Source organism: Paraprevotella clara YIT 11840 (genome assembly GCF_000233955.1).
GTDB lineage: Bacteria > Bacteroidota > Bacteroidia > Bacteroidales > Bacteroidaceae > Paraprevotella > Paraprevotella clara.
In genome coordinates this window covers 1-115,343 of sequence record NZ_JH376616.1, presented here as the reverse complement: position 1 = coordinate 115,343, position 115,343 = coordinate 1, and the positions used below count along the sequence as shown (strand labels likewise).

Genomic DNA, 115,343 nt, shown 5'->3' with positions numbered 1-115,343 from the left:
TGATGCCCCGCATAATCAGTCCGGTGAGCAAGGCGCTGATTTGCACGTCGTTGTATTCCCCGTCTGCAATATGACGGACGATCTGGCAGGTCTGTTCCCGGGTCAGCACCTCGCCGTTTGTAATTTTTGTGAGTATTTGTTTCATGCTTGTGATGTATTTAAGTTTTATTGGTATGTGGTTTGCAAGGGAATGGGTATAAAAAAGGAGACCTGCCGTAAGTACGACAGGCCTCCATGTCTTCACATTGGTATGTGGTTGATGATACATATAAGGCTATCTCCTCACGACTTTTCAGGTCTTGAGTTACGCCACCACCAATATGTATTTTTATTTAAGAACATTGTCTGGTTTGTTTCTTGTTTTGTTTTATGGTTGCAAATATACAGAGAATTTCTTTGTATGCAAACAAAATCACAGTTTTTTCGGATGAAAAGATGAATTTTATGCGTGTGGGGCATTAATCATTGGCTTTTTCTTTTTGTCCAGTTCCTAACTTTTCCTTCACGGTTCTCCAGAACATCCGCTCTATTTTCTCATTTTCCAAAGGGTTTCCTACTACCAACACCTCGTTGTTTTCGTCCAAAAGGAAAGTGTGCAACATGGGATTGGAGGGCAGTTGGGGGTTGGCCCTTTTGTCTTGCTGGAAGACACTTTGCAAACCATCTTTGGCTCAATCGTGTTACTTCAAATGGAAAACGAACAATGCGGCATCACAAGAGTCCTTTTGAGGCTTCCACTTGTCATAGTCATTGGTAAGTATGTAGCCTATCAGACCATTGGAGGATTGCCATCGGGGTGCAAACGGTATGACCTCTGTCGTGTCTGCATACCCTTGGTGTTGTCTTCCATTTTTCATGTTGTAGAATGAGTAATAAGTTTTCCCTGAGTGGTAAAAGTTATTTATTATATGGTGGTCTACAATGAAAAAGCCGGTGTTGAAGGCTCTTTCGGATTCCGTGATGTCATAACTTGATTTCACATTGTCTTTGGCGGTATTTCTACCGAAATCTGTTCGGAATGCCGGTTTTGGTCCTCCGGAAGTCCAACGGTATATTTCATTGGAAAACGGAGGGAAGATGTAAACCTCCCCGTTTTTATCCCGGACAAAAGAGGTTTCATTGTAAATCATGTCCAAACTCATTTTGGATGGCAAATAGCTTTGTTGTACTTCCCCCAGATTGTTGGTATGCACAATGCGATGCAACTTCTCAGTCGCTAACAAGTTCAGGAAAAGGAAGCCGTCTTTGACTTTTATGAAATCCATGGCAGGGAATCCATAGCGGAATGACGACTTGTAATTGAGGACTGCATCATAGGCCAATATGCTTTTTGTGTCAAAGTCCATTAAGAACAAAAGGCTATCTCCCAAAGTCATGGCCCAGGCAGAAACGTATTCTCCGTTTCCATGTCCCACGTTCCGGATGCGTTTGACGAAATCGCCTGAAGGGAATTTGAAAGCCCATACGGTATTGGCTCTGTCCAACACATACACCATGGAGTCTGAAATGCATACGGTTTTGATGTCTCCCATGAAATTACCGCAGGTGTTTAAAGCAATGGTGTCGATACTTGATATGACGGCAGGACGCGGAATGACTTTATTCTCGTAATCCTTGATGTGGATGGTAAGTAAGTCCTTTTCGTTCGCGTCTTGCTGGTTCTTGCACCCCATCAAGTTTAATATGTACAGGGCGCAAAGTGTTATTGCTATGAAATAATGCTTTAAGTTCATTGTGGGTAACATTCTTGGGATTCAATGTCGTTTGTTTTTTTGTTTTATTCTATAAATAGTCAGTCGTACATATGTATACTTGTGCCAAATATATGTAGTAATAAGTAAACTACAAATATTTGGCACATGAAATAAATGGAAACATGTCGTAAAACATCATTTATGGACACAAGGTGTGCCCGAGGAAGTTTTCCACGATGGCTCGTCCATTCGGGGTGAGTACGGATTCCGGATGGAACTGTATGCCGTGGATGTCGTATTCGCGGTGGCGCAGCGCCATGATTTGTCCTTCTGGGCTGACCGCTGTCACTTCGAGACAGGAAGGCAGACCGTCGTCCGACACTACCCACGAATGGTAACGTCCCACGGGGAATTGCTTGGGGATGCCTTGAAAAATATAGTCTTTTTCCGTTTGGAAACAAGGAGTCTGTACGCCGTGGAACACATCGGACAGGTTGACGAGCTGTGCACCAAAAGCCTGGCCGATGGCTTGATGTCCGAGGCATACGCCAAGTATCGGCTTTCGTCCGGCATAAGTATGGATGACGTCTAATAGCAGTCCGGCTTCTTCCGGAATGCCGGGGCCCGGACTTAAAATGATTTTGTCGTATGCCTCAATATCTTTCAAGTCGAATGCGTCATTACGCAGCACCGTAGTATCCGTGCCGGTTTCACGTATCAGATGATATAAATTGTAGGTAAAAGAATCGTAATTATCAATGATGACTGCTTTCATAATTCTGAATGTATGCGGAAAGCTTCACAAGCGTTCTGCCATTTGGATGGCATGGCGCAAAGCTCCCAGTTTGTTATTGACTTCCTGTAACTCGTAATCTTCGTCGCTCTTGGCCACAATGCCTCCTCCGGCTTGAAACCATAACTCGTTGTTACGGCTTACAAACGTACGGATGGTGATGGCCTGGTTCAGGGAACCGTCCAATCCGATGAACCCGATGCAACCGCCGTATGCTCCTCGGTTGTGCGGCTCCAGTTCACTGATAAGTTGCATGGCACGGACCTTGGGTGCGCCGGAGAGCGTACCGGCCGGGAAGGTGTCGATGAACGTCTTGACAGGGTCGGCTTCGTCATCCAACGTACCGCTTACACGGCTCACCAAATGGATGACATGGCTGTAATATTGCATGTCTTTGTAGAAGTCCATTTTCACGTCGTGGCAGTTCCGGCTCAGGTCGTTCCGCGCCAGGTCTACCAACATGACGTGTTCGGCGTTTTCTTTCGGGTCGTTTTTCAGGTAGTTTGCATTTTGTGCATCCGTATCGGCGTTGCCGGTACGTTTTGTCGTGCCTGCAATCGGGTCGATATAAGCGTGGCGTCCTTCTATGCGGCAATGTGTTTCGGGTGAGGAACCGAAAATGCGGAATCCCCCGAAGTCGAAATAAAACAGGTAGGGGCTGGGATTGATGCTGCGCAGGGCGCGGTAGAGCTTGAAGTCGTCTCCTTCATACCGTTGTACGAAACGGCGGCTCAATACGATTTGGAACACGTCGCCCCGTAAGCAGTGGGCAATGCCTTGGCGGATGTTGGCTTTATGTTCATCGTCCGTGAGCGTGCTGAAGGTTTCACCAACAGGACGGAAATCGTAGGTGGCAAAGTTGTGGTTTCGGATGACGCGTTCCAGTTCGTCGAGAGTATCCGGTTCATGATTTTCCACCAATTCGATTAACGTCATGGTATTGTTGAAGTGGTCGAAAGCAATGACATATTTATATAAGATGTAAAGGATGTCCGGTGCGTCGTTCTTTTCCTGCATGCAATCTTTTATTTCTATGTGTTCGAAATACCGGACCGCATTGAAGGACGTGTAACCATAGAGGCCGCAAAACTCCTGTTTGTCGCCTGTCACGGTGAAGCGTGATAAAAAGTCGTTGAAGGCTTGTTCGGCCGGATAGTTTTCATTGATTTCGCGGGATTCCTGCGTACCGTCCGGATATTGGGCGGTCACGGTGCCATGGCTGATGTCGATGCTGGCTATCGGGTTCAGGGCGATGAACGAACGGCTGTTGTCATGGCTATGGTAATCGGAACTCTCCATCAGGGCACTTTGTGGATAAAGGTCGCGCACTTTCAAATAGGTGCTGACCGGTGTATAGAGGTCGCCGAGGATTTGTCGGCAAGCCGTGCTGTAATGAAATGTATTCATAGAGTTTCTTATGGATTTGTATGAGATGCCTTATTATTCTAAATTCTCGTCGTAGCGGTGGGCCAGATAGGTGTCTAAGTCTTTGTCACCCCGTCCGCTGACCGTCAGCACGACCACATCCTCTTTCCTGAATTTCATTCGTGGGAGCATGCCGAGTGCGTGTGCCGATTCCAAGGCCGGAATAATACCCTCCAGGCGGGTGAGTTCGTATGCGGCCCGTAAAGCTTCGTCGTCGTTGACAGCCATGACTGTGGCCCGGTGCTCTTGTGCCAAGTTGGCATGTAACGGGCCGATACCTGGATAATCCAAACCGGCAGAGATGGAATAGGGTTCGATGATTTGCCCGTCTTCGTCCTGTATGACCAACGTGCGGCTTCCATGGATGATGCCTAATGAACCGCAATGTATCGTGGCTGCGGTCTCTCCGCTGTCGATACCGTGGCCTCCGGCCTCGCCGAGGTATATTTTAACCCGTTCGTCGTCGATGTAGTGGTAGATGGTACCGGCGGCGTTCGACCCTCCACCGACACAAGCCATCAGGTAGTCCGGATAATTGCGTCCTTCTTTTTCCAAGAGCTGTTCCTTGATTTCACGGCTGATGACGCTTTGCAAGCGGGCCACCATGTCGGGATAGGGGTGTGGCCCTACGGTGGAACCGATGATGTAGAAGGTGTCTTGCGGATGACAGCACCAGTCGCGGATGGCCTCATTCGTGGCATCTTTCAATGTTTTGTTACCACTTTCTACCGGATAAACCTCGGCACCCAACATTTTCATGCGTTCTACGTTGACGTGTTGCCTTGCCACGTCCGTCGCTCCCATGTAGACTCGGCAAGGCATGTTCATCAGGGCGCAGACCGTAGCGGTGGCCACACCGTGTTGCCCGGCACCGGTCTCGGCAATGATACGCGTTTTGCCCATTTTCCGTGCTAAAAGGATTTGTCCGATGGCATTATTGATTTTGTGAGCGCCGGTGTGGTTGAGGTCTTCCCGTTTCAAGTAGAGTTTACAACCGTATTTTTCGCTCAGTCTCCGTGCATGGTAGAGAGGCGAGGGGCGGCCTACATAATCTTTCAGCAGCGCATGGTATTCTTTGCGGAATGCTTCGCTCTCAAGGATGGGAAGATATGCCTTACGCAAATCTTCTACGGTTTTATACAGAATCTCGGGGACGTATGCGCCGCCGAAATTACCGTAATAGCCTTCTTCATTTACATGATAAGTTTTCATCTTCATTTGTATTTTGGTTCGTTTGTTTGTTCTTGGGAAAAAGGGTATAAAAAAGAGACCTGCCGTAAGTACGACAGGCCTCCATGTTTCTTTTAGGGTAAATGTAGATAATACATATAAGGCTTGCTCCTCACGACTTTTCCGGTCTTGAGTTGCGCCACCACCAATATGTATTTTTATTTGAGAACATTATTGCTTTAGTCTTTTAAATTCTTGTTTTCGCTTGCAAATATATGTAGAATCCCTGAACTGGCAAATAAAATCACAGTTTTTTTCGTTTAGAGATAAAAAATAGTTGGAACGGGATACGTTGGAAGCATTGCTTTTTGTCGGGAGACATTCCAAGCAGACTGATAATTTTGCAGATGGGAATGGTTATTCTTCCACCGTGAAATCGTATGCTTTGACATCTCCGTATTGGTTGACGGGCTTTTGAGAAAGATCCACCAATATGTATTCCCCGGGGAAGAGCGGTGTGAGCGGTGTTACGGCAAAGCCTAATCCCGGAAGGTTCTCAATGTTGAAAAGCCCTAATTCCACACGGGTATAGTCGCAGTCTTTAAATTCAGAGGCCGGCAAATAGCGGAAGCCTCGTCTTTCTTTCAGTCGAATCAAGGCGTAGTCGTTCAAATCCTGCGTTTTGGGATAAATGGCAAATTTAGGTTGGCGACCGGTGGTTTGCCTTGCCTGCGCCCCCGAGAAGTATCTTTTTATTTTTCGCCCTACATTGATGCCTTGTATGTCCCAACCTTTTTTAAGTTCGGTCTGGCTGGTTATGACGTTCATCGGGAAAATAGAGTCTCCTACGAATATGAATACCGTTGGGTCGGGTTGTTTCATTTGTGCTTGTACTTGCAAGAACAATCCGAGGAACAGGAAGAATGTGGCTATTCTCATTTTACGATCATGTTTAATTTATATGCAAAGGTAGGGATATAATAAAAGAAACGGTGAGAAAGTTATTTATTTTCTTTGAATATATCCGAAAAAGTATTAATTTTGTTTTTGACTCAGCCTGTCCATGAGGGACTGGCGGGCATTTTATGGGAAAAGGGCGTTTACGGACGTAATCTTTAGGTCTCAAATCTCGCAAATTTGAATCCATCCTGAAAGATTAGGCAACGGGAAACGTCCACGTTGGTTGTATTGTATTCACTCGGGGAAAATTCTCCCGGTTTATATGATATGTCATGGCGTGGGCTGGCTGCGTTGCCTATCCTGAGGGATGGGGGCAATGCGAGAGCCTGAGACCATGGGATAGGCGAAAGTACCTCCCTACGCCTTTTTCATGTTCAACCTTCTAAAAGAGAAAGAATATATCCGTTTGGGGAGAACGGAAATCTAAGTGGTATGAAAACAAAAAGACAAAGAATTGGGCTTGGGGCGTACTTGACGGCCTGTATGGTTGTGCTACTTTGTGCGGCGTGCGGAGGAGGCGATAAAAAGGCGATGGACTGCATTCCGGTGAAGTCGGGTGAGAAGTGGGGATACGTGGACAGCGAAGGGAAGTGGCTCATCAACCCGCAGTTTGAGAGTGCGGATGCGTTCCACGAAGGTTGGGCAGTCGTTCAACGTGAAAACGGGGAATATGGTTTTACGGATACTGACGGTAAAATCATGAATGATGCGTGGTACAAAGGGGCTACCCGTTTTTCTGGCGGGAAAGCGTGGGTCGTAGCCGAGAACACGGCTCCTATATTGATAGACACGAAAGGAAACAAGCTTTCCGAAGCAAGAGAAGCGGTGCGCGTGTATTCCTATACGGAAGGTTTGGCCATGGCTTCGGTGAAAGACGAGAAGACGGGGCGCACGCTTTACGGTTATCTCGACGGCAAAGGAAAATGGGCCATAAAGCCGCAGTTTGAGAGTGTGGGCGCGTTCTCGGAGGGCAGGGCGGCCGTGGCGCGGACGAACGAAGAGAAAAATAGGATGGAACACGGATACATCGACAAAAGCGGTGCGTTGGTGATTCCTTACCAGTTTGCATACGCAAGGCACTTCGAGAAGAATGGCAAGGCCGTGGTCTCCATCAACGGGGACAACGGATGGGTGGACGGAGTGATAGACCGGGACGGACATTATCTCATCACACCGCAATTCGGCAGTCTGATGCAGGACGGGGATGAACTGACGTGTAGCTTTTCCGGGACGGAACTCTACGGGCGTTGCAATCAGGATGGTAAAATCATAGTGAATCCCCAGTTTAAAAACCTCACCCTTTTCTTTGACGGGAATTTGGCTCCGGCATCATTGGACGGAAAGAAAGTCGGTTACGTGGACAGGATCGGGCACTTTGTCATCAATCCGCAGTTCGACTATGCCAGTCCCTTTGCCGGTGGGATAGCCATTGTGCGGGTGGGCGACAAATTCGGGTTTATAGACACGGACGGCAAGTACAAGGCGAACCCGCAATTCGACGGAGTAGACCCTTCCGTGATAGAGGTTTATTACGGCATTCCGGGGGTAGACCATGTGGAGAGCGATTTCTTCGACGCGTCCTACATCGCGGGCAAACTCAAAGATGCGGTGAAGGACGGCGGCATGAACGGTTACACGCTTGGCATGACGGTGGGCGACATTATGACGAAGGCCGGGTTGGACGAAGATAGGGTCAGCCGTAGCGAATCCGGCACGACTCGGCTGTTTTATGATCCTTCGTGGCTTACTACGGCAAGTTTACGACTGGAGATGAAGGGCGATTTCTTCGATTCCGTCTCTGACGGATGGTGGGGATATGTGAAGGTGATAGACAAGAAACGCCGTCCCACGAGCTTTGTGTGTACGGTAGCCATCAGCGACTATGGGAAGAAAAACAAGCAGCCCTTGCTGTTCGAGGCCGTCAAAAAAGCTTTCGGTACGGAAGGGAAAAACAAGGTAACCCGGGATGGCTGCACCTATGAATTGAGTTCGGACAATGAAGGTATTCACATTATAATCAGGAAATGACCATGAAAACTTTGAGAATAAGGACAAGGCTGTGCCTGACGTTTTTGATGTGCATACTGTTTGTGGGAAAGGGCGTGGCGCAGGAAGAAGGAGAGAACCTCCCCATGTCGTTCGTCTATCCGGAAGCTTATTCCGAATTGATAGGATATGACACGAAAAACTTCGACTTGAATATGGGACTCGCAGATTGCCTTTTGAAGAACTATGAGGACGCTGTACCCAAACTCCAGCGGGCTGCCAAGCAAGGCGAAGGCTTAGCCATGGCCGTGCTTGGCGACTTGTACGCCCACGGGCGCGGCGTGAAAGCCGACCGCCGGATAGCCATGAACATGTTCGCCAAGGGCATACAGGCCAAGTGTCCGTTGGCACACTGCTATCGCGGCGAAATGTACCAAAGGGAAGGAAAGGGAGAAGAAGCGATGGCCGAATACCAGAAAGCCTTCCAAATGGATTCCGATTGCATGTATGCTCTATGGCTGACAACGGTTTATCATTGGAAATCGGGACAATATGAAATGTCGGTGTACGGGATGGACTTGATTTACAATAACGGTGTGGATGCTATGGCAGGTACATTGGGCATGATATACGCCGAAGGTAAAGTGGTGCCGGTGGATTACGGCAAGGCTTTCGATTACCTTACGAAGGATGAGGCCAAGTATACCGAATCCGAACTTTTGACGCTTGCCGAACTGTATTATTACGGGCGGGGTACGGGGGAAGACGATGTGAAGAAGATGCAGAGGAGCAGCAAATACAACACCTATTATTATAAGAATGGGGAAAGCGGACGTGCAAGCATCACCGATGCCCTCATTATCTTGGATCGCCTTGTGGTCAAGGGGTACGAGCCTGCCAAAGATTTGTATCACACGGTCAAAGCCGAATATGACGAGCGGGAGCGGTTGTCGAATGTGGTGGAACCACCGATGTTGACCGACGAGGGCAAGCGTTATCTTCAACGGAATCCGCGCCCCCGCCGACCGGCCATTGCCACGGCGGGCTATGGTGAAATAATCGTGACAGCGAGGATTTCGTCTTCGGGACAGGTGACGAATGTAGGTTTGAAGAAGCGTGTCCTCCAACATCTGGATGAGGCCGCCCTTGCGTTTGTGCGTAGAATGCCGCCCATGAAGCCCGGTACGAAAGGCGGTTTTGCCACGGACATGAACGTGAACATCGGTATCACTTTCTTCCCCTCTTATTCGGTGAGCATGAAAGGCTATTCATTGGTACGGTAGATTTATAAGTGGGGACTTTAATGTGTGTTGGCGTAACCAAGCGAAAATATTCGGTTAGTTTCTTCGGTTCTAACCGAATATTTTCCCTTGGAAGCGCATTTTTTTCCCGGAAAGCAGTCTGCCGTATGATAAATCTCTGTAACTTTAACCTTTGGGAGCGTGGCCGTGATGGTTTGAATCCTTGTCGACGCGATGGGGTTGGCACGTTTGCCACAATGTTTCCTTTATTCGGATAAACAAATTTATGTGGAGCTGATGTGAGATATGAAGACGAAAATATTTTTGGGGATGCTTCTTGTTGGTGTCGTCCCGCTTCGGGCGCAAGATTATTATGTGGTTACGAAAGAGAATATCGATGTGTACCAATATCCGGCTGCGGGTGAGGTGGTCGGGAAGGTTGGTACTATGAATAGTTTCACGGCATGGGAGACAGGTGACGGATGGATGGAGTTTAAGACCCCGATTGTCTCGGGGTGCGTGCCTGCAAAGTATCTACGGAAAACGGCTCATGGGGAATTTTCACGTGCCATGTTGGGCGATTATATCGGCAAGGCACCGGCTCCCGTGTCTTATTCCACGGCCACGTTGTCCGAAAAGGAGGGATATGTGGTATTGCAACTTACTGATTTTGTCGAGCCGGACAGCCAAGGCGGTCAAGGCAGTCAGGCGAGTTATGTGTATGTCGGCGTGCCCCGTAACAATGGTATCACGTTCACGCACAGCCTTTATCCATACGTCAGCAATGAATCACTTGCTTTACAGGTGGAAGGAAGCCGTCCGTTGAGGGAGCCGTACGAGTTTGTGGTGGCCGAAGGAGGCGTGCTGCGTGCTTACGACCGCCTGCTTGAGGTGCAGCAAAGTCTGCACCGTGAGGATGTGCCTGTGGCCGAGCGGAATCTTTTCCAACTCCGGGGGAATGTCAAGGAAGTGGGATATGTGCGTGCATATAGGGAGGATTTCCTGAAAACCATGGACAAAGACACAAATGGTTCCCATCCGTTGCGCAATATGTTCAAGTCATTGTATTTCTCGCCGGACGGCAATCTGGCTGTTTATGAGAATTACGACGGGAACATGAAACTCATAGAGAAATACATATTTGCCTCGGACGGTAGCGATGTCTTGGCGGAAGGTGAACGGAATGGACAGCCTTTCCGTGCTGCCTACACACGTAAGGAGGGGAAATTCGGCATCACTTATCGGGGAAGCTATGAGGACGGAGAAAGCGGACACGGCCTTATAGAGTGTGATTATGCCTTGAACATGAACGGCGTTCCCTTCAATATTACCCATAGCCGGAACGCACCTCTTTTCGTGGATTTCGGGGATGGCGAAAGGTATGACATAACCTATCGTTACAGGCAAGACGGATCGCTTCCTTCGGCCATGAGTTTCAGGTTCGGTTACGGTGGTAAAAGTTGGGAATACAAGGACGCGGAAATCAAGGAAGTGAAAACCGACAGTTGCGGCAACTGGACGGAACGCGTGGTGTTTGTCAACGGTGTGCTCTTTTTCAAAGAAAAGCAAACCATTACGTATTACTGACCATCCGTTCCGTTTTCTCCTTTTTCCAGAAACTTAATAAAGTGTGATGTCTCCCCCGTCCGAACCGGCATATTTCTTTAACAACTCCTGCATGTACTCTGCGCAGGCCAGCACTTGTTCGCGGTTGCCGTCGTATCCGTTGACCAATGCCAACAGGTGGGTGGTGGACAGGGTGAGTTTCGTGCGTTCATGGTCGCTCGTGGGGGTGCCGATTCCGCCTTGGTTGTCGCGGTAAACCGGCAGTCCGGTGATGTTCAACGGGCCTCTCCCGATGCCTTCGTAAGCTTCCCCTTCGCGCCCGATGCCCAAAACAAGCGTGTCGCCGACTATTTTCCCGGCATCGAATCCGCCGATGGAGTAACCGTAGGCAATGGAAGCCAGATTGATTAAATCCACAGCCGTGTCTATTTGGTATAAGTCCAATCCCCGCAGCATGCGGCGCACCAAGGCTTCCGACGAAGGGCGGTAACGGCTCGGGTCTTTTCCACAGCGTTTATAAACGGAGCGGGTGGCTTGTATAGGAGGCATTTCCTTAATGGACTCCGTGGTGTATTTTCTGCAATAATCGGTTTGGAACGCCTTGATTTCCTCCCATAGCGGAGCGGAGTAGGGCGTATTGGTGATATGTGCTTCCAAGGCTGCACCTACAAACTCCGGACATACCGTCCGGATATCTTCCGAAACTAAAATATTCGTCATCTGTTTGTCTTTTTGATATACAGGATTTTATTCGGGCAAGATTGCCGCCGGAGCTTTTTTGCCGAGGATGGAAGAATAACCGAATGCCGGTTTGCGGGGTAGGCGGAGGGAAGCCGGACTCTCCGGAGTTTCCGGTTCTTCGGGTTCGCTGACGTTTTCCGCATCCGACGGTACGCCGCCGGCCATCCATTGCAGTGCATTTTTCAGGAGAAGTTCGTTCGGATCACCCAGTTCATACCATGGATAATAGTTGAGTTCGGATATGATATACTCAGGGGTGAAGCCGTTGGCGTAGTCCGACTGCCCTTCTTTGTTGAGCACGGTGGAGGTTACCGGATACATGACGAAGCCGTATGGACTGTCGATACGTGTCATCGCCACATTTTTACCCAAGGTTTTTGTGCCCAAAAGGTTGACTGTCATGTAAGGGCGCAGGCAGTTCACCATCATTTCCGATGCCGAAGCGGTGTACAATCCCGAAATGATGAAAAGCCGGTTCAGGTTCAGATTATAATTCGCGTATTCCGTGAGAAAGTTCAGGCTGTAGTTCGAGTCTTGCCGTTTGTCGTTGAATTCAAAACGGGCGAATTCCTGTCCCAGACTGCCGGCAGGAGCCAGCAAAGAGGCCAAAAGCTGTGCGCAAGTCACCTGTCCGCCTTGGTTGTACCGCAGGTCCAGGATAAAATCGGTCACTCCTTGTTGTTTGAACCATTGGAATATTTGCAGCATTTGTTCCAGATAGGATGCGTCGCCGTCGTTTATGCCTGCCTTGAATTCATTATATACCAGATAACCGGTTTTCCTTCCGTCCTGCTCGATGACCTTGTAAAGGAAGAGGGGATTGTTTTCCATGTGGACGGCAGCCGGAAGTGTAAGTTCTGTCGCTTCATCGTCCCAAACCAATTCACCGGTCTCCTCGTCGGCCGAAAGGGTGGAAACCGTGAGTACCGTTCCACTCCCGTTTTCCAGAAGGCCGGTATTTTTACTGCTGACATTGTTTCCGTTGACTTTTGTGATAAAGTCGCCCCGTTGCAGTCCGATTGCGGCAGCCGGAGATTGGGGCAACACTTGCAACACGCGTGCCACTTGTCTGGAACTTCCCGTCGGGTCGTCGGTCAATACGAAATCGAAACCGTAAGTTACGGTTTGAATGGCGTTGCGGAGCTTTATACCCGTGGCTGCATCCGTCTCCGTGGGTACTTCTATATAAGAATATTTGTCCTGCGAAGCCAGAAGCTTCGGGAAAAACTCTTCGGCGGGAGAGAAGTAATCTTCCGTTTCCAGTTGGGGGATTTCCCGGTAGTAAAGGTATATTTCCCGCATTTGCGCTTCAATCCAATTATCCACTTCCGTCTTGGCCAGAAACTCATACGTACGGTCTTCGCCGCACGAAAGAAATGCGAAAGCCATGACAGCCCATACAGGGATAAAATAAAAACTTCTTTTCATATTATGGGTCGATTTGGTTGCAAAAATAGGAGATTCCCGGCATATAACCATTAGGAAAGCCGTTTTATTTCTGTTTTGCCTCCGTTTGCAGTGGTCAGAAACGCCAGTACAACTGGATTTCTCCGGTGTTGTAATGTTGGTCTCCGACGTATGTTTTGTCTTCCACGAAACCGTAAAGGGCCTGTATCTTCAGGTTTTTATAGAAATAGTAGTTTACGGCCACGTTGTAGATGCTTTTCCGGCTTGCATTGTCCTTCCGGTCGCGATAGACATCCCATTTGCCGTATATTTTGCATCTTGAGGTGACGGGGGCTCCCACTGTGGCATACCAGCCGTCTGCCTTGTCCTTTCCGCTGACGCTCGTCGTCCCGTCGTCAGCCACATGGTAGTCCGAAATCTTGTGTCCCTGGCTGGTTACGTATTCCCCGCGCACGGTCCAGCGCGATTCGTATTTCACGCCGAAAGCCATACGGTTGCGGTCTACGGTGATTTTCCTACCGTTGACATCCTTGCTGTATTCCCCGGCCCATCCGAAAGCACCGATGCACAAGTCCTTTATGGGCGAGAGCCAAAGTCCGCCGATGAGGTCTTTGTTGTCATTACGGTCAGCGTGGTTCACCCCTTGACCATTGTACACTCCTAATTGGTAATGCAGCCAGTTGTGACCGTCGTCGGGAGATTTGAACAAATCGCCTTGCACTTGAAGTCCCAAGTCGCGTCCGTTGCAGGAATGTTCCCCTACGCGGTCGTTCATGCCTGCCAGCATCGTCGTAGCCTGGGAGTATGCCCCGAAACCTATATCCCAAGGATTCATGGGATTCTCGAAGGTGAAGCCACGTTTGAACTGGCCGAACTTTACTTTGACGAAAGAGTATTTTTCCCATTCCGCCCAAGCGTCCAATACGCGAGGCCCTTTCTCCGCACTGCTTCCGGATACGCCGTTCATTTCCATTTGAAGCCCGTATTTGAAATCCCAGACTTTGCCGTTGACGTATGCCCGGATGAGGCGGATGTCGAAGGTGGAATGCGATTCGTTTTTATTATCCAAATCCTGGTCGTTGAATGCAGCCTTACCGATGACGTAGCCGCCGAATGTCGTGTTTTGCTTGATATCTTGCCACCATTTGCCTTTATTTCCTTCAGCATGGTTTGCCCATGCCATCCAGGCACCGGCTATAAAAAGAAATACCTTTTTCATCGTACGTTTTATTTTCCGGCTGCAAAGTTAACTCAAAAATACTTATAATATTCCGGGACAACAGCTTTTTTCGCCCCCTTCCTGAAACCTGCCGGATTTTGTGCGCCAAACGAAAAATCAATCTCAGCCAAACGATTTTTCATTCGGCTGAGATTGATTTTCGTTTGTGCGGAGATTTTTTCTAGAGATTCAAGTCTCTCTCTTTCAGTGTTATAAAGAATTGCAAAGTGATTTCTGTCGGATTGTAACATAATCTTAACATGAATGACACACACCTTACATCTCGCGTCTGTAATTTTGCACCCAAAGAATTATCAACACATATTTTTAACTTTATGGAAATTGTTTATTTTAGTTTTATCGTGTTCCTGTTCATGCTGGCCGTTTTCGACTTGGTGGTCGGTGTGAGTAATGATGCCGTGAACTTTCTGAACTCGGCTATCGGAGCGAAGGTCGCACGCTTTCGCACCATCTTGATTATCGCATCGATCGGGGTGTTTGTGGGAGCTACGATGAGTAACGGTATGATGGACATTGCGCGGCATGGGATTTTCCAACCGCAGATGTTCAGTTTCAACGACTTGCTTTGTATTTTCCTGGCAGTCATGGTGACGGATGTGGTATTGCTGGATGTCTTCAACACGTTGGGAATGCCTACGTCTACCACCGTCTCTATGGTTTTTGAATTGTTGGGCGGTACGTTCATCCTTTCGTTGTTGAAAATAGCCACGGACGAGACCGGGCTTTTGGGCTTTGCCGATCTGTTGAATACGGACAAGGCCCTTTCTGTGATTTTGGGTATATTCCTTTCCGTGGCAGTGGCTTTTATCTTCGGAACGGTGGTACAATGGTTGTCCCGTTTGATTTTTACGTTTAACTATACTTCCAAGTTGAAATGGAAAATAGGGCTTTTCGGGGGGATTGCCACCACGTGTATCCTTTATTTTGCTTTACTGAAAGGATTGAAGGACAGTTCGTTCATGACTCCGGAATATAACGCATGGATAAAAGAAAATACGATGTATCTGGTGGGCGGGTGTTTCGTGGTAAGCACCGTCTTGATGCAGGTGTTCCATTGGTGCAAAATCAATGTATTCAAGATTGTAATTTTTATGGGTACTTTTGCCTTGGCTTTGGCTTTTGCCGGAAACGACCTGGTGAATTTCGTCGGTGTGCCGTTGGCTGCTTATTCGGCTTATCAGGATTTTGCCGCAAACGGTGCCGGGCAGGCCGATACTTTTATGATGAGTTCGCTGAATGAAAGTGCCAAAACACCGTTTATTTTCCTGTTTCTTTCCGGTGTGGTGATGGTCTATGCCTTGGCTACGTCGAAAAAGGCGCAGAATGTGGTGAAGACTTCCGTGGATTTGTCGCGTCAAGACGAAGGCGAAGAGATGTTCGGTTCTTCACGCGTGGCGCGCAGCATCGTGAGAGGGGCGAACAATGTGAACGAGTTCTTTTCCAAATATACCCCAAAACCTTTGGTGCGATGGATTGACGCCCGTTTTAACAAAGATGAGGCTATTTTGGCTCAGGGAGCGGCATTCGACTTGGTGCGTGCTTCTATCAACCTCGTGCTTTCCGGTCTGCTGATAGCATTGGGGACATCGTTGAAATTACCTCTTTCTACCACCTACGTGACTTTCATCGTGGCCATGGGGTCTTCTTTGGCCGACCGTGCATGGTCGCGCGAAAGCGCGGTGTTCCGCATCACGGGCGTGCTGAACGTCATCGGCGGATGGTTCCTTACGGCCGGTATTGCTTTCTCAGCCTGTGCGTTGGTCACGATTGCTATGTATTACGGTGGTGCGGTGGTGATGGCCTTGTTTGTCTTTGTGGCCGTGTTCATCCTGATTAAAAGTAACTTCTCAACAAAACGGAAGGACGAGACCGATTACGAGGAACAACTCTTTAAGGGTATTATGAATGCGAAAGACAAGGCGGAATGCTGGGACTTGCTGAAGAAGCATGTTTGCGCCACCCAGCAGGAGATGCTGGATTTCGTTTGGAAGACGTATGAAGATGTGGTCAACGGATTCGTAGACGAAGACTTGAAGACGTTGCGCCGTGCGGTGAAACGTATAGACGCTGAGAAATCGCGCCGTAAAAAACTGCGCCAAAGGGAATTGGTGGGCATGCGCCGCATCGACAAGCGGATTTCTTTGGAAAAGAACACATGGTTCCATTTGGCTTCCAACAGCGGAGAGCAAATGCTTTATTGCCTGAAACGTATGTCCGAGCCTTGCAAGGAGCATGTGGACAATAATTTCAATCCGCTTTCGAGAGAGTGCATAGAGGAGATTCTGCCGGTCAAGAAAAAGATAGTGGATTACCTGATGCGGAGCGAACGTATCGTGGAAGACCGGGACTATGAGCATATCGACGCGTTGCTGGTCGAAGAAGAGGCTTACAAGCAGCAGCTTTCCGAGATGCGCCGGGCGCAGGAAGACCGCATACAGATGGATTTGTCGCAAGGCTTGAAAGTTTCTTTGGTTTATCTGAACCTGTTGCAGGAGACGCAAGAGTTGCTCAGTGACTTGAGGCATTATTTGCGTGCATTCAAGCGTTTCCAGCAATAACCTGCCTTGAAAAGTTTTCTAACCGGATTTTTATTTATAAAATTCCGGTTAGAAGCTTTTATTATTTATCATATTTATTCTATATTTGTCGTATCGCATTTTAATGAATCGCGTATGGAACCCAAAAAGTCGATAGACGTCATTCCGCGTGACGTAAGTTGGATGTATTTTAACTACAGAATCCTTCAAGAAGCCCAGAACACATCGGTTCCCTTATTGGAACGCTTGGGTTTTATGGGGATATATAGCAATAATCTGGATGAGTTTTTCCGTGTCCGGATGGCTACGCTGACGCGTATTGCCGAGAGCGACGTGAAGCAAATGAAGTCCCAGATAGAAGAAGCCCGTCATACCATCAAGGTCATCAACAAGTTGAATAACCGGTATAATAAAGAGTTTGGACATGTTGTCGGGCAGTTGACAAAAGAGTTGGAAAAAGAGAAAATTCGTCTTGTCAATGAAAAACAGTTGAACGAGGCGCAGCAGTCTTTTATCCGCCAGTATTTCCGGAACAGTCTGGCCGGATTTACCAATCCGATATGGCTGTCGCAGGCAGAGCGGTTGGCTAATGAATCCGACGATACGATTTATTTGGCCGTGAAACTGACCCGTTGGTATGACGAAGCTAAAAAGCCTAAGAAAGAATATGCGCTTATCAGGGTTCCGGTGGAGAAGTTCGGTCGTTTTCTCGAACTTCCGGTGGAAGACGATACGCATTATATCATGTATATTGATGATGTGATAAGGTATTGCCTGCCTATGATATTTGTCAGCGTGGACTATGATCATTTCGAAGCTTATTCTTTCAAGTTCACGAAGGATGCGGAGATGGAATTGGATAATGAGTCGGATGCCGGGACATTGCAGCGGGTGCAGCGTGCGGTGAAAAGCCGTAAGAACGGTCAGCCCCTGAGGATTGTTTTCGATGCTTCCATGCCGAAGGATTTATACCGCAAGATTATGCTGAACCTGTCGCTCGACAAATTCGATACGACCTTGTCCGGCGGACGTTACCAGAACCATAAAGACCTGATGAAGTTTCCGGATTGCGGCCGTGGCGATTTGAAATATCCGGCATGGAAACCGTTGCTTTTACCGGAGTTTGCCGGTGCACGAAGCATGTTGGACCTGATTCGTGAAGAAGACCGTTTCCTGCATGTGCCTTATCATTCTTTCGACCATTATATCCAGTTGCTGTGCGAGGCCGCAATTTCCCCACGTGTCAAATCTATCAAGACTACTCTTTACCGTTTGGCTAAAGACAGTAAGGTCGTGGAAGCTCTGATTGCTGCGGCTAAAAACGGGAAGAAAGTGACGGTGGTAATCGAGCTGTTGGCGCGTTTCGACGAATCCAGCAATATAAAATGGAGCAAGCGTATGAAAGATGCGGGCATCAACGTCATTTTCGGTGTGGAGGGGCTGAAGGTACATTCCAAACTGTTATGGGTGGAGATGAGTGGCGGACGCGACATTGCCTGCATCGGAACCGGGAACTTTCACGAAGGAAACGCCCGAATCTATACGGACTGCATGTTGATGACGGCCGCCCCTGCTATTGTAAAGGATGTGGCGAATGTGTTCCGTTTCATAGAAAAACCTTTTCTTCCTGTGAAGTTCAAAGAATTGCTGGTTTCGCCGAATATCATGAAAAAGAATATTCTGGCTATGATACAGACGGAAATCAAAAATAAAAAGCAAGGAAAGGAAGCTTATATAAAGGTTAAAATCAACCATATCACGGATGAAGATGTCGTGAGGAAACTGTATGATGCGTCTGCAGCCGGAGTGGAGGTCGATTTGCTCGTGAGAGGGAATTGTGCGTTAGTGACAGGAATACAAGGGAAAAGCGACCATATCCGTATTCACGGAATCATAGACCGTTATCTGGAACATAGCCGGATTCTCATTTTCTGCAACGGAGGGGACGAACGGTATTTTATAGGGAGTGCCGACTGGATGCCCCGTAATCTGGACCATCGGATAGAAGTGATGGCTCCGGTTTACAATCCGGCCGTTCGTGCCGAATTGAAGCGGATTGTGGAATGGGGCATGATGGACAACCGGAAAGGGCGTATCGTAGACGGGACGGGGCATAATATGTTTTACGAGGGAACAGAGGGTGCGGAAGCATTCCGCTCACAGGAACGGTTATATGATTATTACGCCAAGCAAGTGGCGGAAAAGCAAAACGATAAAAGTAACGAATGACTATGATGGAAGGAATGAATTTTGCGGCTATCGACATCGGTACGAATGCCGCCCGGTTATTGATTAAGAACATCGATCATAATCCTTTGGGAGAAACAAAGTTCAGGAAAGTGTTGTTCATCCGTTATCCTTTGCGTCTGGGAATGGATGTGTTCTCGAAGGGTAAGATCGGGAAAGAGCGTGCCGAAATGATGATGCGCATGATCAAGGGGTTCAAGCAGATGATGCGTATGTACGATGTGGTGGATTATCGGGCGTGCGCTACGAGCGCCATGCGCGACGCTAAGAACGGCAAGGCCTTGATCAAGAAGATAGAAAAGAAGACGGGGATACGCATTGATTTAATCGAAGGGAAAGAAGAAGCCGGTATCCTGTATGGAAACCATATAGAGAAACTTCCCAATAAGGAAGGAACCTTTATGTATGTAGATGTGGGGGGAGGAAGTACGGAAATCACTTTGATACACCAAGGCCGGTTGGTGGGTTCCATGAGCTATAACATCGGTACGATCCGGTTGTTGAACCGTGCGGTAAAAGATGGGATTGTAGACGGGCTTAAAGCGGATATGGCAGGTATGTATGCCAATTACGGACCTATTAATATTATAGGTAGCGGGGGCAACATCAATAAATTGTTCCGTTTGGCGGAAGAAAAAAGTAAGAAAGAACTTAAATTGCCGATTACGTCCTTACGTAGTTTGCATAACGACCTGCAACCGCTGTCGGTAGAAGAGCGTATGGATCGTTTCGGGCTGAAACCGGACCGGGCTGATGTGATCGTTCCGGCGGCAGAAATATTCCTGATTATTGCCGACTGCATTCATTCGGACTACGTGTATGTACCTACCATAGGTTTGGCGGACGGCATCATCGGAGAACTTTATGCTAAGGCTATGCAAGATGAGAAAGAGCGTTTGAGTCGGAGCCGTTTTTATCTGAATGCCGAGGCACAGGGACTCCTCAATGCAGAAACAGTGGAGTCCGATGAATGAAGTATTCTTGTGGGGCTTGTGAATTTCTGTGAAAGAAAAAAAGTCTATGATGAAAGAATCATAAAAAAGTTTTGTACTTTTGCCCTACAAATGAAGATTTTATGAGATTACTGCATATTTTGGGGCTTTTGACGCTGTCTGCACAAATTTATGCTGTCCCCGCCCGTTTTCATGTATTCCGTGCTCAAATGAGTGACGGTACGTTTCAGAATATCCGTTTTTGCGGTGACGAATATCGAAGTTATTATGTGAATGAGGAGGGCTTTTTGGTAGAAAAGGAGGAAACCGGGCGTTTTCGTGTAACTTCATTGCGGCTACGGGATAAAGAGAAAACAGCGACCGTACGTGCTATGAGGGCAAGCTCCCAGGATAGGGTGGCGATAAAGCCATTGGGAAGTCCTCGGATACCGGTCATACTGGTAAACTTCAGCGATGAAAAGCTCACGGTAGCGGAAACGGCAAAGGGAATAGCCGATTATTATGATAAGTATTGCAACGGGACGAGAGACGGCATCTTGTACACGGGGGCTGGCAGCAGAGGGGCTGTACGCGATTACTTTGCCCAACAAAGCGACAGTCTGTTTCTTCCGGAGTTTGAAGTGATCGGCCCGGTGACATTGGACAAGCCGATGGCTTATTATGGAGAAAATTCGCCATCGGGTGCCAAAGATATTCGTTTTTCAGAATTTTGCAGCGAGGCTTTGGAACAGGCCACGACTTTGGTTTCTGATTTTAAAACGCGGTTCGATAATGATGGAAACGGCACTGTGGATTTGGCCTTTTTCATATATGCCGGTTTACCGGAATCGGATCCCGGAGTGACGGAAGATGCCATTTGGCCGAAAGAGATGATCCGCCCGATGACGATTAATGGGGTTACGGTGTCCGTGACAGCGTGTTGCAGTGAACTTTCAAAAGGCAGTTCGGGCAATCAGCCTTCGGGTATCGGTACAATGTGCCATGAAGTGTCTCATGCTTTAGGCTTGCCGGACGAATATGATACGAACTATACCGCATTGGGCATGTCATATTGGTCGTTGATGGATTCCGGTAATTATTGCGACAATGGAAAGACACCTTGTGGTTTGACTGCATACGAACGCGACTTGTTGGGTTGGCGTCCGCTGACGGTGTTGGAACATAGTACTACGGTCAGATTACGTCCGTTGGAAGCGGGTGGGGTAGGCTATAAAGTCGTCAATGAGGCAAATCCGGATGAGTATTACGTATTGGAGAACCGTCAGCACGTGGGTTGGGACAATGGATTGATGAAGTTGGGACATGGAATGTTGGTGGTGCATGTCGACTATGATGAGACGGCATGGAAGAACAATATGCTGAATACGAATGCCACACATCAACGTATGAGTTTCATTCCGGCCAATAACCGCTATGTAGGTCCGTACAATGCAGAAAGTTCGGCTGATTTGCTGAACGCATTGGGAGGACAACCTTATCCCGGAACGGAGGGAAATACAGCCCTGACAAATGAGACTACACCGGCATCACTTGTTTTCACAGGAACGTGGATGAACAAACCTATTACCCAAATCCGGGAGTTGGAGAACGGGGACATCGTATTGAAGTATATGCCTAAGGGCCGGTTGAAGGCTCCGGTAGTGGAAACGGCTGTGGAGGTGGCTTCAAATAGCTTTAAATTCAGTTGGAGTCCTTCGGAGAACGCTACGTTTTATACTGTGAAAGTGTACGGAATTTCCGGTGATGGGCAGTGGACCGAGCATCCGGTATTCGTTGCCGACTCTCTTAGTGAAACCTGTTGCACAGTCCGGTTGGACGATACCGGATATCAGTCGTATGCCTATGGCGTTTCGGCATTGGACGATGAATACGAAGATTCGGAGTTTTCCGGTTACGGCTATGTCCAATTACCTGCGGATGCCGTACGGCAAGTGAGTGCGGAAGGTGGAGCCAGTGTAGAGGTCTATTCTCTGCACGGCGTGTTGCTTGCCCGTTCACGGGAAGAAATGCTTAACCTTAATCCGGGCATATACATCCTGCGTACGGAGGGTAAGGCCGTCAAGATAGTTGTTAAATGAAAACCGATAAAATAAAGCAAAATGAAAAAATTGAGTTTGAAATGGATTGTAGTTTGTTGCGGTCTGTTGTTTACCACGACTGCATCTGCGCAGTTGGGTAACTTGTTGAAGAATGTGTTGGGGGGTAATAAGGGGACGGAAACCCAACAAACCGAAACAGAAGAGAAGGGTAATGTCTTGGGATCTATATTCCAGAATCTGATTGGGACAGCCAAAGTGGAAAATTCGAGTTTGAAAGGAGACTGGACGTATGAAAGCCCGGCTGTGGTGTTCGAATCCTCTAACCTCTTGAAGAAAGCCGGGGGAAGCCTGATGACGAATACTGCGGAGAAAACGTTGCAGAAGTATCTCGCTAAAATCGGTTTCGAGGAAGGCAAAGTTGATATTTCGTTCGACGGAGATAGTACATATACCATGACCATCGGGTCACGGAATTCAACGGGAACTTATACTGTCCAAGACAATGAAATAACCTTGAAGCGCAAAGGATTGTTGAGCCGTCCGGTCACAGCAAACCTTGCGTTGAAGGGCAACGAGATGCAAATCACTTTCAAGGCGGATAAATTGCTCGACTTCTTGACGAATATAACGACAATGACCGGTAATAGTACACTGAACATGATCGGTAATATTGCCAGCGGATACGATGGCATGCAATTAGGATTCCAATTCAAGAAGAAGTAATCCGGTTTGTTACAGAAAAACAGGAAGAGACTTTAAATAAGGCTTTTCCTGTTTTTTTGTAGATTCTATCGTTGGAGGTTGAATGTCAAGTTGCGTGGTATTTTGACCAGTTTCTTGTTTACGACCTTTTTGATAACCGTCCCCCCTTGCTGTTCCAACAAGTATGTGGAATCGTTTTCTACCGTCAGTTTGACTTCTTGTGTTTCCGAACCCAAATCATTGGACAGCCTGAATGTGGCGGTTTTCTCATTTTCAATCTTGGAAGAAGTAATCATCCATATACCGTACACGTTTCCGTTCATATATCCGTTCATGGGACCGAACATTTCCATTCCCGGTACATTGATGCTTTCTTCATACAAGTCCAAATGAAGATAAATTTTGTTTTCACGGTCGTAAAGCGTGCATTTAAATGGAGAACGGGCTGTAGTGAGACCCGTACATAAACCAATGAGACAAGTAACGATATATTTTTTCATCATACGTGTAACTTTTATTTAAAGGTAAATCATGTTCGTCAGTATGCCAAACGGTTTAATGTTTTTTTTGAATATACTCTTTCTATCCCTTGTGTTTGCAAACAACTCTCTATGATTATAAAATATTTTTAATGAAATGTGTTTAATAACAGGCCATTTCCTTTCGGGATTACTGTAAATTTCGTACCTTTGCCTTTGTTTTATAAAAGGTTAGAAATGAGTAGAGAAGTGTATGTTCCTAATTTTATTTTTGAGTCGAGTTGGGAGGTTTGTAATAAGGTAGGCGGTATTTATACGGTATTATCCACTCGGGCAAAGACATTACAAGATAAATTGAAAGATCACATCATGTTTATCGGTCCGGATGTGTGGAAAGAGAAAGAGAACCCGCTTTTCGAAGAAGATGCAAGCTTGTTGAAATCTTGGAGAGATACGGCTGAAAATGAAAATTTGCACGTACGAATAGGCCGGTGGAATGTTCCGGGGCACCCCATTGCGGTTTTGGTGGATTTCCAACCTTACTTTGCTATAAAAAACGATATATATACCCGCTTATGGGAAGACTACGGAGTAGATTCGCTTCACGCTTATGGCGACTACGATGAAGCGTCTATGTTTTCTTATGCAGCCGGACTGGTCGTCGAAAGCTATTATAATCATGTTTTAAAGGGGCAATGTGAACATGTCGTTTATCAGGCTCACGAGTGGATGACAGGCTTGGGGGCTTTGTATATTCAGAAGCATGTTCCGGAGGTTGCCACTATATTTACGACACATGCTACGACCATCGGACGTTCCATTGCCGGGAACCATAAACCGCTTTATGAATATTTGTTCGCATACAATGGGAATCAGATGGCACAGGAGCTGAATGTACAGTCCAAGCATTCCATTGAGCGCGAAACAGCTCATCATGTGGACTGTTTTACCACTGTGAGCGAGGTGACGAACCGGGAGTGTGCGGAATTATTGGACAAACCGGCCGATGTGGTCCTGATGAATGGTTTTGAAAAGGATTTCGTTCCGTCGAAAGCTCAGTTTGCCCGTAAGCGCCGAGAGGCTCGTCGTAAGTTGCGTGAAGTGGCAGGTGCATTGTTGGGTACGGAATTCGATGACGATGTGATGATTATTTCGACCAGCGGGCGGTATGAGTTTCGCAATAAGGGTATTGACTTGTATATGGAAGCCATGAACCGTTCTTTGAGGAATAAGGATTTAACGCGTAAAGTGCTGGCTTTTGTACAGGTTCCCGGATGGGTTTGTTGTCCCCGTGAGGATTTAAAGGAAAGGCTTGCTTCAGGAAAGACCTGTGACACGCCGTTGGAATGGCCCTTATTGACCCATTGGCTACATGAGATGTCCCATGACCAGGTCATTGATTACATGAAACGATACAACATGTGGAATCTGCCGGACGATAAGGTAAAGGTGATATTCGTTCCTTGTTACTTAGATGGAGCAGACGGTATTTTTAATATGCATTACTATGATTTGTTGATTGGAATGGATCTCACCGTCTATGCTTCTTATTATGAGCCGTGGGGGTACACGCCATTGGAAAGTGTGGCTTTCCACGTACCGTGCATTACAACCAATCTGTCCGGTTTCGGATTATGGGTAAATCAGTTGTTGGGAAAAGATGGAGAACTGACCGATGGCGTACAAGTCGTACGGCGGACGGATTATAATTCTTCCGAAGTGGCAGACGCTATTAAAGATGCCGTGACAGCTTATGCTGCTTTCACACCGCAAGAAGCGGAAAAGATACGCCATAAAGCTGCCGACATATCGGAACATGCTTTGTGGAAGCATTTTATCCGATACTATTATCAAGCTTACGATATCGCTTTGCATAAAGCGAAGCAACGTAGGGGAAAATAAACATGAATATTGCAAATATATTTTATAAATTTAATTTGAGAGTCTATGAAAATTAAAGCAAGTTGTTCTAATGGAGCAAATTGGAAACAAGTGGATGTAAAGTCAAGGATTCCCAAAGAGCTGGATAAACTCGAAGAGTTAGCTCGTAATATGTGGTGGGCGTGGAACCATGATGCTCGCGTGCTGTTCCGCAGTTTGGATGAAGACTTGTTTGACGAAGTGGGACAAAATCCGGTGTTGCTGCTGGAACGTCTCAGCTATGAGAAGATGGAGGAATTGTCGAAAGACAGTTCGGTCGTACGTAAAATGAACGACGTATATGCCGCATTCCGTGAATACATGGACGTAGAGCCGGACAAGACACGTCCGTCTGTAGCTTATTTCTGTATGGAGTACGGTCTGAATCACGTGTTGAAGATATATTCCGGTGGTTTGGGAGTATTGGCCGGCGATTATCTGAAAGAGGCTTCCGATAGCAACGTAGATATGTGTGCAGTCGGTTTCCTTTATCGTTATGGTTATTTTACGCAGACTTTGTCCATGGATGGACAGCAGATTGCAAATTACGAAGCACAGAATTTCGGTAGCCTGCCGATTGAACGTCAACTGGATGCCGATGGCAACCCGATGATTGTAGAAGTACCTTATTTGAATTATAAGGTATACGCTTCCGTATGGAGAGTGAATGTAGGACGTATTAAATTGTATCTTTTGGATACCGATAACAATATGAATTCTGAATTCGACCGGCCTATAACCCATGCCCTCTACGGCGGCGATTGGGAGAACCGTCTGAAACAGGAGATACTATTGGGTATCGGTGGCGTACTTACGTTGAAGAAACTGGGTATTCATAAGGATATATACCACTGTAATGAAGGCCATGCCGCTTTGTGTAACATCCAACGCTTATTGGATTATGTACAGGAAGGACTTTCTTTCAATCAGGCATTGGAATTGGTTCGTGCCTCTTCTCTTTATACGGTGCATACTCCGGTTCCAGCCGGTCACGACTATTTCGACGAGGGATTGTTCAGCAAGTATATGAGCGGTTATGCGTCGGTTTTGGGCATTTCGTGGGATGAGTTGATTGGTATGGGACGTCAGAATCCTGATGACCATTCGGAACGTTTTTGTATGTCGACTTTTGCATGTAACACATGCCAAGAAGTGAACGGCGTAAGTTGGCTTCATGGAAAAGTGTCTCAACAGATGTTTGCTAATATATGGAAAGGCTATTTCCCGGAAGAAAGCCATGTAGGTTACGTAACTAACGGTGTGCACTTCCCCACGTGGGCTTCGACATCATGGCAAAGACTTTACCGGAAGCATTTCGACAAAGACTTCATGAAGGACCAAAGTAACGAAAGCATTTGGGAAGCTATTTTTGACGTCTCGGATGAGGAGATTTGGAAAACCCGTATGGAGTTGAAGACGAAACTGATCCACTATATCCGTGAAAAGTTCCGTGATAGCTGGTTGAAGAATCAGGGAGATCCCTCACGTGTGATTTCTTTGATGGACAAAATCAATCCCAATGCCTTGCTGATAGGTTTCGGACGTCGTTTTGCCACATACAAGAGAGCGCATTTGCTTTTCACCGACCTCGACCGCCTGGCCAAGATTGTGAATAATCCGCACTATCCTGTTCAGTTCCTCTATACCGGTAAGGCTCATCCTGCCGATGGAGCGGGACAGGGATTGATTAAAAAGATTTATGAAATCTCGCAGCGGCCTGAATTCTTGGGTAAAATCATATTCCTGGAGAACTATGACATGCAGTTGGCGCGTCGTTTAGTAAGTGGTGTCGATATCTGGATGAACACCCCGACGCGTCCGTTGGAGGCCAGTGGAACATCGGGTGAAAAAGCTTTGATGAACGGTGTGCTGAACTTGTCTGTGCTCGACGGATGGTGGCTCGAAGGCTATCGTGAGGGTGCCGGATGGGCTTTGACAGAGAAACGTACGTATGACAATCAAGCCTATCAGGATCAGTTGGATGCGGCAACTATCTATAGCTTGTTGGAAAACGAGATTCTGCCATTGTACTATGCGCGCAACAGCAAGGGATATTCTGCCGGATGGGTTAAGACCATCAAGAACTCAATAGCCCACATTGCTCCCCATTATACGATGAAGCGGCAGTTGGACGACTATTATTCGAAGTTCTACAATAAAGAAGCTGCCCGCTTTAAGGTTTTGGCTGCCGACAACTATGCCAAGGCAAAGGAAATTGCGGCATGGAAAGAAACCGTAGCCTCTAAGTGGGATCAGATAGAAGTCGTATCGGCTGACAAGTGTGACGAATTAATAAACGGAACGATTGAAAGCGGGAAGGATTATACGATTCGTATCGTGATAGACGAAAAAGGGTTGGATGATGCTATTGGAGTAGAACTGGTTACTTTGCACACAGATGCAGATGGTAAAGATCATATTTATTCGGTAGAACCGTTGGAGGTAGTGAAGAGAGAGGGTGACCTGTTTACTTTCGAGGTGGTTCATTCCATCAATAATGCCGGAAGTTTCAAGGTGGCATACCGTATGTTCCCGAAAAATAAGGACCTGCCTCACCGTCAGGACTTCTGCTATGTGAAATGGTTTAATTGATAGGTTCTGAAAAAGGACTTGTCCCAATAAACGAATCCCGGATGTCTACGTCATACGAACACGTCGTGCATCCGGGATTTTTCTTTAAAATCTTCCTACCCAGGATTTTTGCAAAAATATCCTTCATCTTTCAGGTTATACTGTAAGCCTTTCATAATATTGGTATTACAGGCTGAAGGATGTTTCAGGAACCCTTCAGCTACGTTTCATTTCGTTTGGCGCAGAATGAAAAATCGTTCGCTTGAGATTGAAAAATCATTTGGCTGAGAACTTTTTATCGCTCTCTGCAATGAAAGAAGCCTGAAAGATACTCTTTCTATCTTTCATCTTGTAATATATTGTATGATAGTGCGTTATCCGATAATATGAAAGATGAAAGAGTTTTTTGTAAACCCTTTGGGGAATACATCCTGTTACCCCCGAAAAGAACGTGTTCCGGAAAAACTTCGGAAAGACAAGCATTGTATCGATCCAATTTTCTGTACGGTAAAAGTTTTCTTGTCATAAAAAAAGTATTAACTTTGCACATAATATAAATCGTATAGCCTATGTAGCAAGACAGAATACAGACATATAGATAAAAAGCGTTAGCTTTATTCTTGTTTTTTCAAAATCGCCAAATTTTAGAAATAGCTATCAAGAGTAAAAGTTGATGCTCACGCCTCAGGCGTGGGCTTTTACTTGTTTGATAGCAATGGTGTTTGGCGATACCTGAAAAGACAGACAAAGTGAAGAGTCCACGCTTTTTTATTGTCTTCCTTCCGTTTTGGACTCATGCCCTTATCCTGTGTAGGGCAATGGTGTTTATTCATCACATTATTAATTAAATTCATAAGAAAATGAAGCAATTTTATTTGATATGTATGCTGCTACTGGTCTCTTTGGCTACTTTCGGACGGGATGTTACGGTTCATGTGACCGACCAACGGGGAGCTGTGGTAAGTGGGTTGTCGGTGCAGTTCGACAACGAAAGCTTTGATACTGATGCCAATGGTGATTTTGTAATAAAAGGGTTGGGAAGTTCGGGTACCTATTCGTTCCGGTATTATAAAGACTATAATTATGAGACAGTGCGTTTTTCTTGGGATGGTATATCCTCTGCCGTTAATGTGAGTTTGGACGGTTATTATGTGACGTTCCAACTGGTGGGGCTTTCAGATGAGGAAGTCGCGCAGGTAAAAGGCAGTGATTTGAAAGTCTCTACAAAGGGCAGCTCTGGCGCTACGTATAAAACAATGGGAGATGATGGAATCCTTTCTTTTTGGTGGGATGCTCCTGCCATATCCTGGGAGTTTAACACCAAGGTATTCGGTGATTGTAGTGGAGAGGTCAACTTGGAAGAAGAGAAAGGCATTGTGCCTATCGCCCCGAAAAACGGAAAATACAAAGTGTCTTTAGGGAATATCAAGGGGCACGGTGGAGCTGCGGTGGAGCATGCTACAATTGACGGAATTGCGGCTGAGAAGTTCATTGCCGTTTACCGTACTCCGGGATATTACACCATGGAGTTCATGGCGCCGGGTTACTTTCCCTATAGCGTAGCCTATCAGGTCGTCAATAAAGACGTGACCGTGGATATTGATTTGAGCCAAAGCCGTGCGCTGAGATTCCTGTTTACGGATCGTGACGGGTCGGCCATGGAGAATTTGTCCGTAAATTTGCGTTCGGCAGACAATCCTCGTTTAGATGTTGACCTTGCCACTGATGCAAGCGGTTTTTGCGAAATTTACGTCATGCCCGGTGATTATGACTATGATCCCGATTATGAGAAGCCGTTTTATCCTCCGGAGACAAAGAGTATTCAGGTTTTGGATGAAGATGTTGTAGAAGATGTGAATCTGGTCGGTACGACACTGCTGACAGTCAGGCTGAAAAACACAAAGGAAATAGGTACTTCTAATGCAAAACGTATATTGTCGCGTTCCTCACGATTACACTACAATGGCGGGGGATGGGATGCATTTCCAAGAAGTGGCACAGAAGATGGCGATGATATTGTATATGGCGTTCTTATAGAAAAGGAATATACCAATGCAAGCATGTCCCTTCTATTTAGTAATACAACGAAGGACATCCTCGGCGTACAGGAAGACAATATTGTTTTGGACGGAAAAGACGTGAATTTTGAATATGATTTCGGCACATACCTTACGGCCAAGTTGACTGCTCCCGACGGTTATTTGTTCCGTGGAGAAGCCGAAATAGACGGAGTGGAGGTATCGTTGGACAAGGAGGCGGTTCATGACGTGCTCATGCCGTCGGGTGAGCACCATTGGGTCGTTGGACTGCAAACGGCAGATGGGCAGCAGGCTTTGCCTTTTGGCAAAGAACAATCGTTTAACTTGGAGGAGGATGAAGCCCCAATCGTATATGCTTTTAATGAAGACGATTATTATGGAATCAAGTTTTTCGTGAAGGATGAGAACGGTCGCCCGGCCAATGGCTTTCCCGTAACACTGCGGCAAGCGGACTACGACTACGAAGCATCCTCCCAGACCGATGCGGACGGATGTTGCACGCTATTCCTTTTGGAACCGGGGGGCTGTCGTTATGAGGTGGGAGGAAGTTGGGCACATGGTGATAGTGTCTACTTGCCTATATCGGAAAGCGTTTCGGTGGATGAGGGGATGTTGCAGGAAACTGTCTCTTTCGAGGGGTACAGACGCCTCTCCCTAAGGGTAAAAGGCAATGATGAATGGGACATGTCCCTGCCTACGGTGTGGATAAATGGTGTGTATGAAGACTTCCCCATGGCTTTGGACAAAAGTGCCTCCACGATGGAATACGCAGGTCACATGATGATGCCGCAGGGGGATTACTGCGGTACGGTTCATGTCCGTGACCTCGATGGCCACGAAGCTTCGGTTGATTTCAGTGTGGAACTCAAAGAGAACGACGTGGCCGAGACGATGGATTTCAGTGCTTACCGTGCTGTGGACTTTACTGTAAACCAAGAGGAATTGCTTGATGGGTGGGTGTCCGTGTTCAAGGACGGGCAAAAAATAGAACAACAAGACGGTATAAATGGCGCCCTCCTTTTGCCTCCCGGAAAGTACACGGCCCGTTATGTGGGCTACCAATATTGTTTCAGGGATACGCTCTATTTTGAAATAGCTGATAAGGCCGTGAAAGTTGATATCCAATTCAATCCGGAGGAATTCCGTGCAGTGACATTCGAAATGGTGAACCAACCAGAACAGGTTAAATTCATTGAGATTCGGGTGGATAGCATGATGACACTCAGAAACCAAGAAAGTGTGATGTTTCGGAAAGGTAAACATTACTATGAGTTCGGTTTAGTGTCTGTCGGTGAGAATTACCACCGCTTATGGCCTTTGGAGGGTACGTTTGAGGTAGACGATGAAGGTAAGGTAGTGGAAGTGGATTTGAGCCAATATAGGGTGTTCCGGCTTTGGCTTGTCATGCCCGACAATAGTGTGGCGGAGTCCGGTATTCTTCCTATGTATTTGTCTAAGGAGGGTAAGACGTTGACGCTGAATTACTATTATTATCTGAATACCTATGCGTTGCCTCTCGGTACTTATGATTTGGAAGTGGAGGTCAACGAGGAAGAAAGGTACTATGGGACGCTCATTATCGGAACGGATTGTCCGGATGAAATCACGGTACAGCTTTCTGATAAACCTAACGCAATCGCAGATGTACCGACGCACGACTTGGAATTGTCGGCTACAATGCAAAACGGGCGGATTTGTGTGATTTCGGCACGAAGCGAAGAAGTGGAAGTGCGTGTTTATGATTTGGACGGACGTGTTTTGTGGCAGGGTAACGTGATGCCGGGCAGCGTGACGGATACGGGATTGTATGGACAAGGCATTTACCTGATAAGCATGAAGCTGGAAGGCTGCGCAAGGACACAGAAACTCATTGTCCGTTAGTTTTGCTCCGTCTTCTCGCATGAGACACAGAAAAAGGCCGCCTCCTTACTTTTGGGAGACGGCCTTTTTGACATTTGATGAAATCACTCCAAATACTGTTTGACTGTGTTTTCAAGTTCTTCACCTCTGAGTTGTTGACCTATGATAGTACCGTTACTGTCTATCAGAATAGTATAGGGGATAGACGTTACGCCATACTTCTGTGTCATGATGTTGTCCCAGGAACGGAGTTCCGAAGCTTGGGGCCAAGTCATGTGCATTGTCTTTACTGCATTTTTCCATGCGGTTTCATCCTCATCGAATGAGATACCCACGATTTCGAGTCCCTTCTTGTGGTATTTCTCATACAGCGACACTACGTTCGGCATTTCTGCACGACAGGGGCCGCACCAACTGGCCCAACAATCTACCAAGGTCAGCTTATTGTCCCGGATGATGTCGGAGAGTTTGAGTTCGCCTCCGTCCATGGACGGTATGGTGATGTCTATGAAGGATTGTCCGTTTGAGGTCATATTACTTCTTTCGGCATCTTCTTCAATGTATTTCAGCGCGTTACTGTTTTTATAGTGTGATGATACTTTCTGTGAAAGTTCGAGCACCTCTTGCGGGGTAAACATATTATAACAGGAAAGAAAGAGGAAATATCCGACCGGTTTATCTATGTATTTCTTCACACTTTCAGTCACGAACCGGTTGGATTGCTGCTCCAAAGCCACGAGTTCTTGTTCCGTTTTCTCATCCGGATTGTATTCTGCCGTATCGGACGGAGCCTGTCGTGCATAAATATTGCTCATCCGCTCGTGAAGGGCATAAATGGAATCTGTAATTTCTTGGTAGATGTCGTTGTTTTCTGTTCCCGACACTCTTCCTTCCGGACCGATATTCAACTGAATGTTTCCCTTTTCCATAAAGAAAATATTGCTGTAGACTTCATTGCTTTCTTGGTCATAAAAGAAGAAACTGGCAATGATGGTAGAATCGCATTTTTCCTGGAGGGTAAATTTTCCCTGATGCAGTATAATCGTATCGGTTGGGGTGAAGTTACCGTCGGACATTCGTGCCAGATACAGCGTATCGCCGTCCTTGGCATTTTCCACTGTTCCCTCTATTTTACAGTTCTGTGACGAGCAAGAGGCGAAAAGACCTATGAGGCCTGATATAAACAGATTTTTTGTTTTCATAAGTTTGTGAGTGTTAGAAAAAGGCCGCACGGAATTCCTGATTTTGAAATCTGTGGCGGCCTTCTTGTGAAATATTGTATTTATTAATAAAAATACGGGTTAAATCAGATATTGCGAACTGATGGATTCGTTATTCTCCACCCGTCTGATGGTTTCAGCCAGAATGTCGGCAATGCTAATTTGCTTGACTTTGGCACATCGGCTGGAATAAGGGATACTGTCGGTGAAGACCAGTTCCTCAAGGGCAGAGTCTTGTACACGTTCCGAAGCCGGTCCCGACATGATACAATGGGTGGCCACGGCACGCACGGAGGCAGCTCCCTTTTCTTTCATCAGATTAGCTGCCTTGGTAATGGTTCCGGCAGTGTCTACCATGTCGTCTACCAAAATGACGTCTGCTCCCTTTATTTCGCCGATGATTTGAATGTCGGCCACTTCATTGGGCTTGCTTCGTGTTTTGTTGCACAGCACCAACGGGCATTCAAGGTATTTGGAATAGGTGCTTGCACGTTTCGAACCGCCTACATCAGGAGCCGCAATTACGATATTCTTGAGGTTTAAGGATTTGATGTAAGGCAACAATACGCTGGAAGCATACAGATGGTCTACCGGCACATCGAAGAATCCCTGTTCCTGATCGGCATGCAAGTCCATCGTAATCAATCGGTTTATCCCGGCCACACTCAGCATATCCGCCACGAGCTTCGCACCGATGGACACACGGGGTTTGTCCTTACGGTCCTGCCGTGCCCAACCGAAGTAGGGGATGACGGCAATGATACTTTTAGCCGAAGCACGTTTGGCTGCATCGATCATCAGCAGGAGTTCCATTAAATTGTCTGAGTTTGGAAACGTGGACTGTACCAGGAATACGTCGCGTCCACGGATAGACTCTTCGTATGATACGGAAAACTCTCCGTCGGCAAAGTGGGTAATCACCAATTTGCCGAGCGGGCATCCTAAACTGGAACAGATCTTTTCCGCCAGATACTTGGATTTGGTTCCCGAAAAAACCATAAATGAATTATTTGCACTCATCTCTCTATAACGTATTAATTTTAGAAGTAGCTTGTCTTGTCAGTCGGCTGCCTTGCGCAGCTTGCGGAAATGGTTGATTAATTCTTTGTAATCCAGTGTAGAATGGATATTGAAACGATTCCACAAATCGCCCAATACCACAACTCCCCCGAATCCGAGCTCTTTTGCTACGGCCATGTTTTCCGTCGTGATTCCCCCTAATGCCATCACTCTCTTATCTATGATACCGTGTGCGGAAGCCTGTTTCAGCACTTCCATGTCAAAAGCCGATGTGTAATTGGATTTGGATATACTGTCGAAAATGGGGCTGAGAAACACATAATTGAAGTTTTTCTTTTCCGCTTTCAACTCGTCTATATGATGGAAAGATTTACTGATATGTCCTTTGTAGCCTACCGGAGGTTCCGGATTCCTTCCGTTCAGGTGTATACCTCGTAAGTTGAATTCTTCTTTCAGATAAAAATGGTCGTGTACGACAATTTGATTATGATGACTTTCCGGCAATAATGTGAGCAGGCGTTCCGAATAAACCGGCTCCGTGTCCGGTTTCCGTAAATGAAGGAGGTCCAAACCTTCTTCAAACAGGGCTGTGAGTATTTTATCTTCCTCCACAAAAAAGTCCGGAGGCGTCAATAATATCAATTTCATTGGTACAATGTCGCTATTTGTATTGCAAAGTTAACAAAAAAACAATAGCCATACGTATGCCCGGCCTTTATTTCTTTTATTTTTCATTTAAAAACCATTCGTTTTACAAAAGTGAATCCATAAGTCCGAAAAAAGGCCGTTTGCCAGTGTTTTCACTTGACAAACGGCCCGTTTTTTATTCTTTCCCTTTCAGATTTTGTTATTCTTCATGCAAACGTGCTTCCTCTTCCGGATCGAACTCACAGTTCTTCAGGTTTTGGCTGATACGCATGGCGCAGAAATTGGGACCGCACATCGTGCAGTATTTCCCGTTGAAATGGTTTCCGGCCTTGTAGTATTCCAAAGCCCGGTCAGGGTCAAGTCCCAAGTTGAACTGGTCTTTCCAGCGGAATTCGTAACGGGCCTTACTCAAGGCATTGTCTCGTACCGTGGCGCCCGGATGACCTTTGGCGATATCGGCGGCGTGTGCGGCAATCTTATAGGTGACCACACCCGTACGCACGTCCTCTTTGTTAGGCAGACCGAGATGTTCTTTCGGAGTGACGTAGCACAACATAGCCGTGCCGTACCATCCGATTTGTGCTGCCCCGATGGCACTGGTGATATGGTCGTAGCCCGGAGCCACGTCGGTCACCAGCGGGCCGAGCGTATAGAATGGTGCCCCGTGGCATTTTTCGATTTGCCGGTCCATGTTTTCGCGGATTTTATGCATCGGCACGTGCCCCGGCCCTTCGATAAACGCCTGTACGTTTTTCGCCCATGCCCGTTGTACCAATTCGCCCATGGTATCCAGTTCGGCAAACTGTGCTCGGTCGTTGGCATCGAATATCGCTCCAGGGCGCAATCCGTCGCCTAACGATACGGCTACGTCATATTGCGCCAGGATGTCGCAGATGTCGTCGAAGTGTTCATATAGGAAACTCTCTTTCTGGTGATAAGAGCACCATTGCGAAATGATGCTTCCGCCTCGGCTCACCATACCGCACAGTCGTTCATGGGCATAGTGCACGTTTTTCAGCCGGATGCCGCAATGTATGGTGAAGTAGTCCACGCCTTGTTCGCATTGTTCGATAAGTGTGTCGCGGAATAGCTCCCAAGTCAGGTTCTCGGCCTTTCCCTTCACTTTTTCCATCGCCTGATACATCGGTACAGTGCCGACTGGTACAGGACAGTTGCGTACGATCCATTCGCGCGTCTCATGGATATTGTCGCCCGTAGAGAGGTCCATCAACGTGTCGCCTCCCCATTTGCAGCTCCATAGGCATTTGTCCACTTCTTCTTCAATGCCGGAAGTCGTGGCCGAATTGCCGATATTCGTATTGATTTTCACCAAGAAGTTACGTCCGATAATCATCGGTTCCGCTTCCGGATGGTTGATATTGGCCGGCAATACGGCGCGTCCGGCTGCAATTTCGTCGCGTACGAATTCGGGCGTGATATAAGTGTCTATCCCCAGTTCTTCGCAGTTCATGTTTTCCCGAATGGCTACATATTCCATTTCCGGTGTGATGATGCCCTGTTTGGCATAATACATCTGGGACACCTGCCGTCCGGCCTTGGCACGATAAGGCCGTTGGATGTGCGAGAAACGCAAGTGGTCCAAACTTTTGTCCTCCTGGCGCATCCGTCCGTATTCGGATGTCAGTCCGTCAAGCTGTTCCACATCGCCCCGTTGTAAAATCCATGATTCCCGCATACGGGGCAACCCTTGTTTGAGGTCTATCTTCACGTTCGGGTCGCTATATGGGCCACTGGTATCATATACATATATCGGATCGTTTTTCTTGACTGTCCGTTTCCCGTCTTCCACGGTGACGGTCGGGGTCAGCAATACCTTGCGCATCCCTACCTTGATTTCCGGATGCAGTTTGCCCGTCATATAAACTTTCTCCGAACTCGGATAAGTGATTTTGATTTTATCGTCCATATATTTGTTGTTTTATGATTGTTGTACGTTCAATATTCTCAGGATGTTCCGGGTTTCTTCTGTGGGACTTCCGGCTCTCAGGATTGTGCCGCTCAGGGCGATGCCGTCCACTCCCGTTTCCATCAACGCCGGGATGTCTTCTTTTGTAATTCCGCCGATGGCAATCAGTGGCAGCGAAATGCCTTTCTTTTTCATGCCGTCCAAGATCCGGCGATACCCTTCCAAGCCGAGGGTCGGGGCGAGCTTTTCTTTCGTTGTGGTAAAACGGAACGGGCCGCAACCGATGTAATCCGCTCCCCGCACGGCATGCAACATCACGTCTTCCAATGTGTTGGCCGTTCCACCGATGATGCGGTCTTGCCCCAAAAGCCTGCGGGCTTCGTCGATGGGCATGTCGCTTTTCCCGAGATGGACACCGTCGGCATGCAAGACGTCCACCCATTCCACATGGTCGTCTAAGATGAAGGTGGCACCATACCGGCGGCACAGAGCTTCCACTTCCGCGCCCGTCCGCATCCATTCTTCGGGCGATGCGTCCTTCATCCGGAGTTGAATCCAGCGGCAACCGCCTTCCAGTGCCAGGCGTGCGGCATCGGCGTAACCGTACTGTTCCGTGTAATGTGTGATAAATTGTAAGTTCTGCATATATCCCTTTCTCTTAAATAAAGGTTACGACAAAAGGGGAGAGAAGAATATGCTGTGATGTATGTCTCTTGTCAGGCACAATCCCTTCGGCAGCATTACCTGCATCAGGTTCACAGGGTATAATCTCAGCCGTCCCAATCGGGCAAGCACCCCTTTGCAGTGGCAAAGATACGCATAATAATCAATATGCAAAGGTAAAAACAAAAAATCATTCTCAGCCAAACGAAAAATCGTTTGGCTGAGAATGATTTTTTGTTTGGCGCATATTTTCCTGCCGAACGATTTATAGCTTTACGGTCTTTGTCTTTCCCGGTATGATAGTCAGGCAGGCCGTTCCGTTGTCTTTTATCTCTACGTTCATATATCGGGCTTCTACCACGACTTTCCCGTCCAACATGATGATACCCCACCGGTTCGGGTTTTCTTCCATTGCACAATAGTAGCCTATCGGCTTTTGGATACGGCGGTAGATGGGCGGTACGATGATACGCTCGCCCCACTTCAGTCCCCATTTCAGTCCGGACTTGAACGGCACAGCGTTTTGTAAGGTGGCCAACCGTTCTTTCTGTTTCTTTTCTTGCGTACGCTGTTTGTCCGCTTGCTTTTGGGCGGCACGTTCCTTTGCTTTGGTTATCAACTTTGATACTGCCGCTTTGAAGTTTTCCGTTTGTGTTTCGGGGTTCAGGCAGGCGATATACCGTTTTTCCTTACCGGCTTCTGCATGATAGTATCTTCCTTCTCCGTCGGCAATCACGATGCTTCCGTCCGGCAGTTCGCCGCAAAACCGATAATAACTTTCCTCATCATTTGCCAATATGCAAACATAGTCCTTGTTCAAGGAGTCTTCCATGCTTTCTACATATTTAAATTCGGGAGTGATAAAAGGGTCGTAAATGAGCAGATAAAAGCCTCTTGAAAAGAAATCATGCCGGTCGATGTCCGAACGGTTCACATAGATACGCTTCGTGCGGCTGTAGAACATGCGGCCTGCCTGGAGTATTTCTATTTGGCCGAATTTCATCACAACCGGCTTGTCCATGTAGTGTCGGTTACACCTTAAATCTATGTAGGACGTCTTGTCATTCCGGTCTGTTACGGCCACGATGTCGTCCGGCAAGAATTTCATACGCTTGTACCTGTCGGTTTTCATCCGTATTTTTCCCTCCTTGTCTACGATACCTGTGCGGTAGTCCTCGAACCGTACGGCAGCAAGATTGCCTTTTACGTCGAACAAAGTGGGATATTGTGCCTTTGCGGTAATGGTCTGCCCACATTTTAGTCCCCAAAGGCCGGTTTGGCGGTCTTTGAATGGTTTTAGTTTTTCCTGGGGTGTGCTATTATAGTCCGTGAGAGGCTTACTTTTGTTCAGGTAATCCCATAACAGTTCATGCGACATGACCATTTCAAGCGGCCCATTGGGGCGTGCCGTTTGATCCTTTTCTTGCTTTGCAGCCATATATTCCGGCTTGCATGTGGTGCGATAGCCTTTTCCGGCCAACCGTCCTTCAAACATGGCCTTCCAGTCCCGGTAGGCCGTAGGCAGTCCGAACAGGCGGTACAGCCCCACGTTGTCAATCAGCATGCAAGTGTCTTTACCCGCTGCCTTCCGCAGCCCGCGTCCCACTTGCTGCAAGTATTTGGCCAGCGAAAGGGTAGGGCGTGCCATCTGTACGAACTCCACATCCGGGCAGTCGAAGCCCTCGCTGAATACATCCACATTCACCAGCACTTGCGTCTTGCCCCGTTTGAAAGCTTCTATAAGCTGTCTACGTTGTCTTGCCGGAGTCTTGCTGTCAATCGCCACGGTGTTTATTCCATGCATCCGGTAGAAATCGGCAATATTCCGTGCATGGCTGATGCTGATGGCATACACGATGCCTTTCTTCTCGTCGGCATATTGCCGTACGCTTTCGTACAACTGTTCGATGCAGGGTTTGCAGTTCAGCACCTCGTTCATTTCTTTCGTTTGGAAATCACCGTCCGCCCCACGTTTCGACAAGTTGTCTATCAATCGTTGGGATTTGCTGCCCGGGCGGATGGATACGTAGTCGAAGGTTGACAGCCATCCTTGCCGGATAAAATCGGTAATGCTGTCCGAAGTAATCAGCTCGTCAAACAAGTCCGTGAATCCCCTGCGGTTCAGTCGGCAGGGCGTAGCCGTCAAGCCCAATTTTTTTGCCTCGGGATGACGCAGCCACAACTCCTTATACGTCTTGGCCAGTGCATGGTGAGCCTCGTCGATGACGATAAGGTTGGGTGTATCGTGAAGGTCGGTGAGATGACGCGATAACCATTGGATGGACATAGCTCTTACCCTTCCGTCCTCCTTCGGGATGCTTGGAATACCGTATCGTTCCATGGTTTCCTTAATCTGCTCCACCAGTTCGCGGCGGTGTGCCACAATCCAGACACACCGTTTCCCATTCTCCTTCAGACTGTCATAAATGATGGATGCCAACAGATGGGTTTTTCCCGTACCTGTTGGCATCTGGAGCATGATGCTTTTGTGCGACTTCCAAGCTTCAAGTACATGCGTTTGGATGTTCCTTTGATAATCGCGGAGATGACTGTGGGGGCAAATCATACTATCCTATGACCTTGCATAATTCATTTATCAGGCTTTTGCTTGCAATATCTCCCAAATCATGCAAGGGTTTTAGATTCCGGGTTGTCAACAACTCTTTTAGTTCTTTTGCGTCGGTTGCCACGTACACATAGCCGAGTTCTTTCATCTTCTGAGCTGTGGCCAACTGATGCTCGTTGCGGTGTTCACCCCATGCGGCTATGCGTGGAAAGATAATAATAGGCTTGTGTTGGCGCATGGCGGAAATAATAGTACCCATACCTGCATGGGCCACAATAAGGCGTGCCTTGCTGAATAACTTGTTAAACTCATCGGGCGGTAGAAATTCTACGGTACGGATGTTTTGAGCCACATATTCACTTTTGTACACTTGCGCGATGATTTCCTCATCCAAATGCGCGGCCACTTCATCAATGATTTTCACGAAACGGTCGAATGGGGCCTGAGTACCGATAGTGCAAAATATCATAATCGGGAAATATTAAAGTAACAATAAGTCAAAGAACGGGGGACAGCAGGCGGTTTTGCCTTTAATCGCCAAAGATGTTTCCGGCATAATGCACTTGTGCAGTAGCAAGACCCGGCCACTGGGTGTACACGTGGGTTGCGAATTTGCGTGCTAATTTTCCACAAGCGCTCATGGTTTGTACATTGGCTACAGAGTCTACCCAGATGGTCTTGATTCCGGTCATTCTGCCTAAAATAATGGTAAGCAGTCCCGGAGCCGCACCTGTTGTGACGATGGCAGCCGGTCGTTCTTTGAGCAGAATCCCCAGAATATTGAAGGAAGCCGGTAACATTTTCCAAGCATTCCAACGGCTGAAATCCGTCATGGTATGAAAACGGCAATTGCCGACCATGGATTTACATTTAGGGTGGGTTGACATGTACACCACTTCATAACGTTCTTCTAACGGGTGAGCGATGCGGAGGAGTTGTACCCAATGGCCTCCGATGGAGGCGACGGCGAGGATTTTCTTCATAGTAACTATAATAGTTTTTATTTTTTCAGAAGTAATTTTTCATATATTTCTTTCAATTGGCTCATCACATAGTCAGGAAGATAAGTTTTTACTACTTCTTGGCTATGGTTGCCCATTATGGCAATCTTTGAAGGGTGTTCTACAAAATGGATTATAGATTGTGCGATTGCTTCTTCGTTACCAGGTTGTACTAGAATACCGTTTTGTTTATTTACGACCTCAGGAATTCCACCAACGGGAGTTGATATGACTGGCATTCCATAACTCATAGCTTCCAAAATAGAAATCGGTAAACCTTCATTGTGTGAAGGCAGTATAAATACATCCGCCCAATTCAACAGTTCAATTTTTTTATCTCCACTGACCCAACCTTCAAAATTTACTATATTTTCCAACCCATTGTCGGTTATCTGCTTTTGCAGTTCGGTTTCATGTTTGTTTCCACCGATTCGTAATTTTATCTTTCCATTCAATTCCTCTTTGTGTTGCGATATGCCGCCCAATATGTCAAATACGCCTTTTCGTTCCCCGATTTCGCCTAAAAAAAGGAAACGAACAGGTCTTCCTTTTTCAAGAGGTACTTTATCACCTTTTTTTTGCGGATATTCGGTAATATTGTGCAGAATGACGATTTTATCTTCAGACATGCCTATGTTTGTAAACCATTCTTTCCATGATGCAGACAATACTATCAGTAAGTCTACTCGTTGCAAGTTTTCCAATATCCATGGCTTGCGGTTCGATTCTTCATAAAAATCTTTAAACCTTGAAGCATGTACATGCAGGATAACCTTCCGTCTCATCCGTTTGGCTAAGCGTATCAGTTGGACTTTTCGCCAAAATGAACCGTCTGCGGCAGTGTGCAAGTGTACGATTTTTATGTTTCGGTCTGTTAGCATTCTTAATGCCATTCTCAGGTATGAGGATATGAACCAACAGGCTCTTGTTGCAACATTGCCTAATTTGTATGTGGGATAATACTGCAAATCCTCAATATATCGTGACCAATATTGTACTACTGCCGAAATTCCGCCTGGATGATGATGTTTGTAATAGTTGCCAGCCATCAAGATGTGCCTGCTGACAGACTTCGGAATGAATGTTTTTGTCATGCCAATGCGTTTTTCTATGTCCGGAGATAGTTCTTCATCGTCTTCCCACAATCGGCAGATTTGCCTTTGTCTATCTAAGCGATAATGATTGCCCTATCATTATTATCCATATTCTACTATTAAGAGTTTGCAATAAGTGTGATTAAAAAGAGGTTGGATGCCTTACACCTATTTTTGTTTATGACTTCTTGTAACGATAATCGTACCTGTTAGTTCGCCCGAACAGTTTATCAAACCAATAACTCACAGTTCCACGGAAATATGGTTTCTGGCTATAATTGTCAAAGATGATGTTTATAACATGAAGCACGTGTTCTTCGAACCGATACGGTAAGATTGATTTATTTGGCAATAATTGCTTGAATTTCTGGGGAGTGACTGGCATGCTTCGTATGATTCTGTCATGGAGAACTATACAATCTGTGATTGTAGCAGACAGTGAAAAATCGCAATCTATTTTCCTTTTCTGTAAATGCAGATACATGAAATCTTGTCCTTGTATAGTGTTGTCGGTTGCAATGCATAATCCGGTAAGCCGTCCTTCAGTCCAATGAAACACATAATCAGTGTTCATTGCTTTCATCAATTGTACGGTAGTCCTTGTCGGTCTTAAAGAACGTGTATTATAATTTGCGTCAAATGCAGCTGTTTCCCAATGATACTTGTCAGGAAAGTGTTTCTCAAATATGCCGTTGGTTTGATCAAACTCATCATATAAGAAGGAATAAGGCGAGGATACAACTTTTTGCCAAGGGATGACTCCTTTCGCTTCCAATAAGTAGAAACGATTTACTACCTCCATGTTTCTCAATATCGTACAATGTCCGTGGCTGAATAGTTTGTAATTATTCGTAAGTAAATCTTCAGTCACAAAGTGACGTATGTCTCCCCAGATCAAATCTACATCGCAATATCCCCAAAAGTCATATCCTTGTAATTCTTCGGCAAACATCACACCGTAGAAAGGTTTAAAATCGCATAGCTTATAAGGCTTATCCATACAGACTTGACAGTTTAATGCCTTTTCTGCCCGTTGCTTGATTTTGTTCAATGTCGTGTAAGTTACATGGACATTGGGAGGATAATCATAATCTCTTTTATCATCTGTAAATATGAACCAATCAATTGTCGGATTGGCCGCACATGAATTCAGCCACAGTTGGAAGTAGTTATTGAAGCGTCCGAAATATGGAACAATAAAAGCTATTGTCGAATGTTGTTTTGACATAAGTTATAACATTAAGGTTTTACGATATCGTGATGTCTTATCTTTTTATACATTTTATTGAGTGCAAATCTTAATATTCGAGCTGCCTTTACATAAACCGCCACCATGTAAATGTTACTTAGGTAAAAACATGCTTGCTGCGTTACCGGCATGGATTTCCATAAATCGCGTCGGGCATTGACGATGTCGGACATTCGTTTATATTCAATAGGATATAACTTTCCTTTTGTCAGTGTAATCAAGCTGTTTGCCGCTGTTTTGAAACGTAAAAAGTTAGCTGCTTGTACAAAATTTTCGCCTTTTTCTTGGCAAAAATCAATTATGATTTGAGTGGAACTCCATACCTGTTCCCATTTGTTAATATTAAATGAAGAACGGGTATAACTTGCTTTATTCGTGTTTTCATTATGGTATATAAATTCATCCACTATGGCAATTTGGGTGGCATAATAAGCCAAGCGAGGTACTTGTTGAAAGTCTTCTCCCATATTCACTCCTTCTGCTACCCGTATTTCATGATTCCTATAAAGCGAGATATGGAAAAGCTGTCCGTAGACGTTAATCGGCATATAACGCTTAATTAACGAAAGTGATAACTGCCGGGGATTGACAATATGGGGACGTTCCCAAAATATCCTGTAAGTTCCCAAATTCTGAATATGATTTGCCATCACGTAATCTGCTCCTGTCTCTATTTGCTTCTTTACAAGTAATTCAACTGCATTTCTTTCTATCCAATCATCACTGTCCACATGCATCACATAATCACTTGTAACCGCATCTATCCCGGTATTACGGGCGGCAGCCAACCCGCGATTGTATTTGTGATTGATTATTTTTACTTGAGGCTTACGTACCTGATACTTCGACAATACTTGCATCAAAATGTCAACACTCTTATCTTGGGTACAGTCATTGACAAATATATATTCTATGTTGTGATAAGTTTGTTCAAACAAGCTTTCGGCACAACGCGCGATATATTGCTCTACGCCATAAATGGGTATGCAGATAGAAACTTTATAAGGTTCGTTATTCATAAAATCATAATTTAGCCGTCTTGTGGAGATTTCCTATCATATAGAGCACAATCACGATACTGCCATAAATAACCATATTCAAAAATCCCGTGGCAGTTTCCATCGCCAATATCCCCCCTAGAAAACAAATAAGGGGTCTTTTGCTCATATATGGCAACAGTTTCCGATACATGGTAAAATAAAGATAGAGATAGACGATAACACCAACCAAGCCCCTTTCCGGGAGTATTTTCAACCATGAACTTTCGGCTCCCAATAAATCGGCATTATTACCACCTTTCATAAAGACTGCGATTGATCCTATGCCATTTCCTACCAAGGGACTTCTTTCAAACAAACTGAGGCCGACCTCAAATTGTCTGGTGCGCATAGCAACATTGCTTCCCCCCCCCCTCTTCGGCAACATTGCTATTGAATAAAGCCTGAATATTATTCAAGTAATCTGGAAAATATATCAATAGGACAAATGCTACAGTCACTATGAAGAAGACTACATAGCTACGGCTTATATCTCTGAAAGACAATATTCCAATAGTAAAGAATAACAAGCCGACCATTGGAGTTTTGGAATTACAGAGAAAAACACCTGTCAAAAATAAGCCAATGCCTATCGCCAAATAAAACTTTTTGAATAGTATGATTTTATGTTTATACAGATAAGCATAAAGGAACAATAACAGGACGCAAGCACATCCGAATGCAATATGAATGTTAAAAAAGGAAAATGCACGGACCATTCCAAAACGTTGTTGCAATTCCCCTGACATTTGCATAAATGGCGGAATGTAATACATTTTTCCCTCTATTGCATCAATAGGGGCGTTCATAAACACATAGTCCAAGATAGGATTGTCTCCAACTATTGCTTCAAACAGCCCAAGTGATATAATTAAAACAGCTACTACAAAAGTTGCTTTGATAAATAGCTTAATTTCATCAAAGCCTGTGAGTGCCTTTTGAAATAAGTAAAGTATAATGAAATTTTGGATGAAATATTTAATAGTGCCAGTTAATACTTCCTCAATGGATACTATTGAAAAAATCATTGATAACAAATAAGAAGCTAAGTAGGCTATCAATATATTTTTAAAAAAGAACTTTCTATAATTGAAGTACAATTTTTTCCATTGAAAGCAATAAACCAATAAGAGCAAAAAGTCAACAGCCAATACCAATGTTAGTGCGGGTGATGTGTATCTCAAGCAAACACATTCATTGAACAATAACTGCAAAGGCATCCAAACAATAGTTGTCGTTTTCCAATTTCTAAATGCACAATAGGAAACAGCACAGAATATTAACCAATATAAATACATAGAGAATGTGTTTGCGACTTAATTTTTCTCCCGAAAGGGATTATTACATTAACATCTAAAATACGAGAATAAAAGATGTCAAACAAATCTTTATATTCCATACCATTCGTTTGGAAATAAATCCGGAGTCTGAATCTGATTCCATTTTTTAGGATATACAACAATTTGATGTTGATGTACATTTAATTTAGCTCCCCAATAAGAAAAACTACTATTTGCTATTATATTGGCTTTACACCAAGACATTAAGAACATATCTATATAGCTATTGGAGCCTGTATTATTTTCTACAAAAACAGCATGCTTTAGATGAATGTTCTTTTTAACCCATTTTATATCATTAGAAAAAATAAAATAATATGGTTCATCCATTTTATCTTCTATTATGTGAATGGCAGATTGATAGTATTGAAGAGTGCAAATATCTCCATATAGTTTTTTATATTTAGGTAGTAAATAGTCTCCTCTTCGGATATGCAATGAGACAGAATTCGTTGTTTGAATAGTTCTTAATAACTTATCATTCGTTTTGTCTAATTTCACTTCTCTAAATTTTAAATATGCGATATGATTCAAGAAATATTTCTTATCTTGCCACCATCCATCATAATAAATAGCATTTAGGCGAAATCTGTTATCATCAGCTTTTACACCTTTAATAAATCGACTTGCTCCTCGTGCAAATATGGTCACAAGTTTGCTCCATATTGTTTCAGGAGGAAGTTCTATATCAAAAATATTTTGAATTTCCAATCCATTATGATCACATAATAACTTTGAATTATAATTTCCATAAATTTTATTTTTAGGGCATGACTCTTTGAGATATAGACACATCAAATAGAAAAATATTTGATTTCCTAATCCACCTTTAAAATTTACAATTTTCATATGCTATATTTTTATTAAATATTTAATTTATATGACATACAAGGGGTTATTATATTTTTTCAGATATCTATTTAAAATGTGAAAAGAATTCTATAGAACAGGACTGAGGAGCATGTTCTTTTAATACAATACTTTTTCCAACCCGGGCTATATTTTCATATTTTTCTCGATTCTGATATATGTCTTGAAGTATCTCACAAACCGTATCGGCATTTTCATATTCAATACACCCTACATTATTTGAACTTATATTTTCCAGAGCAAAGGCTGTCCCGATGCATAATAACCCGTTTCCCATTGCATCTAAAACCTTGCCTTTTGTTCCGGTTCCTACTGAGATTGGAGCTAACTGTATATCATATTTTATAATCTCATTAACATAGTTATCTACCCAATGAATACATTGACTTTGATACCCGTAATCAGTCAGAACTCGGTGATATTCACTCCATCCCTTTCCTAAAAAGGTGATTTCAATTTTATCACAAAGGAAATGAGCATGTTTTACTAACGAGTCTAATAGTTCACGTCCCTTTGTCCGCATATACAGGTCATTGCTGCCTGCCCATAACACCTTCAATAAATTGGAACTAAATTTTATTGATTTATTGACAATTCTGTAATGTGGATGAGGTGTATAAAAGCCATTGTTTACCTTATTGTGCGAAGTATAATATTCTAAATCTGTTTTTCCAACAAAATGTATTCTTGCATTAGGCAAATTAAATTCCTTTTCTATCTTCCGCGCTTTCCTCATTCTTAAGTTTAGGGATAACATATGTTTAATGCTTCTATTGAAAAAGGCATCTTTATCACAACGTTTTGCAAATAATGCACCACTGTCACATCCGGTAAGAACAAAATGTTGGGACGGAAAGATTTTTATCCAGCGAAAGAAATAGAACGGATAAAGCCATACCGTATCATATTTTCCACATTCAATTTCCTTCTTTATCATATTCGGTAATGGCAAATAGCAAAGAAGATCCAATGGTAATAACAGATTGATAAGTTTCAATAAAGCATTTCGACAACAAAATAATATCCATTGTGGTATTTTTAATAAACGTATCTCCACGTTCAGATCTTTAGCGACTTTTTTCCTGACCTCTTCACTTATTTTATTAATATTATAACTATACAAGGTTATAGCTATATTTTTAGGGCGCTTTTCCAGCAAATGAAAAATAAGACCTGAAATGCCTTTATAATTCTCTGGCATCGGAGTATATAAAGTGATGATTAAGACATTCATAACTAATATAATTAATTCTTGATGAGTATATCTCTTGTTTTTATTCTTTCCTTTATTGTATGTTTTAGTTCTTATTTGTAAGTGTTCGTTATTTTCCGAACACTGGAAGCAAATTTTTCAGCTAAAAATTTACGTTCAGAAGTAGTACACCCTAATGTGTAAATCACAAAGGAAATGCACAGAACATTAACAACGCAGATTACAAAGAACTGATACCAACAGATTGACATATGAGTAAACACGACAAAAGGAATGATAGGAGTTAATACTGCGGTCATGCTCACAGGAATAATGACTTGTTTGAAGTAAGTTATCAGCTGCATGCCTATCATTGGTAATACAATACGAATACGGGCATACTGAGTTAATAGCTCTACTATAATATGTACTACGAAGACACATTCTGGCAGTACGTTAAAGTGTTTTAATAAAAAGTAAGCTATCGGTACAATCAGCAGCAACATTGTACCTTCTATTGTCTGAAACTTCTTGAGCTGCCCTGTGGCATGGACTGATACGTTAATAGGATTTGACAACGTATATAGTAACCCTACAACCAACATTAGACGAAGGAAATTCACCGTATGTTCTGGCACAATCCCCAACCAAACTTTTAAGACTAATTCTGCCTCGAACATTAATGGAAGAACGACAAGAAGCAGAATATAAAACGAGAATTTGGAGCTTCTTACCAACAGCCGGTGCATGTTTTCCAAATTTCCTTGGGCATAACTTTTTGTCAGTTGTGGATTGAGGGCCATCTGGAAATTGCCGCAAAATTGTTGGCATACGCTCTGTACCTGCACAGCAATGCCGCGGGCTGCGTTTACCGTAGGACCGAAAAAAATATTCAATAAAATATTCAGTCCCTGCGTATAACCTATCACAGCGAGATTTCCGTTCATCGTCCATCCCGCAAAAACAAAGATTTCCTTGAACTGCTTTCCATCGTACTTGGGTCGAGTCCGCGTCTCTTTAAAATGACGCGAACAATAAATGCCATACACTATGCGGTCAAAGGCCTGAACACAAAAAAATAGAATTGCATAAACAATCAGCTTGTCATAGGGAATCAGCACCAAAAGATAGACAATCAGTAGCTTCAGTACCGCATCGGCAATGGAGATATAGGCAAAGGCCGACATCTTTTCATGGGCTATGATGGTGGCGTTGTATGGCACGCTGACCACAGCCAGTACAGAGGAAAAAATGGAGAACTGGTATACCCACATGGCAGCGGCCTCACGTTCTGGAGGAATTTGTAGCTGAGTGGACATGAACCAGAGTCCCAACGTTTCACCTACCAACAGAACTATAACCGCAAGAATAAAATGGATGCTAAGGATGTTGCCGAACGTTTTCTTCATAACCGTCATGTCGCCTTTGCCTAAATCGTAGGTGATATAACGTGAAGAAGCTCCCCCTAAAGACCCCGTAAGGAATCCTAGCATGGTTATCACTCCCCCCACCACATTGTTGATGCCGTAATCCGTGATGCCCAACGTGTTCAGAATAACACGTGAGGCGTAAAGGTTAACCGCCATCATAAAGAGCATTCTGAAATATAGCAGCAGTGTATTTTTTGCTATGCGTTTATTGTCAGATGTTTGAGAAGACATAGAATGAGTTTCAGAAAATTGAATTCAAAACCGCTCATTTCTTAAACGATACGATTTAAATAACATCGATTGAAATATACTGCAATTGAAAGATTTATAACGAATGATTTAAACCTATTCATTTTAAGCCTGTTGTTCAAACATTATTCTATTTACTATTTTATCAATGATTGTGCTATCTGCTCTTTCGTCAAATTTTCTTGCAAATAGTTTTTCTGATGATATCAATGTATCAAAATCATCTGTCCGCCAAATATAAGGTCGCCCACGATTCCAATCTATTTCTCTCATACAACCTTTAAACTCGTTATTATAATCAAAAATTTTATTTCTATATTTTGAGTTTATGGCAAAAGTTTGCTTGTATATTTCGTCTGGACAAAAGGAATATTTGTATGTTTGAAATATCTCTTTTTTCCCTTTTAAAAGGTCTGTAACAAAATCGTGCGTTACACTGCACCAATTACATCCATATCTGTAAATATAATCTGCATTATTTATATATACATGGAATAATACTTGCAGCCTATTGAACATTTTTCTCAGAAAACGAGACATATATTTTATGAACATATTGTTAGACCTCAGAAAACTTATACAAAAATTATGGCAATGCACTCTATTTCTTACATCCCAATTTTTATTTCCGAAACCGATAAACTCATAGCCTTGATTCCTTTCAAAGAATTTGTGAATATAATTCTGATTATGCAAGGGCAAATCCATTCCGCTTATTAAATGGTAATAACTATATTGCTTTAGCGAGGACTTTTCAAACAGTTCTATTTCGGCCTTTATTTGACTGACATGTCCCCATCTTACATCAATACTATTGACGATATACACATTAGAATATTTCGTTTTTACCCCCCCCCTGAATTGTTAAAAGATATTAATTGTTTCAGGTCGATATGTATATATATATCGTTCCGTGAGTCATCCAAAACACGAACTAATTTATTTAGTTGCCCCCAGTTGGTGTGGGCAATTATCAGATAAGCATGTTTGCTTGGGGAATGTTGATTTATATTAGGCATGTGTATGTATATTTGAAGAGATTAAATTAAAAATAGTTTTCTTTTTGTCATCCTAAACATTGCGAAAGGTTCTGGAAATATAAGAGAATACTTAATAGATTGGTTTACGCCAAATGCAGTTCCTTTGCTACAATCAGAATACATCATTTTTTGATAGCTAAATTTTTATTTTTAGATATTTTTATAACGAAGAACATGTTTAGATTAACAAACAAATTCAATCCCTCCTGAAAATATCCCTCGTATAAACCTTTTCTTCCACATCATCCAGACAAGCATCATACCGGTTGGCAATAATGGCATGGCTTTGGCTCTTGAAAGCATCCAAGTCATTCACCACCTTGCTGCCGAAGAACGTGCTGCCATCTTCTAACGTGGGTTCATAGATGACGATCTCCGCACCTTTGGCCTTGATGCGCTTCATCACGCCTTGGATGCTCGATTGGCGGAAGTTGTCCGAGTTCGATTTCATCGTCAGGCGGTACACGCCGATGACACACTTCCGCTCCTCGGAAGGATTGAAGTCGCCACGGTTGTAATAGTCGTAGTAACCGGCCGTGTGCAGTACGCGGTCGGCAATGAAATCCTTGCGCGTGCGGTTGCTTTCCACTATGGCCTCGATGAGGTTTTCCGGGACGTCTTGATAGTTGGCCAACAGTTGCTTGGTGTCTTTGGGCAGGCAGTAGCCACCGTAACCGAAAGAGGGGTTGTTGTAATGTCTTCCGATGCGCGGGTCGAGGCTTACCCCTTCGATGATGGCTTTCGTGTCCAGACCCTTCATCTCGGCGTACGTGTCCAACTCATTGAAATAGGAGACCCTCAAGGCCAGGTAGGTGTTGGCAAAGAGTTTCACGGCCTCGGCTTCGGTCAGTCCCATGAACAGCGTGTCAATGTTTTCTTTGATGGCCCCTTCCTGCAGGAGGGCTGCAAAGTCGTGTGCGGCCTTGTCCAACCGGGCATCGCCTTCGGGGCGGCCTACGATGATACGGCTGGGGTAGAGGTTGTCGTACAGGGCTTTGCTCTCGCGCAGGAACTCAGGTGAGAAGATGACATTTTCCGTGCCTAACTTTTTGCGTACGCTTTCCGTGTACCCCACAGGAATGGTGCTCTTGATGACCATTATCGCATGGGGATTGACTTTCTTCACTAATTCGATGACTTCCTCCACGTGGCTGGTATCGAAGTAGTTCTTCACCGGGTCGTAGTTTGTCGGTGCGGCGATGACCACGAAGTCCGCATCGGCGTAGGCTTTGGCTCCGTCGAGTGTGGCGGTCAGATTCAGTTCCTTTTCGGCCAGATACTTCTCGATGTATTCGTCCTGAATGGGTGACTTCCGGCTGTTGATTAAATCCACTTTTTCGGGGATGACATCTACGGCCGTTACTTGATGATGTTGGCTTAAAAGTGTGGCGATACTAAGCCCGACGTAACCTGTACCGGCTACGGCTATTTTTATATCCTTTTTCATTTGATAAGTATAGATTTATTACCTTACTTTGCAGCGAGCAAAGTAAGATTGCAATGTTTCATTTATTCTTTTGGTTCCGGACAAACATGCCTCTTTTCTCCTCTATAAGGAGTTTTGTCGGGAAAAGGGTTCGCATCCTTCATACTTTTTGTATATCAGCGTATTAAGGTGAACCCTGTCATAAAAAAGCCTTCACAAGTCTTTCACTTCTGAAACTTGCGTAAATGCGCCTGTAGTCTATTATTCAATAGGTTAAGGTGAAAGTTCTTGCTTTCCATTCGGAAAGCACGTGCCATCGGCAGCTTATTCGATCATCCAATCCTTCAGCGTGTGCCGTTCCATGTCAAAGTTGATTCCGACCTTTACCATGGGCAGGCCGCACAAGGCGAAGCGTTCGGGATAGTTCTTCAGGTCAATTTGCTGCATGGCGGCTTCGGCGGATTGGTTCAATTTCAGCTCCACGATGTAGAGCGTAGTGGCCGTGCGCATCACCATGTCCACCCGTCCCCTCGGGGTACTCACTTCCACATCCACATACATGCCCAAGAGGCTGAAAATGATATAGAGCATCTGTTGATAATGGCCTTCGTAGTCCGTATGGTCGCAATAAGGCACGGTGGAAAGGAAAGTCTGGAGGAGTTGCAACATGCCTTCCATGTCTCCTTTCACCAAGGCGCGGGCCAGATTGACGATTGTGGTCGTGGCCGTCAGCGTGTCGGGTGTGACATAATAGGGCAGGAGGCTGCGCATCAATCCTATGCGCACTTCTTTATTGGGAATGTCGAGCCTGTAGATACCGAAGTCCGTATCCGCGTCCTTGATGGTGACGTATCCGCTTTGGTAGAGCAGGGGAGTGATGCTTGCCATACGCTCCGTGGGGGCATCGAACTCTTCCGCCGTGGCCTCATTGCCTCCAATCTTGGAGGGCAACACGCCATACTTTTTTAACATCTCGATGAGATACGTGGGCGTGCCACTGCCGAACCAATAAGAATCCAACCGCCCGGTGACGAAGGCGTTCAGCAGGCTGAATGGGTTATAGATGTCCGGTGAAGGCCAGGTGAAATGGTAGCCGTCGTAATTGTACTTGAGTTTCTGTACGGCTTCCTCGCGGCTTATGCCCATCCGTTTGGCTAAAATGTCCAAGTCTTCGTCCATTTGGGTGGCCATTTCCTCTTCCGTAATGCCACAGATGGCGGCGTATTCCGGCAACATGCTGATGTTTTGGATATTATTCAGTTCGCTAAAGATACTGAGTTGCGAAAATTTGGTAATACCGGTGAGGAAGACGAAACGCAGGTAAGGGTCGCAGGCTTTGAGCGGACTATAAAAGTTGCGCATGATGTTACGCAGGACGGGCAGGTTCTTTTCTTCATGCACCACGTCAAGCAAGGGCGCATCGTATTCGTCGATGAGCACCACCACTTGGCGGTCCGTCTGCTCGTGAACGTGACGGATAAGTTTTGTCAGCCGTATATTGGAATCGGGAGAGTCCGAATGTATGCCGTAATCTTCTTCTATTTGTTCCAGTTGGGACAACAGGTAACGTTCCAACTGTTCCTTTTCCATGTGCTTGCCCAAGCTCATGTCGAAATGCAGCACCGGATATTCCGTCCATTCCGTTTCCAAACGTTCCATGGCCAAACCTTTGAACAAGTCCCTCCGTCCTTCGAAATAGGCTTTCAAAGTGCTTGTCAACAGCGACTTGCCGAAACGTCGGGGACGGCTCAGGAATACGTAATTGGACGCGGCATGCGTCAGTCGGTAGATGATTTCCGTCTTGTCTATATATAAATAGTTCCCGTTCCTTATTTTCTCGAACGTCTGTATCCCGATGGGATAAAGTTTGGTGGCTTGTGTCATATTCCGTTCCTCCATGTCATGATGTACAATAGCAAAGATAGCGAAAGGTAAGCGCAGAGACAAACGAAAACAAAGTTTTCCGGTTTGCCTATGCCGAACCGCATCCTATCTTCGTGAAGACAAAGGTACAAAAATGAAGTGTGGCGTAAAAAATTTATTGCGGATTTTTTCGCTTACAGGAGTTGTATGAATTCCGGTTCCACCTCCACGGCGGCGGCCAGCAGCATCGGCAGTTCCACCAACAGGCGTTTCACGGTGGTGCCGCGTACGGTGACGAGACTGCCCTCGTAGCCGTGGAGCGGGCCACCGATGATGCGTATTCTGCGGTTACGCATGGCCGGGGTGATTTCTTCGGGACGGTAGTATTTGGAAGAGACGGAAGAAGTCACGGCCAAGATAAAACGTTCCATGTCGGCCTCGCGCACGGTCATGGGTTCCATGAATCCACCGTATATATAGCGGTATTGCAGTTTGAGCCCGGGTCTCATGAAAGGGTCGAGCACGTCGCGTGTACTGTGGGCGAAAAGCAAGTCGCGTATGTAAGGCACATCTTTCCAACCGTGCTTGCCCCTCCTTTCGATTGGTTTCTTTACCATCGGCGTGAAACATCTTACACCCCGTCCCGTCAGTTTTTCAAAAGCGGAAAGTTTGGCGTTGGGACGGCTCAAATCACGCAGGACATACCATTGGGGTGTTTCGTCCATCTTTCTCAAAAGGGTACTTTTATTACTCCAGCTTGTCTTTGCATTTTCTTGTTAGACAAGCTGTTAAGCTGAAGGTTGAAAAATAATCGGTTTCCCGGATTGTCAGTCCACATCGTTTTTCTGCCGCGTGTTTGCCGTTCCGTTTTCCCTTTGCTCTTTCGCGCTTTTTGCGGTATATCTCTTGGTAAGAGAGCAACCGAATCTAATCATGGAAAAGTAAATAGTTATAAATCAGAAAGAAATAAGTCTGAAACCGCTTGCTTTTGTTTCGCAAACGGTGTACGAATGCTATTTTGCAAAACAAGAGAAATAAAAGTTTCTGAAAAAAACAACTGTAAATTAGTATATTGTGTAATATTTTGTATAACTTTGTACCGTGGTTGCTCTCTTACCAAGAGAACGACCACAATGCTTTCCCTGAATCCTATCATTCTTTTTGTCATTTTGCTTTTGTTCCAATCCTTTCTCTGACAGGATGAAAGTAAGGAGGCCATCCTTGCAGGGGTTGATTCTTTATCTGAAGTTCAAAACAAGAGCAATGGGGAGCTTTTTCAGATACATTTTTTTAGTTTCCACGGCTGTTTTTCGCTTTCGTTAACCCAAGGAGCACTTTTTTCTCAGGAGAAAAATTTTCCGTTCGGCTGAAAAAACATTTTTTTTCTCCGCATTCCGTCCCGTCGCTCTCTGCACGGCGATGAAAAGCATGGCTGAAAACGGAAAAACGGGTTGCTGCCATCGCCCCTTTTTATGCTATTTGGACGGTTGGGCAATACAAAAGCGCGATGTCTTTTTGTAAGGCCGAATGCCTTGAAGCCTGCATATTTTATGCCTGTAAGCGCAGGATTCCACTGTCCGGCAGACTTTTGGAAGGCATAACCTTGAAATGGCTGTCATCATGCTTTTTCCGGGACGCACGAGAATCGCGTATTTGTGGACACGTCTTATGACGGCTGGAAATAAGCAAGCCTTGCGGGGATGAGATTGACGATTTGACAGAATGGCAATGAAGTACAAACAAAGCCCGGCCGTTGCGCCGGGCTTTGTGCTATGGGTTTTGTCGGGACTCTCTTTTTATTTCAAAGGATTGTCCGATGTGGCGTACAAGCCGATGCAGGCACCGATAAAGCCGCCGGAACGGTTCGTGCTCAGGTTGATGGCATCCACGCCTCGGGCCATCAACACCCAATCTCCGCCGGTGGAATAGTAAAAATCATAATAACGGCCTTTGCCACAGATTTTCAGTTTGACGGGAGCGGCGGCCTCCTTTTCGTTCAAGAACACCGTGCTTATGCGTACCGTCTCCTTTTCCGATCGGGTCAGCGTGAGGGCAGGCTTGCCGCCCACCAACGTCTTTCCGAACACGAAATTGTATTCCTCGTTTTGTAACAAGGTGAAACCGGCCAGTTCTTTGGAGGAGCGGGGCGTGAATGCCACCTCCGTCTCGGCTGTAAACGTGTGGTGCTGCTGCCGGGCGAATATGGCCGAGGGAGATTCCTTCTGCGAGATGTTCACCGGTTTGGCATGGAGGGTCAGCCCCTTTCCGTCGAGGGTGTAAAAGTCCGACGGGTTGCGCAGGAACATCCAACGGATGTCTAACGTGTCCGAGGCGAAGCGGTCGCAATATTCAAAGTTTCCCGTCAGGCGGTTTTCCTTGGGCTGCAACCCTTCCTTTTCGTTGACCGTGGGGATGGCTTTGTCTTTTTCCAGGATGGTGGGCCATCCGTTCTCCCAACTTACCGGCAAGAGGTAAGTGTCCCGCCCCGTATTGTAGAAGTCATCTTCGTACGGGCGGCAGGCCAAGAATACGGCATACCAGTCGCCCTCCGGCGTGGACACGAGGTCGGCGTGCCCGGCACTGGTCACGATGTCCGGCCGTTGCGGAGCCAATCCCGTGCGTTGCGTCAGGATGGGATTGCCTTCGGTGAACTCTTCCCAAGGGCCTTCCGGTTTCTTCGAGCGGAAGATGACTTCGGAATGCCATGCGCCCGTCCCTCCTTCGGCGCACATCAGGTAATAATATTTGCCGATGCGGTACAAGTGGGGACCCTCTATCCAGATAGGATTCTTTTGCACATGGCTGCCCGAACGTACGATTTCGATTTGGTCGCCCACCACGCTATCGCCTTCCACGTCGAAGTAGTGGAGCATGATGCTGCGTTCGCCTTCGTAGGAGTGTCCGCCCACCGGTTCATCGTTATTCACGATGTATCCGCGTCCGTCCTTGTCGAAAAAGAAAGAAGGGTCGATGCCTCCCACCTTGGGCAGGTAGATGGGTTCGCTCCAGCCTTTGGCCGGGTCTTTCGTCTTTACGAAGAAATTTCCGGCTCCCACGTTGGTCGTAATCATGTAGAAGGTTTTGTTCTTTTCGTTGTAAGTGATGGCCGGCGCGAAGATGCCTCCCGATACGTTTTGGCGGTCGAGGGGGAGCTGCGACTTGCGGTCGAGCACGTGCCCCAGTTGCGTCCAGTTCACGAGGTCCTTGCTCGTGAAGATGGGCACGCCGGGGAAAAACGAGAAAGAAGAGTTGACCAGATAATAGGTGTCCCCCTTGCGGCAGATGGAGGGGTCGGGGTAGAATCCGGCCAGGATGGGGTTGAAGTATTGGCGGCTGCGGTTTATTTCCTTGTCGAAACGGGTGTCGTTCCCGCCGTAGGAGAAATAGCTGAACTGTGCCGTCTGTGCCGTGCTGGCCATATTGGCCGCCATCAGAATAGAAAGAAATAATACATGTTTCATTGTTTATGTTATATCCTTTTTTTATTTGGTTACTTCGAGTACTTGCGGTCCTTTCGTCTTCAAAACTTATATCGGGTAATTCCGAAAAATGTTGCAAATATAAGAAAGATATTGTTTTGTGGTTTTACTTGATGTCGCATAAGTTTTATGCTATGTCTCAATACTACAATTTGTGCTTTTTTACCGATGTGTCTCCTTTACCTTAATATAGGCGGAAATGTTCGTTTGTGGTAGGATTGGACATAGAGCAAAGCTTCTGTTACATGGAAAGAAAAGCGTTGCCAGAATAATGATTAAGTTTGCCGTTACCATTTATATGTTTAAAAATCAAAGAGAATGAAAAAACATCTTTTTGCATGGGCTGCCGCCTGCATGTTGGCTGCCGGAGAGGCCGGGGCGCAGAATCCTATCATACAAACACGTTATACGGCCGATCCGGCGGCGTGCGTTTACGGGGATACCCTCTACCTTTATACCAGTGTGGACAACGAAGAGGGGGAAGGGTACCAGAAAACTTTTTGGCAATTGTACACCACTACGGACATGGTAAACTGGACCGACTGCGGCACAGTGGCATCATTGGCCGATTTCAGTTGGGCCGGCGACAACGGGGCGTGGGCTCCCCATGTGATCCCGCGTAACGGCAAATGGTATATGTATGCCCCGATCCAGATGCAAGGCATCGGGGTTTTGGTGGGGGAAACGCCTTGCGGCCCTTGGCGGGATCCGTTGAGACGTGCCCTTATCAACCACGATATACGCGACATTGATCCTACTGCTTTTGTCGACGATGACGGGCAAGCTTATTTATATTGGGGCAATAACGGGCTATGGTATGTGAAACTGACCCGGAGCATGGTGGACTATAATGGTGAAATCACGGAAATCCCTTTGACGGAAGAGACGGTGGGCGGATATGAAGAGAAATATAAGGATGAGAACGGTGAAGAACAAACCCGTTTGGTGGGTGTTGACAAGTATGAGGAGGGACCTTGGGTTTATAAACGGAGGGAAAAATATTATCTGGTTTATGCCGCAGGTGGTATTCCCGAACATTTGTCTTATTCAATGAGTGATTCGCCTACTGGCCCATGGAAATATCAAGGACGTATTATGGACTCGCCCGACGGGAGTTTTACGACCCACCCATCCGTGGTGGATTTCAAGGGACGTAGCTACATTTTCTATCATAATGGCAAACTTAAAGGAGGAAGCGGTTTCCGGCGTTCGGTCTGCGTGGAGCAATTCGAGTACAATGCAGATGGTACGATTCCTCATATTCCGATGACCAAGAAAGGGGTATACGAACCTGTGGCTCACGTGTCGCCTTACGTCCGTCAGGAGGCTGAAACGATAGCCTTGTCGGTAGGTGTACGTACGGCACAGGACGATAGGCGGGGCGTATATTTGGATTCGCTCGACATGGGTGATTACGTAAAAGTGAAAGCCGTTGATTTCGGCGAAGATGGGGCACGGAGCGTACGGCTGTGTGTCCGGCAGGGGGTGAACGACGGGTTCATACAAGTATGTATCGATAGCCAGTCGAATGTGGTGGCTACAATTGATGTGGGCGGGACGCAGGATTGGACGGAACTGGCTGCGGATTTGGACGAGGTGGTCTGTGGAGTGCATGACATATATTTCCGTTTCCGCGCCACGGATACTTCGAAACGGAATGAACTCATGCAATTCGACTATTGGTATTTTTTGCCGCAGACGGTATCAGGCGTGGAATCCGTGAAAGCGGAAGGCAGGACTGGGGTGGCAAAGCCTGGATTGTACGACCTCTCCGGACGGCGTGTGGTAAAACCGGGAAGGGGAATATATATAAAGGACGGGAAAAAATACGTGGGGCAGCCTTTTTGATTCATACCGCAAACAACGTGCGACATAAAATAAAGTGTCTGAAATGATTTCAGGTTACCTTTACGGTTGGAAATAGAAATTAACTAATAAAAACAAAAATGAAATATAGTCTTTGTCATCGATTTAAAGTAAAGACCTTTGTGGCGGCTGCATTATTGGCTGCAGCTGGAATGCAATCGTGTCAGGACGAAAACCTGATTGGGCAACCCACGTGGTTGAACAACTCCATTTATGGTTGGTTGCAGGAGCAAGGTAATTATGAATATACGCTTCGTCTCATCAACGATTTAAACATGACAAGCGTATTGAACCAAACAGGAAGCAAGACTTTGTTTGCTGCGGACGATGTTGCTTTTGAAGCTTTTTTCAAAGAGAACGGTTGGAACGTGAAAAACTATGAACAGTTGTCCTTGGCTCAGAAAAAGATGTTGCTCAACAGTTCCATGGTGAATAACGCTTACCTGATAGAGTTACTGTCGAATGTACCGGGAAACCCTCCGCAAGAAGGGATGTGCATGCGCCGTGAGGTGGCGTTGAGTGTCTACGATTCCGTGGCTCGGATCATGCCGAAGGACATGCCCCAAACCAAGTATTGGAATAAGGTGCGTGGACGTAAAGACGGAGTGCTCCTGATGCGGGACAACAGCAGTGCGCCCATGATACATTTGTTGCCGAGGTTCATGAAAACCAATAACATCACGGATGGTGACTTGGCCAAGTTGACGAATGGTAAATCCTTGTCTGCGGCAGAGTCATGGGTGAATGGTATAAAGGTGCTGACTCCCACGGATATCACATGCAAGAACGGTTATGTGCAAAAGGTGGAAGAGGTTATCACACCGGCAGACAATATGGCGGAAATTATCCATAAGCATCCCGTCATGAGCGAGTGGGCCAAACTTTTGGATTTGTACAGTGCCCCTATTTATGATGCGGCAGCCACGCAGGAATACAACCGCTTGTATGATACGTCGGATTCTGTCTATGTGTTGCGTTATTTTGCGAAGCAAGCCAATGGCGGATCTAACTTGCAGGATCCCGATAACATACAAAACCAAGTGCCCGGTTATTTGGAATTCGATCCGGAATGGAACCAATATATGTATACCAATACCTACAACAAGACTTTGAACTATGATTGCGGTGCCATGTTGGTGCCTACCAATGCGGCTTTGGAAAAGTGGTGGGACGGAGAAGGCAAGGCTCTTCAGGATGTATATGATTCTTTGGTCAATGTGGACATCAACGTGTTGAACAAATTGATCAATGTCAACATGATTACTTCATTCGTAGACCATGTCCCGTCCAAGTTCGCAAGTATCACCAATGATGCCAAAGTAAGTATGGGAGTAAAGGAAGAGGATGTGGACAGTTGCTTTATGGGATGCAACGGAGTGGTTTACCTTACCAATAAGGTTTTTGCCCCGGCGGCTTACCGTTCCGTTTCTTTTCCGGCTCTGGTGCGTCGCAACACCACCATGGGAGTGGTGTATTGGGCCATTGAACAATTAGGACTGGATGCCTACCTGAATTCAATGGACACACGTTACAGCCTGATACTCCCCACGAATGACGCTTTTTTGAAGTATGTGGATCCCTGTACCTATGGCAAAGGAACTTCCACACTTTACGAATTTTTTTGGGATAGCGACAGGCAGAACGTGGGAGCTTATAAATATCAGTACGATATGACCACGGGGACGATTTTAGATCCCGATAATAAAGAAACCGTTTATGCCAACAGTTCTTCCGGTAAGGATAATGATCCGATAATGAACCGTCTGAGCGATATTATGGAAAATGTAATCATCGTGGGTGACATTGAAGATGGGCATGCTTATTATAAGACGAAGGGCGGAGGGACAATCAAGGTCGAAAGCGGCGGAGCTGATATTAAAATCAGTGGTGGCTTGCAGATTGAGCAAAATGCTCCTCTCAGTGTTTCTACTATTTATGACCAGACAGAAAACGGTAACGGAAAAGCCTACGTGATTGATGATGAGGTTTTGATGACAAGCCGGAAGTCTGTTTACCAGACATTGACAGAACATGAGGAGTATTCCCGTTTTCTGGAATTGTTAAGCGGTGGCGATCCGGATTCGACGGATTATAATTTGCTGACATCCCAAATAGATGACAAGTATTCTTGTGTAGACCAAAATGTACGTTTGTTCGAGACATACAATTATACGGTTTACGTGCCGACCAATAAGGCCATAGAAGAATTGCATGAGAAAGGCGTTCTCCCATATTGGGAAGACTTCGATAATGCAACCGATCCCGATGTCCGCTACAAGATTAAAAACAGAATCGTGAATTTCTTGCGTTACCATATACAGGATAACTCCGTATATATTGGCGATGGAAGTGAAAGTGGAGTTAAATATGAAACGGCCAAATTGAATCCGGCCAACCGGCGCTTTTATAGTATTACCGTGGATAAGGATGGCGATAACGGTATGACTGTGACCGATAATCTCGGGCGGACGCGGCATGTGGTGACCACTGAAGGTCTTTATAACAATATGTGCCGTGAATATGCTTTCGATACGGGCAAAAATACCATATATACCTCGTCATACGCCGTGGTACATTTGATTGACGGAGCATTGATGTATGATGAAGAACAAATGGAGAAATATGAATAACAGGTAATGTCGAATTGATAAATGAACATTATGAATAATAGAATATTGATGACCGTCATATGGCTTGGGCTTATGGTCGGTTCGGTTCATGCCCAGATAACGTCCGTGAGCGGTACTGTCCGGGATGAGATGGAAACATTGATAGGGGCGACGGTGTGTGAGGTTGATGCTACTGGGCGTAACATCAATGCCACAATCACGGATTTCAACGGCCATTTCGCCATGAAGGTAAAAAGTACGAAGAATAAACTGAAAATCAGTTTTATGGGGTATAAGACGCAAACACTTCCCATAAATCGTACGGTATATAACATCACCTTGGAGTCGGCTCAACGTGTAATGAAAGAGGTGTCTGTCGTATCCAAGAAACGTTTGAACAGTGGGGGGCTGGCTATTCCGGAAAGAGAAGTCAGTTTTGCAACCCAAACCATTTCTACAAAAGAATTCGAAGGATTGGGCATTACGACTGTTGATGAAGCTTTACAGGGACGTATTGCCGGGCTTGACATTATATCTAATTCCGGTAATTTGGGAAGTGGGACTACGATGCGTTTGCGTGGGACGTCCTCCATCAGTACGCTGACCAACCAAAATCCCCTTATTGTCGTGAACGGTAATACGTGGAATGTAGACATGAGCACGTTCGACATTAATAGTGCCAATGATGAAACTTTTGCCCAGTTGTTGAACGTCAATCCTGAAGATATTGAAGAAATCAGTGTGTTGAAGGATGCTGCCGCCACGGCTATTTACGGCTCGCAAGGAGCCAACGGGGTTATTGAAATCAAGACCAAACGTGGTAAAAGGGGAGCGCCGACCGTGAGTTATTCTTTACGTCTTACGGGGACTTATCAACCGGAAGGCTATAAAATGCTGACGGGTGATGAATACACGATGTTGCTGAAAGAAAGTTATTTCAATCCAGAGCAAAGCTCTACGGCTTCTAATATTCCGGAATTGAACTACGACCCTACCTTTTCGGAGTATGAACAATACAATAATAATACCGATTGGCAGGATGAAGTGACCCAATGGGGATTACGGCAGAATCATTACGTTTCTGTAACAGGAGGAGGCGAGAAGGCCACTTTCCGGATTTCAGGAGGTTATGACCATGAGACCGGATCCGTCATCCAACAAAAGTTGGACCGTTTGTCCACCCGTCTGGCTTTGGACTATTATGTGAGCGACCGTATCAAGATTTCGACGAACTTTGCCATGACTTATACGGACAACCAGAAGAATTACGATGACTTGTTGTCCATTGCTTATAAAAAGATGCCCAATATGTCCGTTTATGAGCAGGATCCCCGTACGGGGCTTTCCACCGGAAGGTATTATGAGATGCTCCAGTCCGCCTCTTCCGTATTTAACGGGAATCAGAAAGATTTGGTAAATCCTGTGGCCAGTGCACATTTGGCAAAATTCGGTGACAAGACTTACGACATCACTCCGGAACTGGAAATCCAATACAACCTGTTGGGAACCACTGAAGACGAATGGCAGTTGAGGTGGAACGGACGGGTAAATATGAATGTTTTCAATGAGTATATCGACAAGTTTTATCCTCAGGAACTGAAGACCATAAGTTGGAACGGGGATGTCAATATGGGGTATACCGGAAGCTCGAAGAATGTGGCCATCGATACCAAACAGACGTTGACGCTCGTTCCGGCTTTCAAGAATAAGGACCATTCCATGATGGCCATGGCGCGCTTCAATCTCATATCCGGTAACAACAACCAACAGCTTACAGAGTCTCGCGGGCTTCCTTCCGGAGGAATAGAAAGTCCTGATGCCGGTGGTTTGATTAAGCAGATGTCTACCAGCTATAAGCAATGGCGTTCCATCTACTACACGTTTTCCATGCACTATTCGTACAAGAGCCGTTATTCGTTGGATTTCTCCCTGCGTGCCGATGGCAGTACGAAATTCGGCCCGAACCAACGTTGGGGTGTTTTCCCTGCCGTCTCCGCACGTTGGAATATTATCGACGAGTCATGGATGGATTGGAGCCGTAAATGGCTGTCCATGCTTTCCATCCGCCCCAGTTGGGGAATGGTGGGCAACCAGCCTACGGAGGATTATCTTTATGAAAGTAAATTCGGCACCGGTTCGGCTTATATCGACATGAATGCCATGAGCCAACTGAACATGCGTCTTACGGACCTTCGTTGGGAGACAAAATCCACGTACGATGTGGGTATGGATTTGGGATTCTTGAACGACCGTTTGAAATTGACTTTGGAATGGTATCATTCAACTACGGACGACATGTTGATGCGGGATGTCTCCATACCTTCGAGTACGGGATTCTCCAAATTGGCTTATAGGAATGTTGGTAAAATGCGAAATTTGGGTTGGGAATTCAATATAACGACAAACCGGATTATCAAAGCCGGTAAGTTTTCTGCCGATTTCAATGTAGCATTCGGTAACAATAAGAACGAAATTCTCGAAATGGATGCCACCGTACTGAACATGTTGAATACCAAGTTTACACAAGAAAACCGTAACGTGTTGCAGCGTGTGCAATTGAACAATCCTTTCGGGGCAATTTACGGTTTCCGTTACAAAGGAGTATATCAATATCATTACGAGACTTTTGCGGATATGAGTGTGGCCGAACAAGAACAGTTTCTGGCAGACGGAAAGACGGCTCCGGTGGTTTTGAATGCCAATGGGGAAATCATTCGGGACAGCAAGGGGAATCCTAAACGGACAAAGTACTGTTTCTCGAATGCTGAAAATGAGTCGAAAGATTATGATTTCAAAGGAGGAGATGCCATTTACGAGGACATCAACCATGATGGCAATATTAATGAGTTGGATATTGTATACCTCGGTTCTTCATTGCCTAAGCTTACGGGAGGCTTTGGTTTCACGTTGAATTACGACCGTTGGAGGTTGAATGCCCAGTTCAATTACCGTGTAGGTAATAAGATTCTGAATTTGGCCCGTCTGGATGCCGAGTCTATGATAACGAACAATAATCAAAGCCAGGCCGTGAATTATCGTTGGCGTAAAGAAGGGGATGTAACCCCGATTCCACGGGCTATGTACGGGACATTAAGCAACGGTGCCGTATCCAATTACAACACGTTGGTCAGTGACAGGTTTGTGGAAGACGGTTCGTTCCTGCGGCTCAATTATTTGCAACTGTCGTATTCGTTCAGTAGTAAGGTGGCTCGGACATTACGGCTTAAGGGATTACGTTGCTATGTGAGTGCGAACAATTTGTTTGTATTGACGAAATACAAGGGTGTGGATCCCGAAATCAATTATGGAAGTTACGGTGTGGCACAAGACAATGGTCAGACACCACGTGCGAAGTCTTTTACCTTGGGTGTGACCGTAGATTTCTAAATAATAATCAAAAGCGAAGAAATATGAAATCATATGCAATCTTAATGTCGGCAGCGTTAGCCGTATGTTCATTTTCCGGTTGTGAAGACTTTTTGGACATCAAGCCATTGAATGATATTGTGCTGGAGAATTTCTGGGATGAAAAAAGCGATGTGGACAATATGATAAGCGGCTGTTACTCTACGATGCAAAGTGGCGACTTCGTGTACCGGCTTATGGTTTGGGGTGAAGTCCGTTCAGACAATATCGTGGCGGGCAACAATGTGAATACGAATGTTGACTTGTCCAATATCTTTCAAGAGAACTTGCGGGCGAACAATTCTTATACGAAATGGGAGAAGTTCTATAGCGTAATCAACAGTTGCAATTTGATTATAAAGTATGCTCCCCAAGTGGCAGAGAAGTCGCCGGACTATACGCAGAGTGCTTTGAAAGCGACAATCGCAGAAGCTTCGGCGTTGCGTGACTTGTGTTATTTCTATTTGATTCGTGCCTTTCGCGACGTTCCTTATACGACGGAGGCATATGTGGACGACAACCAGCCGTTGGCTCTACCGGCCAGTAAATTCGATGATATATTGGATGCGCTGATAAAAGATCTCGAATCAGTTCAAAATGACGCAGTGAAAGTTTATCCGGAAACAACTCCTTTGTACCAAACCGGAAGAATCACGCAGGATGCTATCCATGCCATGCTTTGTGAGATGTATTTGTGGAAACAAGATTACGAAAAGTGTATATGGTATGCCGATACGGTCATCAATGCCAAACTACAAGAGTATAATGAGAAATACAGAGAGTATGGTGGCCTTGTGAACGGTGTGGTAGATAAACTAGTTGAAGGATATCCCCTGATTAGCGATGCGAACAGTACCAATACCATGTATGGCAGCGCCTATACCCAATTATTTGTGGATGGCAACAGCAGTGAGAGTATTTTTGAATTGACTTATATGGACAATGACAATATGCTTTCCAATGAAGCTGTGAGCCATGGTTATGGCAATGAAGAAACTTTTCCTGGCTTTTTCCGTCCTGCCGATTTCATAGCTACGGATATTCCGGACCATTCTTACCAGGTTTATAATAACATGTATGATACACGTTACTATGAAAGCTTGCAGCGTTCCACTTCTACGGATTTCAAGATTAACAAGTATGTCACAAACGGTGCCACTATTGATTTGTCAGCTTCCACATCCGATGAATTAGCCGTGTCTTACGGTACGGCTTATAGGGCAAGTTATTGTTCGGCTAACTGGATAGTTTACCGTCTGACGGATATTATGCTGATGAAAGCCGAAGCATTGGTACAGCTGGCCATTGACAAAGAGAATGGAAAGGACCCGAAGCTGTCCGAGGCTTTCAAGCTGGTGAATGCAGTAAATCTCCGTTCCAATTGTGACAAGAATAAGGTGGCGGTCCTGGACAGCACGTTGTATACGACAAAAAGCACGATGGACAACCTTGTGATGGCCGAGCGCCAGCGAGAACTTATGTTCGAGGGGAAAAGATGGTTCGACTTGGTACGTCGTGCACGTCGTGAGGGTAATACGGATTATTTGGTAGAACAAGTCAAACGTAAATATACGACGAACGGTTCTGCCGTGCAGAGTAAACTTTCGAAGATGGAGGCTATTTATTGGCCTTATAACGAGGACGAGCTAAAAGTTAATCTGTATTTGGAGCAGAACCCAGCCTTTGCAAGCGGAGAAAGCAGTTCGTTCGAATAAAGACAGTGTAAACACAAAAAAAGAATGATGATTATGAAAAGGTCAGTATTTAAATATTGGAGTGGTATAGTCAGCTTATTTTTCCTGTTCGGTTTCATGGGGTGTTCCGACGAACCGGATGAGATGAATTATTACACTTTCAAAGGACAGATGATGAGCGATTATCTGCTCCAGACAAAACAGTTCAGCGACTTTGCCACGTTGGTCAACCGTGCCGGAATGATGGACATGCTTTCTTCATACGGTTCTTATACATGTTTTGCTCCGACCAATGCGGCTTTACAAGATTACATCAAAGGAAAAGGGTTGAAATCAATCGATGAGTTGACGGATGCGGATTGTGATACGATTGTCCGTACACATTTGGTAGAAAACATGTATTCTACGTCTGAGATGAACGACGGGGTATTGCCGACAACCAATATGAATCGTCGCTATTTGGAAATAGGGCATGGCAATGATGAGAACGGGAACGCCGTGGTTATGGTCAACAAGACTGCCCATGTCATTTTCGAGCTTCAAGATGACTCAGTGGAGAACGGAATCATGCAACCCGTAACAGAAGTGTTGGAAAACTCCAACCGGATGTTGCCGAAGGTATTGGAGCAGAACGAAAAGATTTCAACGTTCTATGCTGCTTTGAAGGCCACGGGGTTATTGGATTCTCTCAATATGTACCGTGACGATTCATGGAATCCGGATTTGTATGAACGTTATTACTACACGTCCCATATCAACCAAGAGACGGCTACTGTTCCTGATGAAAAGCGTTACGGGTTTACGTTGTTCATTGTGCCGGATTCGATATTGTCGAGGAAATATGGAATTGTGCCCGGCGACATCAAGGGACTTTACAATAAGGCATGCGAGATATATGATGCGGTTTATCCCGAAGATAAAAATGCCGAATATCATAGTTTTGAACAGTTGGAACACCGTAAGAATCCGTTGAACCGTTTTATGGCCTACCACATCCTCGACCGTGACGTAAAAGGATGGAATTACCTGACCCCACTGAACGACATAGGTATAGAGACCACTTTGATGAATCCCGAAGATTGGTATGAGACAATGTTGCCTCGTACGATGATGAAGGTGGAAAAACTTACGGTATGGAAATATACAAACATGTCGGGCGACCAACGTTTGGAAATCTACCTGAACCGGCGTTATGATGACAACTACAGTATTCACGGTTCCATGGTCAGCCGTACGATAGAACCGGAATATGAGCAAGAGGGATTGAACGGGAGGTATTTCTATGTCAACGACATCGTGGCTTTTAGCACAGACACTCGTGACATCGTGCACAACTGCCGCATCCGTATGGATTTTTCTACTATATTCCCGGAGTTGATGACGAACGATATCCGTCAGAATGGCGACCCGGCATATAACGATCCACCTTTCGACGAGACGGCTAAGTATGGGCGTAATTACTATTTTCCGAACGGGTATTTGAAGAATGTGAATAATGTGGGATATTTTATTTACCGTCGTCCGCATTTGGGATTCTACTGTTATGAAGGAGACGAAATGAATTTGTTCGGAGATTATGATTTCACGTTTAAAATACCTCCTGTCCCGTTTGAAGGCGATTGGCAGATCCGTTTAGGGTTCACCTGTGAACCGACGCGTGGAATCGGGCAAATCTATTTCGACGATGTGCCGCAAGGGATACCTTTGGATATGACCAAAAGCCTTTCCGACCCTACCATCTTGGGTACGGCATTCCGCAGCGATTACACTACTGCCATGTCTTCTTCTGAAAAACTGGAAGAACGGAAAGCGTTGAAAAACAAAGGATATTATCGTGGTGCTGCCGGAGGCTATCATTTATTGGGAGACCGTCATGATATATTTGCAAATTGTGCGGATACTTATCGCATTGTGCTTTGTACGGTACATATCAATCCTGATAAAGACCATTTCTTGCGTATTCGCAACGTTTCGGACAACGGTAGCACGGAATTCATGCTTGATTATCTGGAACTGGTGCCCAAGAGCGTATATGGTGTGACGGATGAAGGAGAGCAGGAGGATGATTTGTAAGATGAATAAAATAGCGAAGTATGAAAAAGGCAATTATAAAATGTGTTTGGGCGGTATTGCTACCGCTCGTGACATCGTGCAGTGATGAATGGGATGAACATTACGGGCAGGGCAACCCTATGGCCAGTGACGAGTCCTTGTGGCAGGCGTTGAAAGAACGACCTGAACTGTCCAACTTTGTACGTTTAGTGGAAAATGTGGGATATGAATACTATTTCGAAGGAGACCGAATGTTTACCCTCTTCGCCCCCACCAACGACTATCTCACGGCAGATGCAGTGGACAGCTTGACGGAAGTCTACAACACCCAAAAGAACAATCGGGTAAAGAATAATGACAATACCGTTGTCAAACAAGTTTTGCAAAACCACATGGCGATGTATAATTATACTGCAATTCCGTCCGGAGATTCGGTGCAGATGATGATGTTGAACGGCAAATACAGCTATTTGGCAGACGGGGCGGTGAATGGAGTGAAGTGTCTGACCTCCAACGAACTTTATCGCAACGGTGTGTTGTTTACCGTGGATGGTCGGCTTCCATATTTTGCGAACGTGTCCGAATACTTCAGCACAGATGCCGATCTGGACAGTATCGCGTCTTTCTTTAGTCGGTATAACGTGTACGAATTCGATCCCTCCCGTAGTGTTCCGGGGGAGATTGTGGATGGGAAGACTGTTTACCTGGATTCCGTGATGAACCTGAAGAATGTCATGTTCGACGAGTTGGGATATATCAACCGTGAAGACAGTGCCTATTGGATGGTAGTACCTACAGACCGGCAGTGGAGGAGTCTTTATGAGGAATATAAAGCTTATTTCAACTACGACAATACGACGGCAAAGCGCGACTCCATGGAAAATGTGATGACGCATAAGGCTATTATACAAGGTACGATATTCAATATGAACATCCAGCCCTCGCTGAACGATTCTGTCATATCGACCAATTATAACGAGTCCAATTACAGGTACTATAAGTGCTTGCGTCCCTTCGATCAAGGAGGAGTCTTTGCTGAGGCCCGTAATGTCACGTGCAGCAATGGAAAGGTGTTTATAGCGGATGATTGGGTGATAGACAAACGTACGACATTCTTTCAGGAAATAAAGATTGAAGCGGAGAATGCTTACTATAGGGACAGTGTGGCCAAATGTAAGGAACCGGTTATCACTTGTGCCGTTCCGGCAGGCAATCCGTTGTACGGGCAGGTGTCGGGTAATGCTTTTGTGCAGGTGGAACCGCGTAATACTGCTGTGACCCCGTTGATACGATACACGATTCCCAGTGTCTTATCCAACATAGGGTATGATATTTATGCCGTTTTTGCTCCCGCGATAGCGGCTGACACGCTGGCTACGGACACGCTTCCGCTGAAAGTCAAGTTTTCGTTGAAATACAACGACCAGGATGGCAAGCAAGTGAATGATATTAAAATGAAGAATCCGATTAGCGGCACCTATTCGTATGAGACAGTTCCTAACGTCGTAGATACTATTCTCGTAGCCAGCGATTACAAAATACCTACATGTAGTTATGGATTGAGCGAACCTCAAGTCCGCCTCACGGTGGAAAGCGACCGTTCGACTTCCAAATACACGCGTATCCTGCGTTTGGATTGTATCATATTCAAGCCGCATGAAAATGACAACAATGATTCTAACGAATAATATAAGACCATGATAGACATGAAATATAAAGTATATTGCATTTCGGCCATGATGTTGTGTTGCGTGGTTTCGAAAGCACAGGAAAAAGATACTGTCGAGGTTGGAGATAGTGTGAAGAAAGAAAATGTCAGCCGTGTATGGAAGAACGTGAAGACACGTACCATACGTGGGAAGGTGTTGAGCGGGACGGACAAGAAGCCCAAAGGAGGAGCCATGGTCAGTACACATGGCATCAGCGGTTACAGTACGTTGACGGAAGAAGACGGGACTTTTAAACTGGACCTCCCCGTTTTTGCTTCTTCCATCGATGTTTCTTCTCCGGACGACCATCTGGTGGAAGTGGGTTTGCGCTCTACGGAAGAGCAGTCGCTCATCTTTTTATATCCTCAGACCGTGGCACCGTTGTACGGTAAGAAAACCGATATCCTGAATACGCGTGTAGCCGACGGATTCAACTATTCTCCGTCTCTGTCGGTAGAGGAAGACGTACAGCGTGAACTGGGAGCAAGCGTACACACCGTGATGCGTAACGGTACACCCGGTATCGGAGGTGTAATGATGATGAGTGGCCTGAATTCCATTAATGCCAATGCGCAGCCGCTTATCGTGATAGACGGAGTGCCTTTGGATCAACAATATGGTAGGGAGATGCTTCACGATGGGTTCTACAACAACATCCTGACTAATATCAATCCGGCAGACATCGACCGGGTGACGGTGTTGCGTAACGGGACAGCCCTTTACGGGGCCAAAGGTGCCAACGGAGTTATTCTTATAGATACCCGGCGCAGTAAAAGCATGGCCACACGTATCACGGCCTCTTTGTCGGCCGGCGTTACGTTGGAGCCACGTTATTATGACATGATGAACGCTTCCCAATACCGGACTTATGCCAGCGAAATGCTCAAGACTACCAATACGACCATTCGCGACTTTAATTTTTTGGACGATTCTCCTTCAAACTATTATGCGGAGAAATACAACAAAAACACAGATTGGAAAGAAAAGGTCTACCGGGAGGCTTTCATGCAGAATTACGGTATCAATGTGGAAGGTGGAGATGAAGTGGCACAATACAACCTGTCATTGGGATATACGGGAGCTCAATCCACATTGGAACAAAATGATATGGACCGTCTGAACATCAGGTTTAATTCCGATATAGCGTTAGGTAGCAAGCTGGACGTACGTTTTGATGCGGCGTTTACCAATATTACCCGCAATTTGCGTGACGATGCGGCACCCTCGAGTTATGAAGAAGGAACGCCCACGTCTCCGTCTTTCTTGGCGTATGCCAAGGCACCGATGCTGAGTCCTTATACTTTTTCCGGAGGAAAAATCTACGAAAACCATTTGGATGTGACAGACGAGACATATTTGGACGAGGCATTGGCCGGATATAGCAATTATAACTGGAAGTTAGGTAATCCGTTGGCCATTTTAGAATATGGCGAGGCGCAGAACAAAAACCATTTCGAGAACTCCATGCTGAGCCTTTCTATCAAACCCAAGTTTAAGTTCAACGATCATCTGTCGCTCAGCGAGCATTTCAGCTATGTGCTGACGAACACGAACGAGAAGTATTATATCCCCTTGAATGGCGTACCCGACTACTATGTGTCGAGCCTCGGGGCCTTCCGCCAGAATGAGGCACGCTCGTTGTTCTCCAAGCAGAATTCTATCATGAGCGACACTCGTTTGGAGTGGGATCAACGGTATGCTGCACATGCCATTGCCCTACGTGGTGGCTTCCGCATGCAATGGGACAGTTACCAGTTAAATACCCAGGTTGGTTACAATACGGGAAATGACAAGACGCCATTTATTTCTTCTTCCTTGCTGGATGCCGCTACCGGAGGGACGAACGATCAATGGAATTCCCTGGCCTACTATGTCCAAGCCGATTATAATTTCAAAGGACGCTATTATTTGCAGGCTACGATGGCAGCCGAAAGTTCTTCCCGTTTCGGACGCGACACGGACCAAGGCGTGAAGATGTGTGGGGTGAAGTGGGGAATCTTCCCGGGTTTCCAGGCTTCATGGGTTGCTACAAACGAGTCTTGGATGGCAGGGCTGGGCTTTCTCAACTATCTTCGTCTTTCAGCCGGAGTGGATGTGAGTGGAAATGATGATTTGCCTTACTATGCCACACGTTCGTATTTTGCCAGTTCGGACTATATGGGATTGGCTTCCGGGTTGACGATTGCCGGCATCGGCAATGAGAAAATCCAATGGGAGAGGACGCGTAGGATCAATATCGGTGTAGATGCCAATTTGCTGAACAACCGCTTGGGCGTACGTTTCAATTATTTCCGCAGTGCCACCGACCATTTGTTGATGTGGCAAGAGATGTCTTACCTGAGTGGATTGGATAAGACTTGGGGCAACGGCGGAAAGCTGGAGAATCGCGGTTTCGACGTGGAAGCCACGGGAGTGGTGTGGGCGTCACCGTCATGGCAATGGCAAGTCGGTGCCAGCGTAGGGCATTACAAGAACAAGGTCACCGCTTTACCCGATGGACAACGGTATATGGACACGGAGATACTCGGGGCCACTGTGCGTACGGAGATAGGCCGGCCGGCCAATTTGTTTTACGGCTATAAGGCACAGGGTGTATTTTCCACGAGCGCGGAAGCCCAAGCCGCAGGTTTGTACATCCACGATGACAACGGGGTGGACCGGACTGCATTCGAGGCTGGAGACATGCACTTTGCAGACTTGGATGGTGACCATTTTATCACAGAGGCCGACCGCATGGTGATTGGCGACCCCAATCCGGATATTTATGGTAATATCTTCACCTCTGTACAATACCGGCGTTTGCGGTTGGACGTGCGTTTCAACTATTCTTTGGGCAACGACATCTACAATTATACGCGTCAGCAACTTGAATCGGGAAGCCGTTTCATGAACCAGACCGCGGCACTTGCCCGTCGCTGGCAGATGGAAGGGCAGCAGACCGACATTCCCCGGCTCTCGTTCCAGGATCCGATGGGCAACAGCCGTTTCAGCGACCGCTGGATTGAAGACGGAAGCTATTTGCGGCTGAAAACTGTGACGTTGAGTTATGACCTGCCTGTCTCTTCCACGTTTTTGCAGGGATTGCAGTTCTGGGTACAGGCCAATAACGTGGTTACTTTAACCCGTTATTTGGGTTCCGACCCCGAGGGTGCGGCGTTGTCTGCCGTCCTGGGACAGGGTATTGATGCCGGAAGCTTGCCGCAAAGCCGCAACTTCATGGTAGGAATTAAAATCAATCTTTAATCTTAAAAGTATCATGACGATGAAAACAAATATATGCAGATTAATGGGTTGGGGCGTGGTGGCTGCAGCCGTATCGTCCGTCTCCCTTACGGGATGCCAGGATTTCTTTGAGCAGGAGTCCGACCATATCATCTTTGCCGACGGCGACCATCTGAATAATCCCACGGATACGGTATATTCCATGATGGGAATCTTGCAGAAGATGCAGGCCATTGCCGACCGTTCGGTCTTGCTGGGTGAAGTTCGTGGCGATTTGGTGGATGTCAACGAATACACTTCGGCCGACCTTCGCAATATCGCCTTGTTCGAATTGGACGACAGTGCCAATGTGTACAACCAACCTCGCGACTATTACGCCGTCATCAACAACTGTAACTATTACATCGCTCGTGCCGACACGGCGTTGAAAAACAACCGGAACGAAAAAGTCTTCATGCGTGAATATGCCGCAGCCAAGACTTTCCGTGCATGGACGTACTTGCAGTTGGTGTTGGCTTACGGCAAAGTACCTTTCGTTACCGAACCTATTTTGCTGTCGGGCGATTTGGAACGCGACTATCCGAAATTGGAAGTGAAGGATATTTGTGAGCGGTTGATTGCCGACCTTGTCCCGGTAGCCGATGAGAATATTCCTTTATTCAACGGTTTAAGCGTAGACAGCCGTCTGGTTTATGTCCCGACCAAAATCATGTTGGGAGACTTATGCCTGTGGGCCGGACGTTACCGTGAAGCGGCACAATGGTATTACCGTTACATATCCACACGTAATGGTGAACAGTCCGCTTACGCCCTAAGCACGAATTGTTCGGCTTGGAACCGGGATGAGAAAGATTATAAAAGTTGGAGCGATAGCTATAGTAGCATGCTTACATCGGAGGGATATGCCACAGATGCAGAACTGATTTCGCTGATTCCCTGTCCCACTGGGATGGCGGACTTGAATTATAGCCAATTGCGGAATATCTTCAATTCCACTAATGAAAATGCCTATCGGCCTGAACTGTCACCGTCTGTGGCTTTGACCGACTTGTCGGAATCACAAGTATATTGCAACTACTCCACGGCCAGTGAAGTGACGTACGCGCCGGAGGATCTTCCGGAAGGTCGTGGCGACTTGCGGTTGTCGAGTATCGTGCAGGAAAGTTCGGTGAACTACGATAATGCTTGGCGCCCCTCCCAGACCATTTATAAGTATTCATCAGCCAATGTGCGCACTTATCGTCGTGCTATGGCTTACCTGCGGATGGCCGAAGCCCTGAACCGCGCCGGTTATCCCCGTTTTGCTTATGAGATTTTGGCCGATGGCGTAAACGATTCCATCGTGCGTGCCCGTATCCTTCCTTATTGTCCCACACTGGCAGACAGCGTATTTGTGCAGAGTTTCAGTTTCCCCGAAAACCGTTATGTCGTGAGATGTCTGGATACCAAAGCTACAGACATCAATACCATAGGCTTGCACTCGCGCGGTTCCGGCTGGACGGAGTTCAACGAGCACTATGCTTTCCCCGTGGTGCCCGAAGGAGTGGCAGACACGCTACAATATCAGATAGAGAAGGTAGAAGACATGCTGATGGACGAGGGGGCTTTGGAGTTGGCCTTCGAGGGGCAGCGTTTCTACGACCTGATGCGTGTGGCTCTGCGGCGTAATGATCCCGCTTATCTGGCAGAAAAGATTTATGCCCGCCGGGGAGAAGACCGGAAGGGGGAGATGCGTTCGCTCATCAAAACGCAACTGACAGACATACATTCATGGTATTTGAACTGGAGGGGACAAATCGGATATTAAGATTGTTAAAGAATAACGCGTGAGGCGGGAAAGGACGGTGCTCCTTTTCCGCCTTGCTTTTTCCTCTAACCTTTTTTGTCTTGAACTTTCTTCTCGAAGAGAACGCTTGAATCGTCCCTTCCAAAGATCGTGTTCCCAATCTCAGGAGAACGGAAAATCAATCTCAAGAGATTGATTTTTCAATCGGCTGCAAGTGATTTTTCAATCTGCGGAGAAAAAAACAGTGTTTTCTATTTGTTTATAAATCATTGATATGTAATTTATTATCTACATTCTTGTGATGAAAGACTTTGGTTCTTCATGCCTCGGAATGGCTTTCTTCTGATGTACATGTTTTTGATATGAAAAATCCACCAGAAACTTAGTTCCAGTGGATTGCCTGTTCCGTCCTTACACCGGAGGGTGGCTTGCTGAGGGGATATAACCGTAATGGATTCACAAAGAGTATTAGCGGTGTGGGTCACCGTTTTGGTGAGTCCTGCGAATGCTCAGTTCGTTTTGCATTTTTTCATTGAATTCTTTTGTAATAGGATAATAGAAGAGGGCGGTCACACCGGCGGCAAACAAAATGGCAGGTACTACGCTCGACACGAGACGGATGCCCTCTACGGCCATGTCAGACTGTACAACAGACGCGCCGGACACATATCCGAAAGCCGAAAGCAACAGGCCTGCGAAAGCTCCGCCGAGGCCCAGCCCGGTTTTCAGGGCAAATACGACACCGGAAAAGCAGAAACCGGTGGCCCGGCGTTCGTTGACATACTCTATATGGTCGGCTACGTCGCCAATCATGGTCCACAACAAGGGCACGGTGGGAGCGTAGGCCAAACTTTTGAGGATTCCGAGCAGGAAGATGGTTTGGATGTCGCTGACGCTTGGCAGGTAGAACAAAGCCGTGAAGAAAGCCGTCAATGAGAGACATGCGATAAACGTAGAACGCTTTCCGTAGCGGTTGGCCAAAAAGTTACTCAACAGAATGACACCAAAGAATTGGGTGATAGCCCCGACGGTGTTGAACAGGGAGAATCCTACGGAATAGGCCTGACTGGCATCCGTGTCGAAGCCTAAGCGGCACAGGAACGCGCTCAGGGCGTACGGGTCGACGTAATTCTGGAAGTAGAAGCTCATGGCACTGCCCCACAAGGCCAGCGTGATGAACACGAAGAGGGTCAGCACGAACATGGCGCGCCAAGGCACATTGCCCAACAGGTCGCTCACGTCGCGGCGTATGTTCATCTCTTGCTGGGGCGGAGGAGTGATGCGTTCGCGCGACGACCAGAAGGCCACTACGAGGCAGACGAACGCCACGGCGGCATAGAGGCTCACGGTGTAGAACCACCCCATACGGTCGTCACCGTTTCCGAAACGGGATACGAGGGGCAACGTCAACCCTTGTACCACGAACTGGGCGATGGTGGAACCGACAAAACGTATGGAGGTGATGCTGGTGCGTTCCTTGATGTCACCTGTCATCACCCCGCCGAGCGAAGAGTAGGGCGTATTGTTGAACGAATACATGGTCATCAGTAAGACGTAGGATACCGTGGCGTAAACAGCCACCATCGTCTTGTCCTCGATGCCGGGATTGTAGAATGCCAGTACGTAGAACACGCAGAAGGGGAGGGCTGTCCAGAGCACCCAGGGCCTGTATTTCCCCCAACGGGTCTGCGTACGGTCGGATAGGATACCGGCCAACGGGTCGATAAAAGCATCGGCCACCCGGGCGATGAGCAATACGGAACCGGCCACGGCTCCGTCGAGCCCGAAGATGTCGGTGTAGAATTTCAACTGGAATATCATCATCATCTGGAATACCAGATTGGCAGCCACGTCGCCGAGCGAGTAGCCTACCTTTTCGCGCATGGATATTTTAGGGTTCATGTGATAATAATAAGAAGGTTTTGATTCGTTTGCGAAGTTAGCCATAAAGTAGTGTTCTGGCGTTCCTTTATGTCGCATGTTGTTTTCATTATCTCGCAAAAATAGGATGGATGATGCAAACAAACGAAAAAGAGGGACAGAACTGATATTCTGTCCCCCTTGTCATCTATAAGAATTCATCATGGGATTATTTCACGATGATTTTCTTTGTCACAGTCGTACCGTCTTCCATTGTCTGGCGCAGGATGTTTACGCCTTTCTGCAGACGCGGTAACTTGATGCCGTCCACGCTGTAGATTTCTTGGGACTTCACTTTGCCTGTGGCAAGGGTTTCGTCGATAGACTCTCCATTGTCGAGTGACACGCAGGTCAGGCGCACGTTGTCGAACTTACACCAACCGCAGTTGTTCCAACCTTCGGGAGCAGCCGTCCTCTTGTAGGTGTATTCCCAGTGTCCGTCGGTGCGTACGCCCAATTTCAAAGGTTCGTTGGCAGCGAGGTGTACTACAACTTCAAGGGTGTTGAGCGGTCCTTTGTCACCCATGTCGCCATTGTTCTTGCAATCTACTTCATCATATCCGCCGAACGTGCGTTCCACTTCGTAGGGATGGCCTTTCTCAAGTTGGTCGAGGTCGTATTCATCTTCCCAACCGTAATACATGGCCGCGTTGTTCACAAACAGACGCTGTCCGGCCAGGCGGTAGTCATCGTTGTCGTTAGGTACTACCATGTCTACTGTTACTTTGTAGTAACCGGCCGGCAGGCCTTCTACGGTCTGGTACATATATACGTCGGGGAAGTCACCGGACTGGAGGCAGAATCCATATTCTCCGTCCGTACAATCCACATTCTTGTCAGGGCTTGTAAAATTGTTCAATCCGGCAGCGTTCATGTCCTCAGCTTTTGTGCAGACGATGCTGTCTATCATGAAAGTCCATCCGAAAGGTGCGTTGTATACGGCATTCACGCCTTCGCCCAGGCCATATTGGTCTTCAAAGCTCGGGTTGACGAGAATATGAGTGAGGTCGTCGTTGGCCTTGATGCCTTTCTCTATTTTGGCGTTACGGGCCAGTTCGAGGTATTGGGCGGCTATTTCGTCGATTTTCTCCACGGTCAGTTCGTCGGATTCATTCTGGTATCCGGCATTGTTTGTGTCATAGAGGGCTTGGAGCTGTTGCCCTGATTCCGTAGCGGCCACGCCTTCGTATGCCAAGTCTTTGGCGGCCACTTCATTGGCGTGTGCAAGGAATTTGAACGACTCGATGCTTTCATCCACGTTGCCAAGTGCTTCGGTCAGGGTGGCAATCACTTCAATGCATTCATCGAAGTCGGCCTCGGGGTTGTTTACAAGTTCCGTGCCACGGTTATATGCCTCTGTCATTTGTTTTTTGATGGCTCCGTTCATTTTCTCATCTAGGTAAGGTGCTGCCTTTTCCAACCATTGATCAAGCAAGGCGATGACTTTTTCCAAATCCTTGCCTACGTAGGTCAGCGTAAAGTTATCATAGCATCCCCACCTTTCGAATTGGTCTCCGTAATTGCGTATGCCGAACGTAAGTTTGCCGTTGATGACAAAAGCTTGTACGGTGTTCTTGAAATAGCCCTTGTCAAAGTATTGCCGGGCGCCGCTTTCCGTGTTCGGCATCATGACGCCTGATTTCGTCCCATGCCGGATATCCCAGGACTCTGTAAATTCATCACCCGTGAAAGCGTCTTGGAACGAGTGTTTTATCTTTTGTTCGCCGTCATTCAGGAAAATGTATGAAGACACAGTACTAATCAAACTGTCTCCTTTGCCGATAGACCATAAGGAGTCCATTTTCTCGAAGTCCCAGTCCGCACGTTGGAATGCCTGCACGCTCAGTTCGTATACGCCGTTCGGCATACCCAATAAGGTTTGGTAGATTTCACCCGTCTGCCCGCCGCCGATTGTGAGTAAATCGTTGTTGAGGCCAAACTTCTCTGCATCGAATTCATCAACAATCCATCCGTTCACGCTTTCCGCAAACGAGGGGTTGGTGATGAAGTTTGTCACGTCTGTTCCTTCAGTAATGAGTGAATGTTGCGCTGATTGGGTCAGCAGGTCCATTTTGGAGATAATTTCTCCCAACTCTTCAGTGGTATAAGGATATTCAATCAGTATGGTTTCGATGTCGATTTCGGCCATGTAGTCGCTCAAGGCCATGATGTCATCATTCACTTCACCTTCCAGTGTGTTCAATATACTGTCAGCTACTTCGTAGGTACGTTGTAATGTACCGTATGCCTTACCGTTTTCTTCAGCCGCCAGGATAGCTTCGTTTAATTCTTCGGCCTTGCTGGTCATGTCTGCCACGTTTCCACCGTTAGCGATATAATTCTCAGCTTCGGCTATTACTTTGTCCAAACGGTCCCGATAGGTCTGGTTCATGCCGTTGTTCACGGCTTTGGCCTTATCTACAATGACCTGTAGTTCGTCCTTGATGGCATCTTTACCGTAATAAGAAAGTTTAAGGTTGCCCAACACGAACCAGTTGGCGGTAGAGTTCAGCATTTCTACTCCGGTTTCCAATTTCCCGTCTGTAACGAAGAATGTAATGGATGTCGATGCTGATCCCCAACGGCTGCCTGAAGACAGGTTTACAGAACTGGTACCCAGTGAAGTGATGGCATACAAGGTGTTGCCGGTCACGGAATAATCCTCGGGATCTTTTCCATCGGATTCCGGATTAGACGGATTCTGGTCTATACAGATGTAATCCACTTTCAATTCATATTTTCCGTTCGGTACGTCTGTCAAGCTCTGGTAAATCTTGGCATCCGCGAAACCGGTGTCGTCAAAGGCCCAACGCCCTAAGTTGGTGGTGGTATTGTTCAAATTGTCGCCACTATAGGTGAATGAATTTGCCGGCTCTTGCGTCCAACCCGGAATGTCGCTACTGCTGGCTACGAAGTTCTCCTCGAATTTGTAGTTCTCAAGCAAGTCGGACAAGTCCACGGGCTTGTCGTAAGTGGCATGTTCGATTTCATATTCACGGATTTTGGTTTTCAGGTCTGTGGTAGCAGCCTCCAATTCTTCGTTGGTACTGGCAGTGTTGTTATATACATTTAGGGCTGACGTGATGTCAAAACCGTAGTCTTGTGCTTTGGTCATGGCATCGCTGAGAGCCTTTAGGTTGAAGAAGTGTTGGTATTCCGTTTCGCTGACGAATTTCCATTTTATTCCGTATGTGTCTTCATACGCGTCGATTAAGGGATAAATGACATCAGTCCCGTCGTTTTTCCATCCCATCCACATATCGGGGAAATAATCTTCACCGTAGTTTTCGTCCGCTTTGTCGGGGCGGATGTAATAAGTGCCGTCGCTTTGTGCCTCGATAGTCCAGTTCAGGTGTGTCCGACCTGCCTCCCCACCCGCTTTTGAAGTTTGATTGTCTTCATAATAAATGTAAGTGTAGGTAAGTCCCTCATCTGCCGTTGTACCCAATAAATAGGTATTGTTTGTACTAGAGGTAATGAATAAGGGCAGCCCTTCATCCGTGACAACGGTTGTTTGGGTTGAGTTGGCGTTAAGGAATCCGTTAGCCTTGACATTGTAGGCATACTGTGTTTCCCCTGTTTTCAGCTCCTGGCCGGTTACGGTCGGCGGAGTCCATGACGTAGCTGCCGTACCTATCGGGCTAAGCAGCGTGGCAAACAGCAACGTAAAGTAATGCTTGTTTTTCATGTCGTTGAATAATTTAATATGTGAAACAATAAAAACTATGCCGTGATTGATTCTCAATCCGGACAGGGCAAAAGTATAAGTTTTGAATGCAAAAGCCTTCAATTTATGTCGCATGAATTTTATTTGATGTCACAAGGTTTGCTGTGTGATAGAGGGAAGTTGTTTTTGATACTATATATAATACAAAAGACAATTGCATTTCCAATAAGAAGAATAGTGTTTTAGAAAGTTTTATATAAATTCGTGTCGATTTTAAATATCATGAACACATGCGAACAGGAAAAACATGGCACGTTTCGTTTGCCTTCTATTTTATTCTATTATGTTACATAGTTGTCGCTTCAGAGATGAAGGGACAGGAGGGGCGTTTGTTTACTTCTGATGCACAATTGTCGAGTAGTTTGGTAAACCAAGTGTATCAGGATAAGAGGGGATTTATTTGGATTGCTACCCGTAACGGTTTTGACCGTTACGATGGTTTCCAATTCCAAACCTTTCATAAAACACAGAAATCGGGTTCGATGCTTTCCGAACACGTAACCTGTGCGTTGGAGGACGCAGCCGGGCGTTTGCTGGTTGGTATGGACAAAGGGCTACAGGTATATGATGAAAACACCGGACGGTTTCGGACTATACCTTTTATAAATAAAGAAGATACCTTAAAAGCATGCCATGTCATGTCCATGTTGCAAGTGCGCAATGGCGACGTATGGGTAAGTACTTCAGGGTTCGGCATGTATGTGATTCCGTCGGGGAAGGATGAAGCGCATTATACCTTGATGTTTGAGGGAGACAATAATGTGGAGGATATGGTGGAAGCGCCTGATGGTGCTGTTTGGTTAGCTGTGACAAATTACGGTATATACCGCCGGAAAGATGGAAAAGTCAGCCGTTATCTTTGTGAGAAGGCGTCTGTCTTGGGACGTTGTTGCTTGGCTTTTGACCGTGAAGGACATCTTTTCATGGGATCGGCCTCAGAAGGACTATTTGTTTTCGACGGTTCACGTAACATTTTCTTGCCGATAGAGGGGACTGCTCATCTGAATGTCTCCGTTCTCTGTCCATTGTCGGACGGACAGGTTATGCTGGGTACGGATGGGGAAGGAACCATGAATTATCGGTTCGGAGAACGTTCACCATCTCCTTGCGACTACTTTCATGCACAAGTGGATTTGAAACACGCTAAGATAAGCAGTATATTGGAAGACCGAGATGGCAATATTTGGTTAGGGCTATTTCAGAAAGGGGTTTTCATACAACCTCATCAAGATAGCGGTTTCAGCTATGTGGGCTATAAGTCCGGGCGATATGATATCATAGGCTCAGCCTGTGTGATGTCTGTTTATGCTGGAAAGGATTGTACGTTATGGGTAGGTACGGATAACGATGGCCTTTATGCTTTAGACATTAAATCATATACAGTCCGTCATTATGCTTCCGATGTCGGAAGTTTGCCTGCTACGATAACCTGTATAGCGGAAGATAAAGATGGTAAGTTGTGGTTGGGTTCTTATTGGGAGGGAGCCGGATGGTTAGACGAGAAGACGGGACAATTTAACCGTCTTCCGTTTACCAGTAAGGGAATGGCAGTACATGTGTTTCGTTTATTGGCTGATAAGGAAAATAATTTGTGGATTGCAACTTTAGGTGACGGACTGAAGAAATATAATTTGAAAACACATGAACTGAAGGAATACAAAGTAAAACCAGAGGCTTCTGAACCGAAAGGCAACTCATTGACAAATATGTGGGTAAATGATTTGTGCTTATCTGAAGACGGGAGACGGCTCTATATTTGCATGAGTAGCGGATTGGCTTGCTTGGATTTGAATCATGATGACTTTGTTTCTGCATTCGGATGCAACTGCGTATTGATGGAGCAACCGGTGCATACGGTGGTCGAAGACAAGGAAGGCCTGCTATGGGTGGGCACACATGACGGAATATTCGTGTTGGACAGGCACGGACGTACACTGCGGCATTACACTACCGACGATGGCTTGCCTGACAACTATATAGCTTCCATGCGGTTCGACGGCCAAAATAATATATGGATAAGTACCTTTCACGGTTTGTCCATGTTGGATTTGAAGCGGAGTCATTTCACCAACTATTATGCAAGCAACGGATTGCAAGGAAATGAGTTTAGCGAACGGGCATCCTGTGGATGGGACAGTCTGATGGTTTTCGGTGGAAACAGCGGACTTACACTCTTCTCGCCCGAAACAGTACGCTACGCCGGTAAACGTCCTTGTCTGCAACTGGTAGAAATGCGCATAGGAGATAAGGAGGTAACAACGGATACAAAATCGGGATTCTTCAAGGTGACGAATCGCCCCGTAATGGAATCCAACCTGTTTGAGGTGTGCCATGAGGATAATACTTTTTCCATACGTCTTTCAACGATGTCGTATGACATGCCGGACGGTGTGAAATATCTGTATTCCATAGACCACGAACCCTACGTGGCTATGGCGGGTTCATCAGGCATGCTGACTTTAAACCATTTGCCGTCAGGAACTTATAAAATCCGAGTAAAGGCAATCGTTAATGGTCTGGAGTCCGATGTCAAAGCCTTTACCGTGATAGTCCGCTCTCCGTGGTACGCCAGCCTACCGGCGTTTATCGTTTACTTTTTAATAATGATGTTTCTTATCATGCGATTCGTTCATAGTCGTCGTTTGCGGGAAGAGGCCAGATTACGTTTGCAGGAACATATACATGCGGAACAATTGAACGAAATGAAGTTGCAATTCTTCATGAACCTCAGTCATGAGATTCGTACGCCTATGACGCTGATTGTAGGACCTTTGCAACATCTTATTAATACAGACTTCGATGAAATAAGGCAAAGGTCTTACCGTATGATGAGCCGCAATGCGGAACGTATTTTGGCTCTTGTCAACCAGATTCTGGATTTGCGTAAAATAGATAAAGGACAGATGATGATGAAGATGCAGCCTGTGAACCTTGTAGATTTTGTACGAGACGTATATGAACTCTTCGACAGTAAGGCGCGTGAAAAAGAAATCCACTTTCATTTTGAATACGATACAGACTACATAGAGATATGGTTGGATAAAAAGAACTTTGATAAAGTGATCATGAATCTTTTGTCCAATGCTTTCAAATTTACTCCTTCTAAAGGTAACATCGGTATACGTTTGAAACAGGGTGAACACGACGTTTCGATGGAAGTTTGGGACGATGGATTGACGATAGAGCCCGACAAGATGGAGAAAATTTTCCAACGCTTCTATCAGGCGGACAATATAACTAATTATAATGTGGCCGGAAGCGGAATCGGCTTGAACCTTACGAAGCAACTTGTCACCTTACACCACGGTGAAATTTCGGTTTACAACAATACAGACGGTAAGGGATGCACGTTTAAGGTCGTATTACCCCTTGGCAACGCTCATCTTAAACCGGAAGAACTTTTGCAAACACCCATAGAAGAAAAAGCGGAAGAATCAATTTTGAAAATAGAAGAAGATTCTGCCGTAACCGAAGGGAATAAGGATGAGAACAAAACCAAGCATCGCAAACGTATTGTTATCGCGGAAGATGACGATGAAATACGAAGTTATCTATCGGAGGAGTTGCGAAAACATTATTACGTCGTGCCTTGTCGCAATGGGAAGGAAGCGTTGAGCGAAGTTTTACGGACTCCTCCGAGTTTAGTCTTGAGCGATGTGATGATGCCGGAAATGGATGGCTATACGCTTTGTGCCAAAATAAAAACCAACATTAATGTGAATTTTATACCAGTGGTATTGCTTACGGCCAAATCCCATGAAAAAGACAAAATAGAAGGATTGAGTACGGGTGCTGATTCTTATATTGAAAAACCGTTTAATATCAAAGTATTGGAATATACTATACGGAACCTGATAGCTTCGTATGATATTCTTCGTAACAAAGTAGGGGGTAAAGAAATGCCTGAAGAGAACATAGATGTTGTCGTATCCCAATCAGCCGATGACAAGCTATTGGAACGTGTATTGCAGATTATCAATGGGAATATCAACAATCCTTATCTAAGTGTGGAACTTATTGCGCGGGAGGTGGGTATCAGCCGAGCACACTTGCACCGTAAAATGAAAGAATTGACCAATCAAGGACCACGCGACCTTGTGCGTAACATACGCCTTAAGAAGGCCGCCGATCTATTGGCTTCGGGGCATCGTAATATTACCGAAGTGATGTATGCCTGTGGGTTTGAGAATGCCGCATCTTTCTCCATTAAGTTCAAAGCTTTGTATGGAATGTCTCCTATGGTTTATATGAAGGAACATTTGGCCAAGAAATGAGAAAATAGTTCTTTTTTTATATATTTTGAGACATGGCGTAAAATATCGGTAACACAGCCGTATGGCGGTGTCACCGATATTTTTCATCTTTGCAAAAGAGCACAGTAGATTTTTTGTATTATGTGTGAATTGAGAAAGGAATGTGATTTAGAAATGATAATCCTTAAATTAGATTGGTTATGCGAAAAATGAAAAACTTTATGCTTTCCGGACTGCTGTTGGCAACGGTTTCGGTGAGTGCAGAGATTCCTCCGTCCATTCATGTGGACGGGGAGTACTTGACAGACACCCATGGCAATAAAGTGGTGTTGCACGGCGTGATGGATACGCCGAGTCCTTATTTTAATAATTACCGTTGGGGAAATGTAGCCAACGATGCCACCAAAAAAGACTGCATCGAGTATTTCGATAAGCTCTTCACGGCTATTACGGACTCCACGCAAGGGGCCTATTGCAATGTGTTCCGACTTCATTTGGATCCTTGTTGGACGAATGACCCGAATCTTCCTGTCACAGGTGAGGAAACGGGCGAGGCCAATATCTCGCAATTCAGCGAGAAGCGGCTTCGTACGTATCTGTCCACACTCTATTGGAAAATCATAGAAAAGGCTTTGGACCATGGGCTTTATGTGGTCGTACGTCCTCCCGGTGTATGTCCCGGTGGTATCAAGGTGAACGGCTACTATCAGGATTATTTGTTGAAAGTGTGGGACATCGTGTCAAGCAACACTAATATCAAGAAACATAGCGGGCAGGTATCCATAGAGTTGGCCAACGAACCGGTGAACATTTACGATGCCGATAGTCTGGAAAGCGTGCGCGCGCCGTATGACTTCTTCCAGCCTATTGTGGACAAGATACGAGCCAATGGTTTCGACGGTATTATTTGGGTACCCGGAACAGGATGGCAGAGCAATTACGTGTGCTACAAGAACAATCCCATCGAAGGCTATAACATAGGTTATGCCGTGCATGCTTATGTAGGATGGTACAATAACAATGACGAAAACGCTGACGGGGAAACGTTCATCCAAGAATTCGGAAAGGCGGTGCCGGTCGTAGAAACGAATCCCGTCATCATCACCGAAGTCGACTGGAGTCCGGAGAAAGAAGGGGAAGGGCACTATGACGAACACGGAAACTGGGTCCCGGCCAACTGGGGAACATGGGCAACAGGGTCTACTTCCAAATGGGGAAATGCCTATAAGACGATGCTCGATCATTATGGCAACATCAGTATGACCCTGTCCGGCACGGCGTGTTACATCGACATCGACAAATATCTGGCAGACGGTACGGTGACCCCGGCTTTCGACAGTAATCCCGAAGCTTGCGGGAAGGCTACTTTCGATTGGTATGCCGATTACGCCAAAGTGGATTTTGCACGACCGGATTTCACGAACGTGTCTACCAACCAGACGACGGATGGCAAGAAGTTCATCAATCCCGTATTGGCTTCGGATTTTCCGGACCCGGATGTGGCACGCCTGGGCGATACCTATTATATGGTATCGACCACCATGCATCTCTTTCCCGGGGCTACGATTCTGAAATCACATGATTTGGTCAACTGGGAGTATTGTGCACAGCCGTTGGAACAACTTTCCACTTCGGACAAATACAGTCTTATCGGTGGTAAGAACTCTTATGCCCAAGGCATGTGGGCCGCTGCTCTGACTGCCCACGAAGGCAAACTCTATCTGCTCGTCAACGGGAACGATGCCGGAGGATTCGTGTTGTCTACTGCCGATCCGGAAGGGAAGTGGCAGATGCAAAAGTTGGACCGAATTTATTACGACCCCGGCATGATTTTCGAGGACGACAAGGTATATGTAGCCTGCGGAATCGGCAATATCGACATTTGCGAACTGGACAAGAACTTCAACTTCAGGACGTCTACCACCGTCTTGAGGGACAAAGAAGGATTGGAAGGTTGCCACCTCTATAAAATAGGAGACTATTACTATATTTACGCCACTTACGGCGGTTGGCCTTCCGGTCAGACGATATTCCGTTCCAAGAGTATAACCGGGCCGTACGAAGAGAAAGTTCTGATAGAGAAGATAATTAACGGTTCGCCCAACACGGTTCATCAAGGGGCATTGGTTGAAACGCTGACCGGTGAATGGTGGACCATGCTGATGGAGGATAAAGGCGCCATAGGCCGTTTGCCGAGCTTGCATCCTGTAGAATGGGCCGACGGTTGGCCGACCTTGGCCAAGAACGGAGTGCCACAGTTGGTTTATACCAAACCGGATGTAGGAACCACCTATCCGGAGAAAATACTCCCGACCAATGATAATTTCCGCCAATATCCCTTAGGTATGCAATGGGAATGGAACCACAATCCCGACAACGGCAAGTGGAGCCTGTTCGAGCGGCCTGGGTTCCTGCGTCTGTACACTGCATCGGTGACCGACGACCTGATGCAGGCTCGCAATACCCTGACGCAACGTATTTTTGCTTTCCACAATACGAAAAGCCCCTACGGGTTGGACACATCGCGGCCTTCCACCGGCACGGTGGCGCTGCACCTGAAGAACATGAAAGAAGGAGATATGGCCGGTCTGACCATACAGCAAGACCCGTACGCCTATATAGCAGTCCACATGAAAGACGGCAAAAAACAACTCATCTGGGTGCAGGACACATTGAAGACGGTGGACGGTTTTGTTCCGGCTTCCGTCACGGAAACCTCCGTAGACATCGACACCGTGGTTTATCTGCGTGCACAGTTTGATTGCGGCACGGGAAAAACGAAGTTCTTCTACAGCACGGACAATAAGGAGTATGTGCAGTTGGGGAATGAGACTACGCATAGTTTCAACCTTTCCGTATTCGTGGGCGCCCGCTTCGGCATTTTCAATTATGCCACACAGGCATTGGGCGGTTTCGTAGACGTGGATTGGTTTACGACAGAAGAGCAGTTTGATGAAGACACATACTTCGACCCCAACTTCGAGGGCTATAATGAAGAAATGCTGACTGCGGAAGGGCTCGCCGTGGAATCAGCGGAAATGGAAGTGATGATCGGCCTGAGCAAGGCTTTGGAACTGACGGCAACGTTCAAGGACGGACATACGGAAAACGTGGCGGCCAAAGCCAAGTATGAAATCTCCGACCCTGAGGCCTTGGACATCCAAAGCGGCATGGTCATTGGAAGGAAGAACGGGCGCGTATCGGTAAAAGCCACTTATACCGACCCGATGGGGAATGTGTTGACCGTATCTTTCACGGCATCCTCCACGTTCTTCCCTTGGGGAGAGGAATATGTCAATACGACGCTTTTCGGTGACGGCACCTATCGGGAAGCTACCCGTGCTTTCTTCCCCGGCGTGAACGGACAGATGGGGTGGGTGTATGAGAACGGTGTAGACATGAGCGGCTACAAATATTTGGTGTTGAAACTGGACAAGGTACAGAAGGTCAATGCTGCCGTCAATATCTATCCGCAGAACAGCATCTGGGGTAACTGCTATAGTCAGCCTATCGGGGATGCCACGACGGTGGTCATACCTCTTCAGGAAATAGAGTACACCAGCGGGGATGCCGTCGGCGAACCTGTCAACACAGCCAATATCATGATTGTGGCTTTGTATGCAGGAAGCAACGGAGTCATAGATGTGTCCGATGCCTACTTGACCAATAATGACGATTATTCTCCCGAAGGAGTGTCCGTCAACTCCATCCATGCCGCCCCCGAGGAAGCAGACGGTCCGATCTATAACCTGCAAGGTATGCGTGTGGACCGGATGACGAAAGGCGTATATATCCGGAACGGCAAGAAGATATTGGTGAAGTAACTTGTATATGCCGCAATATGCGGGGGCAGCTCCTTTTGTGGGGCTGCCCTTCTTTCATGTCTATGCAGGATAGTCCATGGAAGAAAAGATGTTTCGTAAATCGTTGATAATGAGTTTTGGATTTTTATGCGGAGAATTGAAAATCGTTTGGCTGAGAACGAAAAATCGTTTGGCTGAGAATGATTTTCTGTTTGGAGACGGCGTGGTAATCCATTGAATTAGGGCAGGGGGGAAGCAAAAGGGGAAAGGCTTAGGGGCGGCAAAAGAATAAGGCGCACCTTGCGGTACGCCTTACCCGTTGTTTGTTTGAAAGAAGTATTTAATAGAAGTTGTTTATGCTTCGGCAGGAGTTTCTGTAGTTTCCTCTGCGGGAGCATCAGCAGGAACTTCCGCTTCAGCCTCTGCTTTTGCAGCAGCCTCGGCAGCTTTCTTCTCTGCTACTTTCTTAGCGATCTCTTCATTGACTTTCTTCTCAGCTTGCAGACGTGCTTCAGCGGCAGCCTTCTTCTCGGCGGCTTTCTTGGCTTCGAATGCTTCTAAGCCTTTCTGCTTGTCGTTCTTCCAAGCTTCGAATTTTGCTTGTGCGGCAGCTTCATCAAAAGCACCCTTCTTCACACCGCCACGGAGGTGCTTCATCATGTAGACACCTTCCTTGGACAAGATGTTGCGAACCGTGTCGGTAGGCTGTGCACCTACTTCCACCCAATAAAGAGCGCGATCGAATTTCAAATCTACAGTGGCGGGATTGGTGTTCGGGTTGTATGTACCAATCTTTTCTGTAAACTTACCATCACGTGGTGCTCTTACGTCTGCAATAACGATGCTGTAGAAGGCGTAGCCCTTACGTCCGTTACGCTGCAATCTAATTTTTGTTGCCATAATTAATGTTTTGTTTTTAATATAGGTTTGAAATATGCCGTTAACTCGTAACGGCGGCGCAAAGTTACACTTTTTCTCCGACTTGCCAAAGGTTACCCCTTGTTTTTTAGGCGTTTTTTCTCTTCTCCGTCATTTCTTGATGCGCATGCTCGCCTTTATCATATATATAATAAGGAGAACATACATCAGCAGGGAGAGCCATTCGCTGGCCGGACTGGCCCACCAGGTGGAATAGTCGAACGAGATTCCTCCGAAACGCAGGGCTGCACTGACTACGCCCATCAAGGCTCCTCCGGCAATGAATCCGGAAGCAATGAGCGTACCTTTCTCGCCTCGTTCCTTGTTGACTTGCTCTTTGCTGCTCCGTGTGGTGACATACCAGTTGATAAGCCCGCCGACCAACAAGGGCAAGTTCAGTTCGAGCGGAATGAACATGCCTAAAGCGAAGGCAAGGGCCGAAACGTTGAAAAGGGTGAGAAGGATGGCAAGGGCCGCGCCGATACCGTAAAGCAACCAGGGGGCACCCGCACCGCTCATCAGCGGTTCGATGACGGCGGCCATGGCGTTGGCTTGAGGTGCGGCAAGTTGTCCGCTTGTGAATCCGTAAGTGTCATTCAATATCATGATGACTCCGGCCACGGTGGCGGCTGATACAAGGGTACCCAGAAACTTGAACGTTTCTTGTTTCTTGGGCGTGCTGCCCAGCCAGTAGCCGATTTTCAAGTCGGTGATGAAACTTCCGGCCGTGGAGAGGGCGGTGCAGACTACTCCGCCCATAATCAGTGCGGCCACCATGCCAGCCGGACCTTTCAGGCCGACGGCCACCATGATGACGGAAGCCAGGATGAGGGTCATCAGCGTCATTCCGGATACGGGGTTGCTGCCGACAATCGCAATGGCGTTGGCCGCAACTGTAGTGAAGAGAAAAGCGATAACGGCTACGAGAAGCACTCCGGTGAGCGTGAAGAGCAGGTTGCCTTCCATGACCCCGAAATAGAAAAACAACAGGATGGCTGCCAAGGTCAGGAGAGAGCCGACAGCTATGATTTTCATCGGCAGGTCCTTTTGTGTCCGGGGAACGGCCGTATCGCTCTTCCCCTTGCCTTTCATTTCTTGTGCAGCCAGACCCACAGCCCCCATGATGATTTTGCGGCTTTTGAAAATGCCGATGATACCGGCCATGGCGATACCGCCGATACCGATGCTTTTGGCATATTGGAAGATTTGTTCGGCACTGGCTTGGGAGGCTGTAACGGAAGAACTTCCGGCACTCACGACGAGGTCGGGGAACAACCATGAAATGGCCGGGACGATAACCCACCATACGGCCACGGAACCGCAACAAATGATGAGCGCATATTTCAAGCCCACGATGTATCCCATACCCAGCACGGCCGCCCCCGTATTGATTTTAAAGACGAGTTTGGTCTTGTCCGCCAAAACTTGTCCCCATTCCAAACAACGGGACGTGACGCTCTCGTTCCACCAACCTACGGTAGCGATGATGAAATCATAAATGCCGCCCACGACCCCGGCCACGAGGAGCGGTAAAGCCTGATTACCGCCTTTCTCTCCGGAAACCAATACTTGCGTGGAGGCCGTGGCTTCGGGAAAAGGATATTTGCCGTGCATGTCTTTCACGAAATACTTGCGGAAAGGGATGAGGAAAAGAATGCCCAAGACTCCTCCCAACACGGAGGCGATGAACACTTCTATGAAGTTCACCGTCATTTCCGGATATTTGTCTTGCAGGATATAGAGGGCGGGCAAGGTGAATATGGCTCCGGCCACAATCATACCGGAACATGCCCCGATGCTCTGGATGATGACGTTCTCGCCCAATGCCCCTTTCCGGTGGGTGGCTCCCGTCACGCCTATCGCGATAATCGTGATAGGAATGGCCGCCTCGAACACTTGTCCTACTTTCAGTCCTAAATAGGCTGATGCGGCCGAAAAGACTACGGCCATGAGCACGCCCCACAATACCGACCACACGGTCACTTCCTTATACGTGCGCTCCGGTGACATCAGAGGTTCATACTGCTCGCCTTTTTTGAGTTCCCGGAAGGCGTTTTCCGGCACTCCTGTCTGTTGCTTTGCGTTTTCCATTCAATCGTTGTTTTTATGAATTTTTATAAATTGAGACAAAGATATATATTTCACGGCAGAATGTACTTTCTTCTTTTGTAGAATTTCTTTAAATAGTTTAATTTATAATGTGAATCCCTCGCTATTCACTAATTTTGCAGTTCAATTTAAAAGAAATCGCATGCTGCTGAAGCTTTATCATAGATACATATTATTGTTTTTAGTCTTGATGTGCTTTGTCCCGCATACCCTGAAAGCACAGATTCGGGGACGGGTGACGGATGCCGACACGGGAGAACCTATTCCGTCGGTCAACGTATACTACGGGAAACAAAAGACTGTGGGAACCACAACCAATGACAAAGGCAGATACACTTTGCAAACACCGGATAAAGGAGACACCCTTGTGTTTTCTTATGTCGGCTACCAGACGTATAAGGTATATATAAAGGCCGGAGAGAAAAAGACATTGAATGTCAAGCTTCAGAATTTGGACAAGGAATTGTCTGAGTTACTGGTAAAACCGAAAAAGAGACGATATAGCCGCAAAGACAATCCTGCGGTGGAATTGATGCGGAAAGTGATTGCGGCCAAAGAGAAAAGCGACTTGAGACAGAACGACTATTACCGTTATGACAAGTATCAGCGTATCACTTTCGGCTTCAACAATATCACGCAACACTTTATCGACAGCAGTTTTTTACGTAAATATCCGTTGTTGGTCAAACAGGTGGAATTCTGTCCGCAGACCCAAACCAACATCCTCCCCCTGACCTATAATGAGACTTCGTCGGAACATATATACAGGAAACAACCGGAGGCGGAACGGAATTTCATCCGGGGAACGAACTCGGAAGGCTTGAATGAACTGTTAGCCACGGGGGACATCGTGAACGTAGTCCTCCAGCGTTTCTTCGCCGACGTGAACATTTACGATAATTCGATCAATCTTTTGGAACGTTACTTCACCAGTCCCTTGTCTTCTACCAACGCCATTTCTTTTTATCAGTATTACATCATGGATACTCTGGACGTGGAAGGAGACAAGTGCATCGAATTGAGCTTCATTCCTCAGAATCCGCAGGATTTCGGGTTCTCGGGACGGTTGTGGGTCTTGGACGATGGGACTTATCAGGTGAAGCGTTGTCTGGTCAACCTGCCGCTCCGTTCGAGTGTGAACTTTATCAGCAATCTGGTGATAGAACAGGATTTTTCTACACTCCCCAACGGTCAGCGGGTATTGGTGAAAGACAATATGATAGCAGAACTGGGCGCATTGAAGAAATACCATAATATGCTGATTAAGCGTACCACGACTTATACCGGATTCGACTTTTCTCCCATACCCGGCGAGAGATTCGACCAACGCGAACAGCCAAGGGAAGGTACACCGGTCATCAAAGACGAAGACTTTTGGACACAGCACCGGACGGACACCCTGACCCGTTCGGAAGCCAACATGTCCACCATGGTACGGGATATGACCCGTAAGAAAGGCTTCGGATGGGTGATTTGGATTGTTCGGGCCTTCGTGGAAAACTACGTGGAGACTTCTCCTCCGGGAAAAAAGAATTATGTGGATTTCGGGCCGGTCAACACGGTTGTTTCGTCCAATTTTATAGATAAGGTACGTTTCCGGGCCAGTGCGCAGACCACGGCCAACCTGAGCCCTCATCTCTTCCTGAAAGGATATGCGGCATACGGAGTACGGGACAAGAAATGGAAATACGAAGGAGAAGTGGAGTATTCGTTTTTGAAGAAACAATATTCGCCGGAAGAGTTTCCGCGAAACTCGATAGCGATTTCTACCCGTTATGACGTAATGGCTCCCTCAGATGCCATGTTGCCTACGGACAAAGACAATGTGTTCACGTCGCTCAAGACGCAGACCATCGACCAGATGTCTTATTTCCGCCAATACAACATACGTTATGTGTATGAATTCGACAACCATTTCGGAATTACGGCACAATTGCGCCATATCACTCAAAACCCGACAGGCACGCTGTTCTATCGTACGGTGGGCGGACAAATGGTGCCGGAACTGACGCAAAGCGAGGCGACACTGAGTTTGCGTTACGCGCCGGGCGAAAAGGTGGTAGTCACGAAACAAAGACGTCATCCGGTCAACCACAATTATCCTATTTACACGTTAATGCACACGACCGGCTTCAAAGATGTTTTGGGAGGGGACTATGCTTCCAACTACACGGAACTGTCCGTGACAAAGCGTTTCTGGTTGAACTCATACGGGCGCATTGATATTTACGGTCATGCGGGAGCGCAATGGAACAGGGTACCGTTTCCGTTGTTGATTACGCCTGCGGCGAATAATTCATATATCATACAGCGCAGCATGTTCAATATGATTAACAACATGGAATTCATGAACGACCGTTTCGTCTCGTTGGACGTGCAATGGGATTTGAGCGGCAAGCTGTTCAACCGGATACCCTTACTCAAACATCTGAAATGGCGTGAGGTGATAGGTTTCAAGACGCTTTACGGCACGTTGACGGACAAGAACAACCCATTTAAACAAGGGAATCAAAGCGATTTGTTCGAGTTCCCGTCACGGAACGGACAACCGACCAGTTTCGTAATGGGGGACACTCCCTATATGGAATTGAATGTGGGTATTCACAATATCTTCAAGATACTTCGTGTGGACTACGTACGCCGGTTGAATTATCTGAACGCACCCAATGCCAAGAAGAACGGCGTGAGATTCGTATTGCAGTTTGACTTTTAAGGAGGATTTGACATGGCAGCACCTTTGGCAGAAAGATTACGTCCGCAAACGCTGGACGATTACATCGGACAAAAGCATTTGGTCGGTTCGGATGCCGTTTTACGTAAGATGATAGATTCGGGTCGTATTTCTTCATTTATTTTATGGGGACCGCCGGGTGTCGGCAAAACAACTTTGGCGCAAATCATTGCCCACAGGCTCGAAACGCCGTTTTACACGCTGAGTGCGGTAACAAGTGGTGTGAAGGATGTCCGCGAGGTGATAGAAAAGGCGCGGAACAATCGTTTCTTTACCCAGGCCAGTCCGATTCTTTTCATTGACGAAATCCATCGTTTCAGCAAATCCCAGCAGGACTCTCTCTTGGGGGCTGTGGAGCAGGGAACAGTCACGCTGATCGGAGCCACGACGGAAAATCCGTCTTTCGAGGTCATACGCCCGCTTTTGTCCCGTTGCCAGTTGTATGTCTTGAAAAGTCTGACGAAAGATGACCTGCTGGAATTGCTGCACAAGGCTGTGGAAAGAGATATCATACTGAAAACGAAACATATCGAATTTCGCGAAACGGATGCCATGCTCCGGTATAGCGGAGGAGACGCCCGCAAGCTGCTGAATATTCTTGAACTGGTGGTAGAGGCTGACGGAACGGACCAAGTGGTTATCACGGACGCCGTCGTAGCCGGAAGACTTCAGCAAAACCCGTTGGCATACGATAAGGGTGGAGAATTGCACTATGACATCATATCGGCTTTCATCAAAAGTATTCGGGGAAGCGACCCGGACGCCGCTTTGTACTGGTTGGCACGAATGATAGAAGGTGGGGAAGACCCCTCGTTTATTGCGCGGCGACTGGTCATTTCCGCCAGTGAAGACATAGGTTTGGCCAATCCGAATGCACTACTTTTGGCCAATGCCGCTTTTGAAGCTGTCATGAAGATAGGATGGCCGGAAGGGCGTATCCCTTTGGCCGAGGCTACGGTTTATCTGGCAACCAGTCCGAAAAGCAACTCGGCTTATAAGGGTATCAATGATGCCTTGCAGCTCGTACGGCAAACCGGGAATTTGCCTGTACCGTTGCACTTGCGCAATGCGCCTACCCAACTTATGGAAGAATTGGGGTACGGCAAGGACTATAAGTATGCACATGACTATCAGGGGCATTTCGTGGAACAGCAATTTTTACCCGACGACATTCGTAACAAAAGAATCTGGCATGCCCAAGAGAATGCGGCGGAAGCTAAATTGCAGGAACGGATGCTGCATTTATGGAAAGACCGCTATAAATAATTTTTGCCTTGTCTCCTCTCCACGGAGTTTATGAAAACACCTTTCATCTTTCAGAGTAAAAGGCAATCTGTTGACGTATAGTGTGTTACGGAATGAAGGATAAAAGAGTCATCTTTCAGTTTCCTTTCATGACCGTGAACAGTGGAAAGTTTGGCTTACGTTATTGAATCGTTCGGCAGAGAAAAAAAGTGTTTCTTCAGCCGAACGATTTTCCTATCTCAGGAGATTGAAATGACAGGCGGCTGAAGGATGACTGAAACATCTTTCAGGTTTCAATATTTTCATTATGAATATGATAGGCTCTATCCTGAAGGATGAAGGATGTTTTTGCAAATTCTATTGCGCTAATCTGTGTTTTTTGTGAGGTCGTTCCATGGAATTTTGCTAACTTTGTCTTTTCATATCTACATTGTTAAATAGAAAACGCTACAAATACAGATGAAAAGCGATATAGAAATTGCCCGCGAGTGCCGATTGAAGCCGATTGAAGACATTGCCCGCCAAGTACAGATTCCTGTGGATGAATTGGAACATTATGGAAAATATATTTCCAAAGTGCCGGAATCACTGATTGACGAGAAAAAAGTCGAAAACAGTAATTTGATTTTGGTTACGGCCATTACTCCCACGAAGGCCGGTATAGGCAAGACTACCGTTTCGGTAGGTTTGGCTTTGGGACTAAGCTACATTGGGAAAAAGAACATCGTGGCTTTGAGAGAACCCTCTCTCGGCCCGTGTTTCGGTTTGAAAGGTGGTGCGGCTGGAGGCGGTTATGCCCAGATATTGCCGATGGACAAAATCAACTTGCATTTTACGGGGGATTTTCATGCCGTTACTTCGGCTCATAATATGATTGCCGCTTTATTGGACAACTACATCTATCAGCATCGGGATGAAGGTTTTGCCATGAAAGAAATTTTGTGGAAACGCGTGTTGGACATTAACGACCGAAACTTGCGTTATGTCGTAACCGGACTGGGAGCCAAGACGAATGGGGTCACGATGGAAAGCGGTTTCGACATTACTCCGGCATCTGAAATCATGGCGATTCTTTGCTTGTCGAAAGATGAACATGACCTGCGCCGCAGAATCGAGAACATATTGTTGGGCACTACAATCGAGGGAAAACCGTTCCGCGTAAAAGACATGGGAGTGGCCGGGGCAATATGCGTACTTTTAAAAGACGCCTTACATCCCAATTTGGTGCAAACCACGGAAAACACACCGGCTATCGTGCACGGAGGACCTTTTGCCAATATCGCACACGGATGCAACTCCATATTGGCCACCAAACTGGCTATGACGTACGCGGATTATGTGGTGACGGAGGCCGGTTTCGGGGCAGATTTGGGGGCGGAAAAGTTCTTCAATATCAAATGCCGGGAGTCCGGTTTGAATCCCAAACTCACCATACTTGTCGCTACGACCCAAGGTTTGAAAATGCACGGTGGGGTAGCGTTGGAAGATATTAAGAAGCCTCATTCGGAAGGGTTGAAGAAGGGTTTTGAGAATCTGGACAAGCATATCAGGAACATGCAGGCCTTCGGGCAGACGGTAGTGGTTTGTTTCAATCGTTATGCAACGGATGTGGATTCGGAAATAGAGTTGTGCCGCGAGCATTGTGAGAATATGGGAGTAGGCTTTGCCGTGAACAATGCTTTCTCGGAAGGCGGAAAGGGAGCAGTTGAGCTGGCCGAACTTGTGGTGGACACTATCGCCAACCGCCCATCCCGTCCGGTCGTGTTCTCCTATACAGACCGTGATAATATCGAGACGAAAGCGGAAAAAGTAGTTCGTCAAGTGTATGGAGCCGACGGTGTCGTTTTCTCAACCGCAGCCCGTAAAATGTTGGAAAGGGTACGTCAGTTGGGTATAGAGGATTATCCCGTCTGTATAGCCAAAACGCAATATTCATTTTCGGCAGATGCCCATGCATACGGAGTGCCTCACGGATTCAAAGTGCAAATTCGGGATATAGTAGTCAATTGCGGAGCCGAAATGATCGTACTGATAGCCGGAGATATATTGAGAATGCCCGGATTGCCGAAATCTCCCCAAGCGGAACGGATTGATTTAATCGACGGAAGAATAGAAGGGCTTTCTTGACACATTTGGGCGAACATCACGGGACCTGATCTATAGGGTATATGAGAAAGCCGACGTTTTGTATAACAGGAAGAAAGAATCTTTCGGCTATATGCGTGTCTGTCATATTAGGATTATGTATAGGAGTCGGATATCATTGGTATGCTTCTTCACGTCCGGACATCACAAGAGTCGGAAAAGTAGATTCCCTGAATACTAAAGCTCGTTTGGTGCGCTACGTCCATCCGGACAGTGCGTTACTGTTTGCCCGGAAAGCAGCCCGTATGGCCCGGAATTATGCGGACGGACGAAGCGAGGCCTTAAATCATCAAATGTTCATTTGCTTCTTGCGAATGGACTTTGATGAGTGTATGGATTTGTACAATCGGATTCAGCAGTCCACCAGTAACCAGATAGAATTGCTGGTGAGCGAAGTGAATATGATGATGATATGCCAACGTGCCGCACAAAACCGTTTGTTCTTCGATTATTATAACCGCGCACTTGAAAGGATTCAACGTATCAGAGAAGAATATGATGAAGTGAAAGGCCGTAATAAAGAACGGTTGGACTACGCCATGACGGAATTCAGTTTGACCACGGCTACCAACTATATCAATCTGATGCAAGAGCAAGAGGCTGAAAAGGAACTTTCGGTAATTGATACGGATGGATATATACGTCAAAATAAAGCTTTACTTATTTACTATTATTACCTGAACGGTTTGATTTGCCAAAATCGTTTGGACCTGGGGAAAGAGCGTGTAGTAGATGCATTCGATTATTTCTATCTGGCCTACTCTTTCGCTGAGCGTCTCGGTAACATTTACTTTTCCTCCATGTTGGAACAAGTCTTTTCGGAGATGTTTGCCCAACCGAAAAACTATGATATCATCAAGACCTACCGTAAAGTTGAATTGGATTATTTGTACAACTCATTAGTTACGGAGAAACTTAATGAGGCCGGATTCCCTGTATCCCTGCGTCTGTCTACGGCATTAGCCCAAAAGGCTTTGTCCAATGCCGAACAATGCGGAAATCTGTTGCTTAAGATTAACGGATTCCGAGTGTTGGGAAATACTATGTTTGCCAAAGGGGAATATTATAGGGCTTTGAATTGCTTCGAGACGGCTTTGTCTTATTTGAATCTTCATCATCAAATTTATTATCCGGAAGACAAAGAACGATTGCTGACGTCTTTTGAAAGCCGGAAAGACTCGGCAGTAGACATGTTATGGTCGAAAGACAGTGAATTCCAAACCGTTCCGGGCTATCTGACCTACATCCGGGAACGTTTAAGTGCGACGTACAGTGCGCTGAATGACAAACAGAAATCAGATTACAACCGAAATCTGTATCTGGACTTGATGGATTTTACCCGTCAAGACAAATCTCTCGAAAGCCGTGTAGATATGGTGGCGCAAGACAACAAGATATTAAACACACTTCTGGGAGCTATTATTTTACTGACTCTTGTTTGTGGCTTTTTCCTCTTTTTATATGCACGCAAATGGAAACTGCGGGATGCCAAACAATATTCTTTATTGAAAGATATGTCCGAATGGTTTATGGAGGTAGCTTTCACCAAATCGGAAGAAGGACTGGAAGAAGTGCTCAATGCCTATCCTTGGATAAAAAAGGAAAAACGAATCCTTCATGAAATCCTCCGCCCTTATATCAAATGGACGGAAAAGAACCGCATCCTGTCCGACCGAATGGATGAGGAAAGGATGCAGCTTCGTGAAGAATATCTGCAAAGCGAAAGGCAAATAGCCCGCGACAAGAAGAAAAACATATCCAAACGGGCGAAAGTTTCTTTAGTACATTCCATCATGCCTTTTATCGACCGTATTTTGTATGTGGTACGCCGGATGGAAAGCAAAAATGAATATGACCGAGGTACTTTGACCTATATAGGTGAACTTGCAGACGAAATCAATTGCTACAATGATGTACTCGCCGAATGGATTCGTATGAACCGGGGCGAGTTGGAACTGACAATAGAAAGTTTTCCGCTACAAGACTTATTCAAGTTTCTGGATAAGGGCCAGTATAATTTCAAACGCAAAGGTATTGACTTTTTAGTGGAACCGACGGACGCATGGGTAAAAGCAGACCGTGCCCTAACCTTTTTCATGCTCAACACTCTGACAGACAATGCACGTAAATTCACGCCTTCGGGAGGGCAAGTCACGGTATGTGCAACAGAATTGGCGGATGCTGTGGAAATTAAGGTCTCAGATACGGGATGTGGACTTACGGAGTCTGAGATAGCATTGATTTTATCTTCAAAAATCTATGATGCTCAACAGATAGGTGTCAATTCTTCGACCGTACGCCATGAAAAAGGAAGCGGCTTTGGCTTGTTGAATTGCAAAGGTATTATCGAAAAGTACAAGAAGTCGGGAGAGTTCTTTAAAGTATGCTGTTTCCATATCGAAAGTGAAGAAAATAAAGGAAGCTGTTTTTCTTTTCGCTTACCTAAGGGAATAAGACGAAAGGGCATGATGGTACTGACGTTTATTTTCTATTTACTCACTTGCGGTCAGTATACGTATGCTATCCGGCCTAATATCGGTAATGCTCCAACTCATGAAGAGGCAGACATGAATTATGGAGAACTTAAATGGGCCGTGTTTTATGCCGATTCGGTCTATTTTGCCAATGTTCACGGTGATTATGACCGCAGTATGCAATATGCCGATTCCACCTTTAAATATATCAACCGTTATTATGAAGATTTCTTACCGGAAGAATGCGTAAGCCGCCAACTGACTGCTACGGGAAACGGCATGGAGGAACTGGAATGGTTATCTTTAGGAGTGAAGGCAGACTACTTCCTGATCATGGGATGTCGAAATGAAATGGCCATTGCGGCATTGGCGTTACATGATTGGGAGAAGTATGAGTTCAATAACAGACAGTTCACACATTTATATAAGCTATTGACCAAAGACGATTCTTTGGAGGAATTCTACGCCCGACAACGAAACACACAAATAAACTTATCGGTCAGTCTGGCCTTATTGGTCTTTATGCTCTTTATTTTTTCCGTCCTGATATACATTGTTTATTTTCGTCGGCGAATTCTGTTTCGTTTCAGCGTGATGCAGGTCCTTGAAACCAATCATGCCATGCTGAATGTCATCGAAATGTATGCACGTCCCGGACGTACGGACGAATTGATGTCTCAACTCTTATCAGTCGTGTTGTCCAGGCTTAAGGAATTGCATGAAATAAATAGCGTCCGGCTGTTGCTATATCGGGGAAAAGGAGAGAAAATAGGAACGTTTTTACAAGGAAAGGAAGACTATGGAGTATTGGCAGATTCTCTACTCAGTCAGGCTTATGAAACGGAAAATGCTGTTTTTGATGAAATGTCCAACACTCAGATTTATCCTTTGCTTCTTCGCCTGAACGAGAACGAACGTCTCTGTATCGGTTCTGTAGCTGTCAACTATGGGACTTACCGGATGCAAAAAGAAGATTTCATTTTTGAGAACTATATCGTAAACTATCTGGCCATTTTATTGTATGAAGCTGTCATACAGCGGGGGCAAGACCTGGAAAATGTGGAAAGTGCGGAGAACGAGAAACAACGTTCTTTGTACGAAAGAACACGTATCAAAGTACAGAATCAGATTTTGGATAACTGCCTTTCTACCATCAAACACGAATCGATGTATTATCCCAGTCGTATGAAACAAATCATACGGAAACTGGAAGAACAAGAGGAACATCATGATTTGAAAACATCCATCCACTCATTAAGGGAGCTTGCCGAATACTACAAGGAAATATACACTCTGCTGTGCGCGCAGGCAGACCGGCAGATTGACACCGGATACTTTAAATGCGAGAAACTCTCTCCGCACATCATCGGAGAAGAGTGGATGAAAACAATAGAAGTTTGGAGAAAGAAAAAGGCTTATGCCCTTCGCCTGTCTTTTGTCGACGAGTTGCAACAAAATAGTTTTATGAATGTAGATGCTACATTGGTGCGCTTCATGTTGGAGACCTTGACGAAAGAATGGGCAGCTCGGTTAGCAGAACGTGAAAAAGATGGTTGCTTGACGCTTCGTGCATCGGAAGACGGTGGTTTTATCCGTTTTACGTTGCAGGCCTCCGTTCGGATTTATGAACCGGAAGAAGCTGTAATATTATTCCAACCGGACGTCAAGCATTATCCCTATCTGTTGTGCAAGGAAATTGTTCGAGAACATGATAAACTAAATAATTTTTGCGGTTGCCGTATCAATATCGAGACTGATGTGCATTCTTCCGGATGCAGTATATGGTTTACTGTACCTAAATATAGATGAAATGGGAATGGATTCTTTTAAAATCATTATTGTCGAAGACGTTAAACTGGAGTTAAAAGGAACTGAAGAAATCATCCGCACGGAACTCCCGGAAGCCGAAATCATCGGAACAGCAATGAATGAAGGCGAGTTTTGGTGTCTGATTAAGAAAGAAGTTCCGGATTTGCTGTTATTAGACTTGGGACTGGGCGGCTCCACGACCATCGGAGTGGACATTTGCAGACAAGTCCGGTTGACCTATCCGGAATTACGTATCCTGATTTTTACGGGAGAAATACTGAACGAACGCTTGTGGGCCGATGTATTGAAAGCCGGAGCAAACGGCATTATCCTGAAAACAGGTGAACTGCTTACGCGTAACGATGTGCGCCAAGTGATGGATGGCCGTAATTTTGTTTTCAACGAGCCTATTCTGGAAAAGATCGTAAGCCGCTTTATGAAATCTGTGGAATCGGAACGTTTACATAAAGATGCACTCATCCATTATGAAATCGATGAATATGACGAACGTTTCCTTCGCCATCTGGCATTGGGTTATACGAAAGAAATGATAACCAACTTGCGCGGAATGCCTTTCGGCGTAAAGAGTTTGGAGAAAAGACAAAATGACTTGATTTCACGCTTATTCGACACCAACGAAAAGGGCGGAATCAATGCCACCCGCCTGGTTGTGAAAGCATTACAATTACATATTATAGACTTAGAACATTTGGAACCGGATGAGGAATAGATTCATGATATACCGGAAAGGGCATAGTGTGGCTTCCGCACTGTTGTTCGTTTTGTTGATTGCACATCTGCTTTTGCCTTTATTGGCATGGTTGGGAAGTGCGGCGGGATTTCCTTTGGGTAATCTGTTTTCCAGCGAGGGAATACGATGGTATTATCTTCATATTCAAGATTGTTACCGTTCTCCGTTCATGACCGTAGTCTTTCCCGTCGTTTTGGTACTTGGAGCGATAGAGCGTTCCGGCTTGTCTGAAATTATAGAGGATTCTGTCAGTAAAGGTGTGCTATCTCTGACTTATCGACAACGTAAGGCTTGCCTTATGGCTGGTACATTCCTGTTATTGTACCTAGCGGGAATGCTACTTTTGTTATTCGGACCATATGCCATATTGCTCAGTGTGACAGGACATCTTTATCCATCTCCTTTCGTGTCCGGCATCTTGCAAACTATGTCTTTGGGTTTTGTCCTGACCTCGTTATTATACGCTGTCCTGAGCTTTCATTTACGAGGCTGGCAGGAATGCTTGTCTGTACTGTATTGGGGAATCCAACGTTATGATGTATGGATTCTCATCTCCATGTTGGCCGTGCAACTCTACAATGCCTTATGCTATGTATGGAACGGAGCCTAAAGAGGATGGGCGGAAAGTTTTCAAGGCTTAAAGGGGCGTCATCCTTAGGCTTTCTGGCGAAAATATCTATTTTGATGTAAGTATTAGAAAAAAACATGATAAAAGATTTTTTGAAAAGGATAGAGGAAGAACTCAACGAAGAACAGCGCCGGGCCGTCTGTTACGACAAAGGCCCTTCGTTGGTGATAGCCGGAGCAGGGTCGGGCAAGACACGGGTATTAACCTATAAAATAGCCTATTTACTGGAGCGAGGATGGAAACCATGGAACATTCTGGCACTGACTTTCACCAATAAGGCTGCGCGGGAAATGAAAGAGCGTATTGCTCGGTTGGTAGGCCATGAGCTTGCATCCGGATTATGGATGGGAACGTTTCACTCCGTCTTTTCCCGTATCTTGCGGAAGGAAGCCGATAAAATCGGGTTTTCTTCCCATTTTACCATCTACGACCAGGCCGACTCACGAAATCTGATAAAGACCGTTATCCGTGAAATGGGGCTTGACGACAAAACCTATAAACCGGCAAGCATAGCAGCCCATATTTCCAACGCCAAAAACCGCTTGATACTGCCGGAAGCCTATCTGTCCGACAATGCTGTACGAATGGCGGATCAGGCGGCCAAGATACCGATGACGGGAGAAATCTATCTTCGCTACATGTCCCGTCTTCAGCAAGCCGACGTGATGGACTTCGACGATTTATTGCTCTATACTTATATATTGCTTAAAGAACATCCCGAGGTCTGCGAGCGATATGCGGACAAATTCGATTTCGTTTTGGTGGATGAGTATCAGGACACGAATTATGCCCAACACTGTATCATATGGGAATTGACCCACAAGCAACAACAGGTGTGCGTAGTGGGAGACGATGCACAAAGCATTTATAGCTTTCGTGGAGCAAATATTGATAATATCCTTAATTTCACGCAGAAATATAACAATGCGAAGTTGTTTAAACTGGAACAGAACTACCGTTCTACAAAGACAATCGTTTCGGCTGCCAACAGTTTGATAAGCCATAACGACCGACAGATACCGAAGGATGTTTTCAGCGACAAGGAGAAAGGTTCGCCCCTTCATGTGTATTCCGCTTATAGCGATATCGAAGAAGCCGAAATCGTGGTAAACCAAATCGCAGCGTTGCGGAGAAAAGAAAAAATGGAATATGATGATTTTGCCATTCTTTACCGTACCAACGCACAGAGCCGCACTTTTGAAGAGGCTTTGCGCAAACGGGGTATGCCTTATCGGATTTACGGAGGACTTTCGTTCTACCAACGAAAGGAGATAAAAGATGTGATAGCCTATTGCCGTTTGACCGTAAATCCCCACGACGAAGAGGCTTTCAAACGGGTCGTCAATTATCCGGCACGAGGGATTGGCCAGACCACGGTGGATAAGATTGTATCCGCAGCTTCCACAGACGGAGTCAGTTTGTGGGAAGTGGTGTCTCGTCCCGAAGAGCATTCCTTGCCCGTAAACAAGGGTACGATGGGTAAATTGAAGTCGTTCACGGATATTATCTCCGGTTTCATCGAGAAAACAGAGCTGATGGATGCCGCCTTTCTCACACAGGAAATCATCCGTGAAAGCGGTATAATGAGAGAGATTTTTCAAGATATGAGTCCGGAAGGAATGAGTCGTCAGGAGAATGTGCAGGAACTGTTGAATGGCGTACAGGAATTCGTCTCCAGACGTTTGGAGGAAGGGCAAAGTACCGGACTCAGCGATTTCCTGCAAGAAGTATCGTTATTGAGCGATTTGGACGAAGACGAAAGTGACGAACAACACAAAGTGACATTGATGACGATTCACTCAGCCAAAGGGTTGGAGTTTCCGGTGGTATTTATCGTTGGAATGGAAGAAAATCTATTCCCAAGTCCGATGGTGGGAAACAGCCAACGCGCATTGGAAGAAGAACGTCGTCTTTTTTATGTGGCTATTACCCGTGCAGAACGTTATTGTTATCTAAGTTTTGCCCGCAGCCGCTATCGTTTCGGTAAAACGGAATTCAGTAACCCGAGTCGTTTTCTACAAGACATAGACCCACGATATGTGGAAATGGATGCTCAAGATGGTTTTTCGTTCGGACAGACAAGGCGAAGGAATTTTGCGAGTGAGCGAGTGCAGACCGAGCTCCGCTCGAGTCTGTCGAGCGTGAGCAAATTATGCAAATATGAAGACGAAGATGATTACGGTACATCTTATCGGGAACGTCATCACCGCGCTTACGGAGAAGGTGTCGGGACAAGTTCTCCGATAGTAGCAAAAATTTCCGGTTTGAAACCTTTGGGAAGCGTAAACCGACAAGTTCCTATACGAGATGCAAAGCACGACGACACAGGGCATCCCGTTGTTCCGTCGCCACCGTCATCAACCGGAGATAACAGTGAGCTACGGGCAGGCATGCGGATTGAGCATGAACGTTTTGGTATGGGAGTGGTGAAAGCTGTCGAAGGCAGCGGAGAGAACACCAAAGCCACCGTGGAGTTTCAAAATACGGGCACCAAGCAACTGCTGTTGCGGTTTGCCCGCTTTAAAATCATGTCGGCAGAATAAAGCGATAAAAAATAGTATTTGGATTTTCATTGCCGGAGAGTATTATAAGCGACAAATCGGAATTTAACGGGAAGAAAAAATGGAGAAGAAATTATCTGAAATGAGTTTAGAAGAATTATGGAAGCTATTTCCCATCTATTTGACAGAGCATCAGCCCTATTGGAAAGAATGGTACACTGATGAAGAGAGCTTTTTGAAAAACAGAGTTCCTAAAATAGAGAGAATAAGCCATATGGGAAGTACAGCTATTAATTCTATTTATGCAAAACCAATTATTGATATTCTCGTAGAGATTTCAAAAGATTATTGCTTATTTGACTATAAAGAAGTGATTGTAAAAAGCGGTTATACTTGTATGTCTGAAACTTCTGATAGACTTTCTTTTAACAAGGGATATACAGAAGAAGGGTTTGCCGAGAGGGTGTTTCACCTACACCTAAGATATATTGGGGATAATGATGAGTTATATTTTAGAGATTATCTTATTGAGCATGCCAATATTGCTATCGAGTACGAGAGAATGAAATTGAAATTATGGAAGAAATATGAATTTAATAGAGATGATTATACAAATTCTAAAACAGATTTCATTCAAAAGTACACCGAGAAAGCAAAGTTGGAATATGGAGATAGATATTAATCAAAGCCATAATCAATAAAAAAATAGCCGGAGGAAATGAGTTCTCCGGCTATTTTTATAAAGTCATTTCACGTCCGTATAACCATCGGCACAAAGCAGTTCCACTATACGCTGCTTCCATTCCCCCTGAATGATGATTTCACCGTCTTTCACGGCACCGCCTACGCCGCACTTCGTCTTCAGCATCCGCCCCAGTTCTTTCAAGGCGGCCTCTGCACCGACGAAGCCTTTCACCACGGTGACCACTTTTCCACCGCGATTCTTGCGTTCGATACCCACTCTCAGTTTCTGTCGGTTTTTGGGAGGCGTGTCAGCCTCCTTTTCCTCGCCGCTATCGAATGCGAAATCAGGGTTGGTGGAATACACCATCCCCAATCTCGATTTCCAGTCGTTGTCCTTTGCCGGCATGGCTTAATCCTCCATCAGTTTCCGGTAACGGATGCGTTTCGGTTCTTCCAGTCCGAGACGTTTCATCTTGTTGCTTTCGTACTCCGAGTAGCTGCCCTCGAAGAATAATACATTGCCATCGCCTTCGAAAGCAAGAATGTGCGTACAGATACGGTCGAGGAACCAACGGTCATGGCTGATAACCACAGCACAACCGGCAAATTCCTCCAGACCTTCTTCCAAAGCCCGGAGCGTGTTCACGTCGATGTCGTTCGTCGGTTCGTCGAGCAGCAACACGTTACCCTCTTCTTTCAGGGCCATGGCCAAATGCAAACGGTTGCGCTCACCTCCGGAGAGTACGCCGCATTTCTTTTCTTGGTCGGCTCCGGAGAAATTGAACCGGCTCAGGTATGCACGGACATTGATGTCGCGGTTTCCCATACGCATCAATTCGTTACCGCCGCTCATGACTTCATACACGCTCTTTTCCGGAGAAATGTCCTTATGCGTCTGGTCTACGTAGGCTAATTTGACGGTTTCACCGACTTCGAACGTACCGCCGTCTGCATGTTCCAACCCCATAATCAAACGGAAAAGCGTGGTCTTACCCGCGCCGTTGGGACCGATGACGCCCACGATACCGTTGGGCGGAAGCATGAAATTCAGGTCATTGAACAATATCTTATCGCCAAAAGCCTTCTGCACGTGTTGCGCTTCGATAACCTTGTTACCCAAACGCGGACCGTTCGGAATGAAGATTTCCAACTTTTCCTCTTTCTCCTTCTGATCCTCGTTAAGCAATTTGTCGTATGAATTCAGACGGGCTTTACCCTTGGCCTGCCGTGCCTTCGGTGCCATACGCACCCATTCCAATTCGCGTTCCAAAGTCTTCCGCCGCTTGCTGGCTGTCTTCTCCTCCTGTTCCATGCGTTTGGTCTTCTGTTCCAACCAAGAAGAATAATTACCTTTCCAGGGAATGCCCTCGCCGCGGTCAAGTTCCAGAATCCATCCGGCCACGTCGTCCAAGAAATAACGGTCGTGCGTCACGGCAATTACCGTGCCTTCGTATTGGTTTAAATGCTGCTCCAGCCAGTCGATGCTTTCGGCATCCAAATGGTTGGTCGGCTCGTCGAGCAACAACACGTCCGGTTTCTGCAACAAGAGGCGGCAAAGTGCCACGCGTCGGCGTTCTCCTCCCGAAAGGTTTTCCACCGACTGGTCGGCCGGTGGACAGCGCAAAGCATCCATGGCACGTTCCAATTTGCTGTCCAGATTCCAGGCATCCGTAGCGTCGATGATGTCCTGTAATTCCCCCTGACGGGCAAACAAGGCATTCATCTTATCTTCATCCTCGTAATATTCCGGAAGACCGAATTTCTGGTTGATTTCTTCATATTCCGTCAGGGCGTCCACGATAGGCTGCACACCCTCCATGACCACTTCCTTCACGGTTTTGGACGGATCCAACTGCGGTTCCTGAGGCAGATATCCCACGCTGTACCCCGGCGAGAATACCACTTCGCCTTGGAAATCCTTGTCCAGTCCTGCGATAATTTTCATCAAGGTGGATTTTCCGGAACCGTTCAAACCGATAATGCCGATTTTAGCCCCATAGAAGAAACTCAGGTAGATGTTCTTCAACACTTGTTTGTTGGTCTGGCGGATGGTCTTACTCACGCCGACCATGGAAAAAATGATTTTCTTGTCGTCTACTGTTGCCATAAGTTGTTTTTTGTTTTTATGGAGTTAAATGAATAATCCGATGGAAAGAAATGCCCCGAACAGGAAGATGTTGCGTGCCGTTTCGCCTAATACGCCGTTCAGTTCCCGGCCTCGCTTGAGTCCCGTCATGCGTCTCCAAGTGAGGGCATGCGGTATGAGATAACACACCGGAAGGAGGGCGGCCACAGGTTTTCCCGAGAGCCACATCGTCTGGCAAAGCCCCACAGCCGCAATGCCGAGCCAAAGATAAAGATTTTCTGCGGCTTTTTCGCCTATTCGTACGACTAAAGTGATTTTTCCACCGGCTTTGTCGTTGTCACGGTCACGATAGTTGTTCACTACGAGCAGGCAGTCTATCACCAGACCGCAGGCCAAAGACAACGTCCATACCTCGGGAACTACCGTACCGCTCTGCAGATAGTACGTGGCACCCACCGGAACGAGACCGAAAAACACCAGTACGAGCAGGTCGCCCAACCCGAGACGAGCCATGCAGGTGGTATAAAGGAAACAGAACACCACACAGCATACCCCGACGAGCACCATCGTCCATCCGCCGTACCACACCAACGGCAAGCCGGTGAGGCAGGAGAGGAGCGTGGTACAAACGATTCCCCGGCGCATGGCAGGCAATGTAATCCAACCTTCGGCACAGGCGCGTTTCGGACCGAGACGCTTCTCGTCGTCCAACCCTTTCCGGAAATCGTAATAATCATTGATGAAATTGGCGTCGATTTGCATGAGGAATGCAAAAAGGAAGCACAATAAGGCCGGAACCGGACGGAAGAATCCGTCAGCCCAAGCTGCCGAAATCCCGATCATGACCGGTACGGCCGCTCCCGTCAAGGTCTTGGGGCGTGCGGCCAGAATCCATGCATGCGGTGAGTTCGTGGAGATATGAGACATATTTGCTATGGGTAAGAATCGCTATAATTTTATACGTAAATAGGTACGGTCGTCAAAAGACTCGTTTCCGGCGGCCACTCCTTTGGTGGACGGGTGTTCTCCGATGCGTAACGGGTCTTCGGCCAAAGAGCATGCCAATAACCGTTCGGTTTCCTCCAACGTATCGGCCAACACCGGATAGCCGTCCGATGCCAAAATCAATTCTTGGGTGTCCGACGGGAGAGGCAAGACGCGAATCTGGGACAGGTCAACCGGGAAGCCGTCGAGGACAGCGTATCCAAAAGGCCCGGCATCATCGGCATTCTGGAAAGCACACTGGTCTTTCAAGTGCGTCCAAATCCACTCACGCCCTACATCGCGAGTGCACAAGTCTGCGATGGAATGGCCTTTTCGGAGCAAATGCCGGAGCACATCGGCGCGTATTCCTGCGAGGATGCTGTCCGTAGGTTTAGGATTCGTATAAGTCATCCCGTTGAAACGGCACAAACAATCTCCTATCATCCAAACTTCATGCCTGTGAACGGAGTAAACCACCGCACTGGCCGTCATACGGCTCTCCGCATGGCGTGCGGCCTCTTCGTATAACCCGTGCACTTCATAATAATGACGGATGGCAGAAGTGAGGCAAGCTGCCGCCGTGGCTGCATCGGCATCTTTTGGAAGACAGGGTATGGATGCACGAAGCACTTCCATGGCCATTCTTCCGGAACTTTTTCCGTCCATACGGAGTGTCCCTTTACTGGTAGAACCGTCGATAACCGCAAAAAAGTCACGACTTTCCGCTATTCCGTCTTCGCATAGCCCTGTTCCGTCCGTCTCCTGCTTCTCTTCGGGGATTTTGAAGAAATCGCTCCCGCTCGGCTGACTTCGAGCAAGCTCGGTCTGCGCTCGCTTGCTCGCGATTTTCCCCTTTTGAAAACGTTCGACGACTGTGACCGGACCGGTCTTCGGGGCGGTGTCGTCTGCCTTCCAAGTCATAATGTGCATTACCTTTTTTATTCCATTCCATCGGACGTGTACGGTCGAAAAGCTTGTCTGCCAAGTCCGTTCTTCCGATACGCCGCAGTTCCGCTTTTATTTTTTGCTGTTCTTCCGGCTTATACCAGAAGAAGAACATCCGTTGTGCCAGTTTTTCACGAGGCGATTTCGCGCTATACACCGGTTCGAGTGTATAAGGATGATAACCTGTGGCCCAAGCCTCGGTGCTCACGGTCATGGGCGTAGGCGTAAAGTCTTGCACCTGTTCCAGTTGGAAATCCATCCTTTTCGTCAGTACAGCTAACTCCGCCATGTCTTCTTCCGTACATCCCGGATGGCTGCTGATAAAGTAAGGGATGATTTGTTGGCGGAGGCCGGACTCCCGGTTAATACGATCGAAAATGTCCTTAAACTCCCCGAATTGCCGGAAAGAGGGTTTACGCATCAGCTCAAGCACACGATCCGACGTGTGCTCCGGAGCAACCTTCAGCCGGCCGCTTACGTGGCGCGTAATCAGTTCACGGGTGTATTCGGCATTCACTTGGTTGATACGCGCGTCCTTTGCATCATGCAAAAGCAAGTCGTAACGCACCCCGCTGCCGATATAGCTCCGCTTGATGCCCGGCAAAGCGTCTACGGCATGGTAAATGTCCAGCAAAGCCGTGTGGTCGGTATTCAGGTTAGGGCATATTTCCGGATGAATGCACGACGGACGCTTGCACCTCTCGCACGCCTTCAGGTTTTTCCCCTTCATGCCGTACATGTTGGCCGAAGGGCCGCCCAAGTCGGAAAGATTACCCTTGAAATCGGGCATTTCCGTGATTTGCCTGACTTCTTTGAGAATACTTTCCTTGCTGCGGTTGACGATGAACTTGCCCTGATGGGCGGAAATGGTGCAGAACGCACATCCTCCGAAACATCCCCGATGCAGGTTTACCGAAAACTTGATCATCTCGTACGCCGGGATGCGCTTCCCCTTGTATTTGGGATGGGGCAGACGGGTGTAGGGCAAGTCGAACGAATGGTCGATTTCATCCTGCGTCATCGGCGGATAGGGCGGATTGACCACCACGTACCGTCCGCCGATGGGCTGGATGATACGCTGCGCGTGGTATTTGTTACTTTCTTCCTCAATATGCCGGAAATTTTCGGCCTGCGCCTTCATGTCTTTCAGACAGGTCTCATGGGCGTGCAGGATGAGGTCGTCGGCAACAATTCCGCCGGGAATATCCTCCTTATTATATATAGATACCGTTTGGGGAACGCAATGCCCATGCGTAATCACGTCGCGGAAGGCCTTCAGGCCGACGCGGGCCGTGCCATCCTCCGCATAATCCAGATGGGCATTTCCGTCCTCTATGGCCATCTGTAGGTGGTTTGAAATCTCCACCACCGCCTTTTCTCCCATGCCATATATAATCATGTCGGCTCCGCTGTCGCATAAGATGGACGGGCGGAACCGCTCCTGCCAGTAATCATAATGCGTCAGACGGCGCAGAGAGGCTTCTATTCCCCCCAGTATGACCGGCACGTCGGGATAAAGTCGTTTCAGGATTTGGCTGTACACTATCGTGGGATATTCCGGACGAAGGTCGTGCCGCCCGTCCGGCGAATATGCGTCCTCGCTCCGCAGGCGGCGGTTGGCCGTGTATTTGTTCACCATCGAATCCATGCAACCAGGAGCCACACCGAACCACAGCCGCGGTCGTCCCAGTTTCTTGAAATCGCGGAAATCACCGTGCCAGTCCGGTTGGGGAACAATCGCCACCCGGTAGCCTTCGGCTTCCAAAACGCGCCCGATGACAGCCGCACCGAACGAAGGATGATCCACGTAGGCATCTCCGGAGAACAGGATAACGTCCACATAATCCCATCCCCGCAACTCCATTTCTTTTTTGGTCGTGGGGAGCCAGTCAGTCAAACGGAAATCTTTCATCAAGGTCTCCTTTTCCTTTATTCTGCCAATACGTTTGCCTGTTCTATCTCCTGATGCGTTTCCTGCCAGTTTACGTATAATTTGACTAACTGGTTCAATCCGAATGCCTTCATGTTGTCATGGAAAAGCACGCCTTGGCACAAATCGACAAGGTCTGCCTTGTCCGGTTCCGCCTCTATCAGGGCACGAACGTTCAGGCGCAGTTTCTCCAACACCATCTCGTCAATGATGCCGCTACTGTCCACCAACTGTTGGAAAAGCCCGTATTTTTCAATCGTTTTGAGATTCTCATCAGTGACAAACATCTGACGCGAACCTTTGGCATTGGTCTGTATCTCGTACATATTCTTGTTTTTTAGACATTACGCTACAAAGATAGTGAAAGGCGAGTGCAGAGACAAACGAAAAACAAAGTTTTTCAAGTTTGGCTATGCCGAGCCGTATCTTATTTTCGTGGAGACAAAGATACGAAAAGGTGGCATTTTAAGGATTCAAAACCGGCTGAATTTTTGTGCGCCAAATGATTTTTCATTCTCAGGCGATTGATTTTTCGTTTGGCTTAGATTGATTTTCGCATCTCCTTAGGGTGATTTTCAGGCAAGAAGCGGTCGCTCTCTTAGGAAGAGATAAACTGTTCGGCAAAAGTATAAAAAATATTTCATCCAACGTGCTGTTTTTAAAATATTTTTCTCATTCCGGATAAATTTGTCCTGCTGCATGTGACAATGTTTCCGTAATCCAAAATCTTTAAAAACAGCTTTTATGCGAACACTTGAATGCCATAACTCATTTATTAACTGCGTTATTCATCCACAGGTTTATCTCTTCCTAAGAGAGCGACCGGAAAAATGAATTCAAATGCGTTGCGGGAAAAGTCCCGACTTTTTTATAAATCAAGTGTAACTGATTGGTTTCTAATAGATTTTAAGGACAATCAGGACTAGATGCTTTATCCTTTATTCTATGGAGGCTTCTTTACCGTTCCCGGATGACGAAGCGGAATGTTGGTTCGTGTTAAGGGATCTGAAACGTTCCAACGCCAGACATCCCGCTTACCGCCAACTTGCGGAAATGGGGCTGCGCGTATTCACCCCGATGCACGAGGTGGTCACGTTGGTTCGTGGGCAACGCGTACGTAAGGACGTTCCCTTTCTTCGCGACCTGTTGTTTGTCCGAGAACGTTATTCCGAACTCCGTTCCGTAGTAGAAAGGGACCCCACATTACAGTTCCGCTATGTACGTGGCGGATACTGTACCCCGATGACTGTGCGCACGGCCGAGATGGAATGTTTCATCCGTGCAGTGGAGTCTACTTTCCGTCCCCGTTACTATCTTCCGGGAGAGATAAGCCCTTCGATGATAGGACGCCAAGTCCTCATTGTGGGCGGCCCTCTCAACGGATATGAAGGGCATCTCCTGTCTATTCGCGGCAGCCGTGTGAAACGCCTGTTCATCGACCTTCCCGGACTGTTATCGGCAGGAGTGGAAGTAAGTCCCGAATACATCCGATTGTTGTAATTCGCGTAAAAAATCCAGATTCATAAAATGGAAAACCGGTGTTCTTCTTCTCAGCCCTCCGGAGTCCGTCTGTTGGCATTACTGCAAGGACAATGGAAGGAAATCCTTCGCCGCGAAGAAAGCAATGCTTTCTTGATGCATCTTTATGGTACGGGCACGCATTGGGTGGCATTCGAACGTTCGGCCTGCCAGTTGTCCCGCCTTTGTACCGAGGCAAAAATAGTCCCGATGCGGCTTTCCGGCTTCCCCTTTCCGGTAGTGATGGCCACGTTCAGCCAAGCACAATCGGAACATTTTATCCATGATTTACCGAAAGTGGAGGAGGGGAACGACCGACTTTCATTCAAAATGCCGGTATTGACGAATAGAGAATACGGCATTTGGCATGACCGGCGGACTGAATATCTTTCAAAATATGACGTTAACAAAAACTAAAGCCAAGGCGAAAATGCTTCTTTTTACCTATTTTTGTAATGAAGCAATAAAGGAGTGATAGTCATGGAAAGGCAAGGAAGACTTTACCCGATAGGGATACAGACGTTTGAGAAAATTCGGGTGGGAAATTATATGTATATAGACAAGACGGAATACGTCTACCGTATGGTGCATTCTGCCTCAAATTACATATTCCTGAGTCGTCCCCGTCGATTCGGAAAGTCGCTGCTGACAAGTACTTTGGAAGCCTATTTTGAAGGGCGTAAAGAGTTGTTTAAGGACTTGGCTGTGGAGCGGTTGGAGACGGAATGGACGGAATATCCCGTTTTGCGTTTTGACATGAGTACGGCGAAGCACGTGGACAAGGAACGTTTGGAAAGCGAGTTGAACTTGAAACTGATAGAATATGAAAACGTATATGGCCGTGGCGAAGGTGAGGAAAATGTGAACCAACGCTTTCAAGGCATCATCCGCCGCGCCTACGAACAGACGGGTCGTCAAGTGGTGGTGCTCATCGACGAATACGATGCGCCCTTGC

At 46.3% G+C, this 115,343-nt stretch carries 75 protein-coding genes, 1 pseudogene and 1 riboswitch (1 of these 77 running past the window's edge); of the genes and pseudogenes, 32 read left to right on the top strand and 44 right to left on the bottom strand.

Going from position 1 to position 115,343, the window contains the following annotated elements:
- The 7 genes from trpD to HMPREF9441_RS12065 form a co-directional block, all read right to left on the bottom strand.
- Positions 1–145 carry the 5' portion of an anthranilate phosphoribosyltransferase gene (trpD, locus tag HMPREF9441_RS12095; protein WP_172634951.1) on the bottom strand. It extends 860 nt beyond the left edge of the window, so 145 of the gene's 1,005 nt are visible here — the first part of the coding sequence; the start codon lies at positions 143–145; its stop codon lies beyond the left edge, outside the window.
- Positions 146–458: 313 nt separating this feature from the next.
- Complete coding sequence (locus tag HMPREF9441_RS12090) at positions 459–659, bottom strand: hypothetical protein (RefSeq protein WP_008621562.1); 201 nt, start codon at positions 657–659, stop codon at positions 459–461.
- A gap of 21 nt (positions 660–680) precedes the next feature.
- Entirely contained in the window at positions 681–1,673 is a 993-nt protein-coding gene (locus HMPREF9441_RS12085) for a 6-bladed beta-propeller (protein ID WP_244949757.1), read from the bottom strand.
- Positions 1,674–1,893: 220 nt separating this feature from the next.
- Positions 1,894–2,469 (bottom strand): anthranilate synthase component II, encoded by a 576-nt coding sequence (locus HMPREF9441_RS12080; RefSeq protein ID WP_008621560.1) that lies wholly within the window; start codon positions 2,467–2,469, stop codon positions 1,894–1,896.
- 24 nt (positions 2,470–2,493) lie between these two features.
- Entirely contained in the window at positions 2,494–3,894 is a 1,401-nt protein-coding gene (locus HMPREF9441_RS12075; RefSeq protein WP_039865296.1) for an anthranilate synthase component I family protein, read from the bottom strand.
- A 33-nt stretch (positions 3,895–3,927) separates the two neighbouring features.
- Entirely contained in the window at positions 3,928–5,124 is a 1,197-nt protein-coding gene (gene trpB / locus HMPREF9441_RS12070) for a tryptophan synthase subunit beta (protein ID WP_172634950.1), read from the bottom strand.
- Between the two features lie 375 nt (positions 5,125–5,499).
- Positions 5,500–6,021, bottom strand: a complete 522-nt coding sequence (locus tag HMPREF9441_RS12065) for a hypothetical protein (RefSeq protein ID WP_008621555.1) — start codon at positions 6,019–6,021, stop codon at positions 5,500–5,502.
- A 453-nt stretch (positions 6,022–6,474) separates the two neighbouring features.
- Here HMPREF9441_RS12065 and HMPREF9441_RS12060 point away from each other — a divergent pair, with 453 nt between their 5' ends.
- From HMPREF9441_RS12060 to HMPREF9441_RS12050, 3 genes are all read left to right on the top strand, one after another.
- Positions 6,475–8,070, top strand: a complete 1,596-nt coding sequence (locus tag HMPREF9441_RS12060; protein ID WP_008621554.1) for a WG repeat-containing protein — start codon at positions 6,475–6,477, stop codon at positions 8,068–8,070.
- Positions 8,071–8,072: 2 nt separating this feature from the next.
- Positions 8,073–9,311 carry an energy transducer TonB gene (locus HMPREF9441_RS12055; protein ID WP_244949756.1) on the top strand — a complete coding sequence of 413 codons (1,239 nt, stop codon included), beginning with the start codon at positions 8,073–8,075 and terminating at the stop codon, positions 9,309–9,311.
- A gap of 264 nt (positions 9,312–9,575) precedes the next feature.
- Positions 9,576–10,856 carry a hypothetical protein gene (locus HMPREF9441_RS12050; protein WP_008621550.1) on the top strand — a complete coding sequence of 427 codons (1,281 nt, stop codon included), beginning with the start codon at positions 9,576–9,578 and terminating at the stop codon, positions 10,854–10,856.
- A 33-nt stretch (positions 10,857–10,889) separates the two neighbouring features.
- Here HMPREF9441_RS12050 and HMPREF9441_RS12045 read toward each other — a convergent pair whose 3' ends face one another.
- The 4 genes from HMPREF9441_RS12045 to HMPREF9441_RS12030 all read right to left on the bottom strand — a co-directional run bounded on the left by HMPREF9441_RS12045 (position 10,890) and on the right by HMPREF9441_RS12030 (position 14,453).
- Positions 10,890–11,555, bottom strand: coding sequence for a B3/B4 domain-containing protein (locus HMPREF9441_RS12045; protein ID WP_008621549.1), 666 nt, complete (start codon positions 11,553–11,555; stop codon positions 10,890–10,892).
- Between the two features lie 27 nt (positions 11,556–11,582).
- Positions 11,583–13,004 carry a S41 family peptidase gene (locus HMPREF9441_RS12040; RefSeq protein ID WP_008621542.1) on the bottom strand — a complete coding sequence of 474 codons (1,422 nt, stop codon included), beginning with the start codon at positions 13,002–13,004 and terminating at the stop codon, positions 11,583–11,585.
- A 94-nt stretch (positions 13,005–13,098) separates the two neighbouring features.
- Complete coding sequence (locus tag HMPREF9441_RS12035) at positions 13,099–14,202, bottom strand: porin (RefSeq protein WP_008621535.1); 1,104 nt, start codon at positions 14,200–14,202, stop codon at positions 13,099–13,101.
- Between the two features lie 32 nt (positions 14,203–14,234).
- Positions 14,235–14,453: a hypothetical protein gene (locus HMPREF9441_RS12030; protein ID WP_008621534.1), complete on the bottom strand. Its 219-nt coding sequence runs from the start codon at positions 14,451–14,453 to the stop codon at positions 14,235–14,237.
- Between the two features lie 84 nt (positions 14,454–14,537).
- On the opposite strand from HMPREF9441_RS12030, the gene HMPREF9441_RS12025 reads away from it, so the two are divergent.
- The 5 genes from HMPREF9441_RS12025 (at position 14,538) to HMPREF9441_RS12005 (ending at position 22,722) form a co-directional block, all read left to right on the top strand.
- The gene (locus HMPREF9441_RS12025; RefSeq protein ID WP_008621533.1) at positions 14,538–16,781 is read left to right on the top strand and encodes an inorganic phosphate transporter; all 2,244 of its coding nucleotides are present in this window, start codon (positions 14,538–14,540) and stop codon (positions 16,779–16,781) included.
- Between the two features lie 114 nt (positions 16,782–16,895).
- Positions 16,896–18,989, top strand: a complete 2,094-nt coding sequence (locus HMPREF9441_RS12020; RefSeq protein ID WP_008621532.1) for an RNA degradosome polyphosphate kinase — start codon at positions 16,896–16,898, stop codon at positions 18,987–18,989.
- The gene (locus HMPREF9441_RS12015; RefSeq protein WP_008621531.1) at positions 18,986–19,981 is read left to right on the top strand and encodes a Ppx/GppA phosphatase family protein; all 996 of its coding nucleotides are present in this window, start codon (positions 18,986–18,988) and stop codon (positions 19,979–19,981) included. The genes HMPREF9441_RS12020 and HMPREF9441_RS12015 overlap by 4 nt, the downstream gene beginning before the upstream one ends.
- Before the next feature lie 101 nt (positions 19,982–20,082).
- Positions 20,083–22,038: a M6 family metalloprotease domain-containing protein gene (locus tag HMPREF9441_RS12010; protein WP_008621530.1), complete on the top strand. Its 1,956-nt coding sequence runs from the start codon at positions 20,083–20,085 to the stop codon at positions 22,036–22,038.
- A 21-nt stretch (positions 22,039–22,059) separates the two neighbouring features.
- Positions 22,060–22,722, top strand: a complete 663-nt coding sequence (locus tag HMPREF9441_RS12005; protein ID WP_008621529.1) for a DUF4923 family protein — start codon at positions 22,060–22,062, stop codon at positions 22,720–22,722.
- 65 nt (positions 22,723–22,787) lie between these two features.
- Here HMPREF9441_RS12005 and HMPREF9441_RS12000 read toward each other — a convergent pair whose 3' ends face one another.
- Positions 22,788–23,204, bottom strand: a complete 417-nt coding sequence (locus HMPREF9441_RS12000; RefSeq protein WP_008621527.1) for a hypothetical protein — start codon at positions 23,202–23,204, stop codon at positions 22,788–22,790.
- Positions 23,205–23,417: 213 nt separating this feature from the next.
- On the opposite strand from HMPREF9441_RS12000, the gene HMPREF9441_RS11995 reads away from it, so the two are divergent.
- The 3 genes from HMPREF9441_RS11995 (at position 23,418) to HMPREF9441_RS11980 (ending at position 31,591) form a co-directional block, all read left to right on the top strand.
- Positions 23,418–25,082, top strand: a complete 1,665-nt coding sequence (locus HMPREF9441_RS11995) for a glycogen/starch synthase (protein WP_008621526.1) — start codon at positions 23,418–23,420, stop codon at positions 25,080–25,082.
- A 45-nt stretch (positions 25,083–25,127) separates the two neighbouring features.
- Positions 25,128–27,692, top strand: coding sequence for an alpha-glucan family phosphorylase (gene glgP / locus HMPREF9441_RS11990; RefSeq protein WP_008621525.1), 2,565 nt, complete (start codon positions 25,128–25,130; stop codon positions 27,690–27,692).
- A gap of 839 nt (positions 27,693–28,531) precedes the next feature.
- On the top strand, positions 28,532–31,591 hold the full coding sequence (locus HMPREF9441_RS11980; protein WP_008621519.1) for a T9SS type A sorting domain-containing protein: 3,060 nt from the start codon (positions 28,532–28,534) through the stop codon (positions 31,589–31,591).
- Between the two features lie 83 nt (positions 31,592–31,674).
- Here HMPREF9441_RS11980 and HMPREF9441_RS11975 read toward each other — a convergent pair whose 3' ends face one another.
- The 22 genes and pseudogenes from HMPREF9441_RS11975 to HMPREF9441_RS11870 form a co-directional block, all read right to left on the bottom strand.
- Positions 31,675–32,772, bottom strand: a complete 1,098-nt coding sequence (locus HMPREF9441_RS11975) for a TlpA disulfide reductase family protein (RefSeq protein WP_008621518.1) — start codon at positions 32,770–32,772, stop codon at positions 31,675–31,677.
- A gap of 99 nt (positions 32,773–32,871) precedes the next feature.
- Positions 32,872–33,810: a ribose-phosphate pyrophosphokinase gene (locus HMPREF9441_RS11970; protein ID WP_009390657.1), complete on the bottom strand. Its 939-nt coding sequence runs from the start codon at positions 33,808–33,810 to the stop codon at positions 32,872–32,874.
- Between the two features lie 39 nt (positions 33,811–33,849).
- Entirely contained in the window at positions 33,850–34,458 is a 609-nt protein-coding gene (locus HMPREF9441_RS11965) for a thiamine phosphate synthase (protein WP_008621516.1), read from the bottom strand.
- Between the two features lie 199 nt (positions 34,459–34,657).
- Positions 34,658–36,385 (bottom strand): phosphomethylpyrimidine synthase ThiC, encoded by a 1,728-nt coding sequence (gene thiC / locus HMPREF9441_RS11960; protein WP_008621515.1) that lies wholly within the window; start codon positions 36,383–36,385, stop codon positions 34,658–34,660.
- 12 nt (positions 36,386–36,397) lie between these two features.
- Entirely contained in the window at positions 36,398–37,030 is a 633-nt protein-coding gene (locus HMPREF9441_RS11955) for a thiamine phosphate synthase (RefSeq protein WP_008621513.1), read from the bottom strand.
- Between the two features lie 64 nt (positions 37,031–37,094).
- A riboswitch (TPP riboswitch) is annotated at positions 37,095–37,194 on the bottom strand.
- Positions 37,195–37,313: 119 nt separating this feature from the next.
- Positions 37,314–39,614 (bottom strand): DEAD/DEAH box helicase family protein, encoded by a 2,301-nt coding sequence (locus tag HMPREF9441_RS11950; RefSeq protein ID WP_008621511.1) that lies wholly within the window; start codon positions 39,612–39,614, stop codon positions 37,314–37,316.
- A 1-nt stretch (position 39,615) separates the two neighbouring features.
- Positions 39,616–40,083, bottom strand: a complete 468-nt coding sequence (locus HMPREF9441_RS11945) for a glycosyltransferase (protein ID WP_008621509.1) — start codon at positions 40,081–40,083, stop codon at positions 39,616–39,618.
- Positions 40,084–40,144: 61 nt separating this feature from the next.
- Positions 40,145–40,597 carry a glycosyltransferase family 28 protein gene (locus HMPREF9441_RS11940; protein ID WP_008621507.1) on the bottom strand — a complete coding sequence of 151 codons (453 nt, stop codon included), beginning with the start codon at positions 40,595–40,597 and terminating at the stop codon, positions 40,145–40,147.
- 17 nt (positions 40,598–40,614) lie between these two features.
- Complete coding sequence (locus HMPREF9441_RS11935; RefSeq protein WP_244949755.1) at positions 40,615–41,709, bottom strand: glycosyltransferase family 4 protein; 1,095 nt, start codon at positions 41,707–41,709, stop codon at positions 40,615–40,617.
- Between the two features lie 178 nt (positions 41,710–41,887).
- Positions 41,888–42,937 carry a DUF6625 family protein gene (locus HMPREF9441_RS11930; protein WP_008621504.1) on the bottom strand — a complete coding sequence of 350 codons (1,050 nt, stop codon included), beginning with the start codon at positions 42,935–42,937 and terminating at the stop codon, positions 41,888–41,890.
- Positions 42,938–42,948: 11 nt separating this feature from the next.
- On the bottom strand, positions 42,949–43,977 hold the full coding sequence (locus HMPREF9441_RS11925) for a glycosyltransferase family 2 protein (RefSeq protein ID WP_008621502.1): 1,029 nt from the start codon (positions 43,975–43,977) through the stop codon (positions 42,949–42,951).
- 4 nt (positions 43,978–43,981) lie between these two features.
- Entirely contained in the window at positions 43,982–44,347 is a 366-nt protein-coding gene (locus HMPREF9441_RS11920; RefSeq protein ID WP_008621501.1) for a hypothetical protein, read from the bottom strand.
- Positions 44,328–45,293 (bottom strand): hypothetical protein, encoded by a 966-nt coding sequence (locus HMPREF9441_RS11915; protein ID WP_147715954.1) that lies wholly within the window; start codon positions 45,291–45,293, stop codon positions 44,328–44,330. The genes HMPREF9441_RS11920 and HMPREF9441_RS11915 overlap by 20 nt, the downstream gene beginning before the upstream one ends.
- Positions 45,294–45,383: 90 nt before the next feature.
- Positions 45,384–46,184 (bottom strand): alpha-1,2-fucosyltransferase, encoded by an 801-nt coding sequence (locus tag HMPREF9441_RS11910; RefSeq protein ID WP_008621497.1) that lies wholly within the window; start codon positions 46,182–46,184, stop codon positions 45,384–45,386.
- A 67-nt stretch (positions 46,185–46,251) separates the two neighbouring features.
- Entirely contained in the window at positions 46,252–47,439 is a 1,188-nt protein-coding gene (locus HMPREF9441_RS11905; RefSeq protein WP_008621496.1) for a glycosyltransferase family protein, read from the bottom strand.
- Between the two features lie 71 nt (positions 47,440–47,510).
- The gene (locus tag HMPREF9441_RS11900) at positions 47,511–48,986 is read right to left on the bottom strand and encodes a lipopolysaccharide biosynthesis protein (RefSeq protein ID WP_244949754.1); all 1,476 of its coding nucleotides are present in this window, start codon (positions 48,984–48,986) and stop codon (positions 47,511–47,513) included.
- Positions 48,987–49,181: 195 nt separating this feature from the next.
- Positions 49,182–49,907 (bottom strand): annotated as a pseudogene (locus HMPREF9441_RS11895) (beta-1,6-N-acetylglucosaminyltransferase); the annotation flags it as partial.
- Between the two features lie 405 nt (positions 49,908–50,312).
- Complete coding sequence (locus HMPREF9441_RS11890) at positions 50,313–51,563, bottom strand: nucleotide sugar dehydrogenase (protein WP_008621492.1); 1,251 nt, start codon at positions 51,561–51,563, stop codon at positions 50,313–50,315.
- Between the two features lie 303 nt (positions 51,564–51,866).
- Entirely contained in the window at positions 51,867–53,441 is a 1,575-nt protein-coding gene (locus HMPREF9441_RS11885; protein WP_008621491.1) for an ATP-binding protein, read from the bottom strand.
- Positions 53,442–53,599: 158 nt separating this feature from the next.
- Positions 53,600–54,130: a UpxY family transcription antiterminator gene (locus tag HMPREF9441_RS11880; RefSeq protein WP_008621488.1), complete on the bottom strand. Its 531-nt coding sequence runs from the start codon at positions 54,128–54,130 to the stop codon at positions 53,600–53,602.
- Positions 54,131–54,354: 224 nt separating this feature from the next.
- Complete coding sequence (locus tag HMPREF9441_RS11875; RefSeq protein WP_147715953.1) at positions 54,355–54,573, bottom strand: hypothetical protein; 219 nt, start codon at positions 54,571–54,573, stop codon at positions 54,355–54,357.
- A 628-nt stretch (positions 54,574–55,201) separates the two neighbouring features.
- Positions 55,202–56,866 carry a glycoside hydrolase family 43 protein gene (locus tag HMPREF9441_RS11870; protein ID WP_008621482.1) on the bottom strand — a complete coding sequence of 555 codons (1,665 nt, stop codon included), beginning with the start codon at positions 56,864–56,866 and terminating at the stop codon, positions 55,202–55,204.
- Positions 56,867–57,202: 336 nt separating this feature from the next.
- Between HMPREF9441_RS11870 and HMPREF9441_RS11865 the strand changes: the two genes are divergently transcribed.
- From HMPREF9441_RS11865 to HMPREF9441_RS11830, 8 genes are all read left to right on the top strand, one after another.
- Positions 57,203–58,732, top strand: coding sequence for a glycoside hydrolase family 43 protein (locus HMPREF9441_RS11865; protein WP_008621473.1), 1,530 nt, complete (start codon positions 57,203–57,205; stop codon positions 58,730–58,732).
- A 98-nt stretch (positions 58,733–58,830) separates the two neighbouring features.
- The gene (locus tag HMPREF9441_RS11860) at positions 58,831–61,380 is read left to right on the top strand and encodes a fasciclin domain-containing protein (RefSeq protein ID WP_008621472.1); all 2,550 of its coding nucleotides are present in this window, start codon (positions 58,831–58,833) and stop codon (positions 61,378–61,380) included.
- 21 nt (positions 61,381–61,401) lie between these two features.
- Entirely contained in the window at positions 61,402–64,746 is a 3,345-nt protein-coding gene (locus HMPREF9441_RS11855; protein ID WP_008621471.1) for a SusC/RagA family TonB-linked outer membrane protein, read from the top strand.
- Between the two features lie 23 nt (positions 64,747–64,769).
- A complete protein-coding gene (locus HMPREF9441_RS11850) occupies positions 64,770–66,479 on the top strand; it encodes a RagB/SusD family nutrient uptake outer membrane protein (RefSeq protein WP_008621470.1) in 1,710 nt (569 codons plus the stop codon).
- Between the two features lie 33 nt (positions 66,480–66,512).
- Positions 66,513–68,531 (top strand): fasciclin domain-containing protein, encoded by a 2,019-nt coding sequence (locus tag HMPREF9441_RS11845; RefSeq protein WP_244949753.1) that lies wholly within the window; start codon positions 66,513–66,515, stop codon positions 68,529–68,531.
- A gap of 20 nt (positions 68,532–68,551) precedes the next feature.
- Entirely contained in the window at positions 68,552–70,198 is a 1,647-nt protein-coding gene (locus HMPREF9441_RS11840; protein ID WP_008621468.1) for a fasciclin domain-containing protein, read from the top strand.
- 9 nt (positions 70,199–70,207) lie between these two features.
- Positions 70,208–73,462 (top strand): SusC/RagA family TonB-linked outer membrane protein, encoded by a 3,255-nt coding sequence (locus HMPREF9441_RS11835; protein ID WP_008621467.1) that lies wholly within the window; start codon positions 70,208–70,210, stop codon positions 73,460–73,462.
- A 19-nt stretch (positions 73,463–73,481) separates the two neighbouring features.
- Complete coding sequence (locus HMPREF9441_RS11830; RefSeq protein WP_021980182.1) at positions 73,482–75,248, top strand: RagB/SusD family nutrient uptake outer membrane protein; 1,767 nt, start codon at positions 73,482–73,484, stop codon at positions 75,246–75,248.
- A gap of 447 nt (positions 75,249–75,695) precedes the next feature.
- Here the strand turns inward: HMPREF9441_RS11830 and HMPREF9441_RS11825 are convergent, their stop codons facing one another.
- Positions 75,696–77,174 carry an MFS transporter gene (locus tag HMPREF9441_RS11825; RefSeq protein ID WP_008621464.1) on the bottom strand — a complete coding sequence of 493 codons (1,479 nt, stop codon included), beginning with the start codon at positions 77,172–77,174 and terminating at the stop codon, positions 75,696–75,698.
- A 142-nt stretch (positions 77,175–77,316) separates the two neighbouring features.
- Positions 77,317–80,835: a hypothetical protein gene (locus tag HMPREF9441_RS11820; RefSeq protein ID WP_244949752.1), complete on the bottom strand. Its 3,519-nt coding sequence runs from the start codon at positions 80,833–80,835 to the stop codon at positions 77,317–77,319.
- A gap of 269 nt (positions 80,836–81,104) precedes the next feature.
- On the opposite strand from HMPREF9441_RS11820, the gene HMPREF9441_RS11815 reads away from it, so the two are divergent.
- Positions 81,105–85,148, top strand: coding sequence for a two-component regulator propeller domain-containing protein (locus tag HMPREF9441_RS11815; RefSeq protein WP_009390626.1), 4,044 nt, complete (start codon positions 81,105–81,107; stop codon positions 85,146–85,148).
- 179 nt (positions 85,149–85,327) lie between these two features.
- Positions 85,328–88,951 (top strand): family 43 glycosylhydrolase, encoded by a 3,624-nt coding sequence (locus HMPREF9441_RS11810; RefSeq protein WP_008621460.1) that lies wholly within the window; start codon positions 85,328–85,330, stop codon positions 88,949–88,951.
- 333 nt (positions 88,952–89,284) lie between these two features.
- Here the strand turns inward: HMPREF9441_RS11810 and HMPREF9441_RS11805 are convergent, their stop codons facing one another.
- Together HMPREF9441_RS11805 and HMPREF9441_RS11800 are read right to left on the bottom strand one after the other, a co-directional pair.
- A complete protein-coding gene (locus tag HMPREF9441_RS11805) occupies positions 89,285–89,830 on the bottom strand; it encodes a 30S ribosomal protein S16 (RefSeq protein WP_008621457.1) in 546 nt (181 codons plus the stop codon).
- Between the two features lie 129 nt (positions 89,831–89,959).
- The gene (locus HMPREF9441_RS11800; RefSeq protein ID WP_008621456.1) at positions 89,960–91,939 is read right to left on the bottom strand and encodes an OPT family oligopeptide transporter; all 1,980 of its coding nucleotides are present in this window, start codon (positions 91,937–91,939) and stop codon (positions 89,960–89,962) included.
- Positions 91,940–92,099: 160 nt separating this feature from the next.
- On the opposite strand from HMPREF9441_RS11800, the gene HMPREF9441_RS11795 reads away from it, so the two are divergent.
- The 8 genes from HMPREF9441_RS11795 to HMPREF9441_RS11760 all read left to right on the top strand — a co-directional run bounded on the left by HMPREF9441_RS11795 (position 92,100) and on the right by HMPREF9441_RS11760 (position 106,923).
- Positions 92,100–94,670, top strand: a complete 2,571-nt coding sequence (locus HMPREF9441_RS11795; RefSeq protein WP_008621455.1) for a DUF5686 and carboxypeptidase-like regulatory domain-containing protein — start codon at positions 92,100–92,102, stop codon at positions 94,668–94,670.
- A 12-nt stretch (positions 94,671–94,682) separates the two neighbouring features.
- The gene (locus tag HMPREF9441_RS11790; protein WP_008621454.1) at positions 94,683–95,954 is read left to right on the top strand and encodes a replication-associated recombination protein A; all 1,272 of its coding nucleotides are present in this window, start codon (positions 94,683–94,685) and stop codon (positions 95,952–95,954) included.
- A gap of 438 nt (positions 95,955–96,392) precedes the next feature.
- Positions 96,393–98,060: a formate--tetrahydrofolate ligase gene (locus HMPREF9441_RS11785; protein ID WP_008621452.1), complete on the top strand. Its 1,668-nt coding sequence runs from the start codon at positions 96,393–96,395 to the stop codon at positions 98,058–98,060.
- A gap of 41 nt (positions 98,061–98,101) precedes the next feature.
- On the top strand, positions 98,102–102,361 hold the full coding sequence (locus HMPREF9441_RS11780; RefSeq protein ID WP_244949751.1) for a DUF5112 domain-containing protein: 4,260 nt from the start codon (positions 98,102–98,104) through the stop codon (positions 102,359–102,361).
- A 1-nt stretch (position 102,362) separates the two neighbouring features.
- Positions 102,363–103,091 (top strand): DUF5932 domain-containing protein, encoded by a 729-nt coding sequence (locus HMPREF9441_RS11775; protein WP_008621450.1) that lies wholly within the window; start codon positions 102,363–102,365, stop codon positions 103,089–103,091.
- The gene (locus tag HMPREF9441_RS11770) at positions 103,081–103,722 is read left to right on the top strand and encodes an AbgT family transporter (protein WP_008621449.1); all 642 of its coding nucleotides are present in this window, start codon (positions 103,081–103,083) and stop codon (positions 103,720–103,722) included. The genes HMPREF9441_RS11775 and HMPREF9441_RS11770 overlap by 11 nt, the downstream gene beginning before the upstream one ends.
- 95 nt (positions 103,723–103,817) lie before the next feature.
- Entirely contained in the window at positions 103,818–106,283 is a 2,466-nt protein-coding gene (locus HMPREF9441_RS11765) for an ATP-dependent helicase (protein WP_008621448.1), read from the top strand.
- Positions 106,284–106,362: 79 nt separating this feature from the next.
- Positions 106,363–106,923, top strand: a complete 561-nt coding sequence (locus HMPREF9441_RS11760) for a GrpB family protein (RefSeq protein WP_008621447.1) — start codon at positions 106,363–106,365, stop codon at positions 106,921–106,923.
- Between the two features lie 63 nt (positions 106,924–106,986).
- Here HMPREF9441_RS11760 and HMPREF9441_RS11755 read toward each other — a convergent pair whose 3' ends face one another.
- From HMPREF9441_RS11755 to HMPREF9441_RS11730, 6 genes are read right to left on the bottom strand one after another with little or no spacing between them, the layout of a single operon-like run.
- Complete coding sequence (locus tag HMPREF9441_RS11755; protein WP_008621445.1) at positions 106,987–107,331, bottom strand: translation initiation factor; 345 nt, start codon at positions 107,329–107,331, stop codon at positions 106,987–106,989.
- 3 nt (positions 107,332–107,334) lie between these two features.
- The gene (ettA, locus tag HMPREF9441_RS11750) at positions 107,335–109,032 is read right to left on the bottom strand and encodes an energy-dependent translational throttle protein EttA (RefSeq protein ID WP_008621443.1); all 1,698 of its coding nucleotides are present in this window, start codon (positions 109,030–109,032) and stop codon (positions 107,335–107,337) included.
- Between the two features lie 24 nt (positions 109,033–109,056).
- Positions 109,057–109,938, bottom strand: coding sequence for a 1,4-dihydroxy-2-naphthoate octaprenyltransferase (gene menA / locus HMPREF9441_RS11745; RefSeq protein WP_087943206.1), 882 nt, complete (start codon positions 109,936–109,938; stop codon positions 109,057–109,059).
- 21 nt (positions 109,939–109,959) lie between these two features.
- The gene (locus HMPREF9441_RS11740) at positions 109,960–110,661 is read right to left on the bottom strand and encodes a hypothetical protein (RefSeq protein WP_008621434.1); all 702 of its coding nucleotides are present in this window, start codon (positions 110,659–110,661) and stop codon (positions 109,960–109,962) included.
- Positions 110,662–110,707: 46 nt separating this feature from the next.
- Positions 110,708–112,852, bottom strand: a complete 2,145-nt coding sequence (locus HMPREF9441_RS11735; RefSeq protein WP_008621425.1) for a YgiQ family radical SAM protein — start codon at positions 112,850–112,852, stop codon at positions 110,708–110,710.
- A gap of 17 nt (positions 112,853–112,869) precedes the next feature.
- Entirely contained in the window at positions 112,870–113,196 is a 327-nt protein-coding gene (locus HMPREF9441_RS11730; protein ID WP_008621424.1) for a hypothetical protein, read from the bottom strand.
- A gap of 619 nt (positions 113,197–113,815) precedes the next feature.
- Between HMPREF9441_RS11730 and HMPREF9441_RS11725 the strand changes: the two genes are divergently transcribed.
- From HMPREF9441_RS11725 to HMPREF9441_RS11715, 3 genes are all read left to right on the top strand, one after another.
- Positions 113,816–114,370, top strand: coding sequence for a UpxY family transcription antiterminator (locus HMPREF9441_RS11725; RefSeq protein ID WP_008621414.1), 555 nt, complete (start codon positions 113,816–113,818; stop codon positions 114,368–114,370).
- 27 nt (positions 114,371–114,397) lie between these two features.
- A complete protein-coding gene (locus tag HMPREF9441_RS11720) occupies positions 114,398–114,805 on the top strand; it encodes a hypothetical protein (RefSeq protein WP_008621412.1) in 408 nt (135 codons plus the stop codon).
- Positions 114,806–114,868: 63 nt separating this feature from the next.
- The coding region (locus tag HMPREF9441_RS11715; protein ID WP_008621408.1) for an AAA family ATPase at positions 114,869–115,343 on the top strand (475 nt) is incomplete at its 3' end.

What these genes read in the sequence shown, in the direction of transcription:
- HMPREF9441_RS12085 (WP_244949757.1), bottom strand. Translation starts at nt 1,673, where the DNA reads ATGGGGTGCAAGAACCAGCAAGACGCGAACGAAAAGGACTTACTTACC.
- HMPREF9441_RS12080 (WP_008621560.1), bottom strand. Translation starts at nt 2,469, where the DNA reads ATGAAAGCAGTCATCATTGATAATTACGATTCTTTTACCTACAATTTA.
- HMPREF9441_RS12075 (WP_039865296.1), bottom strand. Translation starts at nt 3,894, where the DNA reads ATGAATACATTTCATTACAGCACGGCTTGCCGACAAATCCTCGGCGAC.
- trpB (WP_172634950.1), bottom strand. Translation starts at nt 5,124, where the DNA reads ATGAAAACTTATCATGTAAATGAAGAAGGCTATTACGGTAATTTCGGC.
- HMPREF9441_RS12065 (WP_008621555.1), bottom strand. Translation starts at nt 6,021, where the DNA reads ATGAGAATAGCCACATTCTTCCTGTTCCTCGGATTGTTCTTGCAAGTA.
- HMPREF9441_RS12060 (WP_008621554.1), top strand. Translation starts at nt 6,475, where the DNA reads ATGAAAACAAAAAGACAAAGAATTGGGCTTGGGGCGTACTTGACGGCC.
- HMPREF9441_RS12055 (WP_244949756.1), top strand. Translation starts at nt 8,073, where the DNA reads ATGAAAACTTTGAGAATAAGGACAAGGCTGTGCCTGACGTTTTTGATG.
- HMPREF9441_RS12050 (WP_008621550.1), top strand. Translation starts at nt 9,576, where the DNA reads ATGAAGACGAAAATATTTTTGGGGATGCTTCTTGTTGGTGTCGTCCCG.
- HMPREF9441_RS12045 (WP_008621549.1), bottom strand. Translation starts at nt 11,555, where the DNA reads ATGACGAATATTTTAGTTTCGGAAGATATCCGGACGGTATGTCCGGAG.
- HMPREF9441_RS12040 (WP_008621542.1), bottom strand. Translation starts at nt 13,004, where the DNA reads ATGAAAAGAAGTTTTTATTTTATCCCTGTATGGGCTGTCATGGCTTTC.
- HMPREF9441_RS12035 (WP_008621535.1), bottom strand. Translation starts at nt 14,202, where the DNA reads ATGAAAAAGGTATTTCTTTTTATAGCCGGTGCCTGGATGGCATGGGCA.
- HMPREF9441_RS12030 (WP_008621534.1), bottom strand. Translation starts at nt 14,453, where the DNA reads ATGTTACAATCCGACAGAAATCACTTTGCAATTCTTTATAACACTGAA.
- HMPREF9441_RS12025 (WP_008621533.1), top strand. Translation starts at nt 14,538, where the DNA reads ATGGAAATTGTTTATTTTAGTTTTATCGTGTTCCTGTTCATGCTGGCC.
- HMPREF9441_RS12020 (WP_008621532.1), top strand. Translation starts at nt 16,896, where the DNA reads ATGGAACCCAAAAAGTCGATAGACGTCATTCCGCGTGACGTAAGTTGG.
- HMPREF9441_RS12015 (WP_008621531.1), top strand. Translation starts at nt 18,986, where the DNA reads ATGACTATGATGGAAGGAATGAATTTTGCGGCTATCGACATCGGTACG.
- HMPREF9441_RS12010 (WP_008621530.1), top strand. Translation starts at nt 20,083, where the DNA reads ATGAGATTACTGCATATTTTGGGGCTTTTGACGCTGTCTGCACAAATT.
- HMPREF9441_RS12005 (WP_008621529.1), top strand. Translation starts at nt 22,060, where the DNA reads ATGAAAAAATTGAGTTTGAAATGGATTGTAGTTTGTTGCGGTCTGTTG.
- HMPREF9441_RS12000 (WP_008621527.1), bottom strand. Translation starts at nt 23,204, where the DNA reads ATGATGAAAAAATATATCGTTACTTGTCTCATTGGTTTATGTACGGGT.
- HMPREF9441_RS11995 (WP_008621526.1), top strand. Translation starts at nt 23,418, where the DNA reads ATGAGTAGAGAAGTGTATGTTCCTAATTTTATTTTTGAGTCGAGTTGG.
- glgP (WP_008621525.1), top strand. Translation starts at nt 25,128, where the DNA reads ATGAAAATTAAAGCAAGTTGTTCTAATGGAGCAAATTGGAAACAAGTG.
- HMPREF9441_RS11980 (WP_008621519.1), top strand. Translation starts at nt 28,532, where the DNA reads ATGAAGCAATTTTATTTGATATGTATGCTGCTACTGGTCTCTTTGGCT.
- HMPREF9441_RS11975 (WP_008621518.1), bottom strand. Translation starts at nt 32,772, where the DNA reads ATGAAAACAAAAAATCTGTTTATATCAGGCCTCATAGGTCTTTTCGCC.
- HMPREF9441_RS11970 (WP_009390657.1), bottom strand. Translation starts at nt 33,810, where the DNA reads ATGAGTGCAAATAATTCATTTATGGTTTTTTCGGGAACCAAATCCAAG.
- HMPREF9441_RS11965 (WP_008621516.1), bottom strand. Translation starts at nt 34,458, where the DNA reads ATGAAATTGATATTATTGACGCCTCCGGACTTTTTTGTGGAGGAAGAT.
- thiC (WP_008621515.1), bottom strand. Translation starts at nt 36,385, where the DNA reads ATGGACGATAAAATCAAAATCACTTATCCGAGTTCGGAGAAAGTTTAT.
- HMPREF9441_RS11955 (WP_008621513.1), bottom strand. Translation starts at nt 37,030, where the DNA reads ATGCAGAACTTACAATTTATCACACATTACACGGAACAGTACGGTTAC.
- HMPREF9441_RS11950 (WP_008621511.1), bottom strand. Translation starts at nt 39,614, where the DNA reads ATGATTTGCCCCCACAGTCATCTCCGCGATTATCAAAGGAACATCCAA.
- HMPREF9441_RS11945 (WP_008621509.1), bottom strand. Translation starts at nt 40,083, where the DNA reads ATGATATTTTGCACTATCGGTACTCAGGCCCCATTCGACCGTTTCGTG.
- HMPREF9441_RS11940 (WP_008621507.1), bottom strand. Translation starts at nt 40,597, where the DNA reads ATGAAGAAAATCCTCGCCGTCGCCTCCATCGGAGGCCATTGGGTACAA.
- HMPREF9441_RS11935 (WP_244949755.1), bottom strand. Translation starts at nt 41,709, where the DNA reads ATGACAAAAACATTCATTCCGAAGTCTGTCAGCAGGCACATCTTGATG.
- HMPREF9441_RS11930 (WP_008621504.1), bottom strand. Translation starts at nt 42,937, where the DNA reads ATGTCAAAACAACATTCGACAATAGCTTTTATTGTTCCATATTTCGGA.
- HMPREF9441_RS11925 (WP_008621502.1), bottom strand. Translation starts at nt 43,977, where the DNA reads ATGAATAACGAACCTTATAAAGTTTCTATCTGCATACCCATTTATGGC.
- HMPREF9441_RS11920 (WP_008621501.1), bottom strand. Translation starts at nt 44,347, where the DNA reads ATGCGCACCAGACAATTTGAGGTCGGCCTCAGTTTGTTTGAAAGAAGT.
- HMPREF9441_RS11915 (WP_147715954.1), bottom strand. Translation starts at nt 45,293, where the DNA reads ATGTATTTATATTGGTTAATATTCTGTGCTGTTTCCTATTGTGCATTT.
- HMPREF9441_RS11910 (WP_008621497.1), bottom strand. Translation starts at nt 46,184, where the DNA reads ATGAAAATTGTAAATTTTAAAGGTGGATTAGGAAATCAAATATTTTTC.
- HMPREF9441_RS11905 (WP_008621496.1), bottom strand. Translation starts at nt 47,439, where the DNA reads ATGAATGTCTTAATCATCACTTTATATACTCCGATGCCAGAGAATTAT.
- HMPREF9441_RS11900 (WP_244949754.1), bottom strand. Translation starts at nt 48,986, where the DNA reads ATGATGGCGGTTAACCTTTACGCCTCACGTGTTATTCTGAACACGTTG.
- HMPREF9441_RS11890 (WP_008621492.1), bottom strand. Translation starts at nt 51,563, where the DNA reads ATGAAAAAGGATATAAAAATAGCCGTAGCCGGTACAGGTTACGTCGGG.
- HMPREF9441_RS11885 (WP_008621491.1), bottom strand. Translation starts at nt 53,441, where the DNA reads ATGGAGGAACGGAATATGACACAAGCCACCAAACTTTATCCCATCGGG.
- HMPREF9441_RS11880 (WP_008621488.1), bottom strand. Translation starts at nt 54,130, where the DNA reads ATGGACGAAACACCCCAATGGTATGTCCTGCGTGATTTGAGCCGTCCC.
- HMPREF9441_RS11875 (WP_147715953.1), bottom strand. Translation starts at nt 54,573, where the DNA reads ATGACAAAAAGAATGATAGGATTCAGGGAAAGCATTGTGGTCGTTCTC.
- HMPREF9441_RS11870 (WP_008621482.1), bottom strand. Translation starts at nt 56,866, where the DNA reads ATGAAACATGTATTATTTCTTTCTATTCTGATGGCGGCCAATATGGCC.
- HMPREF9441_RS11865 (WP_008621473.1), top strand. Translation starts at nt 57,203, where the DNA reads ATGAAAAAACATCTTTTTGCATGGGCTGCCGCCTGCATGTTGGCTGCC.
- HMPREF9441_RS11860 (WP_008621472.1), top strand. Translation starts at nt 58,831, where the DNA reads ATGAAATATAGTCTTTGTCATCGATTTAAAGTAAAGACCTTTGTGGCG.
- HMPREF9441_RS11855 (WP_008621471.1), top strand. Translation starts at nt 61,402, where the DNA reads ATGAACATTATGAATAATAGAATATTGATGACCGTCATATGGCTTGGG.
- HMPREF9441_RS11850 (WP_008621470.1), top strand. Translation starts at nt 64,770, where the DNA reads ATGAAATCATATGCAATCTTAATGTCGGCAGCGTTAGCCGTATGTTCA.
- HMPREF9441_RS11845 (WP_244949753.1), top strand. Translation starts at nt 66,513, where the DNA reads ATGAAAAGGTCAGTATTTAAATATTGGAGTGGTATAGTCAGCTTATTT.
- HMPREF9441_RS11840 (WP_008621468.1), top strand. Translation starts at nt 68,552, where the DNA reads ATGAAAAAGGCAATTATAAAATGTGTTTGGGCGGTATTGCTACCGCTC.
- HMPREF9441_RS11835 (WP_008621467.1), top strand. Translation starts at nt 70,208, where the DNA reads ATGATAGACATGAAATATAAAGTATATTGCATTTCGGCCATGATGTTG.
- HMPREF9441_RS11830 (WP_021980182.1), top strand. Translation starts at nt 73,482, where the DNA reads ATGAAAACAAATATATGCAGATTAATGGGTTGGGGCGTGGTGGCTGCA.
- HMPREF9441_RS11825 (WP_008621464.1), bottom strand. Translation starts at nt 77,174, where the DNA reads ATGGCTAACTTCGCAAACGAATCAAAACCTTCTTATTATTATCACATG.
- HMPREF9441_RS11820 (WP_244949752.1), bottom strand. Translation starts at nt 80,835, where the DNA reads ATGAAAAACAAGCATTACTTTACGTTGCTGTTTGCCACGCTGCTTAGC.
- HMPREF9441_RS11815 (WP_009390626.1), top strand. Translation starts at nt 81,105, where the DNA reads ATGCGAACAGGAAAAACATGGCACGTTTCGTTTGCCTTCTATTTTATT.
- HMPREF9441_RS11810 (WP_008621460.1), top strand. Translation starts at nt 85,328, where the DNA reads ATGCGAAAAATGAAAAACTTTATGCTTTCCGGACTGCTGTTGGCAACG.
- HMPREF9441_RS11805 (WP_008621457.1), bottom strand. Translation starts at nt 89,830, where the DNA reads ATGGCAACAAAAATTAGATTGCAGCGTAACGGACGTAAGGGCTACGCC.
- HMPREF9441_RS11800 (WP_008621456.1), bottom strand. Translation starts at nt 91,939, where the DNA reads ATGGAAAACGCAAAGCAACAGACAGGAGTGCCGGAAAACGCCTTCCGG.
- HMPREF9441_RS11795 (WP_008621455.1), top strand. Translation starts at nt 92,100, where the DNA reads ATGCTGCTGAAGCTTTATCATAGATACATATTATTGTTTTTAGTCTTG.
- HMPREF9441_RS11790 (WP_008621454.1), top strand. Translation starts at nt 94,683, where the DNA reads ATGGCAGCACCTTTGGCAGAAAGATTACGTCCGCAAACGCTGGACGAT.
- HMPREF9441_RS11785 (WP_008621452.1), top strand. Translation starts at nt 96,393, where the DNA reads ATGAAAAGCGATATAGAAATTGCCCGCGAGTGCCGATTGAAGCCGATT.
- HMPREF9441_RS11780 (WP_244949751.1), top strand. Translation starts at nt 98,102, where the DNA reads ATGAGAAAGCCGACGTTTTGTATAACAGGAAGAAAGAATCTTTCGGCT.
- HMPREF9441_RS11775 (WP_008621450.1), top strand. Translation starts at nt 102,363, where the DNA reads ATGGGAATGGATTCTTTTAAAATCATTATTGTCGAAGACGTTAAACTG.
- HMPREF9441_RS11770 (WP_008621449.1), top strand. Translation starts at nt 103,081, where the DNA reads ATGAGGAATAGATTCATGATATACCGGAAAGGGCATAGTGTGGCTTCC.
- HMPREF9441_RS11765 (WP_008621448.1), top strand. Translation starts at nt 103,818, where the DNA reads ATGATAAAAGATTTTTTGAAAAGGATAGAGGAAGAACTCAACGAAGAA.
- HMPREF9441_RS11760 (WP_008621447.1), top strand. Translation starts at nt 106,363, where the DNA reads ATGGAGAAGAAATTATCTGAAATGAGTTTAGAAGAATTATGGAAGCTA.
- HMPREF9441_RS11755 (WP_008621445.1), bottom strand. Translation starts at nt 107,331, where the DNA reads ATGCCGGCAAAGGACAACGACTGGAAATCGAGATTGGGGATGGTGTAT.
- ettA (WP_008621443.1), bottom strand. Translation starts at nt 109,032, where the DNA reads ATGGCAACAGTAGACGACAAGAAAATCATTTTTTCCATGGTCGGCGTG.
- menA (WP_087943206.1), bottom strand. Translation starts at nt 109,938, where the DNA reads ATGTCTCATATCTCCACGAACTCACCGCATGCATGGATTCTGGCCGCA.
- HMPREF9441_RS11740 (WP_008621434.1), bottom strand. Translation starts at nt 110,661, where the DNA reads ATGGACGGAAAAAGTTCCGGAAGAATGGCCATGGAAGTGCTTCGTGCA.
- HMPREF9441_RS11735 (WP_008621425.1), bottom strand. Translation starts at nt 112,852, where the DNA reads ATGAAAGATTTCCGTTTGACTGACTGGCTCCCCACGACCAAAAAAGAA.
- HMPREF9441_RS11730 (WP_008621424.1), bottom strand. Translation starts at nt 113,196, where the DNA reads ATGTACGAGATACAGACCAATGCCAAAGGTTCGCGTCAGATGTTTGTC.
- HMPREF9441_RS11725 (WP_008621414.1), top strand. Translation starts at nt 113,816, where the DNA reads ATGGAGGCTTCTTTACCGTTCCCGGATGACGAAGCGGAATGTTGGTTC.
- HMPREF9441_RS11720 (WP_008621412.1), top strand. Translation starts at nt 114,398, where the DNA reads ATGGAAAACCGGTGTTCTTCTTCTCAGCCCTCCGGAGTCCGTCTGTTG.